The organism is Haemophilus parainfluenzae (assembly GCF_014931395.1).
In the GTDB taxonomy this organism is placed as follows: Bacteria; Pseudomonadota; Gammaproteobacteria; order Enterobacterales; family Pasteurellaceae; genus Haemophilus_D.
The window spans coordinates 230,483-345,825 of record NZ_CP063120.1 but is presented as its reverse complement, the minus strand read 5'-3'; the positions used below and the strand labels follow the sequence as shown (position 1 = coordinate 345,825).

Below are 115,343 nucleotides of genomic sequence, written 5' to 3'. Positions count from 1 at the left end.
TTCATTATAAAAGTCTAGTGTGGTAAATTTTCTCAATATAAAATGATTTGTGATTATTTTTCTCAAATATTGGAATTGTTTTGCATTTATTTTCAAGGATTAAAAATGGAATTAGATAAATTAGATCGGGATATTTTAAATATCCTCCAACAAGATGCGACTTTGCCATTGAAAGAGCTCGCGGAAAAAGTGCATAGCTCGGTAGCAACCTGTCAGCGTCGAATTCAATTACTGACAGAAAAAGGTGTTATTACCAAACAAGTGGCAGTGGTATCGCCAAAGGCAGTGGGTAGAGGCATCAGTGTTTTTGTGATGGTGGAAATGGACAACCAACATTCCCGCTTTCAAGAGTTATTTGAACGGAAAATGCGACAAGAAACCGATGTGGTGAGCTGTTATGAAATTTCCGGAGATTATGATTTTATGCTGCTTATTCACGCTGAAAGCATGGAAAGTTACCATTCGTTTACCCGTCGCGTTCTAACCGGTGAATATCATGTTCGCACTTATAAGAGCTTGTTTGTAATGAATTTTACCAAAGCAGAGAGTGGGATTTTGTTATAGTTTTTGAATATAAAAGTAAAAATAGCTGAAAAGTGCGGTTGTTTTTTCAAGTATTTTTACTTGATTTTCCAGACTGGTCGGATTTGTTTGAGCTAGTCTTTATAAGCCTTCTCGGGCAAAATGACCTGTTAGGTTGCGCTTAGTGTGTGTTTTATCAAGCGTATTATTTATTCTGTTAAATTTATAAAGAAGGATTTTATATTCCATGAATAAGATTTTTAAAGTAATTTGGAATCGTACTACACAGTCGTTGGTAGTGACGTCTGAATTAGCGAAAGGACAGGTGAAATCATCATCTGACACGCACGGGGAAAGCAAGTCCTCATTAGGCAAAGTTTTTAAATTATCGGCATTGTCTTTACTGCTTTTAGATGTAACAAGTATTGCATATGCAGCAATTCCTGAGGGTAACACCTATGGTCGTTCTCAAGCAATTGCAATTGGTGGCGGAAGTTGGACGGATGCCCCTGGTTCTATTGTTGTGGGTGCAGCATCAAGAGCAACAGGTGGAGTAAAGGGTATTGCAATTGGTCATACTGTTGTGGCTAATGGGCAAGATGCAGTAGCAATTGGTTCGAATTCAAATGCTCAAACTGAAGCTGTTGCTATAGGTCGTTTAGCTAATGCTGCAGCTGATGGTGTAGCTGTTGGTAATGAAGCTAAAGCAGTGGCTAATAGCACATCCTTAGGTAATAAAGCGAAGTCTTCTTCATTAGGTACAATAGCTATTGCTTCAGGTGGTAAAGATACAACGGCAACTGGAAATGGTGCTATTGCAATTGGGTCGGAAGCAGTTTCAAATGGAAATAATGCAGTTGCCCTTGCGGCAAATGCAAATGCGACTGGGAAGAAAGCCATTGCAATCGGTTCAGATTCTAAATCATTGGCTGAATCTACCTTGGCTATCGGTAATAATGCAAGTGCCTCAGCTTATACTGCAACTGCTTTAGGTACAAATGCAGCCGCTTCAGGTCAAAAAGCAATAGCTATTTCTGCTGGGCCGAATAGTACGACTGCAACTGAACTCGCTGCTATAGCAATTGGTTCTGATTCTAAGGCTTTAGGAAATTCTAGTCTAGCTATTGGTGATAGCGCTAACGCAATTCAAGAGAATGCAATTGCAGTTGGTCGAAATTCAAATGCTAGCAATATAGGTGCGACTGCTATCGGTAATAATGCAAATGCGGCTATTATTGCAACTGCGGTGGGTAATAATACTGCTGCATCAGGGCGTGGAGCATCAGCATTTGGTACATCTGCAAATGCTACGGGAGCTCAAGCGACTGCAATTGGTTTTTTAGCAAAAGCAACAAATACGAATACAACAGCTATTGGTCAGAATGCTTCAGCTGCAGGAACAGATTCTATTGCCTTGGGTTCGACAGCAAATGCCACATCTAATGATTCCGTTGCTATTGGTAATGGCGCAAATGCAAAAAATTTGTCTGATGTAGCTTTAGGTGCGGGTTCTGTGACTGGTGCTAGAAACTCATTAACTTCGATTAAAGTAGGTGGAGTTGAAGTCGGTAATAATGGCAAATCGAGTGGAACTGCTGTTTTGGCAGTAGGTAACAGCACTGCAGCTAGACAGGTTCAATATGTTTCAGCAGGATTAATCAGTGCAAATTCTACAGATGCGATTAACGGTTCACAGCTTTATCAAGTTGTATCTGTTTTAAATACAACAGCAAGTACTGCAACCGCAGCATTAAGTACCGCAACAATTGCAAATACAACCGCGAACACAGCCAACACAACGGCTAACAAAGCGAATACAACTGCGAACTTAGCCAATACAACAGCTAATACCGCAAATACAACTGCGAATACAGCTAACACAACAGCTAACGCAGCCAATACAACTGCGAATACAGCTAACACAACAGCTAATGCAGCCAATACAACTGCGAATACAGCTAACACAACAGCTAATGCAGCCAATACAACTGCGAATACAGCTAACACAACGGCTAACGCAGCCAATACAACTGCGAATACAGCTAACACAACAGCTAACGCAGCCAATACAACTGCGAATACAGCTAACACAACAGCTAATGCAGCGAATACAACCGCGAACACGGCCAACACAACTGCAAATGCAGCGTTAAACGCAGTAAATCAATCATTAAATACCACTAATTATTTCCACGTAAATAACGGTTCTAATGCTGCCGGTTCAACCGATGCATTAACATCTAACAGTGATAAAGTTGGTTTAGCAGGTGGTGCACAAGGCTTAAATTCTATTGCAGCTGGTGTAGAAGCAACCACCACCACAGCCGCGGCTGGTTCGATTGTTATGGGATATAAGTCTTCAGCTGCATCTGAAGATGCAATCGTGATTGGTTCAGGTAGCAGTGTTTCAACAGATTCAGCGAATGCAACTGTTATTGGTAAAAACTCAAGTGTACAAACTAACTCCACAAATGCAACCGTGTTAGGTTCTAACTCTGTGGCAGAAGCAAACTCAGTGAATGCGACTGTAGTGGGACAATTCTCTGCGGCTGGTAAGGACTCTGTTAATGCAACCGTTGTAGGTTCAAGAAGCTATGTTCGTCCGAATACGAATGACGGTACAGCGTTAGGTCATTATGCAGGTGTGGATAACCACACAACAAATGGTACATCTGTTGGTGCGCGTACATGGGTTGGTGAGAATGTAACTAATGGTACTGCTTTAGGGGTGTATAATCTGATTGGCAATGGCACAAGTAACGGTATTGCAATTGGTGTGGGAAATAACATCGCCGATGGTAAGAAAAATAATACCGTTATTGGCCATAACAATAAGATCAAGGCTAATGGCACAACCGTAATTGGTAATGATATTGAAATCGCAGCCGATTTAGATAATGCCGTTGTTTTAGGTAACCATTCAACCACTACAGGTTCTCATACTGTTGAAAATGTAACTTCAGCAACTGTAGGTAATTTAACTTATAGTGGCTTTAAAGGTACTGTTTCAGGTAAAGGAAGCTTTGTAAGCGTTGGTGCAGTAGGTAATGAGCGTAAATTGATCAATGTTGCGGCAGGAAATATTTCTGATACTTCAACTGAAGCGATCAATGGTTCACAACTTTATGCAGTGACTTCGCAATTAGATAAAACAAACGAAACAGCGAAAACAGCAGCTTCAAGTGCAAGCAGTGCTGTATCTTTAGCTTCTGCTGCAGCATCAACAGCAACATCAGCTGCAGAAGTGGTTAACAGCAATTTAAGTAAAATTGCAAGCGCAGCATCAGCAGCGTTAAGTTCAGCAACTGCAGCAGGTTCTTCTGCAACTGCGGCGGGTTCATCAGCAACGGCAGCAGGCTCATCAGCGACTGCAGCAGAGAGCTCAGCGACCGCAGCAGGTTCATCAGCAACTGCAGCGGGCTCATCAGCAACTGCAGCAGGCTCATCAGCAACAGCAGCAGGCTCTTCAGCAACAGCGGCTGAAAGCTCAGCAACAGCAGCGGGTTCTTCAGCAACAGCTGCAGGTTCATCAGCAACCGCAGCGGGCTCATCAGCGACAGCAGCGGGCTCTTCTGCAACGGCTGCTGGTTCATCAGCGACTGCAGCAGGTTCATCAGCAACAGCTGCAGGTTCATCTGCAACAGCTGCGGGTTCTTCAGCGACAGCAGCAGGCTCATCAGCAACCGCAGCAGGTTCTTCTGCAACAGCGGCGGGCTCATCAGCAACAGCGGCAGGTTCATCTGCAACAGCGGCGGGTTCTTCTGCAACGGCAGCTGAAAGTTCAGCAACTGCAGCGGGCTCTTCAGCAACGGCTGCTGGTTCATCAGCTACAGCGGCTGAAAGTTCAGCGACTGCAGCGGGCTCTTCAGCAACGGCTGCTGGTTCATCAGCTACAGCGGCTGAAAGTTCAGCAACAGCAGCGGGTTCTTCTGCAACCGCAGCGGGCTCATCAGCAACAGCTGCAGGTTCATCTGCAACAGCGGCGGGTTCTTCTGCAACGGCAGCAGAATCTTCAGCAACCGCAGCGGGTTCATCAGCAACAGCGGCTGAAAGTTCAGCGACAGCAGCGGGCTCATCAGCAACAGCTGCAGGTTCATCTGCAACAGCTGCGGGTTCTTCTGCAACGGCAGCAGAATCTTCAGCAACCGCAGCGGGTTCATCAGCGACCGCAGCGGGCTCATCAGCAACAGCGGCTGAAAGTTCAGCAACCGCAGCAGGTTCTTCTGCAACAGCGGCGGGTTCTTCTGCAACGGCAGCAGAATCTTCAGCAACCGCAGCGGGTTCTTCTGCAACGGCAGCAGAATCTTCAGCAACCGCAGCGGGTTCATCAGCGACCGCAGCAGGCTCATCTGCAACAGCGGCGGAATCTTCAGCGACAGCAGCAGGTTCATCAGCAACAGCTGCTGAAAGTTCAGCGACTGCAGCGGGCTCTTCAGCAACTGCGGCGGGTTCTTCAGCAACTGCAGCGGGCTCATCTGCAACAGCAGCAGGCTCATCTGCAACAGCGGCGGAATCTTCAGCGACAGCAGCAGGTTCATCAGCAACAGCTGCGGGTTCTTCTGCAACAGCAGCAGGTTCTTCAGCGACAGCGGCAGGCTCATCTGCAACCGCAGCTGAAAGTTCAGCAACGGCAGCGGGTTCTTCTGCAACCGCAGCAGGCTCATCTGCAACAGCGGCGGAATCTTCAGCGACAGCAGCAGGTTCATCAGCAACAGCGGCTGAAAGTTCAGCGACTGCAGCGGGCTCTTCAGCAACGGCTGCTGGTTCATCAGCAACAGCGGCTGAAAGTTCAGCAACCGCAGCAGGTTCATCAGCAACAGCTGCAGGTTCATCTGCAACAGCTGCGGGTTCATCAGCAACAGCGGCTGAAAGTTCAGCGACCGCAGCAGGTTCTTCAGCAACGGCAGCTGGCTCATCAGCAACCGCAGCAGGTTCTTCAGCGACTGCAGCAGGTTCTTCTGCAACAGCAGCGGGCTCTTCAGCAACAGCTGCGGGTTCTTCTGCAACAGCGGCGGGTTCTTCAGCGACAGCGGCAGGCTCATCTGCAACAGCGGCGGAATCTTCAGCGACTGCAGCGGGTTCTTCTGCAACAGCGGCGGGTTCATCTGCAACAGCTGCGGGTTCTTCTGCAACAGCGGCGGGTTCTTCTGCAACGGCAGCAGAATCTTCAGCGACTGCAGCGGGCTCATCAGCAACAGCTGCAGGTTCATCTGCAACAGCGGCGGGTTCTTCTGCAACGGCAGCAGAATCTTCAGCGACTGCAGCGGGCTCATCAGCAACAGCTGCAGGTTCATCTGCAACAGCTGCGGGTTCTTCTGCAACAGCGGCGGGTTCATCAGCAACAGTGGCTGAAAGTTCAGCGACTGCAGCGGGTTCTTCTGCAACGGCAGCGGGCTCATCAGCAACGGCTGCTGGTTCATCAGCTACAGCGGCTGAAAGTTCAGCAACCGCAGCGGGTTCTTCTGCAACCGCAGCAGGCTCATCTGCAATAGCGGCGGAATCTTCAGCGACAGCAGCAGGTTCATCAGCAACAGCTGCTGAAAGTTCAGCGACTGCAGCGGGCTCTTCAGCGACAGCAGCAGGTTCATCAGCAACAGCGGCAGGCTCATCTGCAACGGCAGCTGAAAGCTCAGCAACTGCAGCAGGTTCATCAGCAACAGCTGCGGGTTCTTCAGCGACAGCAGCAGGTTCATCAGCAACAGCGGCTGGCTCATCAGCAACCGCAGCAGGTTCTTCAGCGACTGCAGCAGGTTCTTCTGCAACAGCGGCTGGCTCATCAGCTACAGCGGCTGAAAGTTCAGCAACTGCAGCGGGCTCATCAGCGACTGCAGCTGGCTCATCAGCAACCGCAGCGGGTTCTTCAGCAACTGCAGCAGGCTCATCAGCGACTGCAGCAGGTTCTTCAGCAACAGCAGCGGGCTCTTCAGCGACCGCAGCGGGTTCATCTGCAACGGCAGCTGAAAGCTCAGCAACCGCAGCAGGTTCTTCAGCGACTGCAGCGGGCTCTTCAGCAACGGCTGCTGGTTCATCAGCTACAGCGGCTGAAAGTTCAGCAACAGCAGCGGGTTCTTCAGCAACAGCAGCGGGTTCTTCAGCGACCGCAGCAGGCTCATCTGCAACAGCGGCGGGTTCTTCTGCAACGGCGGCGGGTTCATCAGCAACGGCAGCTGAAAGCTCAGCAACAGCAGCGGGTTCATCTGCAACGGCAGCTGAAAGCTCAGCAACCGCAGCAGGTTCATCAGCAACAGCTGCAGGTTCATCTGCAACAGCTGCGGGTTCTTCAGCGACAGCAGCGGGTTCATCAGCAACTGCGGCACGTTCTTCTGCAACTGCAGCGGAAAGCTCAGCGAAACGTATTGAAGACTCAGGCTTGATCAGTAAAGATGGCAAAACAGCATTTGCAGCAGATAACACCAGCAAACGTGATAGTGCGAAAGCGAAAGGTAAAGATGCAACAGCTGTTGGCTATGGTGCAAATGCAAGTGGCGAGAATGGCACTGCGTTAGGCAATAACTCACAAGCTTCAGGTAAAAACTCAACAGCTGTGGGTCAAGGCGCGAAGGCGACAGCAACTAACTCTGTGGCATTAGGTCAAGGCTCTGTAGCAAATGAAGCAAATACCGTTTCAGTTGGTTCAGTTGGTAATGAACGCCGAATCACTAATGTGGCAGATCCGGTCCGTGCTACGGATGCGACGAATAAACAATATGTTGATCGTTCTGTCGGAGCAGTTCGTAGCGAATTGAAGAAAACTGATAAGAAACTTCGTGGTGGTATCGCAGGGGCAACCGCCGCAGCGAATATTCCACAAGTGACTAAACCAGGTGGTTCAATGGTAGGCCTTGGAGTAGGTAACTACAAAGGTGAAAGTGCTGTTGCAGTAGGTTACTCACGTGCGAGTGATAACAATAAAGTTATCTTTAAAGTGAGTGGTGCAGCAACTACACAAGGTGATTATAATGTTGGTGCCGGTGTAGGTTATCAATGGTAATGATCGACTAAACTAGATAAATCACTCGGGTAGGAATATCCGAGTGATTTTTATTATTTAAGTTATTTGAAAATAAGTTTATTTTTGACCGCACTTTTAGATGATTTAAATAATAAAAAAGGAAAAGAATTATGCGTAAATATAAAATTGGGATCACCTTTAATTTAGAGTCTAAGGTCACAGATATTTGGGCAAATGGTGCGAACCAAAACGTGATTCATCTTTATCATTTATTTCAACATTCAGATATTGTAGATGATGTGGTTTTAGTGTCTTGGGGACCAGAAAAGCGAACAACCCCTCCTAGCGGTTTTATGTTAGATGGATTGAACCTTAAATATGCTTATGTTGAAGATGTCATTGATCAATTAGATGTATTGATTGAAGGTACATTAGTTATTGAACCCCATCAAGTTAGCCGTATGCACAAGCATGGTGGTAAAGTTGCTTGCTATAAAATGGGGAATGATTTCATTATGGATATGGAAAATTTCCTTTTTAATAAAGAGGCAACTCGAGTATTTAATGGTACGTTATTTGATGCAGTTTGGATGATTCCACAACATGAAAATACCTGTAAATCTTATTTTTCGATCATGTATCGTTGTCCTGCTTATGTTGTGCCTGCAATTTGGTCACCAGTATTTTGTGATCAAGTTATTAAACACATTAGAGAGCAGAATGATTTAGAATTTGGCTATAAACCTAATTCAGATCAGAAGGCAAAACGAATTGCATCTTTCGAAGCGAATATTAACGTGGTGAAAACAAGCTTTACGCCAATTCTTATCGCTGAACAAGCATATAGAGAAGCACCAGAAAAAATTAAGAATGTTTATATGTGTAATACTTATGATAAAAAAGATAATCCAACATTCTTTAATTTTATTGGACGAACCGATCTTGTGAAAGACGGCATAATGACAGTGGAAGGTCGTTACCAAATGCCAGACTTTTTAGCTCGTTATGTCGATATTGTGCTTAGCCATCAGTGGGAAAATGGTTTGAATTATGCTTATAACGATGCTTTATATGGGGGGTATCCATTTATTCATAATTCAAAACTGATTCCGAAAGGTGTAGGTTACTATTATGATCAATTCGATGCCTTTGAAGGTGCAAAAGTGTTATTAGATGTGATTGATAATCATGATAAGCATCATGAAGAATATGTGAAAAGAGCCAATGAATATTTGGATTCTCTATTACCGACAAATCCAATGAATATTTATTTGTATGAGAAGGCGCTGAAACGATTATTCTCTTAGTTAAATTAGCAAAATCCCTTATCAAGTGCTAAGGGATTTTTTAATATGTCATTTTATTTATCAATATCTTCTAATGATTTCTTTAATTCATGAAATTCATTTTCATATATTTTTTTATGTTCTTCAGATAATAATGTGAAAGAATCATAAACGAATTGCTTTTGTTTAACTAAGTATTGATATAGACCTTTAGATAAAGGGGAGTCATGCATATTTTTTATCATTTGTAGCTTTTCAAGCACAATATCTATTAAATCTTTAGTATTTTTAGGTTTGACAAACTCAGTGATTGAACCAAGTCGCTTAGCTCTATATATGTAGAAATAGCTGTCATATAGTGCATAGCTTGAAATGTATGGAGCGAGATTAAAGCTCCAATCTAAATCTTCATGGTTTTTTCCTTTTGGAAAAAAGAGTTGATTATCCATGATGATTTTTCTTTTGACGACCTTATTACATGCGGAAGGTCTAAATATGTTTCTGCTAGTTAAAGTATAAAAGTCAACAATATAATCGCCTGTTAGCCCCTCTTTAGAAATTGGGTAATATTCTTTTTTGTTATCTTTGTATCTGAAAGTGAGATCATAAATAATAAGATCAGGATTTTCTTCTGAAATCTTAGAAAGATCAGAAAGAATACTTGTTCCTTCCCAATAATCATCACTATCTAAAAACATTAAGTACTCGCCACGAGCAAGTTTAATACCTGCGTTTCTTGCATCAGATAGTCCACCGTTAATTTTATGGATAAAAACGATATTAGAATATTGTTTTGCATATTTAGTGCAGATATCGATGGAGTTATCAGGCGAACCATCATCAACTAGAATCAGTTCATAATTCTGATAATCTTGTGCTAAGACAGATTCAATACATTGCTCGAGGTAGCGTTCAACATTATAAATTGGCACAATGATACTAAACAGCGGATTTTCAATCTTATCTTGTCTATTTGAGGTAGGGTTTCCCCCTAATAGATAACAGGATTGAGCAATATTTTGAGGTTCATGGAACACGGTGAATTGATCTGCAAGCCAGTAGGGTTTTGTTTCACTTAAAAGTGCGGTCAATTTTTTTGCGACATTTTTGCGGATGAGATAAAGCGAACAACCATAGTTGTATTGGTTAATATCGCCATAAATTAAAGCATAAGGCTCATCACCTATTTGAAATAAACGCTCTCCAGAACGACCCTCACCATCATGCTGTAATTTGATAATTCCATAAGAGGAATATTTATTGGCATAATGGATAGCATGCTTAATGAAGTTTTCAACAGGGTGTATTTCACTTTCAGCAATTAAAGCAAAATCATTATCTTGTAGCTGTTCATTTTCAGTAATAGCTTTCCAGCACTGAATATGAGATAGCGTATGGGCGATTTCTTTGTTATTGGGAGTGCGATCAAGTAGTTCTTCCGCTTTCTTTAAATTAAATAAGGCTGAAGAATTACCGAGTAAGCTAACCTGTTCTTTAGTTACTGCAGGAATAGGAATAACATGAGAGTCAGTGGAGCAATGTAAAAAATGGCTTAGTCCCTCTATTTTTTCAGAAGCATAAATAACATAACAGGTTAGTTTTTCCATCGTTTTGATTACCCTTTATTTTTCGCAGTAGTCACTTTCAACGCCATATACCCCACAATCGCAGAAACAGTGGAACCTAATAAGATCCCTAATCGAGAAAGGGAGTTAATGCTTTCACCGGCATCAGCGTTGAAGGCTAGGCTTGCTAAGAACATAGACATCGTGAAGCCGATACCGCATAAAATCGCTACGGCAAAAATTTGTTTGAAGTTGATGCCTTGTGGAAGTTTTGCAATGCCAAGTTTTACGGAAAGATAACTGAAACCAAATACACCCAGAGGTTTTCCGATAATTAAGCCAAGAGAAATTGCGAGCAATAATGGTGATGTCAGCATGCTGAGATCAATGCCATCGAAGCTTACACCCGCATTGCCAAACGCAAATAATGGCAAGATAACAAAGGATGACCAAGGGGCAAGAATATGCTCAAAGTCGTGTAATGGTGTTTCGCCATTTTTACCTTTCAATGGAATACAAAACCCGATGATAACGCCAGCAAGGGTAGCGTGTACGCCTGATTTTAATACCGAAGCCCATAAGATTGTTCCCACTACCATATAGGCACAAAGTGCGGTCACTTTAAAGCGGTTTAATGCGATAAGTACAACAATAGCAACCGCAGCAAAGATAAGTGCTTGTACACTTAATCCGTGTGAGAAAAACAGTGCAATAACGACAATGGCGCCTAAGTCATCAATAATCGCTAAAGCAAGTAAAAAGATTTTTAGTGGGAGTGGCACTTGTTTACTTAATAACGCCATGATACCAAGAGCAAAGGCAATGTCTGTTGCCATTGGGATAGCCCAGCCATCGGCTAAAGCGGGATTGTGTTGGGCGATAAATACATAAACTAAGGCAGGAATGATCATTCCCCCCACCGCTGCAATAGCAGGGAAAATCGCTTGTTGATAGCTTGAAAGGGAGCCTTCAAATAATTCTTTTTTGACTTCCATTCCCACTAAAACAAAGAATACCGCCATAAAACCATCGTTAATCCAGTGGATTAAGGTTTTATCAATGGAAAAAGATCCTACTTGAATGCTGACTGGTAAATTTAAAAAGTCATTATAGGTTTGATTAAGCGGTGAGTTGGCTAATAGCATTGCGACTACCGCTGAGAAAAGTAATAAAATTCCGCCAGCTGATTCTAATTTTAAAAAACGCTGAATTTGTTGAGTCAAACTCAGTTTATTCATTCATTTTCTCCTAAAAAAGTAATAAAAATAATAAAGCTTGGATACTATCACAAATTTACTAATTTAGGGAAAATAGGCGGTGGATAATGTGTGATTTAATCGGAATGTGATAGATTTCGTGATCTATTTCACAAAATTTATTTTCATTTTTGGAATAAAAAACAATTTAATAGTAAAATTCTTAAAATTTATTTATTCGAGAATACTTATGTTTTCAAAAAAAGACATCATCGTATTAGGTATGATGATTTTTGCTTTATTTTTAGGCGCAGGAAATATTATTTTCCCACCGATGGAGGGGTACTCCGCAGGTAACCATTGGGCAACGGCTTCGCTAGGGTTTGTGATAACAGGCGTACTCATGCCATTTATTACATTGGTTGTGGTGTCAGTGTTAGGACGTGGCGAAGAACTGACTAAGGACTTACCCAAGTGGGCAGGCGTATCCTTTTTAACCATTCTTTATTTAGTCATCGGTTCAACCTTTGCAATGCCTCGAATTACCAATGTCGCTTATGAAATGGCATGGTTACCATTGGGGTTCGTTGAAGATAGTGCGACGACACGTCTTATTTTCTCTGTGATCTTTAATATTATCGCGATGGGATTCATGATTCGCCCAAGTACCATTATTTCAACGGTGGGTGAAGTGATGACGCCAGCATTGTTGGTATTATTACTCGTTGTTGGGATCACGGTTTTTGTTTCACCTCTTTCTGAGATTGTAGCCCCATCGCAGGCGTATGCCGAGAATTCAGCATTAACTACAGGATTAATTAGTGGTTATCAAACGATGGATGTACTGGCCGCGATTGCTTTTGGTGGTATTGTTGCACGGGCATTATCTGCAAAAAATGTGACTAATCCACAAAAGATTATTCAATATACGATTTCAGCCGGTTTTGTCTCCGTCGTTTTATTAGGTTGTTTATACTTTTCTTTATTCTACTTAGGGGCGACTTCTGATGCTGTGGCACAAGGCGCAACAAATGGCGGACAAATTTTCTCTCGTTATGTGAATAGTTTATTCGGCACGGCGGGAACCTGGATTATGGCGGGTATTATCACTTTAGCAAGCTTAACTACATTAGTGGGCGTAACCAGTGCTTGTGGTGATTATTTCTCCAAGTTTTCGACACGTTTTTCTTATCCATTCTGGATTGTTTTCTTCACTGCAATGACGACAATCATTTCACAATATGGCTTAACAAAATTACTCCGTGTCACGATTCCAGCATTATTCTTGATTTATCCGATGGCGATTATGTTGGTAGTTTTACAGCTTGTGCGTAATAAATTGCCTTCTATTCGATTGAGCTATTACACCACTATTTTTGTGACGGTTTGTTTTAGTTTGATTGATAGCTTGAAAAACTTAGATATGTTGCCGGAAGGGTTACATCAAATCATGACGCATTTCCCGCTTTACTCACAAGGATTAGCTTGGTTGGTGCCTGCATTATGTACTTTAGTGCTTTCCATGATATTTGGGAAAACCATTTCAAAGTAATAAAAATGCCGATAATGATTTATCGGCATTTTTTATATCAAGTGCGGTCGTTTTTTCACGCGTTTTTAGGCGGCTAGACGTTGTCTCACAATTTCAAATAAACATACGCCAGTCGCAACAGAAACATTCAGGGATGAAACTGAGCCCGCCATTGGAATACTAATCAGCTGATCACAGTGCTCACGCGTAAGGCGACGCATGCCTTCACCTTCCGCCCCCATCACTAAGGCAAGAGAACCCGTGAGTTTACTTTGGTAAATGGTTTCTGTTGCTTCGCCAGCTGTACCCACCACCCAAATATTATGGTTTTGTTGTAGATCTCGCAAAGTACGCGCTAAGTTAGTAACACGAATTAATGGCACAGTCTCCGCAGCACCGCAAGCCACTTTACGTGCAATAGAAGTGAGCTGAGCGGATTTATCTTTTGGTACGATAACAGCACTCACACCAGCTGCATCCGCAGTACGTAAACAGGCTCCTAGGTTATGGGGATCCGTCACGCCATCAAGCACTAATAAAAGTGGATTTTGTTTACGAGTAAGAAGTTCATCCAGATCATGTTCATTCAGCTCTTTGGCTTCTTGCACACGAGCAATCACACCTTGATGCACTTCACCATTGGATTTTTTATCTAATGTTTGACGGTTTACAAATTGCACCGCAATGCCTAAAGCATAGAGCTCATTGAGTAAGGGTTGTAGGCGTTTATCTTCACGACCTTTCAGAACAAATACTTCAATTAAACGTTCAGGGCTATTTGCTAAAATGCTGTTTACAGCATGGATACCATAGATATTTTCTGACATAGGGTTCTCTTGTTTATTATTTTTTGTCACTATCCTCCCCGCTTTAGCAACGAGAGGCCAGGGGAGATTGGGTAAAAATATTATTTCTTCCGTTTTCTAGTCGGTTTCTTCGAAACATCTTTATTTTTGACCGCACTTTTACGTTTCTTTGACGCCTTAGGTGGCAGTTCCTTAAAGACTTTTTTCGCTTTTTGTTTTGCCGTTTTGCCAACACGACGTGGTTTTCTGGCACTTTCGACTAAACTAAAATCTACCATTTTTTGTTCTAAATGAACGGTGACCACGCGAATTTTGACTTTATCGCCAAGGCGATAAATCATACCACTATTTTCACCGATTAAACGTTGTTTTGCCGCATCAAATTGATAGTAGTCGTTATCTAAAGTAGAAATATGGACTAAGCCGTCAATGAATAAATCATCTAAACGTACGAATAAGCCAAAGCCCGTTACAGATGAGATCACTCCGCTAAATTCAGCGCCCACGTGATCTTGCATATATTCACATTTCAGCCAATCTGCTACTTCGCGAGTGGCATCATCGGCACGGCGTTCGGTCATTGAGCAGTGATCACCTAATAAATCCATTTCATCAAAAGAATAATGATAGCCGCCCGTATCTGTGGTTTTACGTTTAGCACCTTTTTCTTTCGCTAACAAATACTTAATCCCACGATGTAGGGTTAAATCTGGATAACGACGAATCGGGGAAGTGAAGTGTGCATATTCTTCTAACGCCAAACCAAAGTGGCCGATATTATCCGCATGATAAACCGCTTGGCTTAATGAACGGAGCAACATGGTTTGAATGAGTTCGTGATCCGGGCGATCTTTCACTCGCTCTAACAATTTTGCATAATCTTTTGTGGTCGGTTTCATGCCACCTTCAAGGCTTAAACCACATTCGCTTAAGAATGCACGGAAAGACGTCAGTTTTTCTTCACTCGGTGTGGCATGAATGCGATAGAGTGCTGGCTCTTTATGTTTTTCCATAAAGTTTGCCGCTGCAATATTTGCGAGAATCATGCATTCTTCAATGATTTTATGGGCATCATTTCGCACAACAGGCTCAATGCGATCAATTCGTCCCATGGCATTGAAAATAAATTTGGTTTCAATGGTTTCAAAATCAATAGCACCACGTTGTTTACGGGCCTTGAGTAATGCTTGATAGAGATGATGCAATTCTTCTAAATGTGGCACTAGCCCTTGATAACGCGTGCGGAGCTCATCATCACCGTCTAAAATTGCGGCGACTTTCGTATAGGTTAAGCGAGCATGAGAGTTCATTACCGCTTCATAAAAACGATAGTCCGTGAGTTTACCTTTGGCAGAAATGTGCATTTCACACACCATACACAAGCGATCAACTTGTGGATTCAGTGAACACAATCCGTTCGATAAAATCTCAGGCAGCATTGGCACAACACGATTTGGGAAGTAAACGGAGTTACCTCGGTTATAAGCTTCTGTATCTAATGTAGAACGTAAACGCACATAATAGCTGACATCGGCAATTGCCACCCAAAGTTTCCAGCCTTTACCACTTTTTTCGCAATATACGGCATCATCAAAATCACGTGCATCTTCGCCATCAATGGTCACCAGAGGAAGATTGCGTAAATCCATACGGCCTTTTTTTGCTTCTTCAGGCACTTCTTCCGTGAATTTTTTAACGTATTTTTCGACCGCGCTTGGGAATTGGTGAGGAATGTCATGATTACGAAGGGCAATTTCCACTTCCATCCCTTTTGCCATATTGTCACCTAGAATTTCGGTGATGATGCCAACTGGTTGAGTAAAGGAGGCAGATCGTTCTTGCAATTCAACCACGACAACTTGTCCCATTCGTGCACCATTGCGGTGTTCATTAGGGACTAAAATATCTCGTCCGATACGACCGTCATCAGGCACAACATAGCTAAAACCATTTTCTAAGAAGAAACGGCCGACAATTTGTTTTTTACGACTTTCAAGTACACGAACAATACGGACTTCACGACGACCACGACGATCCAAGCCGGCAGGTTGCGCCAATACAAAATCACCATGCATTACACGTTGCATTTGGTGATTAGGAATAAAGAGATCCTCTTTTTTGCCTTCGACTTGTAAAAAACCATAGCCTTCGCGATGACCAATGACCATGCCTTTGAATAAATCTAATTTTTCAGGCAAGGCATAGCGTTTACGTTTAGTGAAAACTAATTGTCCATCATTCTCCATGGCGCGTAAGCGGCGACGCATAGCTTCTTGTTGTTCGTCACTTTTAATTGAAAGTGCGGTCAGAATTTCTTCCCGACTCATCGGGGCATTATTTTCACGGATAATTTGCAGAATGTAGTCTCTGCTTGGGATCGGATTACCGTATTTGGCTAATTCTTTTTGATAATTCGGATCCGCTTTTTTTAAAGATTTTTTGGTCATTTATCGTTTATTTTATGATTAATTTTTAAGTTGTGGGGTAGTTTACAGGTTAAAGGGGGGAATGCAAGCTTGTTATCGGACGTTTGTGGCAGGACGGTTTACGGCAAACAAAAACCGCACCAAAGTGCGGTTTTATTTTTAAGCTGTTTTAATGCTTTAATTACGCTAATTTTTTGATTTGAGCAGCTAATTTAGCTTTGTGGTTTGCTGCTTTGTTAGCGTGGATTAAGCCTTTAGAAGCCATACGGTCAACAACTTTTTGCATTTCAACGAATGCTGCTTCAGCTGCTGCTTTTTCACCTGCTGCTACTTGAGCATATACTTTTTTGATGTAAGTACGCATCATAGAGCGTTGGCTTGCGTTGTGTTGGCGGCGTTTTTCAGATTGAACCGCGCGTTTTTTTGCTGACTTGATATTAGCCAAGGTCAAACTCCTAAAATTTCTGTTAGATGATTATGACAAAATAAGGGCGTAGAATATGCCGATTTTTTATACTTTTGTCAATGAATAATTTGTGTTGATTTCGGTGAGACACAACCGAAAGTAAGCATCGTTATTTAAAAAAAGCGCTTTCTATTGGCTCACACAAACGATGTGGGCAGGATTTTATCAGTTTTTTTCGTTGGAATATAGCGTAAAAACAAAAATTCTATACAATTAAGGCAAATTTTTTTGAAGAGACCCCTATTTTGAGTAAACGACTTTTAAAATCCGGCATTATCGTGAGTGGGATGACATTAGTGTCCCGTGTGTTAGGTTTAGTCCGTGATGTGGTGATTGCCCATTTAATCGGTGCAGGCGCGGCGGCAGACGTGTTTTTATTCGCTAACCGTATCCCAAACTTTTTACGTCGTTTATTTGCAGAAGGGGCATTTTCTCAAGCCTTTGTACCCGTATTAGCTGAATATCAAAAATCGGGCGATCTTTCTAAAACGCGAGAATTTATCGGGAAAGTATCGGGTACGCTAGGTGGATTAGTCAGTATTGTGACCTTGCTTGCCATGGTGGGATCACCTGTTGTGGCGGCGATCTTTGGGATGGGATGGTTTACCGATTGGCTAAATGACGGACCTGATGCGCACAAATTTGAACAAGCGTCTTTACTCTTAAAAATCACGTTTCCTTATTTATGGTTTGTCACCTTTGTGGCACTTTCTGGGGCGATTTTAAATACGATAGGTAAATTTGGCGTGATGTCGTTTTCGCCTGTTTTACTCAATATCTCCATGATTGCGACCGCACTTTTCCTCGCACCAAGATTAGATAATCCTGATCTTGCCCTTGCTATCGGGATCTTCTTAGGCGGTTTACTACAATTTTTATTCCAAATCCCTTTCTTGAAGAAAGCGGGCTTGCTCGTAAAACCCAAATGGGCGTGGCATGATGAAGGGGTAGCGAAAATCCGACGATTAATGATTCCTGCCTTGTTCGGGGTTTCCGTAAGTCAAATCAACTTGTTGCTTGATACGGTCATTGCTAGTTTCTTAATGACGGGATCTATTAGTTGGCTTTATTATTCTGATCGTCTATTAGAGTTTCCACTTGGTCTATTTGGTATCGCCATTTCCACCGTGATTTTACCGACGCTTGCTCGCCATCATGTGAATCGAGAAGACAATTCTTCCCAAAGTGCAGTGGATTTCCGTAATACCATGGACTGGGGCGTGCGAATGATTTTATTACTCGGTGTGCCTGCCGCGATTGGTATTGCCGTGTTAGCCCAACCAATGTTATTGGTGTTATTTATGCGTGGTAGTTTTACCTTAACGGATGTGCATTCAGCCTCTTATTCCTTATGGGCATTCAATGCGGGTTTACTTAGCTTTATGCTGATTAAGATCCTGGCTAATGGCTATTACGCACGCCAAGACACCAAAACGCCCGTGAAAATCGGGATCATCGCCATGGTGAGCAATATGGGCTTTAACGTATTGGCGATTCCATTTAGTTATGTGGGCTTAGCGATTGCTTCTGCGATGTCAGCAACCTTAAATGCTTATTTGCTTTATCGTGGTTTAGCGAAAGAGGATGTGTATCATTTTTCACGTAAAAGTGCGGTCTTTTTTCTGAAAGTTTTAGGCGCAGCCTTAGCCATGGGAGGCTTGCTTTGGTATAACTGCCCGTCTATCGAAGAATGGGCAGCAATGACATTTTTAATGCGTGTCTATTGGCTAGCTTGGTTAATAGGACTGGCTGCGGTCGTTTATTTAGGTGTATTGGTGCTATTGGGTGTTCGTAAACACCATTTACTGACAAAACATTAAGTTACCGCTATAATGCACTGATTATTTTTTGTGTTTTGGATAAGATGTAATGCAATTAATTCGTGGGCTTCATAATTCACAGCCATATTTGTCAGGGTGCGCATTAACCATTGGCAATTTTGATGGGGTGCATTTGGGGCATCAGGCGATTTTGCGTCATCTTCGTCAGAAAGCGAATGCGCTGAATTTGCCCATGGCAGTGATGCTTTTCGAGCCGCAACCGCGCGAATATTTTATGGGCGACAAAGCGCCCGCACGCTTAATGCGATTAAGAGATAAGTTGCATTATTTAGCTCAGGCGGGTGTAGATGTGGTCATCGTCGCGAAATTTGATCGCACTTTTGCTAATCTTCCAGCAGAACAATTTATTGAAGATTGGCTTGTACGAAAATTAAATGTGAAATTTCTCAGTATTGGCGATGATTTCAAATTTGGTGCGAAACGTTTAGGCAATTTTGCGATGTTACAACAAGCCGGAAAGCAGTTTGGCTTTGAAGTAGAAGACAGCCGCACCTTCTGTTTAGATGAGTTACGTATCAGTAGCACCGCTATCCGTGAGGCGTTGGCTAAAGATGATTTACAGCACGCACAAAATTTACTCGGTAAGCCTTATTGTATTTTCGGTCGAGTGATCCACGGCAATAAATTAGGCCGAACCATTGGCTTTCCTACTGCGAATGTTCGCTTACATCGCCAAGTGAACCCTGTTAAAGGCGTTTATGCGGTGAAAGTGCGGTTGAAATCAGGCGAGATTTTTGACGGCGTTGCAAACATGGGAAAACGCCCAACCATTAACGGTACGATACAATTATTAGAGGTCCATTTATTTGATTTTTCTCAGAATATTTATGGACAAATGGTCGAAGTGGAATTCTGCCATAAGATTCGAGATGAGATAAAATTTCCTTCTTTTGAGGCGTTGAAAGCTCAAATTGAACAGGATGTAAAAACAGCGAAAGCGTTTTTCGCAAAATAGAATTATATTGAAATATAAAATTGGAAAATAACATGACAGTTGATTACAAAAACACGTTAAATTTACCTGAAACAGGTTTCCCTATGCGTGGCGATTTAGCCAAACGCGAACCTGTGATGTTAAAAAATTGGTATGACAAACAGTTATATCAAAAAATCCGTCAAGCGACGAAAGGTAAAAAATCCTTTATTTTGCATGATGGCCCTCCATATGCGAACGGTAACATCCATATCGGTCATGCCGTGAATAAAATTCTGAAAGATATTATTATTAAATCTAAAACGGCGTTAGGTTTTGATTCGCCTTATGTTCCGGGTTGGGACTGTCATGGCTTGCCAATTGAATTAAAAGTAGAAGGTTTGGTGGGTAAACCAAACGAGAAAGTGACCGCTGCTGAATTCCGCCAAAAATGCCGTGAATACGCCGCAGAACAAGTAGAAGGTCAGAAAAAAGATTTTATCCGTTTAGGTGTGTTGGGCGATTGGGATAATCCTTATTTAACGATGAACTTCAACACCGAAGCAAACATCATCCGTACACTTGGTAAAGTGATTGCGAATGGCCACTTATACAAAGGTTCAAAACCGGTGCACTGGTGTTTGGATTGCGGCTCTTCTTTAGCGGAAGCAGAAGTGGAATACGAAGACAAAGTTTCTCCGTCTATTTATGTGCGTTTCCCTGCTGTAAGTGCGGTTGAAATTGAAGAGAAATTTAATGCAGTAGGCAAAGGTCATGGCAAATTATCTGCGGTGATTTGGACAACTACACCTTGGACAATGCCATCTAACCGTGCGATTGCGGTAAATGCAGACTTAGAATACAACTTAGTACAACTTGGCGATGAGCGTGTGATTTTAGCTGCTGAATTAGTGGAATCCGTGGCGAAAGCGGTGGGTGTAGAACAGGTTGAAATTTTAGGGTCAGTAAAAGGTCAAGCGCTTGAGTTAGTACGCTTTAACCACCCATTCTATGATTTCTCTGTGCCGATGATTTTAGGCGATCACGTCACCACAGATGGTGGTACGGGTTTAGTTCATACCGCGCCGGATCACGGTTTAGACGACTTTATTGTAGGACAAAAATATAATTTACCAATGGCGGGTCTTGTATCTAATGATGGTAAATTTATTTCAACGACTGAATTCTTTGCGGGCAAAGGCGTATTTGAAGCCAATCCATTGGTTGTTGAAAAATTACAAGAAGTGGGCAACTTATTAAAAGTTGAGAAAATTAAACACAGCTACCCACACTGTTGGCGTCACAAAACCCCGATTATTTTCCGTGCAACCCCACAATGGTTTATCGGTATGGAAACACAAGGTTTACGCCAACAAGCACTAGGCGAAATCAAAGGTGTACGTTGGATTCCAGATTGGGGTCAAGCACGTATCGAGAAAATGGTTGAAAACCGCCCAGACTGGTGTATTTCCCGTCAACGTACTTGGGGAGTACCGATGACCTTATTCGTGCACAAAGAAACCGAAGAACTTCATCCGCGTACCTTAGAGTTACTTGAAGAAGTAGCGAAACGTGTAGAGAAAGCCGGTATTCAAGCATGGTGGGATTTAGACGAAAAAGAATTATTAGGGGCTGATGCAGAAACCTATCGCAAAGTGCCTGATACCCTTGACGTGTGGTTTGACTCAGGATCAACCTATTCTTCTGTTGTGGCGAATCGTCCAGAATTTAATGGTCAAGATATCGATATGTATTTAGAAGGTTCTGACCAACACCGTGGTTGGTTTATGTCTTCTTTAATGCTTTCTACTGCAACAGATAATAAAGCACCATACAAACAAGTGTTAACCCATGGTTTCACTGTAGATGGTCAAGGCCGTAAGATGTCAAAATCTATCGGTAACATCGTGACCCCACAAGAAGTCATGGATAAATTCGGTGGTGATATTTTACGTTTATGGGTCGCTTCTACCGACTATACCGGTGAAATGACCGTTTCTGATGAGATCTTAAAACGAGCAGCGGATAGCTATCGTCGTATTCGTAACACCGCACGTTTCTTATTAGCGAACTTAAATGGTTTTGATCCGCAACGTGATGCGGTTAAACCGGAAGACATGATTAGCTTGGATCGTTGGGCGGTAGCTTGTGCGTTAGATGCACAAAAAGAAATTAAAGACGCGTACGATAACTATCAATTCCACACTGTGGTACAACGTTTAATGCGTTTCTGTTCTGTGGAAATGGGCTCATTCTACCTTGATATTATCAAAGACCGTCAATACACCACCAAAGCAGACAGTCTTGCGCGTCGTAGTTGCCAAACAGCGTTATGGCACATTGCAGAAGCATTGGTTCGTTGGATGGCACCAATCTTGTCATTCACGGCAGATGAAATTTGGGGCTACTTGCCACAAACAGCGACGCCACGTGCTGAATTCGTCTTCACTGAAGAATTCTACGAAGGCTTATTTGGTTTAGGTGAGAATGAAAAATTAGATGATGCTTACTGGCAACAACTGATTAAAGTTCGTTCTGAAGTGAACCGTGTATTAGAAATCGCCCGTAACGACAAAGTGATCGGTGGTGGTTTAGAAGCAGAAGTAACGGTTTATGCTAACGATGAATATCGAGCATTGTTAGAACAATTAGGCAATGAATTACGTTTCGTGTTAATTACCTCAAAAGCGGAAGTGAAACCATTAGCTGACAAACCAGCAGATGTGGCTGCAAGTGAGTTAGAGGGCATTGCGGTAAGCGTTGCACGTTCTAACGGTGAAAAATGCCCACGTTGCTGGCATTATTCTGACAAAATCGGCGTGAACCCTGAACATCCTACACTTTGTCCGCGTTGTGTGGAAAACGTAGCGGGGAATGGTGAAGTCCGTCATTTTGCGTAAGCTTAACATCATGAAGCAAAAGAGCGGTCAAAATTGACCGCTCTTTTTTTATGCTGAAATGAACAGAAATAAAAGGCTGTGTTTTAACGATGTGTTGATTATATTTTAAGTAGAAAGCCATTATGGGTGGCTTTCTACTTTTTATTTGTTCCAAATGAGTTTATGGCAGTATGTTGAACTACTTATTAGATTTGGTTTGATTGCATGGCTTACACAGCATTTGTCCGTTCTCTAATATGGTTTTACCACCTTGCGACCACGGCACAATATGGTCTGCGTCCATTTGCGACAATTCAAATTTTTGTTGGCAATGCGGACATACACCATTTTGTTTTTGGTACATTTTCTGTTTATCTTTGTCGCTAAATGCGCGTAAATTCAAATGCTTTTCTTGACCTGACAATAGATAATGATAAATACCACTCTTTTTCTGCACTTCATCATTGTCAATCAAATCAATAATTTTTCGTTCCAATTCTTCAGCATTAAATGGTTTATCCTTGTATTTGTTATACCAAATGCCCCATTCTTGCCCTTTCATTAGTTTCACACGTTCTTTGCTGTGATTACTGAAAATTCGTTTTACCCACGCAAAAACTTCTTGAAAGTATTGATACAATTCGCTTGCACTTTCATCTTTTTGATGGTCGCTCATGTATTGCTCAATCGTTTTATCTTCACGCGCTGCAATCCACGAAATCGCCGTTTCCAAAAACTCTTGGCGTTCTGCTGTGCCTTTCAAATAATCGCCAAATTGTTGTTGAACCACGCACTTGGGCTTACTAAAATATTTTTTTGCTGCTGAAACCCACGAACCTGAATAAATTGCATTTTTCAATTCTTGGTTGGTTAGTTTTTCGCCAGCGATATTGATGGTTTCAAACCAATCCAATTTTTCGCTATTCGCCCCAGTACATTGATAAATCTGTAATTTGTAATCCAAAAACTTATTTTGTTGGTCATCAGTTAAATTAGTAAAGTTAAGCAACTTGCCTTTTTCAAACTCTACCGAAAAAATGCTTTGGCTAAATTGGCAAATAGAAATAGTGCGTTGTTGCCCATCAATCAATTCAAACTTGCCATTTTCGCCCACCGCCCAATACATAACATTAAGTGGAAAACCTTTCATAATTGTGCGAATTACCTCATCTCGCTGTTTGTCTTTATAGACAAATTCGCGCTGGTACGGCGGACGAATATTCAGGCAGCCTGAAAAACCAAATACGCCATTTTCGTCATTATCTTGATAATCTTGCGTGAGTTCGCGGATAGAAATTTCTTTTAATTCAATTTTCATGATTTAGCCTTTTTGGGGATTTTTGTGTTTAATAACCATTCTGAAAAATGGACATTCGCCATTAACTGACAAATCTTTGTCATCATCGCCTTTTCTAAATTTCACAATCTCAAATTGTTCAGGATTGTATTTATCCAAAAATGTAATCGGTACGCCCATTGCGCCGTCATAATCAATCGGAATATTAGCAACTTTATCAACATTAACCCCGTTGTAATTATCGTAATGTGGATATTCTTCGGGTGTATAGGTTTTCCATAAAATCAATTCTTCATGGCGCTTTTTGTGTTCCAAATTGGTAAACCAACACGCTTGCGCTCTGCCTTTTGGTACACCATCAACCATGCGATAGCTGCTGCCTGATTTCTTCTCTGCAACAATTTTTTGTGCATATTCAGGCGTTAAATCAAACAGCATATCCGTTCCCATTGGTGTAACACCTACCCACATTTTGTTATCTTTGATTAAAGGGAAAATTTCTTTATAGGTAATCGCGTTTTTATTACCAATAATGATGAATTTCTTTTCATGCTCAACCAACTGCGCCACATATTCCCGAAACAGCGAAAACGGAGGATTGGTTACCACAATATCCGCTTGTTTCAACAATTCAATACATTCCGCACTACGAAAATCGCCATCGCCTTGTAAGGGGTTCACCTCAATTTCATCAGGGGACGGTACACGGTTGCCGTCTTTGTCGCCCTCGTAAATCAAATAAACGGCTTGCTCACTGTCGTTTTTGCTAAATAAATCGGAATGTTGGTTTTTGTAGCAAGTGGCAATCAGTTTTTTTAGCCCTAAGCGTTCAAAATTGTAAGAAAAATAATGAAAGAAATTGCTTATTCGTGGGTCATCGCAGTTGCAATAAACCACTTTGTCTTTGAAATGCGCGGTGTAGTGTTGCAGTTCGCGCTCAATATCAGAAAGTTGCGTGTAAAACTCATCATTTTTACCGCGTTTTGCTGCGTGAAGATTGCTGTTTTTAGCAGAAGTATTTTTAGACATTTCAAACCTCCAAAAAAGTGTTGGAAGTTTGAAAAGACAAGATTAAACTAGGCTTGTAGGCTTGTAGGCTTGTAGGCTTGTAGGCTTGTAGGCTTGTAGGCTTGTAGGCTTGTAGGCTTGTAGGCTTGTAGGGACATGATTACACCTTAATTTTGAAAGTCAAGTTAATTTACACAGGAATGGCAGGACGTTTAGCAACATCTGCTGACCGTACTGAACACATGGTTTTGCGAATAAAATCTAGCAAAACCGCTTCTTTGTTTGCCAATGTATCTTTGGCAAAATTCACAAAGTTGTGATAAGCCAAATAGTTGTTTAAGTATTTGGTTGCCACACCTTTAAACCGATGAACAATCATATTTTTCAATCGGCTATGATAGCTGTTAATGGTTTGAATATTGAATGTACCGACTGCACGTTTGCCGCGTGGAATACGGATATGGCTTAAATTCATATCTAGCGATAATTTTTGATACGGTCTTAATGAATCGGTAACGAATACAGAATCTTTGGCAACTTTGCCATTAAGCACTTTTTGCAAATCTTTTAGAGATGGTTTACCTAAATTACTAATTCTAGCAACAGATTTACCATCTAAATTGATACCACAAGGAACACAAACTTGTTCTTTGGAAATGCCACGTTTTGTTGCTCTCGTTCCTCGTTTGTGAGCAGGACGTGGCAAGTTAAAATTTTTGTGATGTCCTTTGTAAGAAATGGTTGAATAAGTTTCATCAGCTTGCACAATGCCATCTAACTCAACTTCATTCATCATTTTTTGAAGTGCGTCTAAAATTTTGTGTCGCCAAGTAAAAGCAGTCGCAATATTGATTTCACAAATTTCAGCACATTTGCGAAGTGGGTATTTTTCAATCATACAATGAATGTATTTTTCCCAAACTTCAATATCTTTTTGGGTGTTATAGAGAATAGTGCCTGTTTGCTCAACAAAAGATTTTTTGCAATCACGACACAAATAGCGTTGGTTGTCGCATTTCGTACCATTTTTAACAAAATGCGTAGATTGGCAATGTGGGCAATTCGTAATTTTTCTTGGCTCAATTACTTTTTTAATCTGTTCTTTTTGGCTAACAGAAGTCAAAAAAGCCTGTTTATCCGTGTCGGATAAATTCTCAAAAAGTTGTTTTAAAATGTCTAACTCTTTTGTTACGCCCGACATGATAAAATTCCTTTTAGTTCAATTACCTACAAGAAATTTTATCAAAAAATAGCGCAAAGATCAACACATCATTAAAACGCAGCCAAATAAAAAGGCTGATATGAATCAGCCTTAAAGATTTTATTGGTTAAAAGTATTACATACAGAAGGGTTGGCGCTTTGTAAGCCTTTTCTGAACCATTCTAGACGCTGTGCAGATGTACCGTGAGTGAAACTATCCGGTACCACATAACCTTGGCTGCGTTTTTGTAAACGGTCATCGCCCACAGCTTCTGCTGCATTAAACGCTTTTTCTTCATCACCGCGTTCAAATAAACCACTTTTTACCGCTTGGCTCGCCCAAACACCAGCGAAGCAGTCAGCTTGAAGTTCTAATTGAACGGAAAGTTGATTTGCCGTTTTGCGATCGCTGCTTTGTTGTGCGCGATTCACTTGCGGCAGAATTCCAAGCATATTTTGTACGTGGTGACCAACTTCGTGCGCAATCACATAAGCAAAGGCAGAATCACCTGCTGCACCCAGTTTATTTTTCATTTCATTATAGAACGATAAATCAAGGTAAACTTTGCGATCGCTCGGGCAGTAGAATGGACCCATTGCAGATTGACCCGTACCACAAGCGGTTGGCGTTACACCATTGTAAAGCACCATGGTTGGTTCACTATAGGTTTTACCCATTTGTCTGAAATATTGTCCCCAAACGGTTTCAGTGTCTGCTAATACAACTTTAGAAAGACTCGCAAGTTGTTGTTCTTCTTGAGTTTCTAACTGTTGAGAGCTTTGTCCTGAAAAATCAGGCGTACCCACTAAGCCTGAAAGATCCACGCCATAATAAGCGCCGACTAAAAGAATGATAATACCGAGCACACCAGTGCCTTTTCCGCCACCGAAGTTACCGCCGCCAGAGCCACGTCTATCTTCAATATTTGAGCTTTCTCTACGACCTTCCCAACGCATAATTTGTCCTTTTTGTGTGAGTAAATTAAAAATCGGCGTATTCTATCAAAGTGCGGTCAATTTTAGATCAGTTTTCTTGGAATATTTACATAGCTTTACACTCTGATTTATAGACTTCTTAAGGGAATTTCAGTATCGTAATACTCCCTTAAACAAACATACAAAAGGAACTTTAAAATGGGTTTATTTGATTTTGTCAGTGACATTGGTAAGAAAGTTTTCTCTAAAGAAGAAGATGCATCTAAAGCAGTGACTCAACACATCGCAGAAGACAATCCAGGCGTAGAAAACTTATCTGTTACCGTTGAAAATGGTGTAGCAAATATCCAAGGTGTAGCATCAACTGCAGCGGCATTAGAAAAAGCAGTATTAATGGCGGGTAACATTCAAGGTATTCACTCAGTAACAAGCGATGCAAGCATCAATAACGGTGAAACCTTAGGCAGTGATGAAACATTCTATGTAATCCAAAAAGGTGACACCTTGTGGAAAATTGCTGAGAAAGCTTACGGAAATGGCGCGAAATATACAGCTATCGTTGAAGCAAACAAAGAAGTGATTAAAGACGCGGATAAGATTTTCCCAGGTCAAAAAATTCGTTTACCGAAAGGTTTATAATTCGATAAAAAGTGCGCTTATTTTTGACCGCACTTTTTTCTTTATCAAAAATTGTTGATAAATTGTGCAATTTTAGCTGGTTTTCTATTGAATTTTCCGGTTTCTATCGACTGTTTGATTTTCTTTCGCTATAATTTGGCGGTTTTTTACTTTTACAAACAATAACGTGTTCGGTGTGGTTTTTACCGAGTGCAACATTAATTGAGGTTACAAATGTCATTAAATATTGAAACAACTCAAGGTTTAGAGCGTCGTGTGACGATCACCGTTCCAGCTGAAGCTGTAGAAAAAGCAACTCGTGAAGAATTCAAACGTGCAGCAAAAAATGTACGTGTTGATGGTTTCCGTAAAGGTCACGTGCCAGCTCACATCATTGAACAACGTTTTGGCGCATCAATCCGTCAAGATGTATTAAACGATCTATTACCACGTCATTTCTTTGACGCAGTCATCGCTGAGAAAATCAACATCGCAGGTCGTCCAACTTTCGCTATCGAAACGTTTGAACCAGGTAAAGATTTATCATTCACAGCAACTTTTGAAGTATACCCAGAAGTTGAATTAAAAGGCTTAGAAAATATCAAAGTTGAGAAACCAACTGTTGAAATCACTGAAGCTGATATCGATAAAATGATTGAGGTATTACGTAAACAACAAGCCACTTGGGTTGAAAGCAAAGCCGCAGCGAAAGCAGATTCTCGCGTAACAATCGACTTCGTTGGTTATGTTGATGGCGAAGAGTTCGAAGGTGGTAAAGCAACTGATTTCGTTCTATTCATGGGCCAAGGTCGTATGATCCCTGGTTTTGAAGAGGGCATCGTAGGTCACAAAGCAGGCGAACAATTCGATATCAATGTGACTTTCCCAGCGGAATACCATTCTGAAAACTTAAAAGGTAAAGATGCAAAATTTGCGATCACCTTGAAAAAAGTAGAAGAAATGGAATTACCAGAATTAACTGATGAATTCGTTGCTAAATTTGGTCCAAACACCAAAACGGTGGCAGATTTACGTGCAGAAATCCGTAAAAACATGGAACGTGAATTGAAAAACGCATTAGTTTCACGTGTTAAACAACAAGTAATCAACGGTTTAATCGAACAAAACCCAATTGATGTTCCAGCTTCTGCAGTAGAAGAAGAAATCAATGTATTACGTAACCAAGCTGCACAACGTTTCGGTGGCAATGCACAACAAGCGGCACAATTACCACGTGAATTATTTGAAGCGGATGCAAAACGTCGTGTTCAAGTCGGTTTATTATTCTCTGAAGTGATCAAATCAAACGAATTGAAAGCGGATGAAGAACGTGCGAAAGTAATGATTGCGGATATCGCTTCTGCTTACGAACAACCAGCTGAAGTAGTTGAATATTACAGCAAAAATGAAGAGTTAATGAACAACATTCGCAACGTAGTATTAGAAGAACAAGCAGTTGATGCCGTTCTTGCTAAAGCTCAAGTGACTGAAAAAGCGTCTTCATTTGATGAGATCATGAATCCACAAGCATAATAATTGATAGAACGTGAATTAAATTCACAGGTATATCATCGAAAAGTGCGGTTGTTTTTTTCAATGAAAAGCGACCGCATTTTTGTTTTTACTGATTTTCGGGTAGAATATTGCCCGATTTTTTAGCACATATTTAGGGGCAAAAATGAGTGTAATTCCTATGGTTGTCGAACAAACCTCTCGTGGTGAACGTTCGTACGACATTTATTCCCGCCTATTAAAAGAGCGTGTGATCTTCTTGAGTGGTGAAGTAGAAGATCGTATGGCAAATTTGATCGTGGCACAGCTACTTTTCTTAGAATCAGAAGATCCGAAAAAAGATATCAATATTTATATTAACTCACCGGGTGGTTCGGTAACTGCGGGTATGGCAATTTACGATACCATGCAATTTATTAAACCGGATGTGCGTACCCTTTGTATTGGTCAAGCTTGCTCAATGGGCGCATTTTTACTTGCGGGTGGTACAGCAGGAAAACGTGCTGCATTACCGAATGCACGCGTAATGATTCACCAACCGTTAGGTGGTTTCCGTGGACAAGCATCCGATATTCAGATCCACGCACAAGAAATTTTAAAAATTAAACAAACCTTAAACGAGCGTCTTGCTTTCCATACAGGTCAAAGCATTGAACGTATCGAAAAAGACACCGATCGTGATAACTTTATGTCGGCGGAAGAAGCAAAAGCTTACGGTTTAGTGGACGATGTGTTAATTAAACGTTAAGGATTTAACATGACAACAAATGATAACGATCTTCACTGTTCTTTCTGCGGAAGAGAGAAAAGTGAAGTAGGTAAGTTAATTGCGGGTACAGATGGTTATATTTGTAACGAGTGTATCGAGCTTTGCCACAGTATGTTGGAAGACAGTGGAGAAATCGAAACACCTAGCGAACTGGCAGTTGAAGAAAAATTACCGACACCGCACGAAATTCGTGCTCACTTAGATGATTATGTGATTGGGCAAGATTATGCGAAAAAAGTCTTGTCAGTGGCGGTTTACAATCACTATAAACGCTTACGCACGAACCACCAAAGCAATGATGTGGAATTAGGTAAAAGTAACATTTTGTTAATTGGTCCAACAGGTAGCGGTAAAACCTTATTAGCACAAACCTTAGCGCGTCGTTTAAATGTACCTTTTGCTATGGCTGATGCGACGACGTTAACCGAAGCCGGTTATGTGGGCGAAGACGTGGAAAATGTTCTGCAAAAATTATTGCAAAACTGCGATTACGATACGGAAAAAGCAGAGCAGGGCATTATCTATATTGATGAAATTGATAAAATCAGCCGTAAATCAGAAGGCGCGTCTATTACTCGCGATGTGTCTGGTGAAGGTGTGCAACAAGCCTTATTAAAATTAATTGAAGGCACTATTGCGTCTGTGCCTCCACAAGGTGGACGTAAACACCCTCAACAAGAAATGTTGAAAGTGGATACTTCGAAAATTCTCTTTATTTGTGGTGGAGCATTTGCCGGCTTAGATAAAATCATCGGTAAGCGTACACAAACTGATACCGGCATTGGCTTTGATGCTAAAGTAGAGAAGGAAGAAGACAAAGAAAATCTTTCTGAATTATTCCGTCAAGTTGAGCCAGATGATTTAATGAAATTTGGTTTGATTCCAGAATTTATTGGTCGTCTTCCAATGATTGCGCCATTAAGCGAATTAGATGAAGAAGCGTTGATTCAGATCCTTACTCAACCGAAAAATGCACTGACCAAACAATATCAAGCATTATTTGGCTTAGAAGACGTGGAACTTGAATTCACCCCAGAAGCATTAAAAGCAATGGCGAAAAAAGCCCTTGAACGTAAAACCGGTGCGCGTGGTTTACGCTCAATCGTTGAGGCTGTGTTGTTAGATACGATGTATGATTTACCTTCAATCGAAAACTTGCAAAAAGTGATTGTGGATGAAGAAACCATCGTTGATAACAAACCACCAAAACTCGAATATAAAAATTAACAGAAAGTGCGGTTGTTTTTTCTGACATTTTTCATAGGCAATTCCGAAAGAAAATGCTACAATCGCACGTTCTGAAATTAATCTAAAAATTATTTATCCCTTATTTTATACGGATTCAATTATGGCAACTGAAATTGTTGAGAAAAAGAAACACGACCAAGAACAAGTCGTAGAAGGAAAATCAAAAGGCTTAAACACGCTTCTTTGGATTCTTTCTGTGGCATTTTTTACCGCCGCAGCAATTGGTAACGTTTATTTTAAAGAAGCCTTTTCTTTACCAGTGCGTGTAGTTGGCGTAGTTGTCGCCTTATTAATTGCCTTTGGTTTCGCTGCAATTACCAACCAAGGTACAAAAGCTCGTACATTCTTTAGCGAAGCAAAAGTTGAAGGTCGTAAAGTGGTATGGCCAACTCGTGCAGAAACACGTCAAACAACTTTAATCGTTATTGCGGTAACGGTGCTTACTTCTTTATTCTTCTGGGCAATTGATTCAATTATCATTGCATTGATTAACTTCTTAACTGATTTGAGATTCTAAAATGAGCGAAACTGAAAACGTATCCAAAAAACGTTGGTATGTATTGCAAGCATTCTCAGGCTTTGAGAGTCGTGTTGCAATCACATTGCGTGAATATATCAAACAACAACAAATGGAAGATCAGTTTGGCGAAGTGTTAGTGCCGACTGAAGAAGTCGTTGAAAACGTAGCAGGTAAACGTCGTAAAAGTGAACGTAAATTCTTCCCTGGCTATGTGTTAGTTGAAATGGCAATGAACGATGACACATGGCACTTAGTGAAAAGTGTACCACGTGTAATGGGCTTTATCGGTGGTACTCCAGATAAGCCAGCACCAATTTCTAAACGTGAAGCAGATTTAATTTTAAATCGTTTAGAGCAAAGTGCTGAAAAACCACGTCATCGTAAAGAATATCAACCAGGTGAAGAAGTGCGTGTGACAGAAGGTCCATTTGCTGACTTTAATGGTACGGTTGAAGAAGTGGATTACGAAAAAGGCCGCTTAAAAGTGTCTGTATCTATCTTCGGTCGTGCAACACCAGTTGAGCTTGAATTTGGTCAAGTGGAAAAAACACGTTAATTTCCCTTTTCCAAAATAAGAAATTTAATGACCGCACTTAAAAAATAAAGTGCGGTTGTTTTTCGAGTAGTTTTTCTGCTTGAAATTTTGAGGCTGATTAATTAAAATATAGCCTTTCATTAACAGGGGAGCCGATTTCGGCGTTATCACCCATTTAGAGGAAACTAAAAAATGGCAAAAAAAGTCCAAGCATACGTTAAGTTGCAAGTTGCAGCTGGTATGGCAAACCCATCACCACCAGTTGGTCCTGCATTAGGTCAACAAGGTGTGAACATCATGGAATTCTGTAAAGCATTCAACGCTCGTACTGAGAGCATTGAAAAAGGTTTACCAATTCCAGTTGTTATCACTGTATATGCAGACCGTTCATTCACTTTCATTACTAAAACTCCACCAGCAGCAGTATTATTGAAAAAAGCTGCAGGTATCAAATCTGGTTCTGGTAAACCGAACAAAGATAAAGTGGGTAAAGTAACTTTAGATCAAGTTCGTCAAATCGCTGAAACTAAAGCAGCAGATATGACTGGCGCGACTATCGAAACTAAAATGAAATCAATTGCTGGTACTGCTCGCTCAATGGGCTTAGTGGTGGAGGAATAATACGATGGCTAAATTGACTAAAAAAATGAAAGCAATCAAAGCTGGCGTAGATTCTACTAAAGCATATGAAATCAACGAAGCAATCGCGTTATTAAAACAATTCGCAACAGCTAAATTCGTTGAAAGTGTTGACGTTGCAGTAAACTTAGGTATCGATCCTCGTAAATCAGACCAAAACGTTCGTGGTGCAACTGTATTACCACACGGTACAGGTCGTGAAGTACGCGTAGCTGTGTTCACCCAAGGTGCTAACGCAGATGCAGCTAAAGAAGCTGGCGCTGATTTAGTAGGTATGGAAGATTTAGCAGAGCAAATCAAAAAAGGCGAAATGAACTTTGACGTTGTTATCGCTTCTCCTGATGCAATGCGTGTTGTTGGTCAATTAGGTCAAGTATTAGGCCCACGTGGTTTAATGCCAAACCCTAAAGTTGGTACCGTAACACCAAACGTTGCTGAAGCAGTTAAAAATGCTAAATCTGGTCAGATCCGTTATCGTAACGATAAAAACGGTATCATCCACACAACAATTGGTAAAGCAAACTTCTCTGAAGTTCAATTAAAAGAAAACCTTCAAGCATTATTGGCTGCTTTAAACAAAGCAAAACCAACTACTGCAAAAGGTATCTTTATCAAGAAAGTAAGCATCTCTACAACTATGGGTGCTGGTGTGGCTGTTGATCAAGCTTCACTATAATTAAGCGTTAAAACTTAATTCAAATTAACCGCACTTTGGGTAACTAAAGTGCGGTTATTTTTTGTGTTCTTTTCAATAAAGTGAAATATTGAGAATATAAAAAGAGCGGTCAAATTCCATTGTTTTGTGAATTTGGTCGCTCTTTTTTATGAGAGATTACTTCGCTAAAGCGAAAATGGCTTCAATAGCTTCTTTGGTATACGTTTTTTCCACTTTCGCTCTGATTGCAGTTTGAGCCACATTTTCAATAATTTCAGCTAAGGTTTCATCATCAATACCAAGTTGTTCAAGACTTGTTGGTGTACCGATTTTATCAAACCAAGCTTTTAAGGCTTGAATACCATCGTCAGCATTATCTAAGCCAAATATTTCTTTAGCAAAGCGTTTGAATTGAGCAGGTCTTTGAGATTGATACCATTGCATCCACGCAGGCATAATTACGGAAAGCCCAGCACCATGTGGCACATCTGAAATCGCACTCATAGAATGCTCAATCATATGATTTGGGAAACTGTAAGGTGAGATACCTAAATGGGTTAAACCGTTCAACGCAAGTGTAGCCGCCCAGGCAAATTCACCACGAGCATTGAGATCTTGTGGATCATTGAGCAGGATTTCAGTCGTACGGATAACGGTTTTGATATTGCTTTCTACCAAGAAATCAATAATTTCAGGACGATATTCTGCCGTGAAATAGGCTTCAATAGAATGAGCAATAATATCCGCGGCAGAATACACTAAATAATCACGACTGACGGTCGCTTGCAATTTCGGATTAATGACTGATACTTTCGGGAATAAATGATTACTGTGAATTGAATATTTTTGCTGCGTTTCTTCATTGGTAATGACGGCTCCCCAGTTCATTTCACTGCCTGTTGCCGCAAGGGTTATTACATCAAAAATCATCAATGCTTTTTGCACCGGTGTGCCTTTAAAGAAGTCCCAAGTATCACCGTCATAGCACGCACCAGCTGCGATTGCTTTCGCACTATCAAGGCAAGAGCCACCACCGATACTCAACACACTGTCTGCACCAAAGGCTTTTGCCATTGCAACGGCTTCTCGGACTTTGCTGATTGTCGGGTTGCTTTTTACCCCACCACATTCAATGTATTCAATTCCATGCTCACGCAAGCTTTTCGACACATCTTCAAATAAACCGGAATGTTTGACACGCTCACTACCATAGATAATTAAGGCCTTTTTTGCACCGTATTCGTGCATATATTTACCCATTTCTTTTTCTTTATCGAGACCAAATTCAATGCGAGTAGGGTTTTGAAAACTAAATGGATGCATATTTATCTCCTTATTATTTATTAAGTGCGGTCAGTTTTTGCGTTGTTTTTATTCTACAAAGTAATGCGGAATAAAGTGGCTATCATTGCCGGTAACAGGGGTAAAATCTTCTCTTAATCCAATTCCACAAGCCACATCACCCACTACCCAAGAACCAATCATAGGATACATACCATCAAAATTTGGCAGTTCAAATTTTTGTTGATAGATATAGCCTGCTTGATCGTAAAAAGCAGAATGTTCGCTGCCTTTGGCAGCAAATTCTAGACCATTACGTTTTTCATAGTAAGAAACATTGGCGCCCTCACGACCTAACGTTGGTTTTTTCACCCATATTGATTGACGATCGGTAATATCATGCTTGCTAAAGTAAGCGGGTAGTAATAATGGATGATTTGGATGTTTTTGCCACAATTTCGCTAACAGCACTTTATTGCTTAATAGTAATTTCCACGCAGGTTCAATAAAAGTGGTGGATGAATTAAGCATGTGTGGTGCATATTCGGTGGTAGTCATCCATTCAAGCGGATAGAGCTTAAATAAACAATCAATAGGTTGATTATTCAGATCGAGGAATTGCTGACTGTCTTTATCATAGCCCACGTCTTCAATGGCAAGCTGATGAATATGCCAACCTGCGTTGTAAGCCACATCCGCTAGGTAATCGATATTGCCCCAATCTTCACGGCCCGCTTCTTGCATAGCACTAAAATGGAAATCGTTTAGCCCTGTTTGCTGTTGAATAAACTGAAAGCGATTGAGCAATTCTTCATGAATCCAATTAAATTGGTCACGATGCGCTAAGCCTTCAATTTGCTCTAACCATTGCCATTGCACCACAGCAGCTTCAAGCAGGGAAGTGGGCGTGTCGGCATTGTATTCAAACATTTTGAGGTTTTCGCCGTCATAACCAAAATCAAAACGACCATATAAGTGCGGTACGTTTTTAGCCCATGTTTGTTCAATCAGATTTTTCTGTAAATCGGTGAAGCGATAATGGGCATAATCACCTTGTTTCACTTCATCGGCAACAAAGTCCATACACATCGCGTGCAATTCGTTGGTGGCGTCTTCAATACGATCGATTTCCGCTAGGGTAAATTCATACGCCACATTGTCCGACCAATAATGGGAGCCATCAGAGGAAGGCAGATTATAGTAATCAAAGCCCACATCTAATAATTGTTGCACCATATTAGGGCGAGTAGGAAAGCCTGTGATTCGTTTCATATTTAACCGCCTGAGCTACGGTTACTGCTTGAATTTGAGCTTTTAAAGCCACCGCGTGAAACTGGTTTGCTGTAAGTGCTACCAGCATTGCCTTTTACTAATACAGGTTTACCAACAGAACGATTAGTTTGCGGTTGAATAACTTGGCCCGTTGGCGTTGAAACGGCACGGTTGCTTGGATTATAGCTAGGTCCTAAAAATGATCCCATCGTACGCGCAATCATATAGCCCATTGCGGCACCTGCAATCGCACTGCCCATACTGCCGTGTCCTTCTCCTGTTGCAGAGCTCGTGTGGCTTGTTCCCTCAGCGCTGCTTGAATTACCAGAGTGAGTTGCTCCATCTGGATTTAAGGTTTGTTTGACGGTCTGATTGTCTTCTGACCATTCGCTATTATTGCTTGGACGTGTATTTAAATTGCCCGAGAGAGAGGAGCCAGATCCAGCATGTGCAGTTGTGCCGCTATTATTTTCACTAGATTGGTCAGCTTCGCACAATTCAATTTTTTGCCAATCGGCTAAACAATCCTCAAGGCTGTTATAAACATCTCGTTGAACTTGCTCTTCTGAGCAGCCGCCCAGTAAAGCCACAATGGAAAGGCTTACGAGAACTTGATTTTTCTTTTTCATCATAGAGTTAAAGTGTTAATAATTCAGTTAAATGATTGATTTCTAATGTAGGCAAAACGCTTGCTTCAGTAAATGAATTGAGGTTTTTGCCCGATAAATTAATCCATACAGCTTGGCAGCCGGCTTGAATGGCGCCTTGAACATCTGTAGTCAAGTTATCACCAATATGTAAAATTTCACTCGGTGTTACGCCAAAATAGTCGGCGGTTTGGTGGAACAAATCTTGATGAGGTTTCGCTCTGCCTTGTTCTCCACCACGTAAACTCAGCTGAAAGTGTTCAAACCCAATACGTTTTGCAATCACATTACCATTGGTAATCACGCTAAGCGGGTAGCGATCTTTAAGTTGGTTTAATACTTCAATGCTTTCAGTGGGCACATCAATTTTATGTCGCCATTCAATAAATTCTTCCATAGCGAGGGCCAAAGTGCGGTCAATTTCAACCGTACTTTTACTATGATGCGCCAGTAAGTGCCGTAACGTTTCGACACGCCAGGCGATCACATCTTCAGCAATCAAGGAATCTTTCTCCGCCAGTTGCCATTTCCATTCTCGCCAATATTCTGAGGTAAGATCGCTCAGTTGTGCGTGTTCTTGCACACATTGAAGAAAATGCTCTTCGGCCAAACGAATGACATCACTATTATCATAAAGGGTGTCATCAAGGTCAAAACTCATAACCTTGAAAGGCTGAAGACCGCGGTAAAATCGCATAGTTAATCCTATTTAATCGTATTCACACCAAGCCATACGGTCGCACGTTCATTGGTGATTTCTTCGTGTGTCCACATGCTCATTAAGTCAGGCTGAGGATGTTTATTGGTGTTATAGCCGATCAAATGAGCAAAATCAAATACGGCATGTGGATAGCCGTTAATAAGCAATAAGGCTAAATAACCGCTTTCATCCCAGCAGATTTCTAATTTACGTGCTTCATGGTGATTGCGTGTATTATCGACGTTATAAACGTGTAAGGAATCGACAATAGGTTGTGCATTTTGACGCATATCTAACGCATAAAAATAGCCCGTTTCACCGTCATCTTCAAACATTACAGCCAGATGATCATGCACAGTTGAGTGTGTGCCGACTTGTTTTGGTTGACCGAGAAAGAGTTGATCTTCGAGGGTTAAATGTAACATGGTATTTCCTAATCAAATTGTGTAGTCCAGTGACTACTATGGTGTGCCTGAAAGCAAAGTTCAACCTGTGCGGGCGTATTTTTTTCTTCATTCATTGGCGGCAGTTCACTCAACGCAAAATAGGCAGATTGAACTGTTTCACTATTTGGTTGAAATTCACCACTTAATGGTTCGCACATGACGAAGGTTTTGAGTACAGGATGCGCAAAAGGCGGAAAATTTCGTTTATGTTGTTCGTGAATAGCAATAATGAAAGTCGGTTTAACATTAAGCCCCGCTTCTTCGCGTACTTCTTTAATCGTATTACTATAAATGGTTTCTAGCACATCTATCCAGCCGCCAGGCAGTGACCAAAGTCCATCATTTTCTTGTACTAATAAAATTTTATCATCTTTGAAAATAGCTGCGCGTGAGTCTATTTTAGGGGTTTGATAACCTGCCTCATTGCAGAAAAGTGATTTGACGGTTTCTTTGGGTATTGCTGTTTTATAAGCAAGCATTTCAGCAGACAAATCCCGCAAGCGTTCATAGCGTTCAATGTCATAGATATTTTTGCAATAAGTTAACCCGTTTTGTGCAATGCTTTGGATTTCGATAGCCCAAGATAGCCAAGGTTCAGTAAGAAGTGAATCAGATTGTGTCTTCATAAAACACCTTAAAAAAACACCGCACTTTTGTGCAAAGTGCGGTGCTATTTTACATTAAATTAAGCAAAAATTATGCTTGACCTTTAACCGCTTTTAAACCTAAGAACGGAGCTGGTGTACCAGCGCGTTCTAATGCTTCTTCGATACGGATTAATTGGTTGTATTTCGCAATACGGTCAGAACGGCTCATAGAACCAGTTTTGATTTGACCTGCTGCTGTACCAACCGCTAAATCAGCGATAGTCGCATCTTCGGTTTCACCTGAACGGTGAGAGATCACAGCGGTGTAACCTGCATCTTTAGCCATTTTAATTGCCGCTAAAGTTTCAGTTAAAGAACCGATTTGGTTGAATTTGATTAAGATAGAGTTTGCGATACCTTTTTCGATACCTTCTTTTAAGATTTTGGTATTAGTGACGAATAAGTCGTCACCCACTAATTGAATGCGGTCGCCTAACACTTTAGTTTGGTATGCGAAACCATCCCAGTCAGATTCATCTTGACCATCTTCGATAGACACGATTGGGTATTGTTTAGTTAATTCTTCAAGATAGTGTGTGAACTCTTGAGAAGTGAATGAACGACCTTCGCCTTTCATTTCGTATTTGCCAGTTTCTTTGTTGTAGAACTCAGAAGATGCACAGTCCATTGCTAAAGTAACGTCTTTACCTAATACATAACCTGCTTTTTCAACAGCTTCTTTGATACATGCTAAAGCGTCTGCGTTAGATGCTAGGTTAGGTGCGAAACCACCTTCATCACCTACAGCCGTGCTCATGCCTTTAGATTTTAATACTTTCGCAAGGTTGTGGAATACTTCAGCACCGATACGAAGTGCTTCACGTAATGTTTTCGCACCAACTGGTTGAATCATGAATTCTTGGATATCAACGTTGTTATCTGCGTGCTCACCACCGTTGATGATGTTCATCATTGGTAATGGCATAGAGTAAACGCCTGGGGTGCCGTTAAGTTCTGCAATGTAAGCGTAAAGAGGTAAACCTTTAGATGCTGCTGCAGCTTTCGCGTTTGCTAAAGATACCGCTAAGATTGCGTTTGCACCGAAGTTAGATTTGTTTTCAGTACCGTCTAAATCGATCATGATTTGGTCGATTTCAGCTTGGTTAGACGCTTCTTTACCTACTAATGCATCAGCGATAGGACCGTTTACTGCAGCAACCGCTTTTAATACACCTTTACCTAAGAAACGAGATTTGTCGCCGTCACGTAATTCTAATGCTTCACGAGAACCGGTAGATGCACCTGATGGAGCCGCTGCTAAACCAACGAAACCACCTTCAAGATGAACTTCAGCTTCTACAGTTGGGTTACCACGAGAGTCGATGATTTCACGACCAATGACTTTAACGATTTTTGCCATTTTGTTTTCCTCTGTTTAAAGTTAATTAAAATTAGTTAGGCGAACCTAAAGTGGCAATATAATAAAGCAAATTTAGAAATTTGTCTTGGAAAAATGACCGCACTTTGATCTGTATCTTATTTTTCAATCAAGTGCGGTGAGATTTTGTCTATTTTTATCTAATATCTATCTAATTTTAGTGGATTTATTCATAAAAGTTCGTTAAAGTGCCAGTAAATTCCATACTGTTTTAGTATGAATTATTAAGTGTTAATTAAGACTTTATAGAATAAAAAAGGAATGATTATGTCTATTTCAACATTTTTCGAAAAGACTAAAGCGCAGATAAAAAATGCAGTGTCTGCACATCCGATTGCAATTTTTCTAATTAGTGCATTTGCAATTGGAATTTGGTTTATGGAATTAGAGCCTCGTCAAGGAAATGATCATTTGGCTTATTGGGTATTTGAGCCAATGTTGTTTATCTTTGTTTATCTCTCTCGCCCATATTCTTGGTATCGTTTTTCATGGATTGTGCCATTGGTGGCGCTGGCCATTATTGGCATGACTAATGATAGTGCAGAGTTTTATCTCACGAGTCCAAAATTTTGGGGCGCAAATTTTATTGCGTTACTGGTATTATTAGGCTTCCCATTTGAAAAAAATAATCAAGGGTTTACCTACCGTAATTTTACCAATCTATTCCATCTTGGCTTAGCGACGGCGGTATGGTTGTTGGTGTTTGGATTAGTCGCGGCTATTCTATTTACGATTACAACACTCTTTAATGTCGAGTTTTCTTATAGTTTCTACAGTCATTTTTATACTTCTTTAGGCATTTTTACTCAGCCACTGTTTTTCTTAGTGTTCCAACAACGCCAAGCTAAATCGGAAATGACGTTAAATCGCATTTTTGAAATTTTAGTTAATTTCGTATTAGCACCAGCATTGATGATTTTCACTGTGTTGCTTTATGCTTATGTTGTTCAAATTATTTTTGAAGGCGTATTACCAAAAGGGATGCTGGCTAATATTACCTTGCCTTACCTGCTTGGTGGTTTAGGCGTATATGCATTACGTTCTATTTGTGCTAAAGCCCGCTGGGAAACTTTCTTTAAGTTCTATCCATATCTTGCTATTGTGCCAATCGTGTTGCTATGGCTGGCGATTGATCGCCGTATTAGTGCTTATGCTTGGACGGAACAACGTATTTATTTAGTGGCCTTGGCTACGGCGATTACGATTGCTTATGCGATACTGATTGTGCCAAAAGCACGTCAATACCGGCTGATTTCTGGGGTTGTCATGGTGGCAATTTTTGCCATGACTTGGGTGGTGAAAACACAAGAAATCGCTTACCAAAGCCAAACGGAACGTTTTGAACAGTTATTAACAAAACTAAATTTATCCGATAGTTCAGGCAAAATTCGTAATGATGTAGATTTTGACGAACGTTTAGAAAATATGCCAAAAAGCGAGCTTAAGGATTGGAAAGAATTAGATAGTGTATCAGACTATTTGCTTTACAGTATAGAGCTAGACTCTTCTGTAGAAGATGCTTATCAAGAAAGACGAGAGGTATTTCAGAAGCAATATGGTGAAAAATCGAAAGAACTTTTGAAAGTCGATATTTATCGTGATGAGATCCGCATCGATGGCCAAGCAATTAGCAACCGAGAAATAACAATAGAATTTCTATGGGAGTCAATTGATGTCACGCCGTATAAAAAATGGATTCGTGTACCGATTTATGCATTTAATCGTACAGAGCGTCAGACTTATATGAAATCTGATGAAAAAGCGGATAAGCACGAAGAGAAGCCAGAGGTTTGCTTTGTTGAAGATCATGACAGATATTGTACGAATATGGATGAACATATTCATAAAGTATTTAAAGAACATCAGCTAGACCCGATGAAAAAAATCTCTAACGCTGAGCTTAAATCGCTTAGCCAAGATTTATTAAAAATTGATAGACCAAGCTTTACGATTTATTTGAATGAGCTTTATATGGGATTTAGACCAGAAAGTGGTTATTACTATCGTCGAATATATACGAAAGCTATTTTTGATAAGTAATCGTAAATATAAAACGCTGTGATGTTTCACAGCGTTTTTTGTAAAAATTAGCTAAAAATGACCGCTTTAAATATTAAGATATGTGTTTATAGAATACCTTTTTTAAAGCTTGCGTATGTCTGTCTAAAATACTAAACATGGTTTCTCGATCTTCTCCAAATAGCGAGTTTCCATTATTAGAACGAACTTTGTCATAAGCCGAAAAGGCGATTTCAAACTCTTCAGTGCGTAATTTAATGGTTTTGCCGTGCAGTATAAGACTTAATAGGCTGACTTCTTTAGGTGTTAATTCTGGAAATAAATGACTTATCCATAGCTCCATAGAGTATTGAACAGACTCGCTAATTTTGTCATGTATTTTACTCGCTTGGGCTTGATGTATCCGATAAAGCAACAAGGGTTCTGGTAAATTCGCAAATGTCTTTTTGTGTAATGCGCATTGTACCCACATATGAAAATCGGGTGCAGTGGCTGTTTGTGCATAATTAATCCCGAGCGCCTTGATACTAGAATGTCGCCACATTGAAGAGGGATTAATGATATTGTCTCGAGCTAAAGAAAAATGTGCTTTTATATCTTTATCTAAAAGAGGAAGTGTACTCACTTTAGTCGCTTTATCAGTTTGCCCATCATTAAAGAGCAGAGCATTACTTCCTAAAATATCAATTTCGGGATGCTCGTCTAAATATTGAACTTGTTTTTCAAAACGGTGTGGTACACAAATATCATCGGCATCCATACGTGCAACATATTCAACATTCATATAGTTAAACATATCCATGGCAAATTGCATTACAGCAGGCTCACCTTGGTTTTGTGGTAAATGGTAAACACGTAAGCGAGTATCTTTCGCCGCATAATCTTCGAGAATGTTACCTGTGTTATCGGTAGAAGCATCATTAACCGCAAGAATACAAAAATCACTAAATGTCTGATTCAATAATGACTCTAAACATTCAGCAATAAAATTTTCTGCATTGTATGCGGGTAAAATAACAGCAAGTTTCATTTTTCATTTCCGTGTAGATAAAAGCGTATTCTATTTAAATTACGGCCGCAGCGATAGTCAGAAGTTTAACTTTGTTAGTTATCTAAAATATTTTTATAGAGCGGGGCTTTGCTACTTTTCACTCACATTACAAATTCCACTATTTAATCACTGAGATATTTTGCAAAAATGCAACAAAAACTGACCGCTCTTTATTGCTGCTAGGACGTTTTCCTATCTGAAATTTAATGATTGATAGGTAAATTTAATATATCTGCAATTTCTATTATGCGAGGTGCTGCTGATTTTGGACAAACTAAGCAATAGAAATTGTCGGAACCCGTATTAACATAAAGCAAAGGCAGTTATTGATAATATTCATATTTCTTTGTGGTTTTATTTAACCATATACCTTTTTCATCATACATAATGCTTTCAATCACATTACCGTGTTGATCAAATTTATGACGTGTTGTGAGCGTCTCTTCTAATTTCCCATGTAGGTCAAAAATTTCGCGTTTTAATTCATTGTGGTTTTTGTCATAAGTAAAATCTGCTCGTCCATTATTAAAAGACGTGTTATTTACAAAGTTGCCATTTTCGAGATAACGATAAGTTTCGCAATTGCTTTCTTTTCCATTGTCATCAAAGTCACAAGCTTTGATGAGTTTATCGTCCTTGTAATGGAATTTTTTCGCATGGCCGTCAATCATCTTTGCATAATAAACAGCTTCAGAGATGAGTTTGCCATCTTTGTCGTAAACTCTTTTGATGTAATCTTCTTGAAAATTCGGTTTTTTCGGCTTTTTGCCTACATAAGTGATTTCTAAAATGATACCCGAACCATCGCGGTTTTCTTGATAGTGGTAGAGTCTTCCATGAGTCTCTTTATAGATATCGAAACGAATTTCTTCTAATCGATTGTTTTGATCATATCGATAATTCGCCGTCGTTTTATCGGAATATTCAGATTCTTGGGTAATCTCTTCAGTTTTAATTAAAAAGCCTTGTTCGTTATAAAATTGACGAACATCGTTCGTGACCACCTCTCCTTCTGCCGATTCAGGATTATCTTCCGAATGTGAAATAACAGATTTCACTTTGCCTTGTAAGTGATTCGCTTGCCAATCGGTTTGAATAGGGAAAAGTGCGAAAGCAGAGGTAGAAAGGCTAGCGAGAAGGGCAGTCAGTAAAAATTTATGCATGGTTATTCCTTTTATAACAAGCAGTTGAATTGACGAATGTTTTATAAATATATTTAAAAAGTAACCACTTATTTAAGTTAGATAAATAGTTGACTAAAATGTTATACTAATTCAAATGTTTTTTGAAGTGTAGTTAAATAAATTTGCTTTTTTATAGGGTAAGAAAATGATGAAAGTATTTCGGGAAGAGGTAATTTTTCTGTCTTGATAAGAAAAGCATAATACACAAATATATTGATTAAGAGAGATATTAGGAAATATGCAGCGTTTAAAGACACCATTAGAAATATGTTTGTGGACAATTGGTATATTGCTTGGAATTGTCACATTATTATTGATTTTGAGTTATTTCGTATTTTATGTTTTGTTTTCTTCAGCGCCACAAGATTGGGGGCTTAGAGGTGTTCAGTTACAAGATAAACCGTATTTAGCAGGGATTGATGATTTATCTCCGAATGCATTTGTTTTTGCAACAACCGGAGAAGATGCACCAGATTATGTTATTACGCTCGATAATACGTATTTTAAGTGGGGCGATTTTCGTTTAAATAAACTTTCATTAAATAGTCATGTAGTTAGAATCAATGACTTGGTTAGATTGGGTGAACAACCTGATACTGACTTAGGTATGCCAGAAACGATTTCTATTAATGGACAGTCTTGTTTGAGTAGAGGAAGTTTTGTTTTTGTACGAATAAAAGGTAAGGGGCCTTCGATGTCTTATTCTGATTTTACCTTAGCCAGTTGTGAAATACCTGAAGGTGAAGTTATTCTACCGACGATTCGTTTAAAGAGTAAAGTTGCATTTTATGAAAATCGCCAGCTCAATTATGATTATCTTTGGAAACATAATGAGTTAATCAGTTCACAAATAATGCAAGCTCATAGTTATAATACGAACTTTGTAGATCCGAGTTTGCAAGTTCAGTTAGCTAATGATAAAGATAAATTTGATATTTGGTGGTATTACACTGATTTAACCAATTATGCGAAGCTTATCCAAGTTGTTCACGGTGATTATATGGATGAAGCAAGTACTGAAAGGAATTTTGTTATTGGTGAGTGTCGTTATAAAGTAGGTAACACTCAAATTTATCTCACTGATTTAACAAAAGATACCGCACATTGGCATTTTATTGATGATTTCGATTCAGATGATATTTCTGATAAATGTAAAATGCAGATCTTGCCTTATCGTTTGGTGAAACGGTAATAGAATCAATCAAATTAAAATGCTTAAAAATGCAAAGTGCGGTCAAAAACACAAGAATTTTTGACCGCACTTGTTTATTGAATTATCAGTAAATTACTTTTCAGTTTTTAACTGATTTTCTCTTGCTGCTTTGACAAAGCCTTCAAATAATGGATGACCATCACGTGGCGTTGAAGTAAATTCTGGGTGGAATTGACATGCTACAAACCATGGATGGTTTGGTACTTCAATAATTTCCACTAATTTACGATCCGCAGATAAGCCAGTCACTTTAAGACCCGCTTTTTCAATTTGTGGAAGCAGGTTATTGTTCACTTCATAACGGTGACGGTGACGTTCTTCAATGGTTTCTTTGCCATATAATGCACGCGCTTTTGAGCCTTCAATTAAATGACATTGTTGCGCACCTAAACGCATCGTACCACCCAGATCTGAATTATCATCACGGGTTTCAATGTGGCCTTCCGCATCTTGCCATTCAGTGATTAAGCCCACAACAGGTTGCTCACAGTGACGATCAAATTCAGATGAATTCGCTTTCTCAAGACCTGCAACGTTACGCGCATATTCGATTAATGCAATTTGCATCCCTAAACAAATACCGAGGTAAGGCACATTGTTTTCACGTGCATATTTTGCTGTCAAAATTTTGCCTTCTACACCACGATAGCCAAAGCCGCCCGGTACTAAAATACCATCGACACCTTTTAATACGTCAGTGCCTTTGGTTTCAACATCTTGAGAGTCAATATATTTGATATGCACACTTAAACGGTTTTTTAAACCAGCGTGTTTTAAGGCTTCATTCACTGATTTATAAGCGTCTGGTAATTCAGTATATTTACCTACCATACCGATGGTCACATCGCCCACTGGGTTTGCTTCTTGATAAAGCACTTGTTCCCATTCAGAAAGATCAGCTTCAGGACAGTCTAAGTGGAAACGTTGACAGATGAATTCATCTAAACCTTGTGATTTCAATAATGCCGGAATTTGGTAGATTGAATTTACATCTTTTAATGAGATGACCGCACGTTCTGGTACGTTACAGAATAAGGCGATTTTTGCACGTTCGTTTGGTGGAATCATGCGATCTGAACGGCAGATAAGCACATCTGGCTGAATACCAATCGAAAGTAATTCTTTTACAGAATGTTGAGTTGGTTTGGTTTTTACTTCACCCGCAGTCGGGATGTATGGCACTAACGTTAAATGCATAAAGATAGTATGCTCACGCCCCACTTGTACGGCAAGTTGACGCAGTGCTTCTAAGAATGGAAGTGATTCAATATCACCCACTGTTCCGCCTACTTCCACGATAACCACATCATGGCCTTGCGCACCGGCAATCACGCGATCTTTGATTTCATTGGTGATGTGTGGGATAACTTGAATTGTCGCACCTAAATAATCACCACGACGCTCTTTGCGTAATACTTCTGAGTAAATTTTACCTGTCGTGAAGTTATTGCGTTTTGTCATTTTGGTACGAATAAAACGCTCGTAGTGACCTAAGTCTAAATCGGTTTCCGCCCCGTCTTGTGTCACGAACACTTCGCCGTGTTGGGTTGGGCTCATTGTACCCGGATCCACGTTGATGTAAGGGTCTAATTTCATAATAGTCACGTTTAAGCCACGTGCTTCTAAAATGGCTGCCAATGATGCTGCAGCAATACCTTTACCTAACGATGAAACCACACCGCCTGTGACGAAAATATAATTTGTAGCCATAGTGAGAGACCTAAAATGTTGGGATAAAAATGATTATAGCCAATCATCTTTTATGCAAATTTGTGCAGAATACTGAAAAGTGCGGTCAAAAATAAAAGAAAAAGATGATTAGCTATCAAGACGGGAGGATAGTTTACAGGATTTGAGATTTTTATACAATCTTGTCTTGTCAGGAATGTATGAAAATTAAATGGCTTATCATATTCTCCATTCTACGATAGAATACGCCCAAATTTTTTATAAAGAAGAGATGAATTTATGACAAATAAAGCATTAAGCGTGGTGATTTTAGCGGCCGGTAAAGGCACTCGTATGTATTCTGATTTACCAAAAGTCTTGCATAAAGTGGCAGGAAAACCGATGGTCAAACATGTGATCGATACGGCAAATCAATTAGGTGCGGAAAACGTGCATTTGATTTATGGTCACGGTGGCGAATTAATGCGTGAGCGTTTGGCAAATGAAAGCGTGAACTGGGTATTCCAAGCGGAACAATTGGGTACAGGACATGCTATGCAACAAGCAATGCCTTTTTTCCGTGATGATGAAAATGTTTTAATGGTGTATGGCGATGGCCCAATGATTACACCGGAAACATTGCAAAAATTAATCGATGCGAAACCTGAAAATGGTATCGCAGTGTTAACCGTCGTATTAGATAACCCAACAGGTTATGGTCGAATCGTACGTGAAAATGGCAAAGTTGTAGGGATTGTTGAACAAAAAGATGCAACACCTGAGCAGCTTAAAATTCAAGAGATTAATACAGGTGTGTTAGTTTCAGATGGTGCAAGTTTCAAAAAATGGTTAGCGCGTTTAGATAATAATAATGCACAAGGCGAGTTTTATATTACTGATGTAATTGGCTTAGCTCATCAAGATGGTTGTCCGATTGTAGCTGTTCAAGCAACTGATTTTATGGAAGTTGAAGGGGTAAATAATCGCCTACAATTAGCCAAAATGGAACGCTATTATCAACGTAAACAAGCAGAAAAACTTTTACTTGCAGGCGTGATGTTGATTGACCCTGAGCGTTTTGATTTACGCGGCACATTAGAGCACGGTAAAGATGTTGAAATTGATGTGAATGTAATTGTGGAAGGCAATGTGCGCTTGGGTGATCGTGTAAAAATCGGTGCAGGTTGCGTATTGAAAAACGTGACCATTGGTGATGATGTTGAAATCAAGCCTTATTCTGTTTTAGAAGATGCGACAATTGGTGAGAAAGCGGCGATTGGTCCATTCTCTCGTTTACGTCCAGGTGCTGAATTAGCCGCTGAAACCCATGTGGGCAACTTTGTGGAAATTAAAAAATCCACAGTGGGTAAAGGCTCTAAAGTAAACCACCTGACTTATGTGGGTGATACCGAAATCGGTGAAAACTGTAATATCGGTGCGGGTGTCATTACTTGTAACTATGATGGTGCAAATAAATTTAAAACAATCATTGGTAACAATGTGTTTGTGGGGTCGGATACGCAGTTAGTTGCACCAGTTACCGTGGCAGATGGTGCAACTATTGGGGCAGGTTCAACGATTACTCAAAATATTGAGAAAGATGAGCTGGTGATTACTCGCGTGCCTCAACGTCATATTCAAGGTTGGCAAAGACCGGTGAAGAAAAAATAATTAACATTGCAAGGCGAACCAATGTGTTCGCCTTTTATAATTTGATGCCTTTTACTTTATAAAGGCTATTCGAGTTGCTAAAATCATCGTCCATTTATAAAGACAGATAATTTCCTATGACAAAAAATAAAACAGGACTTTCATTCCTTTGGATAAGTGCGGTCGCATTTATCCTCGATTTACTGACCAAATATATTGTGGTTCAGCGCTTTGATTTATATGAAAGCGTAAATATATTGCCTATTTTTAATCTGACCTATGTGCGCAATCCTGGGGCTGCGTTCAGTTTATTTGCAGATCATGATGGTTGGCAGAAGTATTTCTTTATCGTGCTCGCGATTGGGATTTCCTTAATGCTAGCTTACTTTATGAAAAAGAATTCGGCAGAACAAAAATTACAAAACTCAGCTTATGCGCTGATTATTGGTGGCGCGTTAGCCAATATGGTGGACCGAGCGTATAACGGTTTTGTAGTGGATTTCTTAGATTTTTATTGGGATATTCATCATTATCCGGTATTTAATGTGGCAGATATTGCCATTTGTATTGGTGCGGGTTTATTAGCATTAGATGCCTTTAAAGGTGATAAAAAGAGCGGTCAAAAATGAAGATAATTTTAGCTAATCCTCGCGGATTTTGCGCGGGTGTCGATCGAGCCATTAGCATTGTTGAATTAGCGCTTGAAATTCATGGTGCACCGATCTATGTCCGTCACGAAGTGGTGCATAACCGTTTTGTGGTGAATGGTTTACGTGAGCGTGGGGCGATCTTCGTCGAAGAATTAAGTGAAGTACCAGATGGCGCTATTGTGATTTTCTCTGCTCATGGTGTGTCACAAGCCGTTCGTCAGGAAGCGAAAGATCGTCAGTTAAAAGTATTCGATGCTACTTGTCCGTTGGTAACCAAAGTACATATGCAAGTCGCACGTGCGAGCCGTAAAGGGACGAAAGCGATTTTGATCGGGCACAAAGGGCATCCAGAAGTGGAAGGCACAATGGGGCAGTATAATAATGCCGAAGGTGGTATTTTCTTAATTGAAAGCGTAGAAGATATTGCTCGTTTGCCGGTTCAAGAAAATGATGATTTAACCTTTATGACACAAACTACGCTTTCTCTTGATGATACGGCGGAAACTATCAGTGCATTGAAAAGCAAATACCCTGCAATTCAAGGGCCTCATAAAAACGATATTTGCTATGCGACAACCAATCGCCAAGAAGCCGTGCGTGAATTAGCGAAACAGTGTGATTTAGTGGTGGTTGTCGGCTCTAAAAACTCATCAAATTCTAACCGTTTAGCTGAGTTGGCATCGCGTATGGGCGTGAAATCAAAATTGATTGATGATCCAAATGATGTGGCGGCAGATTGGTTTGAAGGCGTTGAAACAATTGGCGTAACCGCAGGCGCTTCAGCACCGGAAGAGTTGGTGCAATCCGTGATTGCTCGCTTGAAAGAGTTTGGTGCCGATAGTATCGAAGAGCTTCAAGGCTTAGAAGAGAATATGTTCTTTGAAGTTCCAAAAGAGCTACGAATAAAAGAAGTGAACTAATTCGATTAAAAAGTGCGGTTAATTTACCGCACTTTTTTGTGTTATTTTATTTTTTATTGTGCACTTTAAGCCATTTTTGCATTTGTTCAATTTCTGCTTGTTGAGCGTTAATAATATTCTCAGCAAGCTTACGCATCTCAGGATCTTTTCCGTATTTTAATTCAACTTCCGCCATTTTTACTGCGCCAATATGGTGTGGCAACATACCTGCTGCAAAAGCGACATCGGGATCTTGATATTGCATAGCTGCCATCATGTCTTGATGCATTTGATTCATACCTTGCATTAATTCTTGTTGCATTGCAGAACCTGTCGACATTGGCATATTCATGTGTGCTTGGTGCGGTTGTTCATTCGCTTGGGCACAAATTGAAACTGCAGCAGCACTAAGTGTAATAAAAGTCATAAGTTTTTTCATGTGTATTCTCCTGTTTCTCACTTAAGGTAGCAAATCATAAACGTTAACCTAAGGTTAAGGTCAATATTTATTCCGAAATTTTTTGGTGAGATGCTAAAATGAGACAACGTTTGATATGAGGAACAACATCATGAAACAAAAAATTGTGCTTGCCACGGGCAATAAAGGCAAAGTAAAAGAAATGGCGGACGTATTAGCCGATTTCGGTTTTGAAGTCATTGCTCAGACAGATTTAGGCATTGAAAGCCCAGAGGAAACTGGCTTAACGTTTGTTGAAAATGCCATTCTGAAAGCACGTTATGCATCTGAAAAATCGGGTTTACCGGCTATTGCAGATGATTCCGGTCTTGTGGTGGAGGCGTTAAATGGTGCGCCTGGATTGTATTCTGCTCGTTATGCAGGAGTGGATGGTGATGAAGCTGATGCGAAAAACCGAGAAAAATTATTGGCAGAATTAGCCGATGTACCGACTGAACGTCGCCAAGCAAAATTTGTGAGTACGATTGTGTTATTACAACACCCAAGTGATCCTTCTCCGATCATTGCTCAAGGTGAATGTGACGGGCAGATTATTTATGAAGAGAAAGGTGAAAATGGCTTTGGTTACGACTCGCTCTTTTTTAGCCCTGAAAAAGGTTGTACTTTTGCCGAATTAGAAACCGTAGAGAAAAAGAAAATTTCTCATCGAGCGAAGGCATTAGCTGTTTTAAAATCAAAATTAACTGCCTAAAGTGCGGTTGATTTTTAACGAGAATTAAAAGATACAAAATGATTATTACCACTACGCCTAATATTGAAGGTAAACAAATCGTAGAATATAAACAAGTCGTCTTTGGAGAAGTGATTGCTGGGGCAAATTTCATACGTGATTTTTTTGCAGCCATTACCGATGTGATTGGTGGGCGTTCGAGTGTTTATGAGCGTCGTATTAGCCGTGCACGCCAAGATGCCTTGAAAGAGTTGGAAGAAAAAGCGATTGCGTTAGGAGCAAATGCCGTGGTTGGCGTAGAGATTAATTACGCAACAGTAAGCAATAAAAGTATGTTTATGGTGATTGCAAGTGGTACGGCAGTGGTGGTGCGCTAAGGTCGTTTTTTCATTTGCTTAAATGTAATTTTTGCGATCAAGATCGCAAAAGTGCGGTCGATTTCTTGCGTGTTTTCTGTGTTTCTTAAAAATGTCACTGTTGATATGAATCAACGGTACTTATTTGTTAATAAAGGACATTTTTATGAAATTATTGATGAAACAGTTATTTAGTTCATTATTTATTGCAGGCGCGATGTTGAGCACACAAGCGCTTGCAGAAGAAAAGACAGCTGAGCAGGCTCAACCGCAAATGCAAGTGCAGCAACAAACTGCTGTACAAGCACCATCACAAACTGTACAACAAACGGTGAGTGATAAATTAAATATCAATACCGCCAGTGCATCAGAAATTCAAAAAGCACTAATTGGTATTGGTGCGAAAAAGGCGGAAGCCATTGTGCAGTATCGTGAAAAGCACGGTAATTTTACTATGGCAGAGCAATTGCTTGAAGTACAAGGCATTGGTAAAGCAACGTTAGAGAAAAATCGCGATCGTATTGCGTTTTAATCTGCGTTATTTATATATAAAAAGCGGGATAGTGATATCTCGCTTTTTTTGTATTTGAAGATAAAATTTACCAAAACTTGCAAAATATCAAATTTTTTTGAAATAAATGGGGGATTTCTTGCAAAGGTTTTTTAAGAGAGTAGAATAACAACAGGTATGAAAATACCTATGTTGAAGTATAAAAATAATCAATTAATTATTTGGAGTAAGATATGGCATCAGAAAATTTAAATCAATCTTCTGTTGCTCTCACACCAGTTGAAGCAACGGATTATGCTGAAAACGTCGCTGCGTATAAAGCGCAAAAACGTCCATTTTTATCATTCATGTCTGGTATTAGTGCTGGGGCTTGTATTGCATTAGCCTTTGTATTTTATACGACAACTCAAACAGCGAGCGCTGGCGCGCCTTGGGGATTAACCAAGTTAGTTGGTGGATTAGTCTTTTCCTTAGGCGTAATTATGGTGGTGATTTTAGGATCTGAATTATTCACCTCTTCTACTTTAACCTTAGTTGCCCGCGTAGGCGGAAAAATAACCACAACCCAAATGATTCGAAATTGGATTGTGGTGTATTTAGGCAACTTCGTAGGCGGTTTATTTATTGCTGCGGTGATTTGGTTTGGGGGACAAACCATGGCAGCAAGTGGTCAATGGGGTTTAACCATTTTGGCAACCGCGCAACATAAAATTCATCATACTTGGTTTGAAGCATTTAACCTTGGTATTTTATGTAACATTATGGTGTGTGTAGCGGTATGGATGTCTTATTCCGGTAAAACTGTTACAGACAAAGCATTTATTATGATTATGCCGATTGGTTTATTTGTGGCATCAGGTTTTGAACACTGTGTGGCAAATATGTTTATGATTCCGCTTGGCATTATTACAGCACACTTTAGTACACCAGAATTTTGGCAACAAATTGGTGTGGATCCAATGAAATATGCAGACTTAGATCTTTATCATTTCATTGTGAAGAATTTAATTCCCGTAACGTTGGGCAACATTGTGGGCGGCGCAGTTTGTATCGGCTTATTCCAACGTTATTTAACCAAAGTTCACTAATGTACTAACGAACTAAACAAGACTTATTTTTTATCAATTAAAAAAGGAAATGACTATGTCAGAACTTAATGAAGCACAAAAAGTTGCGTGGGCAGGATTCGTTGCCGGTGATTGGCAAGAAAACGTCAACGTGCGTGATTTTATTCAGAAGAACTACACCCCGTATGAAGGTGATGATTCTTTCTTAGCTGGTCCAACCGAAGCGACAACAAAACTTTGGGAAACCGTAATGGAAGGGATCAAAGTTGAAAACCGCACTCACGCGCCATTAGACTTTGACGAACATACGCCTTCAACGATTATTTCTCACGCTCCAGGCTACATCAATAAAGACTTGGAGAAAATCGTAGGTCTTCAAACTGATGCTCCATTAAAACGTGCCATTATGCCATTTGGTGGTATTAAAATGGTGGAAGGTTCATGTAAAGTTTACGGTCGTGAATTAAATCCTGAAGTGAAAAAAATCTTCACTGAATACCGTAAAACACATAACCAAGGTGTATTCGATGTTTATACGCCGGATATTTTACGTTGCCGTAAATCAGGTGTATTAACTGGTCTTCCTGATGCTTACGGTCGTGGCCGTATTATCGGTGACTACCGTCGTGTAGCACTTTACGGTGTAGACTTCTTAATGAAAGATAAATACGCACAGTTCTCTTCTTTACAAAAAGACTTAGAAGATGGCGTAAATCTTGAAGCAACTATCCGTTTACGTGAAGAAATCGCAGAACAACACCGTGCATTAGGCCAAATGAAACAAATGGCAGCAAGCTACGGTTACGATATTTCTAACCCAGCAACTAACGCTAAAGAAGCAATTCAATGGATGTACTTTGCTTACTTAGCAGCAATCAAATCACAAAACGGTGCAGCGATGTCATTTGGTCGTACTGCAACCTTTATCGATATCTATATCGAACGTGATTTAAAAGCGGGTAAAATTACTGAAACTGAAGCGCAAGAATTAGTTGACCACTTAGTCATGAAGCTTCGTATGGTTCGTTTCTTACGTACACCTGAATACGATCAATTATTCTCTGGTGACCCAATGTGGGCAACTGAAACCATCGCAGGTATGGGTTTAGATGGCCGTACATTAGTAACCAAAAATACATTCCGTATTTTACACACCCTTTACAACATGGGTACTTCTCCAGAACCAAACTTAACGATTCTTTGGTCTGAACAGTTACCTGAAAACTTCAAACGTTTCTGTGCGAAAGTATCGATTGATACCTCATCAGTTCAATACGAAAACGATGATTTAATGCGTCCAGACTTCAACAATGATGACTACGCAATCGCATGTTGTGTATCACCAATGGTTGTTGGTAAACAAATGCAATTCTTCGGTGCTCGTGCAAACTTAGCGAAAACATTGTTATACGCAATCAACGGCGGTATCGATGAAAAATTAGGTATGCAAGTAGGTCCGAAAACTGCACCAATCACTGATGAAGTGTTAGATTTCGACACAGTCATGACTCGTATGGACAGCTTTATGGATTGGTTGGCAAAACAATATGTGACAGCCTTAAACATCATCCACTACATGCACGATAAATATTCATACGAAGCAGCATTAATGGCGTTACATGATCGTGATGTATATCGTACTATGGCTTGTGGTATCGCAGGTCTTTCTGTTGCAGCAGACTCACTTTCAGCAATTAAATATGCGAAAGTTAAACCAGTTCGTGGTGACATCAAAGATAAAGATGGCAATGTTGTAGCAAGCAACGTAGCGATCGACTTCGAAATCGAAGGTGAATATCCACAATATGGTAACAACGACAACCGTGTTGATGACATCGCTTGTGACTTAGTTGAACGTTTCATGAAGAAAATTCAAAAACTTAAAACTTACCGCAATGCTGTGCCTACACAGTCTGTATTAACCATTACTTCTAACGTGGTTTATGGTAAGAAAACAGGTAACACCCCAGATGGTCGTCGTGCTGGCGCACCATTCGGACCTGGTGCTAACCCAATGCACGGCCGTGACCAAAAAGGTGCGGTAGCATCATTAACTTCTGTGGCTAAACTTCCATTTGCTTACGCAAAAGATGGTATTTCTTACACCTTCTCAATCGTACCAAATGCGTTAGGTAAAGATCCAGAAGCACAACGCCGCAACCTTGCTGGCTTAATGGATGGTTACTTCCACCATGAAGCCGCAGTAGAAGGTGGTCAACACTTAAATGTGAACGTGTTAAACCGTGAAATGTTATTAGATGCGATGGAAAATCCGGACAAATATCCGCAATTAACCATTCGTGTATCTGGTTACGCAGTACGTTTCAACTCTTTAACTAAAGAGCAACAACAAGACGTCGTGACTCGTACATTCACAGAATCGTTCTAAAACACGATAAAATTTAACCGCACTTTAGCGGGAACATAAAAATTATGAGCCTGATTTAAGTCAGGCTCATTTTTTATAGATGATATTTTTGGTAAAATTTAGCTATATTCATTTTGGGGAAATTTCAGTATGTCTGTTCTAGGAAGAATTCACTCCTTTGAATCCTGTGGAACCGTGGATGGTCCTGGCATTCGTTTTATTTTATTTATGCAAGGCTGTTTAATGCGTTGCAAATATTGCCACAACCGTGATACTTGGGATCTTGATGGTGGTCGTGAAATCAGTGTGGAAGAACTTATGAAAGAAGTGGTGAGTTATCGTCACTTTATGAATGCAACCGGTGGTGGTGTAACAGCATCAGGTGGTGAAGCGATTCTTCAAGCTGAGTTTGTTCGTGATTGGTTTCGAGCTTGTAAAGCAGAAGGGATTAATACTTGTTTAGATACTAATGGGTTTGTACGTCATTATGACCATATTATTGATGAACTACTCGATGTAACCGATCTCATTTTGCTTGATTTAAAAGAACTGAACGACAAAGTACACCAGAATTTGATCGGCGTACCGAATAAACGAACGCTGGAATTTGCGAAATATTTGCAAAAACGTAATCAGCGTACCTGGATTCGTTATGTAGTAGTTCCAGGCTATACAGATAACGATCATGATGTTCATCTGCTCGGACAGTTTATTGAAGGTATGACCAATATTGAAAAAGTTGAACTTCTCCCTTATCATCGCTTAGGAGCTCATAAATGGAAAACCCTTGGCTTTGACTATGAACTCGAAGATGTATTGCCACCGACAAAAGAGTCGCTTGAGCATATTAAAAATATCTTAGAGGGGTACGGACATACCGTAAAATACTAAGCGATAGTGCTAAACGGTAAACAGCAAGCTTCAGTAAGCTTTAAGGAGAGAAAAATGAAAAAATTAGTATTAACGTTTTTAGGTGTAGCCCTTTTAGCAGGTTGTTCAGCTGTTCAATCGCCAGTTACACAAGAAGAGGTGACATTAACCGCCCCTTCAAAAGATAGAGTAGGGTATGTGCGATTAGTAAAAGATAAAAATTATTACATTGATACTGATTCTATTTGGGTAGATAACCAAGATTTAAACCAAGTGCATTTTGATGCGGTGGTAAATTTGGATAAAGGTTTATATGTATATCCAAATGAGAAAAGACGCTATGCGCGTTCTGTTCGCCAATATAAAATCTTAAACTGTAAGAACTACCATTTAACCCAAGTTCGTACTGATTTTTATGATGATTTCTGGGGTGAAGGTTTACGTGCCGCACCGAAAAAACAAGATAAATATACAATCAGCTTAAAACCTAATACAACGCTCTATGCAGCCGCACAAATCATTTGTGTAAACTCAGATAGAAAACCTTCTTTAGAGTTAGAAGGCTCAAAAGCGAAATAATCAATCAAAATGCGGTTAGAAATAACCGCATTTTTTATCCCTATAAAAAGTCATTATCAGACAATAAAAAACGGCCAATATTCATTAAATATTGACCGCTCTTTTTATCTCATAATGAAAGATTATTTCACACGAGAAACGTATTCACCTGAACGAGTATCGACTTTAATCACTTCACCGATTTGAACGAAAAGAGGTACTTTCACCACAGCGCCAGTGCTTAATGTTGCTGGTTTACCGCCTGTACCTGCAGTATCACCTTTAAGACCTGGGTCTGTATCGATGATTTCTAATTCTACGAAGTTTGGTGGTGTGATGCTGATTGGTGCACCATTCCATAAAGTCACGATACAATCTGCTTGGTCTAATAACCATTTTTCTGCATCACCTACTGCTTTTGCATCAGCAGAGTATTGTTCGAATGTTTCTGGGTGCATGAAGTACCAGAATGCATCATCTTTGTATGAATAAGTCAGGTTAAGATCCATAACATCAGCAGCTTCAACCGAAGTACCAGATTTGAAGTTTACGTCTAATACTTTGCCTGAAATTAATTTACGAATACGAGTACGAGTAAAAGCTTGACCTTTACCTGGTTTAACGAATTCGTTTTCAACGATCACACAAGGCTCACCGTCTTGCATAAATTTTAGACCTGGTTTGAAATCACTGGTAGTATATGTAGCCATATTAAAAATATCCTAAAAAATAGAGATTGTTTGAAAGTGCGTATTTTAACCCGAAATATTGCGATTAGAGAAGAACAAAATTGGTTAGAAACCCTAAAAAATGCGATTTCTGATCCGAAAATCTTATTAAAAACCTTAAATTTGCCCGTTGAAGATTTTGCCGAGGACATCGCTGCTCGTAAACTTTTTGCTATGCGAGTGCCTTTGCCTTTTGTTGAAAAAATGGAAAAAGGGAATCCTAAAGACCCGCTTTTTTTACAAGTGATGACAGCTCAACAAGAATTTATTGAAGCGGAGGGTTTTAGCCAAGATCCTTTAGATGAGCAGCAAAAAAATGCCGTGCCTAATATTCTGCACAAATACCAAAATCGCTTGCTGTTTATGGCAAAAGGGGGCTGTGCAGTTAATTGCCGCTATTGTTTCCGTCGTCATTTTCCTTATGATCAAAACCCAGGCAATAAAACCAGTTGGCAACAAGCAATAGACTATATTGCCGCACATTCTGAAATCGAAGAAGTGATTTTTTCAGGTGGCGATCCGATGATGGCGAAGGATAGTGAATGGGCGTGGCTATTAGAACGCCTCGAAAAGATACCGCACTTACAGCGTTTACGTATTCACTCTCGTTTGCCTGTTGTGATTCCAGAGCGCATTACGGATGAATTTTGTGATTTATTGCTAAAAAGCCCATTACAAGCAGTGTTTGTGACACATATCAATCACCCAAATGAAATTGATGAAGAACTTGCTTTTGCTATGCAAAAACTGGCAGGCGCTAAAGTCACGTTACTCAATCAATCCGTCCTTTTAAAGGATGTGAATGATAACCCACATACATTAAAAGCATTGAGCGATAAGCTGTTTCAAGCAGGAATTTTGCCTTATTACTTGCATTTGTTGGATAAAGTGCAAGGTGCGAGCCATTTCTATATTTCAGATGAGAAAGCGTTACAAATTTATAAAGAATTACAGGCGCTCACTTCTGGCTATTTAGTACCCAAATTAGCTCGAGAAATCGGTGGAGAGCCAAATAAGACTTTATACACAGCGTAAGATCCGATAAAATACGATTCAATTTTTCACCGCACTTTTTGTGCGATCTTTAGTTTAGCAAATCGAGGTAATCCCGTGGATAATAAAAATCAACCTAACGACAATTCATCTCAAAATGAATTAGATTTAGGATTTAATCATTCAGACTCTGTGACCCCAAGAAAGCCGGTTCAACAAAGTGGCTCAATTTTTGATAAAGCCAAAGGTTTATTTGGTAAAAAAGAACAGCCAGATACACAATTCCATGTTCGTCGCGAACCAACTTTTGGTGCGGCAGCAAGCCAACCTTTTTCACCTTCTCAAGTATTCCAAAGTGAAAATACTGAACAATCAGTGCAATCAAGTGCTTTCGGCGCTCAAGAGCCCGTTGAAAATGTTCAAGTGGAAAACGTAGCGGAAGAAAAAGTGATTTTTGAAAATTCACCAGCAGAAGAGATGGTAGAAGAAGTGACAACTCAAGCCGAAACAGTTGCACCGGCAGCCGCTGCAGCAGCAAGCTTGAAATCACCTGAAAAATGGAAGGTTCTACAAATGTTACCAGAAAAACATCGCCGTTTATTTATTGCAATTTTGGGTTTAGTGGTCTTACTGATTATTTTCTTCACTCTAAAACCAAACTCAGATACGGTGGAGTCTTTTGAACAGCAAAACAGCAATGAAATTCCGGTTCAATTCCAATCATTAGATCAGTCTCAACCGGTTGAAACCACCGTATTAGATAACAATAATACTACGGCTCCTGCAACAACAGAGCCAACAGCAAATGGCGCTAAATCAGATGCACCTCCAGCCATGGAGTACGTAGGCGATAAAGCAGATGCGGCAAAATCACAACCTGCAGAGCCTGCACAACAAAATGTTGCTCAACAACCAGCAACTCAACCTGCACCGGTTCAACCAGCTGTTGCTCCTGCACCAGTTAAAGAACCTGTGAAAACAGTACAACCAACTGTAGAAAAACATACCGCAACAGTTGAGCATAAAGCAGAACCTCGTCGTGAACAAACATCGGTGGTTCAAGAGAAAAAACAACCTAAACCTGTAGCTGAAAAAGCAACAGTTCAGCCGACTCAAACTGTGAAAAAAGAGTCAAGCAAAATTCAAGAAGCAAAACCGGTTGCGACTAAAGACAGTAAGGTTCAAATTGTGGAAGCAAAATCAGCAACCCACAATACAGTGAAAGCAGCTGAACCTGCAGCACAAACCGCTTCAACCGGTGCAACAAAAACATTAACGGTGCCACAAGGTGTTTCATTGATGCAAGTATTCCGTGATAATAAATTGAATATTTCAGATGTGAATGCCATGACAAAAGCAAGCGGTGCAGGCAATGCATTAAGTAACTTCAAACCTGGTGACAAAGTACAGGTTTCGGTGAATAGTCAAGGCCGAGTGAGTGAGCTGCGTTTATCAAATGGCGGTAAGTTCATTCGTCAAGCCGATGGTTCATATCAGTATAAAAAATAATTTTTAGTGGGCGAGTAATCGCCCATTTTTCTAGATAAGATTGTTTATGATTGCTCATTTCGCAAAGTGAGCAATCATAAACAAACCTTGATGGAAATAGAATTCATGTTAAAAAAATTAAGCGTAATTTTGACCGCACTTTGTCTTTCCGCTTGTTCACAAAATGTTGAATTAAGCAAACCCGCACCACAGAAAATGAAAGTGCAAACCGTGGATAAAAAATCTCAAAAGGGTTCGGCAACGGTTTACTTGTGTAAAGGTAATAAAGCAGTGAGTGTGGTTCATACCAAGCAAAAACAGAAGAATAAAAAAACACTCAGTCAGGTGACCGTTACTTTTAATGATGTAACCGAAAAATTGACTCGAGTAATTTCTGAGCGTGGTAGAAATTATGCGAATATTCGTTGGTATTGGCAGGAGCGTGATGACTTCAGTCAATTACAAACTAGCGTAGGTGAAGTGCTTGCTGAACGCTGTGTTAAACAACCAAGTGAATTAAAATCAGGCAAATAATTCTTGTATGGATCTCCAACGCGGCTTTGTGTTACATCGTCGTCCTTATAGTGAAACCAGCCTTTTGGTGGATTTATTCACTGAAGAAACGGGACGTTTGACGGTTATTGCAAAAGGTGCTCGTGCGAAACGTTCGGCATGGAAATCTGTCTTACAGCCTTTTACGCCATTACTTCTTCGTTGGTCAGGAAAAGGCGCATTAAAAACACTCACGAAAGCAGAGCCCGCAGCAATTACGCTGCCTTTGCAGCAAACGGCTTTATACAGCGGGTTTTATGTAAATGAGCTGATAACTCGAGTGATCGAGCCAGAAACGGCCAATCCACAACTTTTTCAGCATTATCTACAATGCTTAACAGACTTAGCCACTCAGCCACAGGTCGAACCTACGCTACGCTTATTTGAATTTCATTTACTTAAAATTTTAGGTTATGGTATTGATTTTCTGCATTGTGCTGGATCAGGTTTGCTCGTAGACGAATCGATGACTTACCAATACCGTGCGGAAAAGGGTTTTATTGCTTCGTTGGTAAAAGATAACTTGACCTTTTATGGTCGAGATTTACTCGCCTTTGACCGTTTGGAATTCACCGAAGAGTCAGTATTGCAAGCGGCAAAACGTTTTACCCGCATCGCGCTTAAACCTTATTTAGGTGATAAACCGCTGAAAAGCCGAGAATTATTTACGCAAAATGTACTTTATTTAAAATAATCCCTTTCTTTGATACAAATAGATTAAAACACCATCATGGCTTTACTTTACGCTCCACAAAAAAAACAGAAAACCATACAAAAAATCGTCGCTGAAATTCAGGATTTAGATTATCAAGGATTAGGCGTAGCCAAAATTCAAGGTAAAACCTGGTTCATTGAAAATGCTTTACCAACGGAAAAAGTGGAAGCGGTAGTGACCGATGAAAAACGTCAATATGGATTAGCGACTGCACAAAAATGGCTACAAGAGAGTAATCAGCGTGTTGAGCCACAATGTCGTTATTATGGCCGTTGTGGTGGATGCCAAGGTCAGCATATTCCTGTAGAAATGCAACGTAACGCTAAAGAGAAAGCCCTTTTTTCTCGATTAAGTAAACTGCAAGCAGAGCCCATTCAATTAATGCCCATGATTTGTGGTGAGCAATGGGCTTATCGTCGTCGAGTACGATTAAGTTTACTGTGGAATGCGAAAAGCAAAACTATTGAAATGGGATTTCGTCAGAAAAACTCCAATCAGTTAGTGAGTATTCAACAATGCTTAGTCGCAGAGCCTGCGATTAATCATCTTATCCCCAAATTGACCGCACTTTGGGCTCAATATTCAACCCCGAAACAATTAGGGCATATTGAATTGGTTTCAGCGGATAATGGCGTAGCTATGCTGTTACGTTACAAAGGAAATTTAACTGAAACTGACCGCACTTTGTTGCTTGAGTTTGCTCGTATAAATGCCGTAAATTTGTTTTTACAAGATGATCAAAGTATTCAACTTGTGCACGGTGAAATGCCTTATTATTCATTGGGCGATATCCGTTTATCCTTTGATATCCGCGATTTTATTCAAGTGAATACCCACTTAAATCAGCAAATGGTTGACACTGCTTTAGATTGGCTTGATTTGAATCAGGACGATCATGTCTTAGATTTATTCTGTGGCATGGGTAATTTTACTCTGCCTTTAGCCAAACGCGTGAAAAGTGCGGTTGGAATTGAAGGTGTTTTTGATATGGTGAAAAAAGCCCAATTGAATGCACAGTTTAACCACATTGAGAATGTTGAGTTTTATCAAGCCGATTTAGACCAAGCTTTTTCAGAACAACCTTGGGCAAAACAACATTTCAATAAAATTCTTCTTGACCCTCCTCGCAGTGGCGCCGCTTTTGCACTGAATGCGTTATGTGAGCTTGGTGCAGAAAGCATTCTTTATGTATCTTGCAATCCCGCAACTTTGGTACGAGATGCAGAAATTCTCCGCTCTTTCGGTTATCGTATCATCAAAACGGCCATGATTGATATGTTCCCGCATACCAGTCATTTGGAGTCGGTGACATTATTTATCAAATAAGGTGTAAATTCTGATAGAATAGTCAGACTTTTTTGTTGTCTTAAAAAGACAACTCGGTTGACAGGATGTCACCGAGCCATATTCATCAACAAGGGGGTATTATGGTTGCAGTTCGTGGTTCTCACTTATTAAATCCGCAAGATTTTGTGATCGAGCAATGGTGTTCGAGCCTTAAACTTCCTGCCGCTACTGAAAAATCCCTGATTGATGCCTGGTATTACGCTCAAGCTAAAATAGCTGAACACGCCGATAAAATGGAAAATGCAGTGCTTACATTGCAATCCGGTGTGGAAATGGTGGAAATCCTGCATGAAATGAATATGGACAGTGAGAGTTTGCTCACTGCTATGCTATTCCCATTAGTAGCCAACCAACTCGTAGATTGGGAACAAATTCAAGAAGATTTTGGGCCTAAAATCACCAAATTACTCAAAGGCGTGGAAGAGATGGATAACATCCGTCAGCTCAACGCCAGTCATTCTGCTAATGCCTCTCAAGTGGATAATGTACGCCGTATGCTCCTTGCAATGGTGGACGATTTCCGCTGTGTGATCATCAAACTTGCCGAACGTATTACCTTTCTTCGCGATGCGGAAAATCATTTTTGCGAAGAAGAAAAAGTGTTGGCAGCCAAAGAATGTTCCAATATTTATGCCCCGTTGGCGAACCGTTTAGGTATCGGCCAATTGAAATGGGAGCTTGAAGATTACTGCTTCCGTTATTTGCATCCAGAACAATATCGAAATATCGCCAAATTATTACATGAGCGTCGTTTAGATCGTGAGCAGTATATTACTGATTTTGTGACAGAATTAACCGGTTATTTAAAAGAAAATATTGATCAGGTTGAGGTTTACGGTCGTCCAAAACACATCTATAGCATTTGGCGAAAAATGCAAAAGAAACATTTGGAATTCAGTGGTTTATATGATGTAAGAGCGGTCAGAATTATCGTGCAAAAATTGCAGGATTGTTATACCGCGCTTGGTATCGTGCACACTCATTTCAAACATTTACCAAAAGAATTTGATGACTATGTCGCCAATCCTAAACCGAATGGCTATCAATCCATTCATACTGTGGTATTGGGCAAAGGCGGTAAGCCGATTGAAGTGCAAATTCGTACTCAACAAATGCATGATGATGCTGAACTTGGCGTCGCAGCGCACTGGAAATACAAAGAAGGGACGACGGGTAGCCTTTCTGCTTACGAAGAAAAAATCACTTGGTTGCGTAAATTACTTGCATGGCAAGATGATATTACTGATTCTGGCGAAGTGATGGCCGAATTGCGTAGCCAAGTCTTTGATGACCGAGTATATGTATTTACACCGAAAGGTGAAGTGGTTGATTTACCAGCAGGATCAACCCCTCTTGATTTTGCTTATGCGATTCATAGTGAAATTGGACACCGTTGTATTGGGGCGAAAGTCGGTGGGCGTATTGTGCCATTCACTTATCACCTGCAAATGGGTGAGCAAGTAGATATCATCACGCAGAAAAATCCGAACCCAAGCCGAGATTGGGTAAACCCAAATTTAGGCTTTACCCATACGTCAAAAGCGCGTGCGAAAATCCAAGCGTGGTTCAAAAAACAAGATCGTGATAAAAACGTTCCTGCGGGTAAAGAGCTGTTAGATAATGAGCTTGCGCGTTTGAATATCAGTTTAAAACAAGTAGAGCAGGTTGCATTACCTCGTTATAACTTAAAAAATCTTGAAGATTTATATGCGGGTATTGGTAGCGGGGATATTCGTTTAAATCAGTTGGTGAATTTTTTACAAAGCCGATTGATTAAAGTGACGGCTGAAGAGGCGGATCAAGAAATTCTCCGTCATGTGGCGAGCAAAAGTGCGAATACTGCGCAGCAGAAGGCACAACAAAAAGCAGACCAGCAGCAGAAAAAAGGCTATGTGATTGTTGAAGGCGTCGGTAATTTACTGCATCATATGGCACGTTGTTGCCAACCGATTCCAGGCGATGCAATCGCAGGCTACATTACTATGGGACGTGGCATCTCAATTCATCGCTGCGATTGTGAGCAATTTATTGAATTACAAGCTGCACATCCTGAACGCGTGGTGGAAGCCCTTTGGGGGGATGATTATGCGGCTGGTTTCCATATTAATATTCGTATTGTGGCAAGTGATCGTAATGGTTTATTACGCGATATTACGACTGTGCTGGCGAATGAAAAAGTCAGTGTACTAGGTGTTTCAAGTCGTGCGGACACCAAAAAACAAGTGGCAACGATGGATATGGAAATTGAACTGAAAAATGTTGAAAGTTTAAGTAAAATACTGGCCAGATTAGCAAAGTTAGACGACGTTATCGAAGCAAAACGTTTATAGATTACAACATAGGAACTTTTATGTATAAAACCACGGGATTAACCCATTTAATTAACTCCACAAAATATTCCTTACAAGGTTTAAAGAGTGCATTCAAAAATGAAACTGCATTCCGCCACGAATGTTTTCTTGCGTGCATTCTGATTCCGCTCGCATTTTGGCTCGGTGACACTAAAATTGAAATCGCGCTGATGATTTCATCGGTTTTACTCGTGATGGCAGTAGAGCTGTTAAATAGTGCAGTTGAAGCGGTGGTGGACCGTATCGGTACAGAACGCCACGAGCTTTCAGGGCGAGCCAAAGACCAAGGCTCAGCAGCGGTATTCATTGCGCTTTGCATCGTTGCCGTTGTTTGGGGAAGTATTTTATTTTTCTAAAGTGCGGTCAATTTTAAGTAAAAATGTCGGCTTATGTGTTTTACATAAGCCGTTTTTGTATAATGTACACAAACATTTATATATCTCAGCGGTATTGGATATAAGTAGGTATTTATGACAACAGTTTCGTCTTTCGGTGCATTAGTTGCGCTTATTGTGGCCATTTTTCTCATTTTGAAAAAAGTCTCGCCAGTCTATGGCATGTTGACGGGGGCTTTGATAGGCGGGCTAGTTGGTGGCGCTGATTTATCCGAAACGGTGAACTTAATGATCGGTGGGGCCCAGGGTATTACGACAGCTGTTATGCGAATTTTAGCGGCAGGTGTACTAGCAGGTGTGCTCATTGAATCGGGGGCGGCCAGCACGATTGCCGAAACTATTACACATAAACTTGGTGAAGCAAGAGCGTTATTGGCCTTAGCTTTAGCAACACTGATTTTAACCGCAGTCGGTGTGTTTATTGATGTAGCCGTTATTACCGTTTCCCCGATTGCACTGGCGTTAGCTCGTCGCACCAATTTATCAAAATCAGCTGTTTTATTAGCGATGATTGGTGGGGGAAAAGCAGGAAACTTGATGTCACCTAACCCCAATGCCATTGCAGCAGCAGATACCTTTCATCTGCCTTTAACGTCGGTAATGGTAGTGGGGATTATTCCTGGGATCTTTGGGCTAGCCTTAACCTATTTCTTAGCGAAACGTTTAAAAAATAAAGGCTCTTTTGTATCCGAACAAGAGAGCGTTGCCGTTGATACTCAACATTTACCCTCATTTCTGACCGCACTTGCTGCACCATTAGTGGCTATCTTATTACTGGCGCTACGTCCATTGGCGGACATTAAAGTTGATCCTCTCATTGCGTTGCCACTAGGTGGTTTAATTGGTGCGTTATGTATGGGAAAACTTCGCCACGCGAATAGCTATGCGATTAGCGGCTTAGGCAAAATGGCACCGGTGGCGATTATGTTGCTCGGTACGGGCGCTTTAGCGGGCATTATTGGTAACTCAGGTATGAAAGATGTGCTAATCGAAGGCTTAAAACATTCTGGTTTGCCTCCTTATATTCTCGCGCCAATTTCTGGTGTATTGATGTCTCTTGCGACGGCATCAACGACGGCAGGCACGGCAGTCGCATCCAATGTATTTAGCTCAACATTATTAGAGCTGGGTGTAAGCAGTCTTGCGGCGGCAGCCATGATCCATGCGGGAGCGATCGTATTCGACAATATGCCACACGGTTCTTTCTTCCATGCGACTGGCGGCAGTGTGAATATGAATATGAAAGAACGCTTAAAACTGATTCCTTATGAAAGTGCGATCGGGTTGATTATGACGGTCGTTTCTACGCTCATTTTCGGTGTGTTTTATTGATGTCAGGAGAGTGTATGAAAATTGTGATTGCGCCTGATTCATTTAAAGAAAGTTTAACCGCGCTCGAAGTGGCAAATGCAATTGAAACAGGTTTTAAACGAATTTTCCCGAATGCCGAATATGTGAAATTACCGATGGCAGATGGTGGTGAGGGAACCGTGCAATCCTTAGTGGATGCCACTCAAGGTCGCCTGATTGAAACGGAAGTCACTGCACCGTTAGGCAATCAAGTAAAAAGCTTTTTCGGTTTATCGGGTGAGGGTAATACGGCGATTATCGAAATGGCAGCCGCATCGGGATTGCATCTTGTCCCGATGGATAAACGCAATCCTTGTCAAACCACCAGTTTTGGTACGGGTGAGCTAATTAAGCAAGCCCTTGACCTTGGTGTTCAACACATCATTTTAGGGATCGGCGGGAGCGCCACAAATGACGGTGGTGCAGGTATGCTGCAAGCATTAGGCTTGCGTTTATTGGATAAAAATGGTCAATCCATTGGCTTTGGTGGTACAGCGTTATCCAATCTTGCTGAAATTCAAATGGCTGATTTAGATCCTCGATTGCAACACGTACGAATCGAAGTGGCTTGTGACGTGAATAATCCACTTTGTGGTGAACGAGGTGCCTCTGCGATTTTTGGTCCACAAAAAGGTGCAACGCCTGAGATGGTGAAAGAACTGGATGAGGCATTAGCTCATTTTGCTAAAATTGCCGAGCGGGATTGTGGTAAACAAATTCAAGAACAATCAGGCGCAGGGGCGGCAGGTGGTATGGGCGGAGGTTTATTGCTCTTACCCAATGTGCAACTCAAGGCGGGTGTGCAGATTGTGTTAGATAATTTGAAACTTGCTGAACAAGTTAAAGAGGCTGATTTAGTCATTACCGGTGAAGGCCGTATGGATGCGCAAAGTGTTTTAGGTAAGACCCCAATCGGCGTGGCGCGCACAGCGAAACAATTTAATAAGCCAGTCATCGCGATCGTAGGTTGTTTACGTGAGGATTATGAAGTGGTGTATGAACATGGGATTGATGCGGTGTTCCCAATTATCCGTAATCTGGGTGATTTACCGACAATTCTCAAGCAAGGCGAGCAGAATTTGATTTCGACGGCTCAAAATGTGGCGAGATTGTTGTCATTGAAATAAGCTTTTCATACTAAAGTGCGATCAAAAATAACGATAAATTTGACCGCACTTTTTGATCTTATCCTCTCGGATGAAATCTTTCATGAAGGTGTTTCAAACGTTCTTTAGCTACGTGAGTATAGATTTGTGTGGTGGAGAGATCGCTGTGTCCGAGGAGCATTTGCACAACACGGAGATCCGCACCGTGGTTCACTAAATGCGTCGCAAAGGCATGACGGAGAACATGTGGTGAAAGGGCATCCGTATCAATTCCTGCTAACACCGCATAATGCTTTATACGATGCCAAAAGGTTTGGCGAGTCATTTGCTGAGCTCGTTGACTTGGAAAAACCACATCTGAACTTTGCCCATTAAGCAAAATAGGACGACCGTAAAGTACGAATTGTCGCACCCAAAAAGCGGCTTCTTCCCCCATCGGTACAATACGTTCTTTATTACCTTTACCAATCACCCGCACGACACCTTGTTGCAGGTTCATATTCTCAATAGTGAGCGTGACCAATTCCGTGACACGTAATCCTGTGGCGTACAGCAATTCTAACATGGCTTTATCGCGTAACTCGAGCGGAATTTCTACATCTGGCGTATTTAATAAATCTGTGACTTGTTGCTCGGTTAAATACTTAGGCAAACGGCTTGGTAGTTTAGGCGAGCTCAGTACGGCACTTGGATCATCCGTACGGTATTTTTCGCGATATAGATACTGAAATAATTTCCGCATCGCACTGAGCATTCTCGCTGTGCTCGTCGCTTTATAGCCTTGTTCTAAACGGCTACCCAGAAATTGCTGTAGATCTAATGGTTCGAGTGTTTCGAGGGATAAATTTTGTTTATCTAACCAATCACAAAGAGCAGTCAAATCGAGACGATAAGACTGCACGGTGTTTTCAGACAATCCTTTTTCAATCCAATATTCATTCAAGAACAAATCGACTAGCGTGAGATTATTCATGTTTACACTCTATGTACCAAAAAGGCTTTTACACCACGTGGGGTGATAAATAAACCAATGAATGCAAAGGCGGCCATTAAGCTAAAAGCATAAACTGGCGAAATTGGATAAAGCACGCCAGAAAGTGCGGTGAAAATGGCAATGGCTGCACATCCCGCTAAAGCATTGTATAAACCTTGTAATTTCGCAATATGGTTTTGTGGTTGAGTCGTGATATAACGCACGGTCGCGTAATGTCCCGCCACATAAGTGAGGCTGTGAAAACATTGCAATAGAACGATTTCAACAAAGGTGTCTGCATAACCGAAAGCGAGCCAACGTACGATAGCTGCGATGCCTGTGAGATAGAATAGGGCTGTAATGCTCCAGTTTTTGAATAATCGGGTAGAGAAGAAAAAGACGACAATTTCTACTAATACGCTAATTCCCCAAAATAAGCCCGCATCGGAAACAGAATGACCGTGGCTTGTCCAGAAGATCGTGCTGTATGAGTAATAAGCGGCGTGCGATCCTTGAATCAGTGCAATAGCAATAAATAAACGAAGTGTCGTTTTATTTTTGAGTAGACCTAAAAATCCAACAGAATTTTCGACCGCACTTTGTGGCTCATCTTGTGGCATTGGATTGGGATGAAGTAATTGCACAATGCTATAGAAAATAAGGATTCCCGTAATCATCCATGTGATGTATTGCTCACCAACCATCCCCGCTAAATACCCAAACACCATCACGCCGACAACAAATGCAAAGGAGCCAATCAAGCGTACTTTACCGTAATCTAAATGAATTTGTTGTTGCCATGTACTCGCTAGGCTATCACCAATCGGCATGCCCGCCGCATTCACCATGGAATACAAGGCAAGTCCAATAAATAATAACCAGAAGTTATGCGACATGAGCCCGATTAATGCCATGGTGACAGCGCTGGCAACAGCTAAGTAACGTAAGCCATTCACTAAAAGGGAAACGCGTTTTATCAAGCCAGAAAATAAAATACTGCCACTAAAACGGAAAATATAACCACAGGCTAGCAATAAACCGATGCTTTCTTCACTATAAGATTGCGTTTTTAACCACGCAGGGAAAAGGGGAAGAAACACACCGTAGGCACAATAGTAGCCAAAAAAGCTCAGGGTGAGCCAGGTAAAAGGACGAACTTGCATTAGAATAATTTTTCCATTTCTTGTGAGCGTGCCACACAGGCCTGCATCGCTTGTTTAATGATGTCGTTAAATTGATGTTGATTGAACACATTTAATGCGGCTGCGGTGGTACCGCCTTTTGAGGTGACATTTTCTCGTAACGTGGAAAGGGCAGTTTGAGGATTTTCAATCACGAGTTTCGCCGAGCCTAACATAGCTTGTTGTACCAACTCACGAGATTGCTTTTCATCTAAGCCCATTTCTATTAAGCCTTGTTGCATAGCCTCTAAAAATTGGAAGAAGTAAGCAGGGCTACTGCCAGATGCGGCAGTGACTGCATGCATTTGATCTTCATCCGTCACCCAAGTGGTTTTCCCTACTGCAGAAAGTAAATCTTCCGCAAAAGTGCGGTCAATTTCAGGTGTGTTTTTGTCCGCAAATAAGCCTGCCATGCCTTCACCCACTAACGCAGGGGTGTTTGGCATCACGCGAACAATGGATTTTGCAGTAGGGATTAATTCGGCTAATCGGGCGGTCGAAATACCAGCTGCAATAGAAATGATTAATTTATCGGAAAAATCAACCGCACTTAATGGCTTGCAAACATCAGCGAGGACTTGCGGTTTAACCGCAAATAAGACTACTTGAGATTGTGTGATGGATTGATTGTTATCCGTAGAAACCGCGACGCCATATTGAGCAAAAAAAGCACGTTTTTCTTCATTAGGATCATTCACAATAATTTTATCGGCTGGATAACCTTGTTTTAATAGGCCTAACACAATCGCTTGTGCCATATTGCCACCGCCGATGAAGGCAATTAATTTCTGTTGCATCATTTTTTCCCGTGAGTTTATGGGCTACAATGTCGCGTATTTTACCCTATTATGAAGGAAGTGTTACGATGTGGTTTAAAAATTTAATGACATATAGGCTGACTAAGCCCCTAGATTGGGATCTTAATGAATTGCAACGCCAGTTGTCAGATTGTGAATTTCATCCTTGTGGCTCACAAGATCAAAGTAAATTCGGTTGGATGAATCCGTTGAAAGACAGCGAATTATTACATTTTTCAGTGGGTAAACACATTTTGTTAGTTGCGAAAAAAGAAGAAAAAATGTTGCCGGCTAATGTGGTAAAACGTGAATTAGATGAACGCATTGAAAGCCTTGAGCAAAAAGAAAACCGCAAATTGAAGAAAACGGAAAAACAAACGTTAAAAGATGATGTGGTGATGAATTTATTGCCTCGTGCATTTACTAAAAATCAGCAAACTTCTGTGTGGATTGATACGGAGAATAACCTTGTTCATGTCGATGCGGCATCCAGTAAACGAGCAGAAGAGGCCTTGGCGCTATTGCGTAAATCACTTGGTTCGTTACCCGTTGTGCCGTTAGCTTTTGCGAATGAGCCTTCGACCATTTTAACGGATTGGATTGTGCAGGAAAAAATTCCTCATTGGTTGATGGCATTAGAAGAAGCAGAATTGCGAGGAAGCCAAGAAGATAGCATGATCCGTTGTAAGAAACAGCCTTTAGAAAATGAAGAGATTCTCGCGCTTTTACAAGATGGCAAAAAAGTAGTGAGCAAGCTCGCATTGGAGTGGGAAGATACGCTGACTTTTGTATTTAATGAAGATTGCACGCTCAAACGCTTAAAATTTGCTGATGCCGTGCGTGAGAAAAATGCGGATATTTTAAAAGAAGATTATGCTCAACGCTTTGATGCTGATTTTGTATTAATGACGGGTATTTTATCTAAACTGACAGAAAACTTACTCGATGAATTCGGTGGCGAGAAAGTCAGATTAGGTTAGTTTTAATCATGAAATAAAAAAAGGGGCTGACGTAGATTAGCAGTTATGCTAGGCTACGTCAGCCCCTAAACAAAAGGCGAACATGATGTTCGCCTTTTGTTTGTTTAAAAGTGCGGTCAAATTTCCGCACGTTTTTAATTAGTGAGTACTCGTACTGGTTGTCGTACGGTTTGCACGTTTACGATCGTTTTCCGTTAAGAGTTTTTTACGGATACGGATCGATTCTGGTGTCACTTCTACTAACTCGTCATCATCGATAAACTCGATGGCTTGTTCAAGGGAGAATTTCACCGGTGTGGTTAATACGATGGCATCATCTTTACCCGATGCACGCATATTGGTGAGTTTTTTACCTTGTAAGCAGTTTACGGTTAAGTCATTTGTACGGCTGTGAATACCGATGATTTGACCTTCGTAAACCTCTACGTTAGCTTCGATCATTAATTTACCACGCTCTTGTAAACCAAATAGCGCATAAGCTAATGCTTTACCTGTCGCATTAGAAATTAATACACCGTTTTTACGTTGGCCGATTTCACCTGGCTTGATGTCATCGTAGTGGTCGAAACTGGAGTAAAGTAAACCGGTACCTGATGTCATCGTCATGAATTCACCACGGAAACCGATTAAGCCACGGCTAGGGATGATGTATTCTAAACGTACACGACCTTTGCCATCCGGCATCATGTCACGAACTTCACCTTTACGGATACCTAATGCTTCCATGACAGAACCTTGATGTTGTTCTTCTACGTCGATAGTTACTTGTTCATAAGGCTCTTGTTTTTTGCCGTTGATTTCACGGTAGATTACTTTAGGGCGGGAAACCGCAAGTTCATAACCTTCACGACGCATATTTTCAATTAATACAGAAAGGTGTAATTCACCACGACCAGAAACACGGAATTCATCAGGGTTTGGTGTTTCTTCCACGCGTAATGCCACGTTGTGAACTAATTCTTTGTTTAAACGTTCAAGAATTTGACGAGAAGTCACATATTTACCTTCTTGACCCGCAAACGGAGAGGTGTTTACACAGAAGAACATGGTTACGGTTGGTTCATCAACAGTTAATGAAGGTAAGGCTTCAACGGCGTTGATATCACAAATAGTATCCGAGATATTTAATTCACCTAAACCAGTAATCGCGATGATATCACCTGCGTAAGCAACATCTTCTTCATAACGTTGTAAACCAAGGTGACCTAATACTTGACCGACACGGCCTTGACGAGTTTTACCTTCGCCATCAATGATCGTTACAGGTTGATTTGGTTTGATTGAGCCACGTTTGATACGGCCGATACCAATAACACCCACATAGCTGTTATAGTCTAATTGGGAAATTTGCATTTGGAATGGCGCATCAAGTTCCACTTTTGGCGGTTCAACGTGTTGAACAATCGCTTCAAATAATGGGGTCATATCTTCCGCTAATTCTTCATGTTCAAGACCTGCAACACCATTTAATGCTGAAGCATAGATAATAGGGAAGTCTAATTGCTCATCGGTTGCACCAAGGTTAACGAATAAATCGAATACTTGATCCACCACCCAATCAGGACGTGCGCCTGGACGGTCAACCTTGTTGATAACTACAATTGGTTTTAAACCATGAGCAAAGGCTTTTTGGGTTACGAAACGCGTTTGCGGCATCGGGCCGTCAAAGGCATCTACCACTAAAAGTACAGAATCCACCATAGAAAGTACACGCTCTACTTCACCACCGAAGTCCGCGTGTCCTGGGGTATCTACGATGTTAATGCGATAACCATTCCAGTTAATTGCAGTATTTTTTGCAAGAATGGTAATGCCACGTTCTTTTTCAAGATCGTTTGAGTCCATTACGCGTTCATCAACATCACCACGAGTGGATTCAAATGTACCGGATTGTTGAAGAAGTTTGTCAACGAGGGTGGTTTTACCATGGTCAACGTGGGCGATAATTGCGATATTGCGCAATTTATTAATATCAATGTCGTTTTTCATTTATTACGTTCTTAAAGTTTAAGTTTTGTAGGGTGGAATTTTTATGCCACCGAATAGTCCAAGTAGTTTAAGTTGGTGAGTAAAACTCACCCTACGAGAATCTCGAAAGGGCAAAAATTATACACGATATTTCGTTACTCTGCTATGCTGGTGTTTAAAATAAATCCCATGAAAAAAGCAAGCGGTTGCGTTATAATGCTCTTTTAATTTTTATAAAGATTATATACATAGCAAAATAGAGGACTCCTTATGCCAAATGCAAACGCAATTGCCAACGTATTCAAACTGATTGAAGAGAACGATATTAAGTTCGCGCTACTTCGTTTCACCGACATTAAAGGTAAAGAACACGGTGTTTCTATCCCAGTTAGCCTTGTTGATGAAGATATGTTTGAAGATGGCAAAATGTTCGATGGCTCTTCTGTTGAAGGTTGGAAAACCATTAACAAGGCCGATATGCTTTTAATGCCAATCGCTGAAACTGCGGTAGTCGATCCATTTGCGCAGATCCCAACTCTCTCTATTCGTTGTAGTATTTATGAACCAACGACCATGCAAAGCTATGATCGTGACCCGCGTTCAATCGCTATTCGCGCCGAAAACTATATGCGTTCAATCGGTATTGCGGATCAAGCATTCTTTGGTCCTGAACCAGAGTTCTTCTTATTTGATGATGTACGTTTTGATGTATCAATGAACCGTGCTTCTTTTGTCGTTGATGACATTGAAGCGGCTTGGAACACCAACAAAAAATACGAAGGTGGTAACAACGCCTATCGTCCATTGAAAAAAGGCGGTTACTGTGCGGTTGCTCCAATTGATACAGCACACGATATTCGTTCTGAAATGTGTTTGATTTTAGAAGAAATGGGCTTAGTAGTAGAAGCTCACCACCATGAAGTGGCGACTGCGGGCCAAAATGAAATTGCAACGAAATTCAACAGCTTAACTTTAAAAGCAGATGAAACACAAATCTATAAATATGTGGTGCAAAACGTTGCGTTAGAACATGGTAAAACCGCTTGCTTTATGCCAAAACCAATCACAGGTGATAATGGTTCGGGCATGCACTGTAATATGTCATTAAGTAAAGACGGTAAAAACATTTTCCAAGGTGATAAATATGCAGGTCTTTCTGAAACCGCACTTTATTACATCGGCGGTATCATTAAGCATGCTAAAGCATTAAATGCATTCACTAACCCAAGTACGAACTCATACAAACGTTTAGTACCAGGCTTTGAGGCACCAGTATTGTTGGCTTACTCTGCAAGTAACCGTTCTGCTTCAATCCGTATCCCAGCAGTAACCAACCCGAAAGCAATCCGCATTGAAGCGCGTTTCCCAGATCCGATGGCAAACCCATATCTGGCTTTCGCGGCGTTATTAATGGCAGGTCTTGATGGCGTAGTGAACAAAATTCATCCAGGCGATGCAATGGATAAAAATCTTTATGATCTTCCACCAGAAGAATTAAAAGATATTCCTGCAGTTGCAAGCTCATTAGAAGAAGCGTTGAATTCATTAGAAAAAGACTATGAATTCTTAACGCAGGGTGGAGTATTTGCCAAAGACTTTATCGAAGCATTTATTAATATCAAACGTAAAGAGGTAGAACGTTTAAATATGACACCACATCCGGTTGAGTTTGAGATGTATTATGCTTAGTAACAAACAGCGGAATTCTAGTGTTTAACAGGGAAAGTGCGGTCAAAAATGACCGCACTTTTTTCATAAGTATTGTATTCTTTAATTGTGAAATAGTATTATTTCAAATAGAATACAGGGTAATGTTTTATTTGTTAAATAACCAAGAGGATGAAAATGAGCAAAACAATTTTGGTTACTGGTGGTGCTGGTTTTATTGGCTCTGCAGTTGTTCGCCACATTATTGAAAACACGCAAGATAACGTGGTAAATGTTGATAAATTAACTTATGCAGGTAATTTAGAATCTTTAGAATCCGTAGAAAATAATCCACGCTATGCATTTGAACAAGTGGATATTTGTGATGCAAAAGCATTGGCACGTGTATTTGAACATCATCAACCTGATGCTGTAATGCATTTAGCGGCAGAAAGTCATGTTGACCGTTCTATTGATGGACCAGCAGCTTTTATCGAAACAAATATAGTAGGTACTTACACGCTATTAGAAGCAGCTCGAGCTTATTGGAATTCTTTAAATGATGAGAGAAAAGCAGCATTTCGTTTTCATCACATTTCAACAGATGAGGTATATGGTGATTTAGAAGGAACAGATGATTTGTTTACTGAAACTACACCTTATGCACCTAGCAGTCCTTATTCAGCATCTAAAGCCTCTAGCGATCACTTAGTTCGCGCATGGTTGCGTACTTATGGTTTACCAACAATTGTGACTAACTGTTCAAATAACTATGGTCCATTTCATTTCCCTGAAAAACTTATTCCATTAATGATTTTAAATGCACTAGATGGAAAGCCATTACCAGTTTATGGAAATGGTCAACAAATTCGTGACTGGTTATTTGTAGAAGATCATGCGCGTGCATTATATAAAGTCGTAACAGAAGGTAAGGTAGGTGAAACATACAATATTGGTGGGCATAATGAGAAAGCAAATATTGATGTAGTACGTACTATTTGCAGTTTATTAGAAGAGTTAGTGCCAAACAAACCAGAAGGTGTAGCAAAATATGAAGATCTCATTACTTATGTGAAAGATCGTCCTGGCCACGATGTACGCTATGCGATTGATGCAGCTAAAATTGGCCGAGAATTAGGTTGGAAGCCACAAGAAACTTTTGAATCAGGTATTCGCAAAACAGTAGAATGGTATTTAAATAACAAAAAATGGTGGAGTCGTGTATTAGATGGCTCATATAACCGTGAACGTTTAGGTAACTAATTATTAACAAGCGGTGAAGTTTTCTAATAATTTATAAAAATTTAAGAGAATCTACCCGCTCTTTTAAAGGTCTCCTTATGAAAGGTATTATTCTTGCAGGCGGTTCCGGTACTCGCCTCTATCCTATTACTCGAGGTGTATCTAAACAACTTTTGCCTGTTTATGATAAACCGATGATTTACTATCCACTTTCAGTATTAATGTTAGCGGGTATTCGAGATGTTCTTATTATTACTACCCCTGAAGATAATGAAAGTTTCAAACGCTTATTAGGTGATGGTTCAGATTTCGGTGTGAATTTACAATACGCAATTCAACCAAGCCCAGATGGTTTAGCTCAAGCATTTCTTATCGGTGAAGAGTTTATTAATGGTGATAGTTGTTGCTTAGTACTGGGTGATAACATTTTCTACGGTCAACACTTCAGTCAAATGTTGCAAGAGGCAGTTAAACAGCCCCACGGTGCAACAGTGTTTGGATATTTAGTGAAAGATCCTGAGCGCTTTGGTGTAGTTGAATTTGATGAAAACTTCAAAGCGGTTTCGATTGAAGAAAAACCAGTTGAACCAAAATCAAACTATGCTGTAACAGGTTTATATTTTTATGATAACCGTGTGGTAGAATTTGCAAAACAAGTCAAGCCCTCTGCTCGTGGAGAATTAGAGATTACTACTCTTAACGAAATGTATTTAAACGATGGCTCACTCAACGTGCAATTGCTCGGACGTGGTTTTGCATGGTTAGATACTGGTACACACGAAAGTTTACATGAGGCGGCTTCATTTGTTCGTACCATTGAAAAGGTGCAAGGTTTGCAAGTAGCATGTTTAGAAGAAATAGCATGGCGTAATGGTTGGCTCACTTCTGAACAGGTGGAAAAATTAGCAAAACCAATGGCAAAAAATGAGTATGGTCAATACTTGCTTAGAATAATTAAGGAAAAAAAATAGTGTGGCAAAATTCCTAATCACAGGGGCAAATGGACAAATAGGTTTTGCTTTGACACAAAGGTTAAGGCTTGAAAACGGTCATGATATATTAGCTTTAAAACATAACGAGCTTGATATCACGAATAAAAATGCTGTACTGTCTTTGGTTGATTCGTTTAAGCCGAATATTATTATTAATGGGGCAGCTTACACTCATGTGGATAGAGCTGAAACTGAAGAGTCACTAGTTCATGATGTTAATGTCAAAGGGTTAAAATATTTAGCTGAGGCTGCAAATAGAGTTAATGCAACTATCTTGCATATATCTACTGATTATGTATTTGATGGATATAAAAAAGGTAAATATACAGAAACCGATATTACTTGTCCCTTAAGTGCTTATGGCAAAAGTAAGGCAGAGGGAGATAAGGTGCTTCTTTCCCTTGTTTCAAGAGTGATCATTTTACGTACTTCTTGGGTTTTTGGCGAACATGGCAATAATTTTGTGAAAACTATGCTTCGCTTAGCCAAAAAACACGATACATTAAACGTTGTTGCGGATCAAATTGGTGGGCCAACTTATGCTGGAGATATTGCTAGTACATTAGTTCAGATTGCCGAAAAAATTATTAGAGGCGAAAGTATCGAATATGGCATTTATCATTTTAGTGGAGTGCCATATGTTAGTTGGTGTGATTTTGCTAAAGCTATTTTGGCTGAGGCTGTTTCGCAAAATGTGTTAGAGAAAGTTCCTTTTGTAAATGAGATTACGACTGCGGATTATCCAACCCAGGCTAAACGTCCAGCCAATACTTGCTTAGATTTAACTAAAATTCAGCAAGCGTTTGGAGTTAAACCAAGTGATTGGCAAAAAGCATTAAAAAATATTAAGGCTTATGCAGAATAAGAAAATATAAGGATTCATAATGAAAGTTATTGATACTAAAATTCCCGATGTAAAATTATTAGAACCTCAAGTATTCGGTGATGAACGTGGTTTCTTTATGGAAACCTTCCGTGATGAATGGTTTAAACAAAATGTAGCAGATCGTACTTTTGTACAAGAAAATCATTCAAAATCGGTAAAAGGAGTATTACGTGGATTACATTATCAAACTGAAAATACACAAGGTAAATTAGTGCGTGTAGTATCTGGAGCTGTATTTGATGTTGCCGTTGATATGCGGGAATTCTCTCCTACATTTGGACAATGGGTAGGTGAAATTTTATCTGCTGAAAATAAACGTCAGCTTTGGGTACCTGAAGGGTTTGCACATGGCTTTTATGTTTTAACTGATGAAGCTGAATTTACTTATAAATGTACTGATTACTATAATCCTAAAGCAGAGCATTCCTTAATTTGGAATGATGAGACCGTCGGTATTGAATGGCTTTTAGAGAGCGAACCGAGTTTGTCAGCAAAAGATTTAGCTGGAAAAATTTTAAAGGATGCTGTGAAATTTAAATAAGATATTGCTTATGAAATCATTTGTAAATCAAATTAAATATATCGAATTATTGAAGCAGTTGGTCCTTAAGGATATAAAACTAAAATATAGAAGAAGTTATTTAGGCTATATTTGGAGTATTTTAAATCCTTTGTTAATGATGATTGTATTAACAGTAGTTTTTTCAAACTTATTTAAATTCGATATTCCTAATTTTTCAGCCTATCTGCTTACAGGACAATTAATTTTTGGTTTTGTTTCAGAGGCAACCTCTAGTTCAGTCACAGCTATTGTTCATAATGCTTCTTTAATTAAAAAGACATATGTACCAAAGTATATTTTTGTTTTATCTAAAATAACAAGCTCATTAGTTAATATGCTGTTTGCAATGATAGCCCTAATTCTTGTGATGATTTTTACCCAAGTAGAAATTACATTGAATGTTTTATGGGTTCCCATAATTTTCTTAGAGCTTTATATTTTTAGTTTAGGATTAGGATTCATTTTATCGGCTTCAACTGTATTTTTTAGAGATATTCAATATTTATGGGGTGTTTTTACTTCTATTTGGATGTATTTAACCCCTATAATTTATCCTGTGTCTATTATTTCTCAAGAATATCGTTGGTGGTATGATAACCTTAATCCTATGGTGAATTATGTTGAGCAGTTTAGAAATGTAATTCTAAATGGGCAGAGTTTGTCAATGGAGTCTTTATCTCAAGGTTTTATTATATCGATAATTCTATTATTAGTCGGTATTTGGTTTTTCAATCGTAAAGAAAATGAATTTATACTTTATATCTAAATAATTATGAATGATATAGTGATCGAAGTAAAAAATGCTACAGTAAGATTTAATAAATCAGCTGAAAGTATTAGTGGTTTAAAAGAATATATTATTAAGATGTTAAAACGAGAGCTAATGTTTCAAGAGTTCTTGGCACTTAAAAATATTAATTTTACTGTAAAACGAGGGGAGTCTTGGGGATTAATTGGGAAGAATGGTTCAGGAAAATCTACTTTACTTAAATTAATTTCAGGAATTATCAGACCTTACCAAGGAAATGTAACAGTCAATGGTTCTATTTCACCATTAATTGAATTAGGAGCTGGTTTTGATCCGGAATTGACAGCAAGAGAGAATATTTTTCTTAATGGGGCATTATTAGGCTATAGTAAAAGATTTATTGAATCTCATTTCCAAGAGATTGTTGACTTTGCAGAATTAAATGATTTTATTGATGTTCCTATTAAGAATTTTTCTTCAGGTATGTCTGCTAGATTAGGATTTGCTATTGCAACAGTGCAGAAACCCGATATTTTGATTGTTGATGAAGTATTAGCCGTAGGCGATTTTGCCTTTCAACAAAAGTGTAAAGAGAGAATGGAACATTTGTTGAGCAATGGCACAACATTATTGTTTGTATCTCATTCAATTGAGCAAGTTAAAGAGTTATGCTCTAAAGCTATCTGGATTGATAATGGTGAAGTAAGGGCTATAGGAGAAACTCATTCTGTTTCTCAAGAATATATATCTTCTATGGTTAATAACTAAATCTAAGGAAAAAAATGAAAAGATTAGCAATTTATTTATTCTATGATCACGATGGAATCGTAGATGATTATATCCCGTATAAACTAGAAAAACTAAAAGAGTTTGTCCAAGACATTTGGTTTGTTTCAAATTCAGATTTAACAGCTGAGTCACGTAAAAAAATTCAACATTGCACAGATTACATTATGTGCCGAGAAAATATTGGATTTGATGTTTGGGGATATAAAGAGGCAATTGAGAAAATTGGCTTTGATAAACTAGCTGAATATGATGAACTTATTCTATTAAATTATACTTTCTTTGCACCTATTTTCCCATTCTCAGAATTATTTGAGTGGTCAGAAAAGCAAAATGTTGATTTCTGGGGAATATCGGATCATGGAAAGGTCCAACCTAATCCGTTTACCGGTACAGGTGTTTTACATAAGCATATTCAATCGCATTTTATTGCAGTCAGAAAGAATATGTTAAATTCACATGAATTTGAGCATTATTGGAAAAATATGCCAATGATCCATTCATATACAGACTCAGTGTTAATGCATGAGTCTAGATTTACACATCATTTCTACTCTAAAGGGTATAGTTATGCTGTTTATGTAGATTCTGATGTTTTTGGTAGTAAATATCCAACATTCTATGAAATTGATGATACATTTAGTAAATCTCGTTCTCCTATCTTAAAGAGAAGACCTTTTTTTCATGACCCATTACATCATGATAGAGAATGCTTATTTTTAAGAAGAGCCATAGAATACATTCAAGAAGAATCAGAATATCCGATAGAGCTGATAATCAAAAATATCTTAAGAACATCAAAACCTAAAGATATTGCAACTAATATGACTTTATTAAAAGTATTTGATTCTTTAAATACTGTAAAACTTAGAGAGAATTTGAAAATTCTTGTGGTTGCACATATATTCTATGCAGATATGCTTGAAGAGATATTATTTTATACCGAGAATATACCTTGCAAATATGATTTGCTTATTACGACATCAAGTAAAGAGCAAAGAGAAGAGATCTTATCTTCTCCTATATTGGAAACAATAAATACGAATAATATTAAGGTGATTGTAACTGAGCAAAATAGAGGACGAGATATGTCTTCACTATTTATTAGTTGTAAAGATGATATTATGAATAGTGATTATGATTGGGTCTGTCGTTTACATTCAAAAAAATCTCCTCAAAATGGTTATAACATGGCGAAACATTTTAAGGAAATGATGTATTTAAATTTATTGAAGGATAAAGCATATGTATCTAAGTTGCTTAATTATCTAGATAATAATAAAAACATAGGTTTTGCAATGCCTTCAATGGTTCATATTGGATATCCAACTCTTGGGCATGCTTGGTATAGTAATAAACCTCTTTGCTTAGAGATAGCCAAAAAACTAAATATTAATGTGCCTTTTGACGATATATCTCCATTTGCTGCATACGGTACCATGTTCTGGTTTAGACCAAAAGCATTGCGTAAGCTTTTTGAATATAACTGGAAGTTTGAAGATTTTAATAAAGAACCAATGCATTACGATGGTTCGTTGGCTCATGTATTAGAGCGCTTATTAGCTTATACTGCTCATGATGCTGGTTACTTAGCATGTAACATTATGTCGTCAGAAATGATGGAGCTTAATTACACTAAGTTAGAATATAAAATGCAGAGATTAGTAAGTAATCTTTCTAATGGAGACATTCCATATCAAATTAGTCTGGCTCATAATGCTAAATATATGGTAGGAAATAATATTTCATCTGGAAATCCAAATATTAGCCGTTATTTTATAATTAATGTGGTTCGCCTATTAAAAAATCATGTATTAGGTAATTATCCTAAATTATCCAAAGTAACACGTATGCCATATAGAAAATTGAGACACTATTATCATAAATTAAGAGGACATTAATTCAATGAATATTATTGTAACGGGAGCCAATGGTTATATCGGTAGAAATGTCGTAAGAGGTTTATTAGATAAAGGACATCAAGTCACAGCAATGCTTTTTGATGGAGAAACACCCCATCATTTTTTAGATGGAGCAAGCTTATTTTATGGGAATATCTTCGCTTTATCTCAAGATAAAAAATGTGACTTAGTGAAAGATGCAGAATGTTTATTGCATTTGGCTTGGCAAGCAGGGTTTAATCATCGAGATCCTTCTCATTTAGCTAATGTGATGAAACATTATGAATTTCTTACATCTATGGCAGAATTAGGTATAAAAAATATCTCTGTTGCAGGTACAATGCATGAGGTCGGATACTTTATCGGGCCTATTGATGAAAATACACCTTGTAATCCTAGAAATCCTTATGGAATTGCAAAAAACTTCTTACGCCAAGCAATGTTTGATTTTGCTAGTGTAACGCCTGAATTAAATTTGCAGTGGTTACGCTTTTACTATATTACAGGAGATGATCGTTTTAGTAATTCTATTTTTACGAAGATCTTAAAGGCTGAAGATGAAGGACAAGAGTTTTTTCCATTGAATAGTGGTGAAATGCTTTATGATTTCATTGATATTGAAGAGCTTTCGGCACAAATAGAAGAAAGAATTTCAAGCAAACAGTCTGGTATATTTAACTGTTGCTCAGGTAAACCAAAGAGCTTGAGAACAGCAGTAGAAGAGTTTATTGCAGTACATAACCTGAAAATTAAGCCTAAATATAATGTTTTCCCTGCTCGCCCTTATGATTCCATGGCTGTGTGGGGGAAAAAATAGGTAGAAATTTATGAAGGAAAAATTTTTCTATATTGATTTTATTAAAGTTATTTCTTGCATTGCTGTAATGTTATTTCATTTGGATATGCATTCTTTTTATGCAGATAATAATGCCCCGTTATTTTTTGGACTAAAATTTTTAGGAATGAATGTCGGAGATATCGCAGTATCTCTCTTTATTATATCTTCTGGTTTTGGTTTGGGGCTGTCAGCTAAAGAAAATTTTTCTCTGACCTCTTATATAAGAAAGCGATTTCTAGCTATTTATCCTTCGTATTGGCTTAGTTATGCTGCTGTTGCGTTATTATTTATATTATTGAGTAAGCCAATAGGTGAAGGTGTTCCAGGTATTAGGTTCTTGTTAACAATAATCGGTTTAGATGGACTATTCCTTTATAAGTTTCCTACTTTCTACTTGGTTGGTGAATGGTATACTGGATATATGTTAATAACATATATATTTTTTCCATTCTTATTTCTATATGGTTTAAAAAAGCCTTTGTTATCATTTCTCATTTTAATAGGATTAGTTGTTTCTTTGCATATAAAATATGGGGCTATATTTGAAATGTGGGAACCAATAAACCCTCTGATGCGATTACCAGAGTTCTTTTTTGGTATTTGTTTTGCTCAAAATATTAGAAAAGACAAGTTACTAAGAGGAATCTTGACAGTTGTTGCTCTAGCTATCCTAGTAAATACATCAATTTTACTAGATAAAATACCATATCACTTTGTGCTTATTATGGTTGGAATTTCTTTCTTTGTTATTATATCTAGCGTATTTGATATAATTTTTATTCCTAAATATATGAGGGAACTATTTAGCCAGCTATCTCGTTACAGCTTTCTAGCATTTTTAGTTCATCATCAAATTTTATTACTTTTTTATAGTGCATTTGATGTCGCTCACTCAAATAATTTTGTGAAATTTTCTATATTAATAACTGTAATAACATTAAGTTTTTTCTATGGTTACTTAGTCTATCCATTAGTTAATTACATAACAGAAAAACTAAATAATTTACTCTTTTATCGAAAAAAAGAATCATATGGATAAAGCATTTAAATATGACGTAATTGTATGCACCTTCAACGGTGCATCTTTTATATCCTCACAATTAGAAAGTATTTTATCACAAGCCATTTTGCCACAAAAAATTATTGTGTCTGATGATGGATCTTGTGATGAGACGATTTTTATTGTCAGAAATACCTTTGCTAATGCTAATTTTACTGCTTATAACATTGTGCAAGGTCAGAGAAAAGGGGTGATTGCTAATTTTTTATTTGCACTAAAATATAGTGAAGCAGATTTTACCTTTTTAGCAGATCAAGATGATATTTGGCATATAAATAAAGTGGGTGAATTTGCTAAAATTGCCAAGCAGAAAAATAATGCTATTCCAGCGCTCATCTTTAGTGACGCGCGTTTGATTGATGAACAAAATAATGAAATTTCGCCAAGTTTTTTTACTTATCAGGCTTTAAGTGCGAAATGCTTAAATGATGATTCGATTTTGTATAAAAACTGTGTGCAAGGCGCAGCCTGTATGATCAATCGTGCCTTACGTAATCTAGCACTAGATTCTTTATCTTATACTCAACTTTCTGAACTTTATATGCACGATTGGTGGTTGGCACTGTTAGCGCGTTATTATGGTGAAACACAATTTATAGATAAGCCTTTACTAGATTATCGTCAACATTGCCAAAATCAAGTGGGGGTGTTTAACCATAAATTGCGCCTATTTTATTATTTTATTCGATTTAAGTCATACTGGAAAAATATTCGTCAAGCAATTCGGCAAGTTAAAATGTTTGAACAATTTGCTACACAATATGGCAAACCACATTGTTTGCCTCCCTCTTCAAAAAGAGAGTATCAAAGTGTGCCAAAGTTAAAGCAGTGGCTATTATCACTTTTGGTAAAATAAGGCAGAAAAATGACCGCTCTTCAATTTGTATTGTGTGTACCAACTTGTAATGCAGGTAATCAATGGCAAGATTGGATCACCGCTTATCAATCCCAATCCTTAAAAGCTGATAAAGTAATTGTGATTGATTCTTCTTCTTCTGATAATACGGTAAAACTAGCGGAAGAAGCAGGATTTTCAGTCTATTCTATTCCGCAATCCATCTTTAACCATGGTAGAACGCGTAATCAAGCGGTTGAATTTGGCAAAAGTTTTACTGATGTAGTGGTGTTTATGACTCAAGATGCAATTTTAGCATCGCCAGATTCGTTAGCAAATTTACTCTCTCCCTTTGTAGATTCTAAGGTGGCCGCTGTTTGTGGTCGACAGTTACCACATCATAATGCAACAATGTTAGCCACTCATGCCCGCTATTTTAATTATCCGCCTGAATCAAAAGTTAAATCACAGGTAGATATTCCAACACTTGGAATAAAAGCAGCATTTATGTCAAATTCCTTTGCTGCCTATCGTCTATCAGTTTTTGAGGAATTAGGTGGATTCCCGGATAACACTATTTTAGCGGAAGATATGTATTTGACGGCAAAAATGATTTTATCGGGATATAAAGTTGCTTACTGTGCTGAGGCAACAGTATTTCACAGTCATAACTATACACTAAAACAAGAATTCCAACGTTATTTTGATACGGGTGTATTTCAGCAAGAACAGCAATGGATTCAACAAAAATTTGGTAGGGTTGCTTCTGAGGGGAAAAGGTTTGTACTATCAGAATTAAAGTTTTTGTCTATAAAGTCACCACTTTTAATTCCTAAGGCAATACTATCTACATTGGCTAAATTAATTGGTTTTAAATTAGGTTATTATTACTATATGTTACCTTATAAGTGGTGTAAGGCACTTAGTATGCATAAAGGATATTGGGATAAGTAATATGAATAGAGCCAATTTCATTAAGTTTTTTCAAATTTCTATAGATTTTTTTTCTTTTGGGATTTCTATTTTTTTATCATCTTTCTTTTTGCTTGAAATTAGTGGGGGGGATTATCGATATTTTCCCTTAGAGCAGCTTTCCTCTTTTATTCTAATACATTGTATTATGGGAAGCTGTTGTGTTATTTGGTTTTGGATTCGTCTGCGTCATTATACCTATCGCAAGCCATTTTGGTTTGAGTTAAAAGAGATATTTAGAACATTATTGATTATTTTTGTTATTGAATTAGCTATAGTTGCTTTTTCCCGTCTTTATGTTTCTCGCTATTTTTGGTCTGTAACTTGGCTTTTGGTTTTTACTTTAGTGCCCTTTGGACGAGTTTTAACCAAAAATTTACTTATTAAATTAGGGTGGTATTTGAAAGAAACCATTATTATTGGCAATGGTAAGAATGCGAAAGAAGTATTTGATGCGTTAAATAATGAGCCATATTTAGGGTTTAATATTAAATTGTTTATAAATACTGAAGAATATAAATCAGAGTTCATTGAGGGGGTGCCAGTTATGCGCCATAATCCTGAGTTGCTGATCAAACTGGTATCTCCAGAATTTACACAGTTTATTCTTGCTATAGATGAGGAAAATAAAGTAAAGCAGGATTTCTGGTTGCGTTATTTAATTCGAAAAGGTTGTCGTTCTATCTCAGTTATTCCTGATTTTCGAGGTATTCCGCTTTATGGTACGGATATGTCTTTTCTATTTAGCCATGAAATGGTTCTGTTTCGAGTAAATAATAACTTAGCAAAACGATCTTCTCGATTTATTAAAAGAGTCTTTGATATATTGGGGGCCTCTTTTCTTATTCTTTTCTTATTCCCATTATGTATCCCATTGTATTTTCTTATTAAGAAAGATGGTGGAAAACTAATTTATGAGCATTCAAGAATTGGTCAAAATAAAAAGGAATTCAAATGCTTGAAGTTTAGAACTATGGTAAATAACTCTGACGAAGTTTTAGAAAGAATTTTAGCAACGGATGAAAGTGCTAGATTGGAATGGGAAAAAGACTTCAAACTTAAAGATGATCCACGCATTACACCAATAGGCAGATGGTTAAGAGCGAGAAGCCTAGATGAACTACCGCAACTTTGGAATGTACTTAAAGGGGAGATGAGTTTAGTTGGCCCACGCCCAATTGTAAAAGAGGAATTACCTTATTATCAAGAAGATGTGGATTATTACCTTATGGCTAAACCTGGAATGACAGGTTTGTGGCAAGTTAGTGGACGAAATAACGTAAGCTATGATACTCGCGTCTATTTTGATACTTGGTATGCAAAGAACTGGTCTTTATGGAATGATATCGTGATTCTATTTAAAACATTGAAAGTTGTATGGAAGAAGACCGGAGCTTATTAGCAAAGTAACTTATACAATAAATAAAGGAGAACAACCACATGCAAATTACATTATCAACTACTCCCGCTTCGGAGAGTTGGGGCAAAAATGCCATTTTAAGTTTTAATCAAGATCAAGCCGTTATTCATCTTAAAGATAATGAAAAATCGAACCTTGTTTTAGTTCAAAAAGCCGCACGTAAGTTACGTGGACAGGGCATTAAAGACGTTGAGCTTGTGGGGGATGCATGGGAATTAGAAAATTGCTGGGCATTTTATCAAGGTTTTTACTCGGCGAAGCAAGATTATTCGATTGAATTTCCTCATTTAGATGATGAGCCACAAGATGAATTATTAGCCCGTATTGAATGTGGTGATTTTGTGCGTGGAATTATTAATGAACCGGCACAAACCCTTACTCCGGTTAAATTAGCTGAACGCGCGGCTGAGTTTATTTCTAAACAAGCCGAAAATTATGCTGATAAAAGTGCGGTCAGTTTTCAAATCATTTCTGGTGAAGCGTTAAAAGAGCAAGGCTATCACGGGATCTTTACGGTGGGTCGTGGTTCTATTAATCCACCAGCTATGTTGCAATTAGATTTTAACCCGACTAATGATCCAAATTCGCCCGTATTAGCGTGTTTAGTGGGTAAAGGTATTACTTTTGATAGTGGTGGTTACAGCATCAAACCAAGTGATGGTATGAGTACTATGCGTACCGATATGGGGGGCGCTGCGTTATTAACAGGTGCGTTAGGGTTTGCTATTGCGCACGGTTTAAATCAACGAGTAAAACTCTATTTATGCTGTGCAGAAAACCTGGTGAGCGGTAATGCGTTTAAATTGGGTGATATCATCACCTATAAAAATGGTGTAACCGCTGAGATTTTAAATACTGATGCGGAAGGGCGTTTAGTATTAGCAGACGGTTTAATTGAAGCCGATAGTCAAAACCCACAATTTATTGTCGATTGTGCAACTTTAACTGGTGCGGCGAAAGTAGCAGTGGGTAATGATTACCACAGTGTGCTTTCTATGGATGATGCGTTGGTAAATAGCTTATTCCAAGCGGCGAAAGAAGAAAATGAACCGTTCTGGCGTTTGCCTTTTGAGGATTTCCATCGTAGTCAAATCACGTCTTCTTTTGCGGATATTGCAAATACAGGCACAGCGCCAGTTGTCGCGGGCGCAAGTACTGCAACAGCATTTTTATCGTATTTTGTGAAAAACTATCAACAACGGTGGTTGCATATTGATTGTTCGGCCACTTATCGTAAATCAGGTAGTGATTTATGGGCGGTCGGTGCAACAGGAATCGGTGTGAAAACTTTAGCAAATTTATTAGTAACGAAAGCAAGTTAAGTAGGATTTTATGACAGAACGTACTTTTTCAATTATCAAACCCGATGCTGTAAAACGTCATTTAATTGGTGCTATTTTAGGGCGTTTTGAATCACAGGGATTCCGTGTTGTTGCACTTAAAATGGTGCAATTAACCAAAGAACAAGCCGAAGGTTTCTATGCAGAACACCAAGGTAAACCATTTTTTGAGCCGTTGGTGGAATATATGCTCTCTGGTCCGATAGTGGTTTCTGTATTGGAAAAAGAAAATGCCGTGAAAGATTACCGCACTTTGATTGGCGCAACGAATCCGGCGGAGGCGGCAGAAGGTACTATCCGTAAAGACTTTGCGTTAAATCAGCGTGAAAACTCTGTTCATGGTTCTGATAGCGTTGAAAGCGCAAAACGAGAAATTGCTTATTTCTTTGTAGATTCAGAAATTCAACCGTAATTCATTTCTATAAAAAAAGCACTTAGTGAATCGCTAAGTGCTTTTATTTTATTGCTTTTCAATTTTTGAGATAGTCTTTTCCAGAGGATCAATTTCAGCCCGAATATGAAAGGCTTTCGCCAAATTTTCCGAATTTAATACAGCTTTCGTTTCACCGACAGCTAACAATTTGCCTTGTTCTAATAGAATAATTTCATCACAAAATTGATAAGCCAATGAAAGGTGATGAATTGCGACGATGCATGTGTGTTGTGGTGTGAGTGATTTAAGCTGTTCCATCATATCAATTTGATAATAAGGGTCGAGTGGTGCAATCGGCTCATCGACCAATAAAACAGGGGATTCTTTAATACAGCAACGAGTGAGTTGTACGCGTGCTTTTTCGCCACCAGAAAGTTGTTGAAATGGCTTATTGAGTAAATGCGTTACCGCAAATTTTTCTGAAAACGCTTGAATTTTTGACCGCTCTTTTTCTTTTGATAAGGGCGTAGCTAAACCTAATGCAATCACATCATAAACGGATAAATCCCAATGAATTTGCGTATTTTGTGCAAGATAAGCAATGTATTGGCTTTTTTCGGGAGCATTCATTTTGCTTAATGGTTGATTATCGAACCAAATCTCCCCTTGTTTGAGGGGCAAGATACCCGCAATGGTTTTTAATAAGGTAGATTTTCCCGCACCATTGGCGCCCATAATGCCAATCAATTTACCTGATGGAAGCGTACAGTTGATGTCATTTAAGCAATAGGATTGGGTGACTTTTTCAATTCTAATCATAGATTTTTCTCTGTTGCGTTAATAACATCCAAATCAAGCAAGGGGCACCGATAAGTGCGGTCAATGTGCCGATGTAAATATGGGAAAACAGTGGGATATATAAAATTGCCAAATCAGCCAATAAGAGCAGTAAAGCCCCAATTAACGCACTGGTAAGGTAAAGCTGTGATGGGCGAGCTTTCAGTAAGATACGGGCGAAGTGTGGTGCGATTAAGCCGATAAAGCCGATGGTGCCGGTTTGTGGGATGGTTGCGCCCACTAATAAAGCCACACCAAAGGTATTGATGAAAAAACTACGTTTCGGATCCACGCCCATGGTGCTCGCCGTTTCTTCACCAAAGGTGAGTAAATCTAAGTATCGGCGAGTGTGGTATAAGCAGAAAATCCCTACCAGAACAATAGGGAGTGAAATAAGCAGGGTATCTAATTTCGCCCACATCAATGATCCTTGTAGCCAACGATAAAGTTCAGCTAATGCCCATGGGCTTTCCGCGTTGGAAAGCAATAATGCAATCGCTGAACCAAGCAACATATTGACGGCTAAGCCGCTTAGAATCATCATCGTGGTACCGTAGTTTTTGGCGATCAAATACACGATGAAAAAACTTAAAAGCGCACCAATCACACCACCGGCTAAGAGCAGTGAAAATGGCACGGCAAAATAATAAAGGATAAATACACTAGCAGCCGTAGCACCAGAGCTACTGCCAAGTAAGCCCGGACTCGCTAATGGATTTTGAAAAATACCTTGCATCGCATTGCCGGCAATCGCTAGGCTAGCGCCAGTCAATAAAGCTAAACCAATGCGTGGAAAACGAATATCCCACAGCACAATTGAGCGCATATCGGTGAGCACGCCATCCGCATTTTTGAGATGGGCAAAATCGCCTAGCTGATGATAAATCGCAAACCCGCTAATCAACAGCAACGCGAAGAAAAGTGCAGTATTTAATTTTAGTGTTTTGGTCAATGATCAATTTCCTATGTAATTCAAATATCATTTGTTAATTTGATTTTGTCAAATCTCCCCTAACCCCTCTTTGCTAAAGAGGGGGATTATAGTGTCGGGATTTATAATTCTGATGTTTTATTCTAATCATTTATACATAAAGACATATAAATATGCCATCTAGGGTTAATTTAATAATGAAATCCCCCTCTTTAGCAAAGAGGGGTTAGGGGAGATTTGTCAGCTACATTATTTTAACTGCTGATAAATCTTCTCTGCCCCTTGCCACACGCCATGATCAAAGCAATAGGTATATTTCATCGGGATGCTGACAAGCGGTTGATTTTTGAAAAAATCTTGCAACATAGGGTGGTGCAGTAATTCAGCTTGTGCATTGTAACCTTGTTTGTCGGTCAGTGAAATGAGCACATTCGGTTGGGTTAAAATCACTTTTTCTAATGAGAAATTTTGTGCGGTAAGTGGTGTTTTTAGTGGCGTTAATCCGAGTAAATTTAACAGTACAGGATATTGTGGGTAATAACTCTCTACCACACCTGTTTCCGACAAAATCAGTGTATCAGTAAGCGGTCGATTTAAGTTAAAGTTTTGCGATTTGAGTTTTGTTACTAAATCTGCCGCCTTTTGCTCATTACCCAGTTGTTTGCCTAAATCTAAAATCAGTGCAAACAATTCATCAGGCGTTTGTGGGCTGTCGTTAATGGGAATAATCTTCACACTAAGTTTTTTCAGCTCAGCGACTAATTGTGGATAAAAGGTTTCGTTAATCAGAATTGTTTTATCCAAATAGGGCAATAACTCCGTTAATTGTGGTTCTAGAACAGGTTTGTCGATATTGATTTTGTCTAACATCATCAACGGATTTTTTGAATAAGGTGACTGCGCAGCAATTTGAGAAGGCTCTGCCAGTTCAATAAGCAGTCTGTCACTGCAAAGCGTAAGCGAGACAAATTGTTCCGAAGCCTGAGCGGTAAACGGAAGGAAAAGTGCGGTTAAAATTAAGCGAGTTTTTTGCATATAGATAATGATACGCTACGCCATTAAGAATGTAAAAAGGCGTGCTAAGCACGCCCTTATTAGTGGGTAATAATTAGAACGATCCTTTTAACCCAACGTAAACATTACGTCCTTCTTGACCATAGCCAAGTACGTTTTCATATTTTTTATTGAATACGTTGTTAAGGTTCGCATAAATCGTCAAGCTATCCGCTACTTTATAGTTCACGCCTAAGTTTGCCAAGGTGTAAGATGGCAATTTCACTTTATGCGTGCTGTAGGTTGGTGAATAGTAGGTATCCATGCGTTTGCCTGTGTAAGAGACATTTACATCTGCGCCCAATTTTTCAGTGATTTGGTATGCTAAGCCGGCGTTAGCCAAATGTTTTGGACGACGTGCTAATTCAGCGCCTTTGCTGTCTCGGGTTTGCGTGTAGGTGTAGTTCGCATAAGCGGTTAATGCATCGGTGATTTTACCGTTGTAAGCCACTTCAACACCTTTCACTTTGCTCTTACCTTCAAGGTTTACGGCACGGCTTGCATAAGTGGTAAAGTTGATTACTTCACTGCTAATCGCGTTTTTCACGTTGCGAGCAAAATAAGTCACATCAAAGCTGTGGCGGTTGTCATTAGTTTCAAATAAGAAGCCAACATCGCCACCTAAACTTTTCTCAGGTTGTAAATTTGGGTTGCCGATATAGCGTGCGTTGTAACCGTAATATTCAGTGATCGTCGGGTTTTGAATCGCTGAACCGAAACTTGCGTGTGCTTTCACATTATTGTGTAAACGGTAAGCGCCGGCGATACGGCCCGTCCATGAATTTTCGTATTCAGAGCTGTCAGTGTAACGACCACTAATATTTAAACTATGATCTGCATCGTGCAATAAACGATATTCTGCCGCTAAGCTTTTCTCAACAAGTTTTTTATTGCCTGCATTATTGAAATAAGACGAGTTGAAATCTGTTTTTTGATAGTCAGTTAAAAAGCTTAAACCTTGCGTGAGAGTGCCTTCACGATCAAAATTGACGTCTAATTGATAGTTTGCGTTGAGTTTTTTCGCATCGTAAGCCGATGTGTAGCCAACAGTATCGCTATCAGTTTTGAGATGGCTTACTCCAACTTTGTGTTTAAGCAATTGATCGTCATTACCTAAGAAACCACTTAGTTTGAATAAGGTGTCACGTGTGCGAGTGTAGTGGCCTTTTTCATCTGTTGCACTGTTATCAAAGTGAGCCGTTTGGCTGCTGTGAGAGGTTAAGAAGTCGAAACCTTTTTGGTTATCGTCATAGCCGAAACGAAGAGAAGCGTTATCACGATGGAATTTATCGCGTTCGCTTGAGCCGCCTGTGCTGACTGCTGTGCCATCTTGGGCCGTGTAGTTAAAGCGGTTTTTGCTGAGTGCTGAAATACCTTTGGTGTGGTGACTGTCACCATGTAAAGCATAATAGAAATGGTTATTTGTGCCTGAAAGGGTTAATGAACCATCTACCGTACGATTAGAGCCTGTGCCAAAATCGTAATCGACGTTGAAGGTTTTGCCTTTTTCTAAGCCTTTCTTTGTGGTGATATAAATCACACCACCCATGGCGTCACTTCCCCAAAGGGCAGATTGCTCGCCGCGTAATACTTCAATACGGTCAATATTGCTTAATGCTAAGCCACCGAAATCAAAGCCATAACCAGAAACAGGGTTCACTTTCACGCCATCAATAATTACGGCAGTGTGGTTTGCATCTGCACCACGTAAGAATACATTAGTTAATGTACCACGACCACCCGACGCGCTAACAGCTAAACTCGGTACAGTTTTCAACACATCACTGACATAAGTTTCACCACGCTGTGCAAAATCTTTTTCGGTTAAAACGGTAACAGATGAAGCCGTTTGATGAAGGCTAGTTGGTGTGGCTGAGGCAGAATAGACGTTAATCACATCCAATTTCGCCACGTCTTCAGCGCTCGCTAATGCTGGAATCGCTAATAAAATCGCTGAAGTAATCACATTTTTTTTCATTGTAAAATCCCTAGGATAAAAGTCCGTATAAAAACGCTAGCAGTTTACACATTAGAGGCTTGGCAAGCAAACTTCTGGCGATGAAAATAACTCATCATCAAAATGAATGAAATTTAAGAGAAATAAAAAATTTAGGGATTTTTCTGACCGCACTTTTTCGCCTTTATCCGCCTTATAGTTTCAAGTATAATGCCTGTATTTTTCATCACATTGTTATTAAAAAAATTATGAGTACAAAATTCAACGTAAAAACATTCCAAGGCATGATTTTAGCCTTGCAAGAATATTGGGCAAATCAAGGCTGTACCGTTGTGCAACCCTTTGATATGGAAGTAGGCGCAGGTACTTCTCACCCAATGACTGCATTACGCGCATTAGGCCCAGAGCCAATGGCATTTGCTTATGTGCAACCTTCACGTCGTCCGACCGATGGTCGCTATGGCGAAAACCCAAACCGTTTACAACATTACTATCAATTCCAAGTGGTGATTAAACCGTCTCCAGATAACATTCAAGAACTCTATTTAGGTTCCCTTGAAATGCTCGGTTTTGATCCAACACAAAACGACATCCGTTTCGTGGAAGATAACTGGGAAAACCCAACTTTAGGTGCTTGGGGTTTAGGTTGGGAAGTATGGTTAAATGGTATGGAAGTCACCCAATTTACTTATTTCCAACAAGTAGGTGGCTTAGAATGTAAACCGGTAACAGGTGAAGTAACTTACGGTTTAGAGCGTTTAGCCATGTACATTCAAGGCGTAGATTCTGTGTATGACTTAGTTTGGTCTGATGGTCCACTTGGCAAAACCACTTACGGCGATGTATTCCATCAAAACGAAGTGGAGCAATCAACTTACAACTTTGAATATGCGGATACCGATTTCTTATTCTACTGCTTTGATCAATACGAAAAAGAAGCAAAAAGCTTATTAGAATTAGAGCGCCCGTTACCATTACCAGCTTACGAACGCATTTTAAAAGCAGCACACAGCTTTAACTTATTAGATGCACGTAAAGCGATTTCAGTCACAGAGCGTCAACGCTATATTTTACGCATTCGTGCATTAACCAAAGGTGTGGCTGAAGCGTACTATGCGAGCCGTGAAGCCTTAGGTTTCCCTGGTTGTAAAAAATAAGGCGAAAAACGACCGCACTTTAAGCATCAACCCAACGATATAAGGAGAAAATGATGAAAGATTTTCAATACCCAGACGATATCTACACGGAAGCAGAAACTGATCCTAATACACTCGCGAATTTAGGCCCATTGGCTAGATTAGCGGGTGTTTGGGAAGGTAAGCGTGGTGTGGATATCAACCCGAAAGCGGAAGGACCTGAAAAAGATCCTTATATCGAACGTTACGAAGCCCATCCAACGGATGCACAAACTAATGGTCCGCAACTCTATTATGGATTACGTTATCACACCCATATTGTACAACCAGGCGAAGTGGAAACCTTCCACGACCAAGTGGGTTATTGGTTATGGGAGCCTGAAACGGGTAATATTTTATTAACAGGCAGCATTCCACGTGGCCAAACGTTTATTGCGGTCGGTAATGCACCAGCGGATGCGAAAGAGTTTACGGTAAAAGCGGTACGCGGTTCATTAACAAACGGCATCATTTCGAATCCGTTTTTAGAACGTTCATTTACCACAGAAAGTTTTGAGATGACGGTGAAATTCCATGATGATGGCACTTGGTCATACGATCAAATCACAACCATGATTATCCCGAATTATGATGCACCATTTGAACATCGCGATCGTAACCGCTTAACTAAAATTGGTGAACCGAAATTGAATCCAACTGCGGCAGCAGAAAAAGAGGATGAATAATGAAACCTATTCTTTATTATGCGGCAGATTGCCCAGATACAGAGCCATTTGTTGCAGAGTTAAAACGCTTAGGCGTGGATTATGAGGCTGTGGAAGTATTATCTTCCATTCCAAACTTGAAACAATGGTTGCGTTTGCGTGATCGTCACGCCGCATTTGATGATGCCAAAGCGCAAGGTTATGCGGGCTTTCCGGCATTATTGTTAGATGATGATCGTGTTATTTTAGATGAATCCAAATTAAAAGAGATTTTCTAAAATGATGAAAAAAACCTTAGCCTTTGCTACTTCAGCGATGATTTTGACCGCTTGTAGTCATGCACAATCTCAAGGTGAAATGTTGTGTCTGGACAAAGGGAAATCAGATGCTCACGGTTGCTTTCAAAATTTAGGAGAGTCTTACTCTTATTTGAAAAAAGCTTGCGTGCAAGTGTTTGATGTGGCGGATATTAAGTTAGATGATCCTGCCAATAAAACTCAAGCGGTGTACGGCATTCTTTCGGAAGACAAGCAACAGGTTGAAGTGTTTGCGTCTGATTTACCTGAAAACACGATTTTAGAGGTGGTCAAAGGCGGCTATGTGTCCAAAGACGGCAAAGTGCGTTTAATGAAAACCAAGAAAAGTTGGAAAATTCGTAAGTAATGAAGAAAGTCAGTTTTTTGCAATTTTTATTTAGAATTGGTGATGATTATTTAATGTTTTTGCGAAATTTAACACCCGCTGTGTTGTTTTTATCACTCGCGTTATTTATGTATTCTGAGCTGAATTGGGCACATTGGGCGTGGAGTAATGTGCTCGTACTGTTTTTAAGTTTGGCTTCAGGATTTATTGCACTCAGCGTCATGGCAATAAATACTGTCGCTTTTGTACGCAAGATGCTGAAAACCTTAAGAACACTAAGCGGAGAGAGCGAACTTGATGAAAATATTGGTACGCTCGCATTATTTAGAATGCTCTGGCTCGAAAGCAACAGTAAACAGCTAATCTTTTTTGCGGTAGTCAATATTGTGGCGGTATTTATGGTGTTAGTTTATGGCGCCAAATATGCCTTGAATTTTTATAGCTCAATTTCAGCATTAAATGATTAGGTCTTAAAGGCATAATAGAAAGTTAGGTTAAGTCTCGAATATGAAAAAAACAGCCCTAAAATTCACCGCACTTTTACTTGGTTTGACGCTTGCAAGCGGTGTATTTGCAACAGAAAATCGCCAAAACAAACAGAATGAAGATTACGAGCTTGAGAAAGTCTTAATTTTCAGCCGCCATGGATTACGCTCGCCAGTGGAAAAAGATCCACAAGAGATGGCAAAATATTCACCGTATGCGTGGGCAAAATGGGATGTGCCATCAGGTTATCTCACGGCAAAAGGAACGGTATTAGAAACCTATTTTGGCCAATATTTAGGTCAATGGCTTGCAGATAAAGGGTTATTAACAACTGAACGTTGTGCATCGGGTGAAGGTATTTTCGCTTATGCGAATGGTGTACAACGCACCATTGCAACAGGTCAGGCAATTGTTTCTGGCGCATTTGCGGGCTGTAATGTTCAACTGCAACATCACGGTAAAATTGGTTCAGAAAAAGATCCCATTTTTAACACACAAGCGCATAATCCAAGTCAAGCCTTGATTGAATCTGCAAAAAATAACGTTGATTTAACCGCTTTACAGCAAAAATTAGCGCCAAATTATGCGCTATTGAGTGAAATTATCGATTATAAAAACTCACCAAACTGCTTGCAAAAAGGCGAGTGTGATTTAGGTGGAAAAGTCGGTGAATACAGTATTAAAGACGGTAAGTCGGTCAAAATTACGGGTTCTATCAGCACCGGAAAGAAAATTGTTAGTGCGTTATTGCTTGCGCATTATGTGGGTAAGCCTGATTCAGAAATCGCAAACGGCCGCGTGGATAGCCAAGAAAAATGGCGTGCAATTAACGAAATAAAAAACGAATATTACCGCACATTATTTAAAAATAACGAGGCGTTGGCACAAAATGCATCATACCCGTTATTGGCATTTATTCAGCAACAGTTAAATAGTGAAAACAAAATTAACTTATTGGTTGGACACGATTCTAATATCGTCGCTCTGCTTGCGGCATTAGGTGTTGAGCCTTATGAGTTGGATGATTCATTAGAAAATATCCCAATCGGAGGCAAGTTGCTATTTGAAGTGTGGAAACACAAACCCAGTGGCAAACTCAAATTTAAGTTGGATTATGTTTATCAAACCACTGAACAGCTGATTAATATCACGCCATTAAGTTTAGCGACACCACCAAACCAAACAGCATTAACCCTCAAAGGCTGTGAAAAAGATGAACATGGTTTTTGTGATTACGAGCGTTTTCAACAGGTGTTGAGTGAGGGTATTGAAAACGGTAAGAAGTAGCGTTCATGCAACCCTATGAAAAATACTTAAAAGAGAATTCGCAAAAACTGCGAGCGGATCAAACGGATGCGGAAAGAAAATTATGGCAACGCATCAATCGAGATCAATTATTAGGATTTCGATTTAATCGACAAAAGCCACTTTTAAGTTATATCGTTGATTTTTATTGTGCGAAAGCAAAGTTGATTATCGAATTAGATGGTAGTCAGCACTATGAACCTGATTATCAGGAAAAAGACGCATTGCGAGATGCAGAATTAAATTCACTTGGTTTTACGGTGATGCGATTTAGCAATGATGAAGTCATGTGTGAAATTGAAAGTGTAGTAGAGCAGATTTATTTGTTTTTAGAGAATGTAAGGGCTGATTGAGTATGAGCGTTAAGTCGCTCTGCCAAATCTCCCCTACCCCTCTTTGCTAAAGAGGGGGCGTTCTTGAGTGAATTGACAGTAACGGGCTATTTATATTTTAGAATATGAGGGTTTATTGAGTATTAGGTTAGATTAACTTCTGCCACAAACGCAAGCGTTTGAACGTTGCTTTAGCAACGGCACGAAGTGCGAGCGAAGCGAGTAAATCTCCCCTACCCCTCTTTGCTAAAGAGGGGAAATTCTTTAGTAAATTGATTGTAACTGGCTTATTTACATTTTTAATTTCAATAGAGATTAAATTATCTACTTTCAAAAAACGTTAAAGTAGAACATAAATATTTAACTCTCCAAAGATCCAATCCCCTCTTTAGCAAAGAGGGGTAGGGGAGATTTGGCAAAAGTGATAACGAAGAAAATAAGAATTTAAACCTACAGAATTTTTAAATAAGAGAAACAAAATGACAACCCAAAACTTCCTAGTAGAAATCGGCACTGAAGAGCTGCCACCAAAAGCTCTCAAAACATTAGCGACCTCTTTTGCGGATAACGTTGAAGCGGAATTAAACCTAGCGGGCTTATCATTCGACAAAATCGAATGGTTTGCGGCGCCGCGTCGTTTGGCGGTGAAAGTGTTGAACTTAGCGACACAACAGCCAAGCAAAGAAATTGAAAAACGTGGACCAGCAGTGTCTGCAGCTTTTGACGCTGAAGGTAAACCAACTAAAGCGGCAGAAGGCTGGGCGCGTGGTTGTGGTATTACTGTGGAACAAGCAGAGCGCATTGCCACTGATAAAGGCGAATGGCTCGTTCATCGTGCAAAAATTGAAGGTCAACCGACCAAAAACTTGCTTAATGACATTGTGGCAAATGCGTTGGCGAAATTGCCAATTCCAAAACCAATGCGTTGGGCAGACAAAACTGTGCAATTTATTCGTCCGGTACACACTGTGACCATGTTGTTAGGTGATGAGTTAATCGAAGGCGAAATTTTAGGTGTGACAAGTGCGCGCACCATTCGCGGCCACCGTTTCTTAGGCGAGAAAGAATTTGAAATTCAACATGCAGACCAATATCCGCAATTATTACGTGAAAAAGGTTCTGTGGTAGCGGACTTCAATGAGCGTAAAGCAGAAATTTTGGCAAAATCTCAAGCAAAAGCGACCGCACTTGGCGGTGTGGCTGATATTGAAGAAAGCTTGCTTGAAGAAGTGACCTCATTGGTGGAATATCCAAACGTTTTAGCGGCAAAATTTGAAGAGCGTTTCTTAGCGGTGCCTGCGGAAGCCTTGGTTTACACTATGAAAGGCGACCAAAAGTATTTCCCGATTTATGACAAAGAGGGCAAATTATTACCGCACTTTATTTTTGTCTCGAACATCAACCCAGAAGATCCAACAGCAATTATCGAAGGTAACGAAAAAGTGGTTCGCCCACGTTTAACCGATGCGGAATTCTTCTTCAAAACCGACTTAAAACAAAAACTGGTTGATCGTTTACCACGCTTAGAAACCGTATTGTTCCAACAACAACTCGGTACATTGAAAGACAAAACTGATCGTATCGAACAACTTGCAGGCGAAATTGCAAAACAAATTGGTGCAGACGAAGCGAAAGCAAAACGTGCGGGGTTACTGTCAAAATGTGACTTAATGACCAATATGGTATTCGAATTTACCGATACGCAAGGTGTAATGGGTATGCACTATGCTCGTCACGATGGTGAAGATGAAGAAGTCGCAGTCGCATTAAATGAACAATATATGCCACGCTTTGCGGGTGATGAATTACCGAAATCTTTAGTAGCAAGTGCGGTGGCTTTAGCCGATAAATTTGACACTTTAACGGGTATTTTCGGTATCGGCCAAGCACCAAAAGGCAGCGCAGACCCATTTGCATTACGTCGTGCAGCATTAGGGGCGTTGCGTATTATTGTTGAGAAAAACTTACCGCTTGATTTAGAAGATTTAGTGAAAAAATCAGCCGCACTTTTCGGTGATAAACTCACTAATTCAAACGTGGTTGCCGATGTGGTGGACTTCATGCTCGGTCGTTTCCGTGCATGGTATCAAGATGAAGGCATTGCGGTGGATGTGATTCAATCGGTATTGGCACGTCGTCCAACTCGTCCTGCTGATTTTGATGCGCGCGTTCGTGCGGTTTCACACTTCCGTACTTTAGATTCAGCGGAAGCCTTAGCGGCAGCAAACAAACGTGTAAGCAATATCTTAGCGAAAGCGGATGCCGCAATTGGCGAGATTAATTTGACCGCTTGCGTAGAGCCAGCAGAAAAAGCCCTTGCTGAAGCAGTACTTGCATTACGCACTGAAGTACAACCGCTTATCGCAAAAGGCGATTACACAGCAGTATTAGATAAATTAGCGAACTTACGCGCGCCAGTGGACAGTTTCTTTGATAACGTAATGGTAAATGCTGAAGATCCAGCATTACGCCAAAACCGCTTAGCAATTTTAAACACGTTACAAGGCTTGTTCTTACAAGTAGCAGATATTTCGGTATTGCAATAATCTCAAATAGCCCCTTTATGGGGCTTTTTATTATCAAGTGAATAGAATCTATGAAAGGATTTGTGATTTATCTGCCAAGTCAGAAAACTGAACTTGCTCATTTCTTGGCCCAAGCAGATGGTTGTGATTACACGGCTGTTGTTTCTGTTTCATCTGAGTTAGTTTCTCAGCTTGGTGGTGAAACGGTATTTAATTTGTCAAAAGCTAAAGTGATTTTACATTGAGAAATCACGGTAGATGAAATCGCTAATACACTTTCACATATTGAATGTTGGCGGAAAATAGCGGCAGATGAAACGATTGCTGATAATGAATTTGCTATTGTCGCGGAAGCAGATTTGCAGCTATCGCCAAATTACTTTAGTACATTGCAAGAATATGTGAATGGTTATCTAGCAGGCTCTCAATATCAGCTTGCATTACTAGAATGTTCCCGTCAGCATGAATTTTGGGATGATAAAATTTATCAGGGAGAAGGGCGACTTAATTCGGCACTTTTCCGACGGATAGAACATTACAATCTTGCACATTGTCAGATGTATTTGATTCGTAAGGCTTTCATTAAGCAAATGCTAAATAAATTAGCGAGTGAGAAGCCTTATTGGTTGGCTCATCGATTAGGTGATTTTTGTGATATAGATAATCTTATCCAAACGTTACCTCTAATTGCTCAGGCAAATCATAAAGTTTTACCACGTCAAATAAAGGTGAAATCCGTAGATGAAACTTTGGATTTTATGTTGCAAAACCCTTGCTCAGTGATTCGTTTTGGAGATGGTGAATTTATCCTGATTAAAGGGAATTGGATTGTTTACCAAGATTATGATCCAAAATTGGCAGCAGAATTGGAAAATATTTTACGCATGGAAAGCAATGAAAATCGCTTGATTTGTTTACCACCGATGTTTGATTCGCTTTCCCCTTATATTGATTCGACGCAGAGTTATTGGCGAATTCATTTAAACAATCATTCCCTTTATTATGAGAATGTATGTACTGCGAGTGAATATGGGAATACTTTCCTCTCTCGCCCTTATATCGATTGGCAAGATAAAAGCCAGTCTGCTCGTTGGTTCGAGAAATTAAAACAGCTTTGGCAAGATAAAGATTTATTGATTGTTGAAGGAGTGACTTCGCGTTCGGGAGTGGGAAATGATTTATTTGATAATGCTCATTCCATTAAGCGAATTATTTGCCCTGCCAGAGATGCATATTCTTACATTGAACAAATTCAGCAAGCAATCATTCAGCATGCAGAAAATCGTCTAATATTGCTTATGCTTGGACCAACGGCAAAAGTGTTAGCCTATAATTTATCCGAATTAGGTTATCGAGCCATTGATATTGGTCATATTGATTCGGAATATGAATGGTTTAAAATGGGCGCGACAGAAAAAGTCAGATTTACTCACAAACATACTGCTGATTTTAATGAAGAGGGAATTAAGCTAGAGAATGATGCCATTTATGAGCAGCAAATAATCTGTCGGATTTAAAAATAGAATAGTCAGACTAAAAAAGGATGGTCAATTTTCCAACGACCATCCTTTTGTATATAGACTTCAAATGATTATTTCTCTATAATCAACCGCACTTTCCCCCCTTAGCTCAGTCGGTTAGAGCAGGCGACTCATAATCGCTTGGTCACTGGTTCAAGTCCGGTAGGGGGGACCATTTATTGAGATCGCATTAGGCGATCTTTTTTTATATTTAAAATATTTGAGGAGTTAACTATGGCTGCGGAAGGAGCGGGTGATCTCATCCGGGTTGTGGCACTATTGGGTGCTGCAGTTGTTGCCGTGCCGTTATTTAAACGCATCGGATTAGGTTCGGTATTAGGTTATTTAGCGGCAGGATTAGTTATTGGGCCTTTTGGATTACATATTATTCATGATCCACAAGCGATTATTCATCTTGCTGAATTTGGCGTCGTGATGTTTTTATTCGTGATTGGGCTTGAAATGAAGCCTTCTCATCTTTGGAGTTTGCGTCGTCAGATTTTTGGATTAGGTAGCTTGCAGGTTGTCATTTCTGCGGTACTGATGACCGTTGTTGCGACTCAATTTGGTTTGTCTTGGGAAGTCGCTTTTGTTTGTTCATCGGGTTTTGTTTTGACATCGACAGCAATCGTGATGCAGGTACTTGGGGAACGTAAAGCACTTTCAACAAAACCGGGACAAAAAATAGTTTCAATTCTATTATTTGAAGACTTGCTGATTGTACCTTTATTAGCGATCATTACATTTTTATCACCTTTTGAACGTGAATCACAAATCATTTGGTGGCAGTCTGCGCTTATTGCGATGGTAGCATTAGGTGCGCTAGTTTTCATTGGGCGTTTTATTCTGAATCCAGTCTTCAAAATTCTCGCTAACTCGAAAGCACGTGAAGTGATGACTGCTGCTGCACTCTTTGTTGTGTTAGGTTCTGGGTTATTAATGGAAGAAGCTGGGCTTTCGATGGCAATGGGCGCTTTTGTTGCAGGTGTCATGCTATCCGAGTCGTCTTTCCGTCACCAACTTGAAGCCGATATCGAGCCTTTCCGCGGCTTGCTACTTGGTCTTTTCTTCCTTGGTGTGGGAATGTCATTAAATCTCGATGTGGTTATCGAAAACTGGTCATTGATTTTATTGGGCGTGATTTCTCTTATGCTCACAAAAGGTCTCTGTATTTACCTAGTTGCTCGCGTAGCAAAAAGCTCACATAAAACCGCATTGGAACGAGCATTTTTAATGGCTCAAGGTGGGGAGTTTGCATTTGTCTTATTTGCAGCTGCTACATCAGAAGGCGTGATAGATCAAACCGTAAATGCGAATATGACCGCGATTGTTGTGCTTTCGATGGTGTTTACGCCGATTATATTAATTCTTTATGAAAAACTGATGCCTAAACCGAAGACAGATGATATTCAGCCGGATGAAATTGATGAACAGCATCCAATCTTAATTCTGGGGATGGGGCGTTTTGGCCAAATTGTGAATGATTTACTGCGGTTAAGTGGTTACGATACTACTGTCGTTGATTTAGATCCTACCATGATTAAAGGCTTTAATGATTATGGAATAAAATCCTATTTTGGTGATGCTTCTCGTCCAGAATTTTTAATTGCAGCAGGATTGGAAAAGGCTGATTTGCTTGTCGTCGCGATCAATAACCCGGCACAAGCAAATCAAATCGTCCATTTTGCTCGAGAAATTAATCCTCGCATAAAAATTATTGCACGAGCATTTGACCGTTTTGATACCTTTGCGCTATATCAAGCAGGGGCTGACGATGTGATTCGTGAAACCTTTGATTCAGCAGTCCGAGCAGGAAAACGAGCACTTATCAATTTAGGCATGGCGCCTAAAATGGCAAAAGCAGTCAGTCAATATTATTTTGATGCAGATCGCCATGAAGTGGCCTTAATGTCGCAAGTTTATGATCCTGACAAAGGCATATTTAAAAATCCGGCGATGGTTGATATTGCTCGTGAATGTGATCAAAAAATGGCAGAGCATATTCAAGAGATTATTTTAAGTACTGAACCTAAGTATGAAGAATTAGAAGAGCCTGAAGCTTAAAATGCAACAAACCGCACAAAAGTGCGGTTTGTTTTTTGCTAGTTTTAGTGATTGTAACCTTTCAACAATTCAGCCCAATTTTCTTCACTGAATTGAATATTCATTCTGCCGACTTCTTTGACAAAAGAGCGGTGTAATCTTTCCAAGTTGCCTTGTTTCCAAGAATCTCCTGATTTTTGACCGCACTTATCGAAATCAATGAGCCAACATTTTTGTTCAGTTTCGAGTTGTTGAACGAGAATATTATGAGCATTGAGATCCGTATGGCAAATTTGCAAATCATGCAACTGACGAATTAATTTACCAATGGCTTGCCAGATGTCATTCGATAGTTGTTGAATTTGTAAAAGTGCGGTCAGATCTTGGGCATTTTCGATCTTTTCAATCAAGATATCTGCTTGGTAACAAATACCTAATTTGCCTTTTTTAACACGTGCAGCAATCGGTTTGGGTACGGCTACACCTGCTTGATGGAGTTGATTTAACAGCTGAAATTCCGCCAAGCTGCGAGTTTCACTCAATGATTGAAAACGATAGCGATCTTTGTTGAATTTTCCCCATAAACCGCCTCGATAATAGTGACGAAGGGCAGTATTTACCCCAAACAGATCTTTTGTGTTCAGGAAGTAGGTTGTGCCACGTCCTTTGGCTGAACCGGTAATACGTTGTTGTTTTTCCCAAAAAGCCGATTCAAAAAATGAAGCGGGTTCAGTTGGTTTTTCCGTGAGATTAAAAAGAAAGAATTGATTATCTTGTTGGAATTCAAGCATTTTAGTTGAACCGAATAATAGAAAATGCCCTCATTCTACTTTAAATACGCTGATTTTCTAGCATTACAAGCTTTTCATCTTATTTTATGTCAAAGTTGTGAAGCAGATCACATAAGTAGTGAGATATCTGTATTTTGTTAATTCGTAAAATTTTTGCAGAATTTTACCCCTTGCAGTGTGATTTTATGTTATAAAATGAATAGAAGTGAAAAGCACTGTTTTACATATTTATTTTGTTAGGTTACACTTTTTCCAGAAATTATTTTGATGACTCTCTATTTAATATGAGGAAATTAGCTATGAAAAAACCTCTATTTACTGTTTTAGCGCTTTTTTGTATTGGTTCTGCTACGGCGTATATTCGTTCAACAATAGAGAATCAGACTTTTCATCCTAACGGTAATATAAAATCGGAGGTGGTTGAAATAAATGGCGTCAAAACGACTAAATATTATGATGAATCAGGAACACTTATCTCGCAAGGCGAATTAAAAAATGGCGTAGAGCAAGGAATGTGGAAATATTTTGATAAAGATGGTAACGTTATCTTTACTAAGCACTATGTGAAAGGGCATATTGTTGCGGAAGGATTAGGTCCTAAAAAGTAGCAATCTAGATAAATAAAAGGGCGAATTAAATAAATTCGCCCTTTGTTTTCATTAAATTATTTTGGGTTAATAGACGGAAATTAAATGCGCGAGGAATTCAAATGTCCCATTCTCCACTTTTTACTTCACCTCCTAAATCACTTTGTATTTTGCGTTTGTCTGCGGTGGGTGATGTTTGTCATGCACTTGCTGTGGTGCAGCATATTCAACGGTATTGGCCGCAAACCAAATTAACGTGGATTGTGGGGAAAACAGAAATGGGCTTGCTTTCTGGCATTGAAGGCGTGGAACTTGTCCCTTATGATAAAAAGAGCGGTTGGAAAGGCGTGTGGAATTTATGGATGTTTTTGAAAAACAATCAATTTGATGCGCTTTTGAATATGCAGACGGCATTTCGTGCTTCGATTATCTCTCTTGGTATTCAAGCGAAATATAAAATTGGGTTTGGCAAAAAACGTTCTCGAGAAGGGCAGTGGTTATTTGTAAACCGTCGAGTTCAAGATCCGGAAACGCCTCATGTGCTAGACGGCTTCATGGCTTTTGCCGATTATCTTGGTGTACCACCGGCAGAGATGCTTTCTTGGCAATTGGCAATTTCTGATTCAGATCGAGAATATGCCAAACAGTTTATTGATCCTACACGTAAAAATCTGATTATTTCTCCTTGCTCCAGTAAAGCCGAGAAAGATTGGTTGGTGGAGCGTTATGCGGAAGTGGCAAATATTGCTCATCAACATAATGTGAATGTAATTTTTTGCAGCTCGCCGGCAAAACGCGAATTAGACATGGTGAAAAAAATAACCGCACTTTGTAATTTTCAGCCGGTTGATGCTTCAGGAAAAACCAGTTTGAAACAACTTGCTGCATTAATTCATCAATCAAATTTAGTGCTCTCGCCCGATTCTGGTCCAGCTCATATCGCCACCACGCAAGGTACACCAGTAATTGGATTGTATGCTTATCACAACCCATTGCGCACTGCACCTTATCATAATCTGGATAATGTGGTGTCGGTATATGAAAAAAATGTGCAAAAAGAACAAGGAAAACCTTCAAGCGAACTGCCTTGGGCGACTAAATTAAAAGGCAAAAATTTAATGGCTGAAATTCAGGTAGAGCAAGTGGTGGCTCAGATGAGAGCCTTGAATTTATTTTAAAGTGCGGTCAATTTTAGAGATAAAAAAGCCCTCAAATGAGGGCTAAAAGAATCATAAAGTTCCTTGCGAATTATTCGCCTTTTTGTGCGTTGTAAGCTTCTAATGCACGAAGAGAGTAAGTGTAAGCTGCACCTGCATTTAATGCGATAGACATCGCTAATGCTGCTGCCACTTCTTCTTCAGTTGCACCTGCTTTCACTGCTTCATCAGCATGCACGCCAATGCAGCTTTCACAACGTGTTGTTACTGCAACTGCTAATGCAATTAATTCACGGGTTTTGGCATCTAATACGTTACCTTCTGCCGCCGCCGCACCTAATGCGCCATAAGCTTGTAACATTTTAGGGTATTTTTTACCTAATGCACCGAATGATTTTTTAACGTGTGCTACATCATTTTTCCAATCTGCAAACATAGTTTTCTCCTTGAATTAAGTTTAAATTTCGCGAGGAATTATAAGCAGATTAGCGTATGATACTTGTCAAATTGTCTTAACTTTTAGACGGAAAATCTCACGATGGATTATTTAGATAAATTAACACAACTGGCGCAAGTGCGCGGGGAGATTAATATTCGCTGTTTGTTTCAAGGGGATTGGCAAGTTGAACATCAGCCAGATGCGGCGGAATATCAAGGTTTATTTCATTTAATCGAGCAAGGTGAGTGCTGGGTAACCTTGGCGGGAAAACAGTTTCATTTGAAGAAAGGTGATCTCTTTTTTCTCCCTCAAAATCGACCGCACTTTTTGGGCAGTTCTCAACAAAAAAGAGAGAATAGTCTACAGAGAGCGCAATCAAATGCACTTTTTCATGTTCATCAAATAGGGGCAGGTACGCCCGATCTGAAGATGTTTTGTGGGACATTTTATTACCAAAAACCGTCATTATTAATTGATTCGTTACCAGATTATTTGCATCTTTCGCTACAAAATACCCCTGTGCAGCCTTTAGTTTCACTTTTTTTACAAGAAGCTGAGAAACCAGAGCAAGGCACAAAATCGGTGATTGATGCATTATCAAACGTGTTGTTTATTTATATTTTGCGTCATGCTCAGCAAATAGGTTTGCTCAATCAAGGCTTATTAGCTGCGTTGCAGGATAAGAGATTGAATCAAGCCCTTGAAAAGATCCTGTTTTCACCTCAATTAGATTGGAATATTGAGCAATTAGCAGAGTTGGCTTCCATGTCTCGTGCGACCTTTATGCGGATCTTTCAACAGCAACTCGGGATGCCACCAGGAAAATTTCTCACACAAGTGCGGTTAGAAATGGCAGCCGTTTTATTAAAAAATACGCAGAAGACCATTTTAGCAATCGCCCTTGAAGTAGGGTATCAATCAGAAGCGCATTTTAGTAAGGCATTTAAAGCAATTTATGGGCTTTCACCGAGTCAATTTCGTAAAACCTAGCCCATCATTCAAAACTTACGCTATAATGACCGCACTTTAGGCGGCCCTGTCGCCTTTAATTTTTTAAGGTATTGTTATGTTTAATAAAATATTTTCATGGTTTGAAAACCGTTTAAATCCTTATCCGGAAAGCAATCCAACGACGCCTGAAAAAGGCTTGTTCCGTTTTATTTGGTCAAGCATTGATGGCATGAAGGGCTGGATCTTTTTACTCGCGGTATTGACGGTCGGTACTGGTGTAATGGAAGCCTTACTTTTCCAATTTATGGGATTGTTGGTGGATTGGCTGGGTGCTTATACGCCAACCACGCTTTGGCAAGAGAAAGGGCATTTGCTCGCAGGTATGGCCGCCTTGCTCATTTTCAGTATTGTATGGTCATTTGTGGGTGTGAATGTACGCTTACAAACGTTACAAGGGGTGTTTCCAATGCGTTTGCGTTGGAATTTCCACCGTTTGATGCTAGGGCAAAGCTTAAGTTTCTACCAAGATGAATTTGCAGGTCGTGTATCGGCGAAAGTAATGCAAACTGCTCTTGCGGTGCGTGATACGGTGATGACCATTGCGGATATGTTGGTGTATGTTGCCGTGTATTTTATTACTTCAGGTTTGGTGCTTGCGGCTTTAGATACCTGGTTTTTAGTGCCGTTTTTCTTATGGATTGTGGCCTTTGTGACTATTTTACGTTTGCTTATTCCACGCTTAGCGAAAACGGCTCAACGACAAGCCGATGCTCGATCTCTCATGACAGGACGTATTACGGATGCTTACTCAAATATTGCAACGGTAAAACTATTTTCACATGATGCGAGAGAAGCCAATTATGCAAAACGTTCCATGGAAGAATTTATGGTCACCGTGCATGCACAAATGCGTTTGGCAAGTTCATTAGATACCTTAACTTATGCAACCAATATCTTCTTAACGTTAAGCACTGCAATCTTAGGTGTGGTGTTATGGCAAAACGGCCAAGTGGGCGTGGGAGCCGTGGCGACTGCAACCGCGATGGCGTTACGTGTAAATGGCCTTTCTCGCTGGATTATGTGGGAATCTGCTCGCTTATTTGAAAACATCGGGACGGTGAATGATGGTATGGCAACGCTAACCAAACCGCATACCATTGTTGATAAGCCAAATTGTGTTCCATTAGAAGTGAAACAAGGCGAAATCAAATTTAACGATATTTCGTTTGCTTATGATCCGAATAAGCCGTTGCTTAACCATTTTAATCTCACCATTAAACCAGGTGAAAAAGTGGGCTTAATTGGGCGTTCTGGTGCGGGCAAATCAACCATTGTGAATTTACTTTTACGTTTCTACGAGGCACAAGAAGGCTCAATTACTATTGATGGTCAAAATATTTTAGATGTAAGCCAAGAAAGCCTTCGTAGTCAGATTGGTCTTGTAACACAAGATACCTCGCTTTTGCACCGTTCTGTTCGCGATAACATCATTTATGGTCGCCCAACAGCGACAGATGAAGAAATGATCAATGCGGCTAAACGTGCCGAAGCGGCAGATTTCATCCCTTATTTAAGCGATGCACAGGGTAGAAAAGGCTATGATGCTCATGTCGGTGAACGTGGGGTGAAACTCTCGGGTGGACAACGCCAGCGTATTGCGATTGCGCGTGTCATGTTAAAAGATGCGCCAATTTTACTCTTGGATGAAGCGACCAGTGCGCTAGATTCAGAAGTAGAGGTGGCGATCCAAGAAAGTCTCGACAAAATGATGGAAAATAAAACGGTTATTGCGATAGCTCACCGTTTATCTACTATTGCAGCAATGGATCGTTTAATTGTGTTAGATAAAGGACAAATTGTCGAGCAAGGGACTCATGCAGAATTGCTTGAACAAAATGGCCTTTATGCTCGCCTTTGGAAACATCAAAGTGGTGGCTTCTTGAGTGAGCATGCCGAGTAAAACGCAGGAAAAAATGACCGCACTTTGCAAAGGCATAAATCTAGAGAAAGTTTAGATAGCGATTGAACTTTTCTCATAATTAGTGCGAATTTCCTTTGACTATTTTATTGACAACAGGTAATATTCGCACCCTATGCAAAAGGTAAAACTACCCCTAACCGTTGATCCGGTTAAAGACGCTCAACAAAGAATTGATTATGATGGTTATTATACCGCTAGTCAGTTAGTGCGTTTAGCTGAATCTACGGGGAAAGTGCTCAGCGATGCACAGGTAACATTATCGTTTTATATTGATCCACAAAAATTAGTGGTGATGAAAGGGCGAGTACAAGTTGATGTTGAATTAGAGTGTCAACGTTGTGGCGAGCCATTCAAACAAACATTGGAATGTAAATTTACTTATAGTCCAGTGGCTAATTGGGATCAGGCTGATGACTTGCCGGAAATTTATGAGCCAATCGAATTTAATGAGTTTGGTGAAATAGATTTACTTGGTGCAGTGGAAGACGAACTTATTTTAGCTCTACCGCTTGTCCCAATGCATTCATCTGAACACTGTGAAGTGTCCGCGCACGAACAGGTTTTTGGCGAATTGCCTGAAGAATTGGCAAAAAAACCGAACCCGTTCGCTGTATTAGCTAATTTAAAGCAAAAGTAAATTAAATTTAGGAGTATAGCCAATGGCTGTTCAACAAAACAAAAAATCTCGTTCACGTCGTGATATGCGTCGTTCACACGATGCATTAACTACTGCTGCAGTATCAGTGGATAAAGCAAGCGGTGAAACTCACTTACGCCACCACGTAACTGCTGATGGTTACTATCGTGGTCGCAAAGTGATCAATAAGTAATTTTACTTATAAGGTATTCACTTGAACCGTCTAACCTTAGCGTTAGATGTGATGGGCGGGGACATTGGTCCCCGTATTACTATCCCCGCATCTCTTTCAGCGTTGGAAGCAGATCCAATGCTCTCTTTAGTGCTGTTTGGCGATAGCCAACAAATTTCCCCCTTACTGGAAAATGCCCCTTCTTCCCTTTTAGAACGTATTCAAATTCATCATTGCACGAAGACTATTGATAACAATCAAGGTATTTCTCATGCATTGCGTCATAGCAAAGGCACCTCGATGCGTTTAGCTATTGAAATGGTTCAGAAAGGAGAAGCGCAAGGTTGTGTCAGCGCAGGAAATACAGGGGCATTGATGGGATTGTCAAAGGTTCTCTTACAGCCTTTAGAGGGAATTCAACGCCCAGCGTTGGTATCCTTATTACCGTCGATGACGGGCGATAAAACCGTGATGTTAGATTTAGGCGCAAACGTAGAATGTTCTGCTCAAAATCTTTATGAATTTGCCATCATGGGCTCGATCTTTGCCGAAAACCGATTGAACTTAGTTTATCCACGCATTGCCTTACTCAATATCGGCGTGGAAGAAATTAAAGGACATCAATCTATTCGTGAAGCTGCGAATTTATTAGAAAAATCGACCGCACTTAATTATACCGGCTTTATTGAAGGTAACTTTTTATTAAATGGCGTGGCTGATGTGGTTGTGAGTGATGGGTTTTCGGGAAATATTGCATTAAAAACCCTTGAAGGGGCAGCTAAGAATCTGTTATCTCTTCTGAAAGGAAAAGAAAAACAGCCTATTTTTAAATCATTTGCCAAATTTATTATGCGTTTTTTCTTTAAGGATGCTTATCATCGCTTGAAACGCATTAACCCAGATGAATATAATGGGGCATCTTTACTCGGATTAACGGCTGTTGTGGTGAAAAGCCATGGCAGCGCAAATGTGGATGCATTTGCTCGTGCAATTGCGGATGCAGCTTTGCAAGCACGTTTGCAAATTCCACAAAAAATCTTGGCGGGTTTACAACGTTATTAATTAATAAGTTTTGATATGATGAATAGTAGAATTTTATCCACCGGTAGCTATTTGCCGAGCCACATTCGTACCAATGCGGATTTGGAAAAAATGGTTGATACTTCAGATGAATGGATCGTGACACGTTCAGGGATTCGTGAACGTCGTATTGCTGCAGCAGATGAGACTGTTGCAACAATGGGATGTGAAGCCGCCAAAAAAGCACTTGAAATGGCTAATCTTGATCCTCAAGAAATTGAATTGATCATCGTTGCGACAACCAGTGGTTCTCACGCTTATCCAAGTTCAGCTTGCCAAGTTCAAGGTTTATTAGGTATTGAAGACGCGATTTCTTTTGATTTAGCAGCGGCTTGTACCGGTTTTGTTTATGCTTTAGGTGTAGCGGATAAATTTATTCGTTCAGGTAGCGTGAAAAAAGCCCTTGTGATTGGTGCAGATCTTAACTCGCGTAAATTAGATGAAACCGATCGTAGCACTGTTGTGTTGTTTGGTGATGGTGCCGGTGCGGTGATCTTAGAGGCATCAGAGGAAGAAGGCATTATTTCAACGCATTTACATGCATCGCCAGATAACAATGCAGCATTACAACTTCCACAAGCTGAGCGTGGCGTGGAGAAATCTGGCTATATTGAAATGCAAGGTAATGAAACCTTTAAATTAGCGGTACGTGAGCTTTCTAATGTGGTGGAAGAAACCCTTTCTGCTAATAATCTCCAAAAAACAGATATTGATTGGCTTGTGCCACATCAAGCAAATTTACGTATTATCACTGCGACAGCGAAAAAATTAGAGATGGATATGTCGCAAGTAGTGGTAACGCTTGATCGTACAGCAAATACCAGTGCGGCGACTGTACCAACAGCTTTAGATGAAGCGGTGCGAGATGGCCGAATTCAACGCGGTCAATTGCTTTTACTCGAAGCTTTTGGCGGTGGTTGGACTTGGGGTTCAGCATTGGTGCGATTCTAATTATTTTGTTAGAATCCCGACAGAATTTTAAAAGTGCGGTTAAATTTGACCGCACTTTCAACATTTAAACGATGAAGAAATAGGAAGAAAACATGAAAAAATTCGCAATGGTTTTTCCAGGACAAGGTTCTCAAGCTGTTGGCATGTTAGCTGATCTTGCTAACGAATATCCGGTAGTCACTGAGACTTTTAAACAAGCATCTGAAGCGCTTGGCTATGATTTATGGAACTTGGTTCAACAAGGGCCAGCAGAAGAATTAAATAAAACTTGGCAAACTCAGCCGGCATTATTAGCGGCATCCGTTGCGATCTTCCGTGTATGGCAAGAAAAATACCCACAATTACAACCAAGCGTGATGGCGGGCCACAGTTTAGGTGAATATTCAGCATTAGTTTGTGCAGGTGTCATTGATTTTAAAGATGCGATTAAATTAGTGGAATTACGTGGTAAATTAATGCAGCAAGCGGTACCAGAAGGTACTGGTGCAATGTATGCGATTATTGGTTTAGACAATGAAGCGATTATCAATGCATGTAAACAAGCCGAGCAAGGTGAAGTGGTGTCTGCTGTAAACTTTAACTCACCAGGTCAAGTAGTCATTGCTGGAGCGAAAGAAGCAGTAGAACGTGCGGCTGCTTTATGTAAAGAGGCGGGTGCAAAACGTGCTTTACCATTAGCGGTAAGTGTTCCTTCACATTGCGCATTAATGAAACCTGCTGCGGATCAATTAGCTGTAACACTTGAAGGTATTACGCTTAATGCGCCAGCAACACCAGTATTAAACAACGTAGATGTCAAAGCGGAAACAGAAAGTGCAGAAATTCGTACCGCACTTATTCGTCAATTATATAGCCCAGTTCGTTGGACTGAAACTGTTGAGAAAATGGCGCAAGATGGCGTAGAAGTTTTAGTTGAAATCGGCCCAGGTAAAGTATTAAACGGTTTAACAAAACGTATCGTGGCAGAATTACAAGCAACATCAGTAAATGATGTGGCATCATTAGATGCTGTTGAAGCATTATTAGCATAAAAGAGGATTAAGAATGCAAAATAAAATCGCATTAGTAACAGGTGCAACACGTGGTATTGGCCGCGCAATTGCAGAAGAATTAGCATCAAAAGGTGCATTTGTAATTGGTACTGCAACCTCTGAAAAAGGTGCTGATACCATTTCTGCTTACCTTGGTGATAAAGGTAAAGGTTTAGTATTAAATGTGGCAGACAAAGAAAGTATTGATGCCGTATTAGAACAAATTAAAGAGCAATTTGGTGATATTGATATTCTTGTGAATAACGCAGGTATCACACGCGATAACTTATTAATGCGTATGAAAGATGAAGAATGGTTCGATATTATGCAAACTAACTTAACTTCTGTATTCCATCTTTCTAAAGCAATGTTACGCTCCATGATGAAAAAACGTTTCGGTCGTATCATTACAATCGGTTCAGTTGTAGGTTCAATGGGTAACCCTGGTCAATCTAACTACTGTGCAGCAAAAGCAGGCTTGATTGGTTTCTCTAAAGGTTTAGCGAAAGAAGTGGCATCACGTGGCATTACCGTAAACGTGGTAGCACCCGGCTTTATCGCAACGGATATGACAGAAGTGCTTACTGAAGAACAAAAAGCAGGTATTCTAGGTAATGTCCCTGCAGGTCGTTTAGGTGAACCAAAAGATATTGCAAAAGCGGTAG

At 39.8% G+C, this 115,343-nt stretch carries 103 protein-coding genes, 1 tRNA gene and 1 pseudogene (1 of these 105 cut by a window edge); 74 read left to right on the top strand and 31 right to left on the bottom strand.

The annotated features are described in order from the left end of the window. Positions 1 to 105: 105 nt before the first annotated feature. The 3 genes from INP94_RS01650 to INP94_RS01640 all read left to right on the top strand — a co-directional run bounded on the left by INP94_RS01650 (position 106) and on the right by INP94_RS01640 (position 8,781). Positions 106 to 564 (top strand): Lrp/AsnC family transcriptional regulator, encoded by a 459-nt coding sequence (locus INP94_RS01650; RefSeq protein WP_032822534.1) that lies wholly within the window; start codon positions 106 to 108, stop codon positions 562 to 564. Between the two features lie 205 nt (positions 565 to 769). Beyond that, positions 770 to 7,513, top strand: a complete 6,744-nt coding sequence (locus INP94_RS01645) for an ESPR-type extended signal peptide-containing protein (protein WP_197543827.1) — start codon at positions 770 to 772, stop codon at positions 7,511 to 7,513. Positions 7,514 to 7,644: 131 nt separating this feature from the next. Continuing rightward, complete coding sequence (locus INP94_RS01640; protein ID WP_197543826.1) at positions 7,645 to 8,781, top strand: DUF2827 family protein; 1,137 nt, start codon at positions 7,645 to 7,647, stop codon at positions 8,779 to 8,781. A gap of 53 nt (positions 8,782 to 8,834) precedes the next feature. Here INP94_RS01640 and INP94_RS01635 read toward each other — a convergent pair whose 3' ends face one another. Then, a complete protein-coding gene (locus tag INP94_RS01635; RefSeq protein WP_197543825.1) occupies positions 8,835 to 10,367 on the bottom strand; it encodes a glycosyltransferase family 2 protein in 1,533 nt (510 codons plus the stop codon). A gap of 8 nt (positions 10,368 to 10,375) precedes the next feature. Then, positions 10,376 to 11,563: a Na+/H+ antiporter NhaA gene (nhaA, locus tag INP94_RS01630; RefSeq protein WP_197543824.1), complete on the bottom strand. Its 1,188-nt coding sequence runs from the start codon at positions 11,561 to 11,563 to the stop codon at positions 10,376 to 10,378. A 208-nt stretch (positions 11,564 to 11,771) separates the two neighbouring features. Between nhaA and brnQ the strand changes: the two genes are divergently transcribed. Continuing rightward, complete coding sequence (gene brnQ, locus INP94_RS01625) at positions 11,772 to 13,073, top strand: branched-chain amino acid transport system II carrier protein (RefSeq protein ID WP_197543823.1); 1,302 nt, start codon at positions 11,772 to 11,774, stop codon at positions 13,071 to 13,073. A 65-nt stretch (positions 13,074 to 13,138) separates the two neighbouring features. Here the strand turns inward: brnQ and rlmB are convergent, their stop codons facing one another. The 3 genes from rlmB to rpsT form a co-directional block, all read right to left on the bottom strand. After that, positions 13,139 to 13,879, bottom strand: coding sequence for a 23S rRNA (guanosine(2251)-2'-O)-methyltransferase RlmB (gene rlmB / locus INP94_RS01620; protein ID WP_005698098.1), 741 nt, complete (start codon positions 13,877 to 13,879; stop codon positions 13,139 to 13,141). A gap of 80 nt (positions 13,880 to 13,959) precedes the next feature. Next, the gene (rnr, locus tag INP94_RS01615) at positions 13,960 to 16,305 is read right to left on the bottom strand and encodes a ribonuclease R (RefSeq protein ID WP_197543822.1); all 2,346 of its coding nucleotides are present in this window, start codon (positions 16,303 to 16,305) and stop codon (positions 13,960 to 13,962) included. A gap of 160 nt (positions 16,306 to 16,465) precedes the next feature. Next, positions 16,466 to 16,729, bottom strand: a complete 264-nt coding sequence (gene rpsT, locus INP94_RS01610; protein ID WP_005695217.1) for a 30S ribosomal protein S20 — start codon at positions 16,727 to 16,729, stop codon at positions 16,466 to 16,468. A gap of 266 nt (positions 16,730 to 16,995) precedes the next feature. Between rpsT and murJ the strand changes: the two genes are divergently transcribed. The 3 genes from murJ to ileS are packed head-to-tail and all read left to right on the top strand — an operon-like array spanning position 16,996 to position 22,404. Further along, complete coding sequence (murJ, locus tag INP94_RS01605) at positions 16,996 to 18,570, top strand: murein biosynthesis integral membrane protein MurJ (protein WP_197543821.1); 1,575 nt, start codon at positions 16,996 to 16,998, stop codon at positions 18,568 to 18,570. A 49-nt stretch (positions 18,571 to 18,619) separates the two neighbouring features. Next, positions 18,620 to 19,546, top strand: coding sequence for a bifunctional riboflavin kinase/FAD synthetase (ribF, locus tag INP94_RS01600; protein WP_197543820.1), 927 nt, complete (start codon positions 18,620 to 18,622; stop codon positions 19,544 to 19,546). A 32-nt stretch (positions 19,547 to 19,578) separates the two neighbouring features. Then, positions 19,579 to 22,404 (top strand): isoleucine--tRNA ligase, encoded by a 2,826-nt coding sequence (gene ileS / locus INP94_RS01595; protein ID WP_197543819.1) that lies wholly within the window; start codon positions 19,579 to 19,581, stop codon positions 22,402 to 22,404. Positions 22,405 to 22,582: 178 nt separating this feature from the next. Here ileS and INP94_RS01590 read toward each other — a convergent pair whose 3' ends face one another. From INP94_RS01590 to ypfJ, 4 genes are all read right to left on the bottom strand, one after another. Next, positions 22,583 to 23,701 (bottom strand): GmrSD restriction endonuclease domain-containing protein, encoded by a 1,119-nt coding sequence (locus INP94_RS01590; protein ID WP_197543818.1) that lies wholly within the window; start codon positions 23,699 to 23,701, stop codon positions 22,583 to 22,585. Positions 23,702 to 23,704: 3 nt separating this feature from the next. Then, entirely contained in the window at positions 23,705 to 24,709 is a 1,005-nt protein-coding gene (locus INP94_RS01585) for an adenine-specific methyltransferase EcoRI family protein (RefSeq protein ID WP_197543817.1), read from the bottom strand. Between the two features lie 169 nt (positions 24,710 to 24,878). Continuing rightward, positions 24,879 to 25,889 (bottom strand): IS1595 family transposase, encoded by a 1,011-nt coding sequence (locus INP94_RS01580; RefSeq protein ID WP_197543816.1) that lies wholly within the window; start codon positions 25,887 to 25,889, stop codon positions 24,879 to 24,881. Positions 25,890 to 26,009: 120 nt separating this feature from the next. Further along, positions 26,010 to 26,846 (bottom strand): KPN_02809 family neutral zinc metallopeptidase, encoded by an 837-nt coding sequence (ypfJ, locus tag INP94_RS01575; RefSeq protein WP_005699634.1) that lies wholly within the window; start codon positions 26,844 to 26,846, stop codon positions 26,010 to 26,012. A gap of 177 nt (positions 26,847 to 27,023) precedes the next feature. On the opposite strand from ypfJ, the gene lysM reads away from it, so the two are divergent. From lysM to rplA, 8 genes are all read left to right on the top strand, one after another. Further along, positions 27,024 to 27,464 (top strand): peptidoglycan-binding protein LysM, encoded by a 441-nt coding sequence (gene lysM / locus INP94_RS01570; RefSeq protein WP_014064256.1) that lies wholly within the window; start codon positions 27,024 to 27,026, stop codon positions 27,462 to 27,464. Between the two features lie 213 nt (positions 27,465 to 27,677). Then, positions 27,678 to 28,976 carry a trigger factor gene (gene tig / locus INP94_RS01565; RefSeq protein WP_197543815.1) on the top strand — a complete coding sequence of 433 codons (1,299 nt, stop codon included), beginning with the start codon at positions 27,678 to 27,680 and terminating at the stop codon, positions 28,974 to 28,976. A gap of 145 nt (positions 28,977 to 29,121) precedes the next feature. Then, positions 29,122 to 29,703 (top strand): ATP-dependent Clp endopeptidase proteolytic subunit ClpP, encoded by a 582-nt coding sequence (clpP, locus tag INP94_RS01560; RefSeq protein ID WP_005695224.1) that lies wholly within the window; start codon positions 29,122 to 29,124, stop codon positions 29,701 to 29,703. A 9-nt stretch (positions 29,704 to 29,712) separates the two neighbouring features. Then, positions 29,713 to 30,951, top strand: coding sequence for an ATP-dependent protease ATP-binding subunit ClpX (gene clpX / locus INP94_RS01555; protein ID WP_014064253.1), 1,239 nt, complete (start codon positions 29,713 to 29,715; stop codon positions 30,949 to 30,951). A 121-nt stretch (positions 30,952 to 31,072) separates the two neighbouring features. Then, positions 31,073 to 31,489, top strand: coding sequence for a preprotein translocase subunit SecE (gene secE / locus INP94_RS01550; protein ID WP_005695226.1), 417 nt, complete (start codon positions 31,073 to 31,075; stop codon positions 31,487 to 31,489). Position 31,490: 1 nt separating this feature from the next. Further along, on the top strand, positions 31,491 to 32,048 hold the full coding sequence (gene nusG / locus INP94_RS01545) for a transcription termination/antitermination protein NusG (RefSeq protein WP_005695227.1): 558 nt from the start codon (positions 31,491 to 31,493) through the stop codon (positions 32,046 to 32,048). A gap of 171 nt (positions 32,049 to 32,219) precedes the next feature. Beyond that, positions 32,220 to 32,648 (top strand): 50S ribosomal protein L11, encoded by a 429-nt coding sequence (gene rplK, locus INP94_RS01540; protein WP_005695228.1) that lies wholly within the window; start codon positions 32,220 to 32,222, stop codon positions 32,646 to 32,648. 4 nt (positions 32,649 to 32,652) lie between these two features. Further along, positions 32,653 to 33,342: a 50S ribosomal protein L1 gene (rplA, locus tag INP94_RS01535; RefSeq protein WP_005695230.1), complete on the top strand. Its 690-nt coding sequence runs from the start codon at positions 32,653 to 32,655 to the stop codon at positions 33,340 to 33,342. A 156-nt stretch (positions 33,343 to 33,498) separates the two neighbouring features. Here rplA and INP94_RS01530 read toward each other — a convergent pair whose 3' ends face one another. From INP94_RS01530 to eno, 7 genes and pseudogenes are all read right to left on the bottom strand, one after another. Continuing rightward, the gene (locus INP94_RS01530; RefSeq protein ID WP_197543814.1) at positions 33,499 to 34,644 is read right to left on the bottom strand and encodes an iron-containing alcohol dehydrogenase; all 1,146 of its coding nucleotides are present in this window, start codon (positions 34,642 to 34,644) and stop codon (positions 33,499 to 33,501) included. A gap of 48 nt (positions 34,645 to 34,692) precedes the next feature. Further along, positions 34,693 to 35,874: a glutathionylspermidine synthase family protein gene (locus INP94_RS01525; RefSeq protein ID WP_177990789.1), complete on the bottom strand. Its 1,182-nt coding sequence runs from the start codon at positions 35,872 to 35,874 to the stop codon at positions 34,693 to 34,695. A 2-nt stretch (positions 35,875 to 35,876) separates the two neighbouring features. Beyond that, positions 35,877 to 36,137, bottom strand: a pseudogene (locus INP94_RS10915) (hypothetical protein); the annotation flags it as partial. Between the two features lie 373 nt (positions 36,138 to 36,510). After that, complete coding sequence (locus INP94_RS01515) at positions 36,511 to 37,218, bottom strand: HAD-IA family hydrolase (protein WP_197543813.1); 708 nt, start codon at positions 37,216 to 37,218, stop codon at positions 36,511 to 36,513. Positions 37,219 to 37,226: 8 nt separating this feature from the next. Further along, entirely contained in the window at positions 37,227 to 37,646 is a 420-nt protein-coding gene (locus INP94_RS01510; RefSeq protein ID WP_197543812.1) for a DUF2251 domain-containing protein, read from the bottom strand. 8 nt (positions 37,647 to 37,654) lie between these two features. Then, on the bottom strand, positions 37,655 to 38,293 hold the full coding sequence (locus tag INP94_RS01505; RefSeq protein ID WP_197543811.1) for an NUDIX hydrolase N-terminal domain-containing protein: 639 nt from the start codon (positions 38,291 to 38,293) through the stop codon (positions 37,655 to 37,657). A gap of 70 nt (positions 38,294 to 38,363) precedes the next feature. After that, positions 38,364 to 39,674: a phosphopyruvate hydratase gene (gene eno, locus INP94_RS01500; protein ID WP_197543810.1), complete on the bottom strand. Its 1,311-nt coding sequence runs from the start codon at positions 39,672 to 39,674 to the stop codon at positions 38,364 to 38,366. A gap of 285 nt (positions 39,675 to 39,959) precedes the next feature. Between eno and INP94_RS01495 the strand changes: the two genes are divergently transcribed. Then, positions 39,960 to 41,732, top strand: coding sequence for a DUF4153 domain-containing protein (locus INP94_RS01495; protein WP_197543809.1), 1,773 nt, complete (start codon positions 39,960 to 39,962; stop codon positions 41,730 to 41,732). A gap of 73 nt (positions 41,733 to 41,805) precedes the next feature. Here the strand turns inward: INP94_RS01495 and INP94_RS01490 are convergent, their stop codons facing one another. Both INP94_RS01490 and INP94_RS01485 read right to left on the bottom strand, forming a co-directional pair. Beyond that, positions 41,806 to 42,741, bottom strand: coding sequence for a glycosyltransferase family 2 protein (locus INP94_RS01490; protein ID WP_197543808.1), 936 nt, complete (start codon positions 42,739 to 42,741; stop codon positions 41,806 to 41,808). Between the two features lie 344 nt (positions 42,742 to 43,085). Continuing rightward, entirely contained in the window at positions 43,086 to 43,925 is an 840-nt protein-coding gene (locus tag INP94_RS01485; RefSeq protein ID WP_197543807.1) for a hypothetical protein, read from the bottom strand. Positions 43,926 to 44,184: 259 nt separating this feature from the next. On the opposite strand from INP94_RS01485, the gene INP94_RS01480 reads away from it, so the two are divergent. Then, positions 44,185 to 45,138, top strand: coding sequence for a hypothetical protein (locus INP94_RS01480; protein WP_197543806.1), 954 nt, complete (start codon positions 44,185 to 44,187; stop codon positions 45,136 to 45,138). Between the two features lie 93 nt (positions 45,139 to 45,231). On the opposite strand, the gene pyrG is transcribed toward INP94_RS01480, so the two are convergent. Continuing rightward, on the bottom strand, positions 45,232 to 46,869 hold the full coding sequence (gene pyrG / locus INP94_RS01475; protein WP_070582690.1) for a glutamine hydrolyzing CTP synthase: 1,638 nt from the start codon (positions 46,867 to 46,869) through the stop codon (positions 45,232 to 45,234). A 258-nt stretch (positions 46,870 to 47,127) separates the two neighbouring features. Here pyrG and glmU point away from each other — a divergent pair, with 258 nt between their 5' ends. From glmU to ispH, 3 genes are all read left to right on the top strand, one after another. Continuing rightward, the gene (glmU, locus tag INP94_RS01470) at positions 47,128 to 48,498 is read left to right on the top strand and encodes a bifunctional UDP-N-acetylglucosamine diphosphorylase/glucosamine-1-phosphate N-acetyltransferase GlmU (RefSeq protein ID WP_049371771.1); all 1,371 of its coding nucleotides are present in this window, start codon (positions 47,128 to 47,130) and stop codon (positions 48,496 to 48,498) included. Positions 48,499 to 48,614: 116 nt separating this feature from the next. Then, positions 48,615 to 49,106: a signal peptidase II gene (lspA, locus tag INP94_RS01465; RefSeq protein ID WP_005695245.1), complete on the top strand. Its 492-nt coding sequence runs from the start codon at positions 48,615 to 48,617 to the stop codon at positions 49,104 to 49,106. After that, the gene (gene ispH, locus INP94_RS01460) at positions 49,103 to 50,047 is read left to right on the top strand and encodes a 4-hydroxy-3-methylbut-2-enyl diphosphate reductase (RefSeq protein WP_197543805.1); all 945 of its coding nucleotides are present in this window, start codon (positions 49,103 to 49,105) and stop codon (positions 50,045 to 50,047) included. Before lspA ends, ispH begins: the two co-directional genes overlap by 4 nt. A 46-nt stretch (positions 50,048 to 50,093) precedes the next feature. On the opposite strand, the gene copM is transcribed toward ispH, so the two are convergent. Continuing rightward, on the bottom strand, positions 50,094 to 50,465 hold the full coding sequence (copM, locus tag INP94_RS01455; protein WP_070868331.1) for a CopM family metallochaperone: 372 nt from the start codon (positions 50,463 to 50,465) through the stop codon (positions 50,094 to 50,096). Between the two features lie 130 nt (positions 50,466 to 50,595). Here copM and rdgB point away from each other — a divergent pair, with 130 nt between their 5' ends. From rdgB to INP94_RS01420, 7 genes are all read left to right on the top strand, one after another. Next, positions 50,596 to 51,195, top strand: a complete 600-nt coding sequence (gene rdgB, locus INP94_RS01450; RefSeq protein WP_178410614.1) for an RdgB/HAM1 family non-canonical purine NTP pyrophosphatase — start codon at positions 50,596 to 50,598, stop codon at positions 51,193 to 51,195. Between the two features lie 38 nt (positions 51,196 to 51,233). Then, positions 51,234 to 51,551: a heavy metal-binding domain-containing protein gene (locus INP94_RS01445; RefSeq protein ID WP_005695251.1), complete on the top strand. Its 318-nt coding sequence runs from the start codon at positions 51,234 to 51,236 to the stop codon at positions 51,549 to 51,551. Between the two features lie 145 nt (positions 51,552 to 51,696). Continuing rightward, on the top strand, positions 51,697 to 52,062 hold the full coding sequence (locus INP94_RS01440) for a helix-hairpin-helix domain-containing protein (protein WP_197543804.1): 366 nt from the start codon (positions 51,697 to 51,699) through the stop codon (positions 52,060 to 52,062). A gap of 212 nt (positions 52,063 to 52,274) precedes the next feature. Then, entirely contained in the window at positions 52,275 to 53,129 is an 855-nt protein-coding gene (focA, locus tag INP94_RS01435) for a formate transporter FocA (protein ID WP_197543803.1), read from the top strand. 55 nt (positions 53,130 to 53,184) lie between these two features. Then, positions 53,185 to 55,497 carry a formate C-acetyltransferase gene (gene pflB, locus INP94_RS01430; protein ID WP_197543802.1) on the top strand — a complete coding sequence of 771 codons (2,313 nt, stop codon included), beginning with the start codon at positions 53,185 to 53,187 and terminating at the stop codon, positions 55,495 to 55,497. Between the two features lie 129 nt (positions 55,498 to 55,626). Beyond that, complete coding sequence (gene pflA / locus INP94_RS01425; RefSeq protein ID WP_197543801.1) at positions 55,627 to 56,367, top strand: pyruvate formate lyase 1-activating protein; 741 nt, start codon at positions 55,627 to 55,629, stop codon at positions 56,365 to 56,367. Between the two features lie 54 nt (positions 56,368 to 56,421). Continuing rightward, a complete protein-coding gene (locus INP94_RS01420; protein ID WP_197543800.1) occupies positions 56,422 to 56,925 on the top strand; it encodes a surface-adhesin E family protein in 504 nt (167 codons plus the stop codon). Positions 56,926 to 57,047: 122 nt separating this feature from the next. Here the strand turns inward: INP94_RS01420 and efp are convergent, their stop codons facing one another. Continuing rightward, a complete protein-coding gene (gene efp, locus INP94_RS01415; protein WP_007241760.1) occupies positions 57,048 to 57,614 on the bottom strand; it encodes an elongation factor P in 567 nt (188 codons plus the stop codon). Positions 57,615 to 57,650: 36 nt separating this feature from the next. On the opposite strand from efp, the gene epmB reads away from it, so the two are divergent. From epmB to INP94_RS01370, 9 genes are all read left to right on the top strand, one after another. Further along, positions 57,651 to 58,667: an EF-P beta-lysylation protein EpmB gene (gene epmB, locus INP94_RS01410; protein ID WP_197544254.1), complete on the top strand. Its 1,017-nt coding sequence runs from the start codon at positions 57,651 to 57,653 to the stop codon at positions 58,665 to 58,667. A 75-nt stretch (positions 58,668 to 58,742) separates the two neighbouring features. After that, a complete protein-coding gene (gene oapA, locus INP94_RS01405; RefSeq protein ID WP_197543799.1) occupies positions 58,743 to 60,134 on the top strand; it encodes an opacity-associated protein OapA in 1,392 nt (463 codons plus the stop codon). A gap of 105 nt (positions 60,135 to 60,239) precedes the next feature. Beyond that, positions 60,240 to 60,647: an MliC family protein gene (locus INP94_RS01400; RefSeq protein WP_005698167.1), complete on the top strand. Its 408-nt coding sequence runs from the start codon at positions 60,240 to 60,242 to the stop codon at positions 60,645 to 60,647. A 7-nt stretch (positions 60,648 to 60,654) separates the two neighbouring features. Next, positions 60,655 to 61,359 (top strand): DNA repair protein RecO, encoded by a 705-nt coding sequence (gene recO, locus INP94_RS01395; RefSeq protein WP_197543798.1) that lies wholly within the window; start codon positions 60,655 to 60,657, stop codon positions 61,357 to 61,359. A 36-nt stretch (positions 61,360 to 61,395) separates the two neighbouring features. Continuing rightward, positions 61,396 to 62,706 carry a 23S rRNA (uracil(1939)-C(5))-methyltransferase RlmD gene (gene rlmD / locus INP94_RS01390; protein ID WP_197543797.1) on the top strand — a complete coding sequence of 437 codons (1,311 nt, stop codon included), beginning with the start codon at positions 61,396 to 61,398 and terminating at the stop codon, positions 62,704 to 62,706. 101 nt (positions 62,707 to 62,807) lie between these two features. Beyond that, positions 62,808 to 65,057: a GTP diphosphokinase gene (gene relA / locus INP94_RS01385; protein WP_197543796.1), complete on the top strand. Its 2,250-nt coding sequence runs from the start codon at positions 62,808 to 62,810 to the stop codon at positions 65,055 to 65,057. A gap of 20 nt (positions 65,058 to 65,077) precedes the next feature. Continuing rightward, positions 65,078 to 65,434 (top strand): diacylglycerol kinase, encoded by a 357-nt coding sequence (locus INP94_RS01380; protein WP_005695266.1) that lies wholly within the window; start codon positions 65,078 to 65,080, stop codon positions 65,432 to 65,434. 114 nt (positions 65,435 to 65,548) lie between these two features. Next, positions 65,549 to 66,805 (top strand): GntP family permease, encoded by a 1,257-nt coding sequence (locus tag INP94_RS01375; protein WP_197543795.1) that lies wholly within the window; start codon positions 65,549 to 65,551, stop codon positions 66,803 to 66,805. 14 nt (positions 66,806 to 66,819) lie between these two features. Beyond that, positions 66,820 to 67,950 (top strand): glycerate kinase, encoded by a 1,131-nt coding sequence (locus INP94_RS01370; RefSeq protein ID WP_197543794.1) that lies wholly within the window; start codon positions 66,820 to 66,822, stop codon positions 67,948 to 67,950. A 58-nt stretch (positions 67,951 to 68,008) separates the two neighbouring features. Here INP94_RS01370 and xerD read toward each other — a convergent pair whose 3' ends face one another. Genes xerD through proC form a run of 3 tightly spaced genes read right to left on the bottom strand, consistent with a single transcriptional unit; the run spans position 68,009 to position 70,880 of the window. Beyond that, entirely contained in the window at positions 68,009 to 68,902 is an 894-nt protein-coding gene (gene xerD, locus INP94_RS01365; RefSeq protein WP_005698164.1) for a site-specific tyrosine recombinase XerD, read from the bottom strand. Positions 68,903 to 68,904: 2 nt separating this feature from the next. Then, positions 68,905 to 70,065, bottom strand: a complete 1,161-nt coding sequence (locus INP94_RS01360) for a 3-phenylpropionate MFS transporter (protein ID WP_197543793.1) — start codon at positions 70,063 to 70,065, stop codon at positions 68,905 to 68,907. Next, positions 70,065 to 70,880 (bottom strand): pyrroline-5-carboxylate reductase, encoded by an 816-nt coding sequence (gene proC / locus INP94_RS01355; protein ID WP_197544253.1) that lies wholly within the window; start codon positions 70,878 to 70,880, stop codon positions 70,065 to 70,067. The genes INP94_RS01360 and proC overlap by 1 nt, the downstream gene beginning before the upstream one ends. Positions 70,881 to 70,948: 68 nt before the next feature. Between proC and rdgC the strand changes: the two genes are divergently transcribed. Further along, positions 70,949 to 71,860, top strand: coding sequence for a recombination-associated protein RdgC (gene rdgC / locus INP94_RS01350; RefSeq protein WP_197543792.1), 912 nt, complete (start codon positions 70,949 to 70,951; stop codon positions 71,858 to 71,860). 138 nt (positions 71,861 to 71,998) lie between these two features. Here the strand turns inward: rdgC and typA are convergent, their stop codons facing one another. Then, on the bottom strand, positions 71,999 to 73,849 hold the full coding sequence (gene typA / locus INP94_RS01345; RefSeq protein ID WP_197543791.1) for a translational GTPase TypA: 1,851 nt from the start codon (positions 73,847 to 73,849) through the stop codon (positions 71,999 to 72,001). A 249-nt stretch (positions 73,850 to 74,098) separates the two neighbouring features. Here typA and glnA point away from each other — a divergent pair, with 249 nt between their 5' ends. From glnA to ndk, 15 genes are all read left to right on the top strand, one after another. After that, entirely contained in the window at positions 74,099 to 75,517 is a 1,419-nt protein-coding gene (gene glnA / locus INP94_RS01340) for a type I glutamate--ammonia ligase (RefSeq protein WP_197543790.1), read from the top strand. A 156-nt stretch (positions 75,518 to 75,673) separates the two neighbouring features. Further along, a complete protein-coding gene (gene rffG, locus INP94_RS01335; protein WP_197543789.1) occupies positions 75,674 to 76,738 on the top strand; it encodes a dTDP-glucose 4,6-dehydratase in 1,065 nt (354 codons plus the stop codon). A gap of 77 nt (positions 76,739 to 76,815) precedes the next feature. Continuing rightward, positions 76,816 to 77,688 carry a glucose-1-phosphate thymidylyltransferase RfbA gene (gene rfbA, locus INP94_RS01330; protein ID WP_197543788.1) on the top strand — a complete coding sequence of 291 codons (873 nt, stop codon included), beginning with the start codon at positions 76,816 to 76,818 and terminating at the stop codon, positions 77,686 to 77,688. A gap of 1 nt (position 77,689) precedes the next feature. Further along, the gene (rfbD, locus tag INP94_RS01325; protein WP_197543787.1) at positions 77,690 to 78,574 is read left to right on the top strand and encodes a dTDP-4-dehydrorhamnose reductase; all 885 of its coding nucleotides are present in this window, start codon (positions 77,690 to 77,692) and stop codon (positions 78,572 to 78,574) included. Between the two features lie 19 nt (positions 78,575 to 78,593). Beyond that, positions 78,594 to 79,136 (top strand): dTDP-4-dehydrorhamnose 3,5-epimerase, encoded by a 543-nt coding sequence (gene rfbC, locus INP94_RS01320; protein ID WP_197543786.1) that lies wholly within the window; start codon positions 78,594 to 78,596, stop codon positions 79,134 to 79,136. A 10-nt stretch (positions 79,137 to 79,146) separates the two neighbouring features. Further along, positions 79,147 to 79,923, top strand: coding sequence for an ABC transporter permease (locus INP94_RS01315; RefSeq protein ID WP_197543785.1), 777 nt, complete (start codon positions 79,147 to 79,149; stop codon positions 79,921 to 79,923). A gap of 6 nt (positions 79,924 to 79,929) precedes the next feature. Next, positions 79,930 to 80,673: an ABC transporter ATP-binding protein gene (locus INP94_RS01310; protein ID WP_197543784.1), complete on the top strand. Its 744-nt coding sequence runs from the start codon at positions 79,930 to 79,932 to the stop codon at positions 80,671 to 80,673. A gap of 14 nt (positions 80,674 to 80,687) precedes the next feature. Next, positions 80,688 to 82,592 (top strand): rhamnan synthesis F family protein, encoded by a 1,905-nt coding sequence (locus tag INP94_RS01305; protein ID WP_197543783.1) that lies wholly within the window; start codon positions 80,688 to 80,690, stop codon positions 82,590 to 82,592. Positions 82,593 to 82,596: 4 nt separating this feature from the next. Then, positions 82,597 to 83,409, top strand: a complete 813-nt coding sequence (locus tag INP94_RS01300; RefSeq protein ID WP_197543782.1) for an NAD-dependent epimerase/dehydratase family protein — start codon at positions 82,597 to 82,599, stop codon at positions 83,407 to 83,409. A gap of 10 nt (positions 83,410 to 83,419) precedes the next feature. Further along, the gene (locus INP94_RS01295; RefSeq protein ID WP_197543781.1) at positions 83,420 to 84,469 is read left to right on the top strand and encodes an acyltransferase family protein; all 1,050 of its coding nucleotides are present in this window, start codon (positions 83,420 to 83,422) and stop codon (positions 84,467 to 84,469) included. Then, on the top strand, positions 84,462 to 85,346 hold the full coding sequence (locus INP94_RS01290) for a glycosyltransferase family 2 protein (protein ID WP_197543780.1): 885 nt from the start codon (positions 84,462 to 84,464) through the stop codon (positions 85,344 to 85,346). Before INP94_RS01295 ends, INP94_RS01290 begins: the two co-directional genes overlap by 8 nt. Before the next feature lie 9 nt (positions 85,347 to 85,355). After that, the gene (locus INP94_RS01285; RefSeq protein WP_197543779.1) at positions 85,356 to 86,279 is read left to right on the top strand and encodes a glycosyltransferase family 2 protein; all 924 of its coding nucleotides are present in this window, start codon (positions 85,356 to 85,358) and stop codon (positions 86,277 to 86,279) included. Position 86,280: 1 nt separating this feature from the next. Next, positions 86,281 to 87,699, top strand: coding sequence for an undecaprenyl-phosphate galactose phosphotransferase WbaP (wbaP, locus tag INP94_RS01280; RefSeq protein ID WP_197543778.1), 1,419 nt, complete (start codon positions 86,281 to 86,283; stop codon positions 87,697 to 87,699). Positions 87,700 to 87,737: 38 nt separating this feature from the next. Next, positions 87,738 to 89,039 carry an aminopeptidase PepB gene (gene pepB / locus INP94_RS01275; protein WP_197543777.1) on the top strand — a complete coding sequence of 434 codons (1,302 nt, stop codon included), beginning with the start codon at positions 87,738 to 87,740 and terminating at the stop codon, positions 89,037 to 89,039. A gap of 10 nt (positions 89,040 to 89,049) precedes the next feature. Next, a complete protein-coding gene (gene ndk, locus INP94_RS01270; protein WP_193451979.1) occupies positions 89,050 to 89,469 on the top strand; it encodes a nucleoside-diphosphate kinase in 420 nt (139 codons plus the stop codon). A 48-nt stretch (positions 89,470 to 89,517) separates the two neighbouring features. On the opposite strand, the gene INP94_RS01265 is transcribed toward ndk, so the two are convergent. The 4 genes from INP94_RS01265 to INP94_RS01250 form a co-directional block, all read right to left on the bottom strand. Further along, entirely contained in the window at positions 89,518 to 90,249 is a 732-nt protein-coding gene (locus tag INP94_RS01265; RefSeq protein WP_197543776.1) for an ABC transporter ATP-binding protein, read from the bottom strand. Then, the gene (locus tag INP94_RS01260) at positions 90,242 to 91,219 is read right to left on the bottom strand and encodes a FecCD family ABC transporter permease (protein ID WP_197543775.1); all 978 of its coding nucleotides are present in this window, start codon (positions 91,217 to 91,219) and stop codon (positions 90,242 to 90,244) included. Before INP94_RS01260 ends, INP94_RS01265 begins: the two co-directional genes overlap by 8 nt. Positions 91,220 to 91,447: 228 nt before the next feature. Further along, positions 91,448 to 92,233 carry a substrate-binding domain-containing protein gene (locus tag INP94_RS01255; protein ID WP_197543774.1) on the bottom strand — a complete coding sequence of 262 codons (786 nt, stop codon included), beginning with the start codon at positions 92,231 to 92,233 and terminating at the stop codon, positions 91,448 to 91,450. Between the two features lie 73 nt (positions 92,234 to 92,306). Further along, the gene (locus INP94_RS01250) at positions 92,307 to 94,229 is read right to left on the bottom strand and encodes a TonB-dependent receptor plug domain-containing protein (RefSeq protein WP_197543773.1); all 1,923 of its coding nucleotides are present in this window, start codon (positions 94,227 to 94,229) and stop codon (positions 92,307 to 92,309) included. 227 nt (positions 94,230 to 94,456) lie between these two features. Here INP94_RS01250 and glyQ point away from each other — a divergent pair, with 227 nt between their 5' ends. The 12 genes from glyQ (at position 94,457) to INP94_RS01195 (ending at position 104,922) form a co-directional block, all read left to right on the top strand. After that, positions 94,457 to 95,365: a glycine--tRNA ligase subunit alpha gene (gene glyQ, locus INP94_RS01245; RefSeq protein WP_005695296.1), complete on the top strand. Its 909-nt coding sequence runs from the start codon at positions 94,457 to 94,459 to the stop codon at positions 95,363 to 95,365. 53 nt (positions 95,366 to 95,418) lie between these two features. Then, complete coding sequence (locus INP94_RS01240) at positions 95,419 to 96,069, top strand: FABP family protein (RefSeq protein ID WP_197544252.1); 651 nt, start codon at positions 95,419 to 95,421, stop codon at positions 96,067 to 96,069. Further along, the gene (locus INP94_RS01235) at positions 96,069 to 96,326 is read left to right on the top strand and encodes a hypothetical protein (protein WP_014064189.1); all 258 of its coding nucleotides are present in this window, start codon (positions 96,069 to 96,071) and stop codon (positions 96,324 to 96,326) included. Before INP94_RS01240 ends, INP94_RS01235 begins: the two co-directional genes overlap by 1 nt. A 1-nt stretch (position 96,327) precedes the next feature. Then, entirely contained in the window at positions 96,328 to 96,711 is a 384-nt protein-coding gene (locus tag INP94_RS01230; protein ID WP_197543772.1) for a hypothetical protein, read from the top strand. Continuing rightward, the gene (locus INP94_RS01225) at positions 96,711 to 97,157 is read left to right on the top strand and encodes a hypothetical protein (RefSeq protein WP_111327748.1); all 447 of its coding nucleotides are present in this window, start codon (positions 96,711 to 96,713) and stop codon (positions 97,155 to 97,157) included. The genes INP94_RS01230 and INP94_RS01225 overlap by 1 nt, the downstream gene beginning before the upstream one ends. A gap of 40 nt (positions 97,158 to 97,197) precedes the next feature. Next, a complete protein-coding gene (locus INP94_RS01220) occupies positions 97,198 to 98,463 on the top strand; it encodes a histidine-type phosphatase (protein WP_197543771.1) in 1,266 nt (421 codons plus the stop codon). A 5-nt stretch (positions 98,464 to 98,468) separates the two neighbouring features. Then, entirely contained in the window at positions 98,469 to 98,834 is a 366-nt protein-coding gene (locus tag INP94_RS01215) for an endonuclease domain-containing protein (RefSeq protein WP_197543770.1), read from the top strand. 458 nt (positions 98,835 to 99,292) lie between these two features. Then, positions 99,293 to 101,359: a glycine--tRNA ligase subunit beta gene (gene glyS, locus INP94_RS01210; RefSeq protein WP_197543769.1), complete on the top strand. Its 2,067-nt coding sequence runs from the start codon at positions 99,293 to 99,295 to the stop codon at positions 101,357 to 101,359. Between the two features lie 50 nt (positions 101,360 to 101,409). Continuing rightward, positions 101,410 to 101,583, top strand: a complete 174-nt coding sequence (locus INP94_RS10770; protein ID WP_232087408.1) for a hypothetical protein — start codon at positions 101,410 to 101,412, stop codon at positions 101,581 to 101,583. Positions 101,584 to 101,697: 114 nt separating this feature from the next. Beyond that, a complete protein-coding gene (locus INP94_RS01205; protein ID WP_232087407.1) occupies positions 101,698 to 102,855 on the top strand; it encodes an SP_1767 family glycosyltransferase in 1,158 nt (385 codons plus the stop codon). 101 nt (positions 102,856 to 102,956) lie between these two features. Beyond that, a tRNA-Ile gene (locus INP94_RS01200) sits at positions 102,957 to 103,033 on the top strand. 59 nt (positions 103,034 to 103,092) lie between these two features. After that, complete coding sequence (locus INP94_RS01195) at positions 103,093 to 104,922, top strand: monovalent cation:proton antiporter-2 (CPA2) family protein (RefSeq protein ID WP_049364814.1); 1,830 nt, start codon at positions 103,093 to 103,095, stop codon at positions 104,920 to 104,922. 44 nt (positions 104,923 to 104,966) lie between these two features. Here INP94_RS01195 and INP94_RS01190 read toward each other — a convergent pair whose 3' ends face one another. Then, the gene (locus INP94_RS01190) at positions 104,967 to 105,692 is read right to left on the bottom strand and encodes a 3-deoxy-D-manno-octulosonic acid kinase (protein WP_197543768.1); all 726 of its coding nucleotides are present in this window, start codon (positions 105,690 to 105,692) and stop codon (positions 104,967 to 104,969) included. Positions 105,693 to 105,991: 299 nt separating this feature from the next. On the opposite strand from INP94_RS01190, the gene INP94_RS01185 reads away from it, so the two are divergent. Next, positions 105,992 to 106,300, top strand: a complete 309-nt coding sequence (locus INP94_RS01185) for a toxin-antitoxin system YwqK family antitoxin (protein ID WP_014064182.1) — start codon at positions 105,992 to 105,994, stop codon at positions 106,298 to 106,300. A gap of 101 nt (positions 106,301 to 106,401) precedes the next feature. After that, a complete protein-coding gene (locus INP94_RS01180) occupies positions 106,402 to 107,457 on the top strand; it encodes a glycosyltransferase family 9 protein (RefSeq protein ID WP_197543767.1) in 1,056 nt (351 codons plus the stop codon). 70 nt (positions 107,458 to 107,527) lie between these two features. Here INP94_RS01180 and INP94_RS01175 read toward each other — a convergent pair whose 3' ends face one another. Then, positions 107,528 to 107,872, bottom strand: a complete 345-nt coding sequence (locus INP94_RS01175) for a carboxymuconolactone decarboxylase family protein (protein WP_005698020.1) — start codon at positions 107,870 to 107,872, stop codon at positions 107,528 to 107,530. Between the two features lie 102 nt (positions 107,873 to 107,974). Between INP94_RS01175 and INP94_RS01170 the strand changes: the two genes are divergently transcribed. The 8 genes from INP94_RS01170 to fabG form a co-directional block, all read left to right on the top strand. Next, a complete protein-coding gene (locus INP94_RS01170; RefSeq protein ID WP_197543766.1) occupies positions 107,975 to 108,865 on the top strand; it encodes a cupin domain-containing protein in 891 nt (296 codons plus the stop codon). A gap of 76 nt (positions 108,866 to 108,941) precedes the next feature. After that, positions 108,942 to 110,786: an ABC transporter ATP-binding protein gene (locus tag INP94_RS01165; protein WP_111327740.1), complete on the top strand. Its 1,845-nt coding sequence runs from the start codon at positions 108,942 to 108,944 to the stop codon at positions 110,784 to 110,786. Positions 110,787 to 110,919: 133 nt separating this feature from the next. Beyond that, a complete protein-coding gene (yceD, locus tag INP94_RS01160; protein ID WP_197543765.1) occupies positions 110,920 to 111,444 on the top strand; it encodes a 23S rRNA accumulation protein YceD in 525 nt (174 codons plus the stop codon). A 22-nt stretch (positions 111,445 to 111,466) separates the two neighbouring features. Continuing rightward, complete coding sequence (gene rpmF, locus INP94_RS01155) at positions 111,467 to 111,637, top strand: 50S ribosomal protein L32 (RefSeq protein ID WP_005544470.1); 171 nt, start codon at positions 111,467 to 111,469, stop codon at positions 111,635 to 111,637. Between the two features lie 21 nt (positions 111,638 to 111,658). After that, positions 111,659 to 112,678 carry a phosphate acyltransferase PlsX gene (gene plsX, locus INP94_RS01150; protein WP_197543764.1) on the top strand — a complete coding sequence of 340 codons (1,020 nt, stop codon included), beginning with the start codon at positions 111,659 to 111,661 and terminating at the stop codon, positions 112,676 to 112,678. A gap of 18 nt (positions 112,679 to 112,696) precedes the next feature. Next, on the top strand, positions 112,697 to 113,647 hold the full coding sequence (locus INP94_RS01145; protein WP_197544251.1) for a beta-ketoacyl-ACP synthase III: 951 nt from the start codon (positions 112,697 to 112,699) through the stop codon (positions 113,645 to 113,647). 92 nt (positions 113,648 to 113,739) lie between these two features. Continuing rightward, a complete protein-coding gene (gene fabD, locus INP94_RS01140; protein ID WP_049372755.1) occupies positions 113,740 to 114,678 on the top strand; it encodes an ACP S-malonyltransferase in 939 nt (312 codons plus the stop codon). Between the two features lie 13 nt (positions 114,679 to 114,691). Continuing rightward, positions 114,692 to 115,343: the 5' portion of a 3-oxoacyl-ACP reductase FabG gene (gene fabG / locus INP94_RS01135; protein ID WP_005695317.1), read on the top strand. 77 nt of this gene lie beyond the right edge of the window; only the first 652 of its 729 coding nucleotides appear in the window; its start codon is at positions 114,692 to 114,694; its stop codon lies off the right edge, out of view.

Bases quoted from the DNA above. Each gene is read 5' to 3' on its own strand.
- INP94_RS01400 (WP_005698167.1), top strand. From the start codon at position 60,240: ATGTTAAAAAAATTAAGCGTAATTTTGACCGCACTTTGTCTTTCCGCT.
- INP94_RS01230 (WP_197543772.1), top strand. From the start codon at position 96,328: ATGATGAAAAAAACCTTAGCCTTTGCTACTTCAGCGATGATTTTGACC.
- INP94_RS01235 (WP_014064189.1), top strand. From the start codon at position 96,069: ATGAAACCTATTCTTTATTATGCGGCAGATTGCCCAGATACAGAGCCA.
- INP94_RS01440 (WP_197543804.1), top strand. From the start codon at position 51,697: ATGAAATTATTGATGAAACAGTTATTTAGTTCATTATTTATTGCAGGC.
- INP94_RS01645 (WP_197543827.1), top strand. From the start codon at position 770: ATGAATAAGATTTTTAAAGTAATTTGGAATCGTACTACACAGTCGTTG.
- INP94_RS01485 (WP_197543807.1), bottom strand. From the start codon at position 43,925: ATGCATAAATTTTTACTGACTGCCCTTCTCGCTAGCCTTTCTACCTCT.
- INP94_RS01585 (WP_197543817.1), bottom strand. From the start codon at position 24,709: ATGTCTAAAAATACTTCTGCTAAAAACAGCAATCTTCACGCAGCAAAA.
- pflA (WP_197543801.1), top strand. From the start codon at position 55,627: ATGTCTGTTCTAGGAAGAATTCACTCCTTTGAATCCTGTGGAACCGTG.
- INP94_RS01295 (WP_197543781.1), top strand. From the start codon at position 83,420: ATGAAGGAAAAATTTTTCTATATTGATTTTATTAAAGTTATTTCTTGC.
- INP94_RS01240 (WP_197544252.1), top strand. From the start codon at position 95,419: ATGAAAGATTTTCAATACCCAGACGATATCTACACGGAAGCAGAAACT.
- INP94_RS01305 (WP_197543783.1), top strand. From the start codon at position 80,688: ATGAAAAGATTAGCAATTTATTTATTCTATGATCACGATGGAATCGTA.
- INP94_RS01255 (WP_197543774.1), bottom strand. From the start codon at position 92,233: ATGCAAAAAACTCGCTTAATTTTAACCGCACTTTTCCTTCCGTTTACC.
- INP94_RS01635 (WP_197543825.1), bottom strand. From the start codon at position 10,367: ATGGAAAAACTAACCTGTTATGTTATTTATGCTTCTGAAAAAATAGAG.
- INP94_RS01510 (WP_197543812.1), bottom strand. From the start codon at position 37,646: ATGTTACATTTAACCCTCGAAGATCAACTCTTTCTCGGTCAACCAAAA.
- yceD (WP_197543765.1), top strand. From the start codon at position 110,920: ATGCAAAAGGTAAAACTACCCCTAACCGTTGATCCGGTTAAAGACGCT.
- nusG (WP_005695227.1), top strand. From the start codon at position 31,491: ATGAGCGAAACTGAAAACGTATCCAAAAAACGTTGGTATGTATTGCAA.
- INP94_RS01375 (WP_197543795.1), top strand. From the start codon at position 65,549: ATGACAACAGTTTCGTCTTTCGGTGCATTAGTTGCGCTTATTGTGGCC.
- lspA (WP_005695245.1), top strand. From the start codon at position 48,615: ATGACAAAAAATAAAACAGGACTTTCATTCCTTTGGATAAGTGCGGTC.
- INP94_RS01220 (WP_197543771.1), top strand. From the start codon at position 97,198: ATGAAAAAAACAGCCCTAAAATTCACCGCACTTTTACTTGGTTTGACG.
- fabD (WP_049372755.1), top strand. From the start codon at position 113,740: ATGAAAAAATTCGCAATGGTTTTTCCAGGACAAGGTTCTCAAGCTGTT.
- INP94_RS01250 (WP_197543773.1), bottom strand. From the start codon at position 94,229: ATGAAAAAAAATGTGATTACTTCAGCGATTTTATTAGCGATTCCAGCA.
- INP94_RS01175 (WP_005698020.1), bottom strand. From the start codon at position 107,872: ATGTTTGCAGATTGGAAAAATGATGTAGCACACGTTAAAAAATCATTC.
- relA (WP_197543796.1), top strand. From the start codon at position 62,808: ATGGTTGCAGTTCGTGGTTCTCACTTATTAAATCCGCAAGATTTTGTG.
- INP94_RS01640 (WP_197543826.1), top strand. From the start codon at position 7,645: ATGCGTAAATATAAAATTGGGATCACCTTTAATTTAGAGTCTAAGGTC.
- ribF (WP_197543820.1), top strand. From the start codon at position 18,620: ATGCAATTAATTCGTGGGCTTCATAATTCACAGCCATATTTGTCAGGG.
- eno (WP_197543810.1), bottom strand. From the start codon at position 39,674: ATGGCAAAAATCGTTAAAGTCATTGGTCGTGAAATCATCGACTCTCGT.
- INP94_RS01380 (WP_005695266.1), top strand. From the start codon at position 65,078: ATGTATAAAACCACGGGATTAACCCATTTAATTAACTCCACAAAATAT.
- INP94_RS01515 (WP_197543813.1), bottom strand. From the start codon at position 37,218: ATGCGATTTTACCGCGGTCTTCAGCCTTTCAAGGTTATGAGTTTTGAC.
- INP94_RS01310 (WP_197543784.1), top strand. From the start codon at position 79,930: ATGAATGATATAGTGATCGAAGTAAAAAATGCTACAGTAAGATTTAAT.
- pepB (WP_197543777.1), top strand. From the start codon at position 87,738: ATGCAAATTACATTATCAACTACTCCCGCTTCGGAGAGTTGGGGCAAA.
- rdgC (WP_197543792.1), top strand. From the start codon at position 70,949: ATGTGGTTTAAAAATTTAATGACATATAGGCTGACTAAGCCCCTAGAT.
- rlmD (WP_197543797.1), top strand. From the start codon at position 61,396: ATGGCTTTACTTTACGCTCCACAAAAAAAACAGAAAACCATACAAAAA.
- xerD (WP_005698164.1), bottom strand. From the start codon at position 68,902: ATGAATAATCTCACGCTAGTCGATTTGTTCTTGAATGAATATTGGATT.
- INP94_RS01225 (WP_111327748.1), top strand. From the start codon at position 96,711: ATGAAGAAAGTCAGTTTTTTGCAATTTTTATTTAGAATTGGTGATGAT.
- INP94_RS01580 (WP_197543816.1), bottom strand. From the start codon at position 25,889: ATGTCGGGCGTAACAAAAGAGTTAGACATTTTAAAACAACTTTTTGAG.
- focA (WP_197543803.1), top strand. From the start codon at position 52,275: ATGGCATCAGAAAATTTAAATCAATCTTCTGTTGCTCTCACACCAGTT.
- proC (WP_197544253.1), bottom strand. From the start codon at position 70,880: ATGCAACAGAAATTAATTGCCTTCATCGGCGGTGGCAATATGGCACAA.
- INP94_RS01370 (WP_197543794.1), top strand. From the start codon at position 66,820: ATGAAAATTGTGATTGCGCCTGATTCATTTAAAGAAAGTTTAACCGCG.
- INP94_RS01360 (WP_197543793.1), bottom strand. From the start codon at position 70,065: ATGCAAGTTCGTCCTTTTACCTGGCTCACCCTGAGCTTTTTTGGCTAC.
- rdgB (WP_178410614.1), top strand. From the start codon at position 50,596: ATGAAACAAAAAATTGTGCTTGCCACGGGCAATAAAGGCAAAGTAAAA.
- efp (WP_007241760.1), bottom strand. From the start codon at position 57,614: ATGGCTACATATACTACCAGTGATTTCAAACCAGGTCTAAAATTTATG.
- INP94_RS01180 (WP_197543767.1), top strand. From the start codon at position 106,402: ATGTCCCATTCTCCACTTTTTACTTCACCTCCTAAATCACTTTGTATT.
- INP94_RS01300 (WP_197543782.1), top strand. From the start codon at position 82,597: ATGAATATTATTGTAACGGGAGCCAATGGTTATATCGGTAGAAATGTC.
- wbaP (WP_197543778.1), top strand. From the start codon at position 86,281: ATGAATAGAGCCAATTTCATTAAGTTTTTTCAAATTTCTATAGATTTT.
- clpX (WP_014064253.1), top strand. From the start codon at position 29,713: ATGACAACAAATGATAACGATCTTCACTGTTCTTTCTGCGGAAGAGAG.
- INP94_RS01445 (WP_005695251.1), top strand. From the start codon at position 51,234: ATGATTATTACCACTACGCCTAATATTGAAGGTAAACAAATCGTAGAA.
- rfbA (WP_197543788.1), top strand. From the start codon at position 76,816: ATGAAAGGTATTATTCTTGCAGGCGGTTCCGGTACTCGCCTCTATCCT.
- INP94_RS01590 (WP_197543818.1), bottom strand. From the start codon at position 23,701: ATGAAAATTGAATTAAAAGAAATTTCTATCCGCGAACTCACGCAAGAT.
- ileS (WP_197543819.1), top strand. From the start codon at position 19,579: ATGACAGTTGATTACAAAAACACGTTAAATTTACCTGAAACAGGTTTC.
- typA (WP_197543791.1), bottom strand. From the start codon at position 73,849: ATGAAAAACGACATTGATATTAATAAATTGCGCAATATCGCAATTATC.
- INP94_RS01290 (WP_197543780.1), top strand. From the start codon at position 84,462: ATGGATAAAGCATTTAAATATGACGTAATTGTATGCACCTTCAACGGT.
- INP94_RS01265 (WP_197543776.1), bottom strand. From the start codon at position 90,249: ATGATTAGAATTGAAAAAGTCACCCAATCCTATTGCTTAAATGACATC.
- INP94_RS01165 (WP_111327740.1), top strand. From the start codon at position 108,942: ATGTTTAATAAAATATTTTCATGGTTTGAAAACCGTTTAAATCCTTAT.
- INP94_RS01170 (WP_197543766.1), top strand. From the start codon at position 107,975: ATGGATTATTTAGATAAATTAACACAACTGGCGCAAGTGCGCGGGGAG.
- INP94_RS01505 (WP_197543811.1), bottom strand. From the start codon at position 38,293: ATGAAGACACAATCTGATTCACTTCTTACTGAACCTTGGCTATCTTGG.
- rplA (WP_005695230.1), top strand. From the start codon at position 32,653: ATGGCTAAATTGACTAAAAAAATGAAAGCAATCAAAGCTGGCGTAGAT.
- pyrG (WP_070582690.1), bottom strand. From the start codon at position 46,869: ATGGCTACAAATTATATTTTCGTCACAGGCGGTGTGGTTTCATCGTTA.
- INP94_RS01215 (WP_197543770.1), top strand. From the start codon at position 98,469: ATGCAACCCTATGAAAAATACTTAAAAGAGAATTCGCAAAAACTGCGA.
- INP94_RS01495 (WP_197543809.1), top strand. From the start codon at position 39,960: ATGTCTATTTCAACATTTTTCGAAAAGACTAAAGCGCAGATAAAAAAT.
- INP94_RS01315 (WP_197543785.1), top strand. From the start codon at position 79,147: ATGAAATCATTTGTAAATCAAATTAAATATATCGAATTATTGAAGCAG.
- glyQ (WP_005695296.1), top strand. From the start codon at position 94,457: ATGAGTACAAAATTCAACGTAAAAACATTCCAAGGCATGATTTTAGCC.
- INP94_RS01490 (WP_197543808.1), bottom strand. From the start codon at position 42,741: ATGAAACTTGCTGTTATTTTACCCGCATACAATGCAGAAAATTTTATT.
- tig (WP_197543815.1), top strand. From the start codon at position 27,678: ATGTCATTAAATATTGAAACAACTCAAGGTTTAGAGCGTCGTGTGACG.
- INP94_RS01190 (WP_197543768.1), bottom strand. From the start codon at position 105,692: ATGCTTGAATTCCAACAAGATAATCAATTCTTTCTTTTTAATCTCACG.
- INP94_RS10770 (WP_232087408.1), top strand. From the start codon at position 101,410: ATGAAAGGATTTGTGATTTATCTGCCAAGTCAGAAAACTGAACTTGCT.
- INP94_RS01525 (WP_177990789.1), bottom strand. From the start codon at position 35,874: ATGAAACGAATCACAGGCTTTCCTACTCGCCCTAATATGGTGCAACAA.
- INP94_RS01530 (WP_197543814.1), bottom strand. From the start codon at position 34,644: ATGCATCCATTTAGTTTTCAAAACCCTACTCGCATTGAATTTGGTCTC.
- clpP (WP_005695224.1), top strand. From the start codon at position 29,122: ATGAGTGTAATTCCTATGGTTGTCGAACAAACCTCTCGTGGTGAACGT.
- copM (WP_070868331.1), bottom strand. From the start codon at position 50,465: ATGAAAAAACTTATGACTTTTATTACACTTAGTGCTGCTGCAGTTTCA.
- glnA (WP_197543790.1), top strand. From the start codon at position 74,099: ATGCCAAATGCAAACGCAATTGCCAACGTATTCAAACTGATTGAAGAG.
- ndk (WP_193451979.1), top strand. From the start codon at position 89,050: ATGACAGAACGTACTTTTTCAATTATCAAACCCGATGCTGTAAAACGT.
- INP94_RS01650 (WP_032822534.1), top strand. From the start codon at position 106: ATGGAATTAGATAAATTAGATCGGGATATTTTAAATATCCTCCAACAA.
- ypfJ (WP_005699634.1), bottom strand. From the start codon at position 26,846: ATGCGTTGGGAAGGTCGTAGAGAAAGCTCAAATATTGAAGATAGACGT.
- INP94_RS01285 (WP_197543779.1), top strand. From the start codon at position 85,356: ATGACCGCTCTTCAATTTGTATTGTGTGTACCAACTTGTAATGCAGGT.
- ispH (WP_197543805.1), top strand. From the start codon at position 49,103: ATGAAGATAATTTTAGCTAATCCTCGCGGATTTTGCGCGGGTGTCGAT.
- INP94_RS01480 (WP_197543806.1), top strand. From the start codon at position 44,185: ATGCAGCGTTTAAAGACACCATTAGAAATATGTTTGTGGACAATTGGT.
- rnr (WP_197543822.1), bottom strand. From the start codon at position 16,305: ATGACCAAAAAATCTTTAAAAAAAGCGGATCCGAATTATCAAAAAGAA.
- glyS (WP_197543769.1), top strand. From the start codon at position 99,293: ATGACAACCCAAAACTTCCTAGTAGAAATCGGCACTGAAGAGCTGCCA.
- rffG (WP_197543789.1), top strand. From the start codon at position 75,674: ATGAGCAAAACAATTTTGGTTACTGGTGGTGCTGGTTTTATTGGCTCT.
- rfbC (WP_197543786.1), top strand. From the start codon at position 78,594: ATGAAAGTTATTGATACTAAAATTCCCGATGTAAAATTATTAGAACCT.
- rlmB (WP_005698098.1), bottom strand. From the start codon at position 13,879: ATGTCAGAAAATATCTATGGTATCCATGCTGTAAACAGCATTTTAGCA.
- lysM (WP_014064256.1), top strand. From the start codon at position 27,024: ATGGGTTTATTTGATTTTGTCAGTGACATTGGTAAGAAAGTTTTCTCT.
- INP94_RS01145 (WP_197544251.1), top strand. From the start codon at position 112,697: ATGAATAGTAGAATTTTATCCACCGGTAGCTATTTGCCGAGCCACATT.
- rpmF (WP_005544470.1), top strand. From the start codon at position 111,467: ATGGCTGTTCAACAAAACAAAAAATCTCGTTCACGTCGTGATATGCGT.
- INP94_RS01195 (WP_049364814.1), top strand. From the start codon at position 103,093: ATGGCTGCGGAAGGAGCGGGTGATCTCATCCGGGTTGTGGCACTATTG.
- brnQ (WP_197543823.1), top strand. From the start codon at position 11,772: ATGTTTTCAAAAAAAGACATCATCGTATTAGGTATGATGATTTTTGCT.
- INP94_RS01185 (WP_014064182.1), top strand. From the start codon at position 105,992: ATGAAAAAACCTCTATTTACTGTTTTAGCGCTTTTTTGTATTGGTTCT.
- rplK (WP_005695228.1), top strand. From the start codon at position 32,220: ATGGCAAAAAAAGTCCAAGCATACGTTAAGTTGCAAGTTGCAGCTGGT.
- secE (WP_005695226.1), top strand. From the start codon at position 31,073: ATGGCAACTGAAATTGTTGAGAAAAAGAAACACGACCAAGAACAAGTC.
- INP94_RS01420 (WP_197543800.1), top strand. From the start codon at position 56,422: ATGAAAAAATTAGTATTAACGTTTTTAGGTGTAGCCCTTTTAGCAGGT.
- nhaA (WP_197543824.1), bottom strand. From the start codon at position 11,563: ATGAATAAACTGAGTTTGACTCAACAAATTCAGCGTTTTTTAAAATTA.
- recO (WP_197543798.1), top strand. From the start codon at position 60,655: ATGGATCTCCAACGCGGCTTTGTGTTACATCGTCGTCCTTATAGTGAA.
- glmU (WP_049371771.1), top strand. From the start codon at position 47,128: ATGACAAATAAAGCATTAAGCGTGGTGATTTTAGCGGCCGGTAAAGGC.
- pflB (WP_197543802.1), top strand. From the start codon at position 53,185: ATGTCAGAACTTAATGAAGCACAAAAAGTTGCGTGGGCAGGATTCGTT.